Annotated in this window: 71 protein-coding genes; 39 read left to right on the top strand and 32 right to left on the bottom strand. The window is 45.4% G+C overall.

Annotated features, from left to right (window positions below):
• Positions 1–484 precede the first annotated feature (484 nt).
• From ACVBIL_RS10195 to ACVBIL_RS10180, 4 genes are all read left to right on the top strand, one after another.
• Positions 485–1,285 carry a phosphatase PAP2 family protein gene (locus ACVBIL_RS10195; protein ID WP_447166873.1) on the top strand — a complete coding sequence of 267 codons (801 nt, stop codon included), beginning with the start codon at positions 485–487 and terminating at the stop codon, positions 1,283–1,285.
• A gap of 170 nt (positions 1,286–1,455) precedes the next feature.
• A complete protein-coding gene (locus ACVBIL_RS10190; RefSeq protein WP_447166872.1) occupies positions 1,456–1,932 on the top strand; it encodes an Lrp/AsnC family transcriptional regulator in 477 nt (158 codons plus the stop codon).
• Positions 1,933–2,244: 312 nt separating this feature from the next.
• A complete protein-coding gene (locus ACVBIL_RS10185) occupies positions 2,245–3,600 on the top strand; it encodes a sodium-dependent transporter (protein WP_447166871.1) in 1,356 nt (451 codons plus the stop codon).
• Positions 3,601–3,776: 176 nt separating this feature from the next.
• Complete coding sequence (locus tag ACVBIL_RS10180) at positions 3,777–5,765, top strand: TonB-dependent copper receptor (RefSeq protein WP_447166870.1); 1,989 nt, start codon at positions 3,777–3,779, stop codon at positions 5,763–5,765.
• 214 nt (positions 5,766–5,979) lie between these two features.
• On the opposite strand, the gene acuI is transcribed toward ACVBIL_RS10180, so the two are convergent.
• Entirely contained in the window at positions 5,980–6,960 is a 981-nt protein-coding gene (gene acuI / locus ACVBIL_RS10175) for an acrylyl-CoA reductase (NADPH) (protein WP_447166869.1), read from the bottom strand.
• A 252-nt stretch (positions 6,961–7,212) separates the two neighbouring features.
• On the opposite strand from acuI, the gene exaC reads away from it, so the two are divergent.
• The 4 genes from exaC (at position 7,213) to ACVBIL_RS10155 (ending at position 11,965) form a co-directional block, all read left to right on the top strand.
• Positions 7,213–8,733: an acetaldehyde dehydrogenase ExaC gene (gene exaC, locus ACVBIL_RS10170; RefSeq protein ID WP_447166868.1), complete on the top strand. Its 1,521-nt coding sequence runs from the start codon at positions 7,213–7,215 to the stop codon at positions 8,731–8,733.
• Positions 8,734–8,945: 212 nt separating this feature from the next.
• Positions 8,946–10,514, top strand: a complete 1,569-nt coding sequence (locus ACVBIL_RS10165) for a YjjI family glycine radical enzyme (RefSeq protein ID WP_447166867.1) — start codon at positions 8,946–8,948, stop codon at positions 10,512–10,514.
• A 59-nt stretch (positions 10,515–10,573) separates the two neighbouring features.
• Complete coding sequence (locus ACVBIL_RS10160) at positions 10,574–11,452, top strand: YjjW family glycine radical enzyme activase (protein ID WP_447166866.1); 879 nt, start codon at positions 10,574–10,576, stop codon at positions 11,450–11,452.
• A 264-nt stretch (positions 11,453–11,716) separates the two neighbouring features.
• The gene (locus ACVBIL_RS10155) at positions 11,717–11,965 is read left to right on the top strand and encodes a hypothetical protein (RefSeq protein ID WP_447166865.1); all 249 of its coding nucleotides are present in this window, start codon (positions 11,717–11,719) and stop codon (positions 11,963–11,965) included.
• 2,012 nt (positions 11,966–13,977) lie between these two features.
• Here the strand turns inward: ACVBIL_RS10155 and ACVBIL_RS10150 are convergent.
• Positions 13,978–14,250 (bottom strand): hypothetical protein, encoded by a 273-nt coding sequence (locus ACVBIL_RS10150; protein WP_447166864.1) that lies wholly within the window; start codon positions 14,248–14,250, stop codon positions 13,978–13,980.
• A gap of 979 nt (positions 14,251–15,229) precedes the next feature.
• Entirely contained in the window at positions 15,230–16,162 is a 933-nt protein-coding gene (locus ACVBIL_RS10145) for a LysR family transcriptional regulator (RefSeq protein WP_447166863.1), read from the bottom strand.
• Between the two features lie 185 nt (positions 16,163–16,347).
• Between ACVBIL_RS10145 and trmL the strand changes: the two genes are divergently transcribed.
• Entirely contained in the window at positions 16,348–16,809 is a 462-nt protein-coding gene (trmL, locus tag ACVBIL_RS10140; protein ID WP_447166862.1) for a tRNA (uridine(34)/cytosine(34)/5-carboxymethylaminomethyluridine(34)-2'-O)-methyltransferase TrmL, read from the top strand.
• Between the two features lie 158 nt (positions 16,810–16,967).
• On the opposite strand, the gene ACVBIL_RS10135 is transcribed toward trmL, so the two are convergent.
• On the bottom strand, positions 16,968–18,428 hold the full coding sequence (locus tag ACVBIL_RS10135) for a M16 family metallopeptidase (RefSeq protein ID WP_447166861.1): 1,461 nt from the start codon (positions 18,426–18,428) through the stop codon (positions 16,968–16,970).
• On the bottom strand, positions 18,425–19,756 hold the full coding sequence (locus ACVBIL_RS10130; protein WP_447166860.1) for a M16 family metallopeptidase: 1,332 nt from the start codon (positions 19,754–19,756) through the stop codon (positions 18,425–18,427). The genes ACVBIL_RS10135 and ACVBIL_RS10130 overlap by 4 nt, the downstream gene beginning before the upstream one ends.
• Positions 19,757–20,033: 277 nt before the next feature.
• Here ACVBIL_RS10130 and ACVBIL_RS10125 point away from each other — a divergent pair, with 277 nt between their 5' ends.
• Positions 20,034–20,702, top strand: a complete 669-nt coding sequence (locus ACVBIL_RS10125) for a flagellar brake domain-containing protein (protein ID WP_447166859.1) — start codon at positions 20,034–20,036, stop codon at positions 20,700–20,702.
• 94 nt (positions 20,703–20,796) lie between these two features.
• On the opposite strand, the gene ACVBIL_RS10120 is transcribed toward ACVBIL_RS10125, so the two are convergent.
• The 3 genes from ACVBIL_RS10120 to ACVBIL_RS10110 all read right to left on the bottom strand — a co-directional run bounded on the left by ACVBIL_RS10120 (position 20,797) and on the right by ACVBIL_RS10110 (position 22,938).
• Complete coding sequence (locus ACVBIL_RS10120; RefSeq protein ID WP_447166858.1) at positions 20,797–21,768, bottom strand: hypothetical protein; 972 nt, start codon at positions 21,766–21,768, stop codon at positions 20,797–20,799.
• 114 nt (positions 21,769–21,882) lie between these two features.
• The gene (locus ACVBIL_RS10115) at positions 21,883–22,518 is read right to left on the bottom strand and encodes a class I SAM-dependent methyltransferase (protein WP_447166857.1); all 636 of its coding nucleotides are present in this window, start codon (positions 22,516–22,518) and stop codon (positions 21,883–21,885) included.
• 48 nt (positions 22,519–22,566) lie between these two features.
• Positions 22,567–22,938, bottom strand: coding sequence for a hypothetical protein (locus ACVBIL_RS10110; protein ID WP_447166856.1), 372 nt, complete (start codon positions 22,936–22,938; stop codon positions 22,567–22,569).
• 391 nt (positions 22,939–23,329) lie between these two features.
• On the opposite strand from ACVBIL_RS10110, the gene ACVBIL_RS10105 reads away from it, so the two are divergent.
• The gene (locus tag ACVBIL_RS10105; RefSeq protein WP_447166855.1) at positions 23,330–25,474 is read left to right on the top strand and encodes a putative bifunctional diguanylate cyclase/phosphodiesterase; all 2,145 of its coding nucleotides are present in this window, start codon (positions 23,330–23,332) and stop codon (positions 25,472–25,474) included.
• A 248-nt stretch (positions 25,475–25,722) separates the two neighbouring features.
• On the opposite strand, the gene ACVBIL_RS10100 is transcribed toward ACVBIL_RS10105, so the two are convergent.
• Complete coding sequence (locus ACVBIL_RS10100) at positions 25,723–26,316, bottom strand: tRNA-uridine aminocarboxypropyltransferase (protein ID WP_447166854.1); 594 nt, start codon at positions 26,314–26,316, stop codon at positions 25,723–25,725.
• 199 nt (positions 26,317–26,515) lie between these two features.
• A complete protein-coding gene (locus ACVBIL_RS10095) occupies positions 26,516–27,718 on the bottom strand; it encodes a multidrug effflux MFS transporter (protein ID WP_447166853.1) in 1,203 nt (400 codons plus the stop codon).
• 100 nt (positions 27,719–27,818) lie between these two features.
• Between ACVBIL_RS10095 and ACVBIL_RS10090 the strand changes: the two genes are divergently transcribed.
• Entirely contained in the window at positions 27,819–28,793 is a 975-nt protein-coding gene (locus ACVBIL_RS10090; protein ID WP_447166852.1) for a LysR substrate-binding domain-containing protein, read from the top strand.
• A 189-nt stretch (positions 28,794–28,982) separates the two neighbouring features.
• Entirely contained in the window at positions 28,983–29,312 is a 330-nt protein-coding gene (locus ACVBIL_RS10085; RefSeq protein WP_447166851.1) for a hypothetical protein, read from the top strand.
• A gap of 83 nt (positions 29,313–29,395) precedes the next feature.
• On the opposite strand, the gene ACVBIL_RS10080 is transcribed toward ACVBIL_RS10085, so the two are convergent.
• The 3 genes from ACVBIL_RS10080 to ACVBIL_RS10070 form a co-directional block, all read right to left on the bottom strand.
• A complete protein-coding gene (locus tag ACVBIL_RS10080) occupies positions 29,396–30,664 on the bottom strand; it encodes a hypothetical protein (protein ID WP_447166850.1) in 1,269 nt (422 codons plus the stop codon).
• Positions 30,665–31,062: 398 nt separating this feature from the next.
• Positions 31,063–32,484 (bottom strand): DUF4145 domain-containing protein, encoded by a 1,422-nt coding sequence (locus tag ACVBIL_RS10075; RefSeq protein WP_447166849.1) that lies wholly within the window; start codon positions 32,482–32,484, stop codon positions 31,063–31,065.
• Positions 32,485–32,610: 126 nt separating this feature from the next.
• The gene (locus ACVBIL_RS10070) at positions 32,611–33,357 is read right to left on the bottom strand and encodes a hypothetical protein (RefSeq protein WP_447166848.1); all 747 of its coding nucleotides are present in this window, start codon (positions 33,355–33,357) and stop codon (positions 32,611–32,613) included.
• Between the two features lie 176 nt (positions 33,358–33,533).
• Here ACVBIL_RS10070 and ACVBIL_RS10065 point away from each other — a divergent pair, with 176 nt between their 5' ends.
• Entirely contained in the window at positions 33,534–34,052 is a 519-nt protein-coding gene (locus tag ACVBIL_RS10065; RefSeq protein ID WP_447166847.1) for a DUF2780 domain-containing protein, read from the top strand.
• Between the two features lie 112 nt (positions 34,053–34,164).
• Entirely contained in the window at positions 34,165–34,626 is a 462-nt protein-coding gene (locus ACVBIL_RS10060) for a tellurite resistance TerB family protein (RefSeq protein ID WP_447166846.1), read from the top strand.
• Positions 34,627–34,955: 329 nt separating this feature from the next.
• Here ACVBIL_RS10060 and ACVBIL_RS10055 read toward each other — a convergent pair whose 3' ends face one another.
• A complete protein-coding gene (locus ACVBIL_RS10055; protein WP_447166845.1) occupies positions 34,956–35,933 on the bottom strand; it encodes a LysR family transcriptional regulator in 978 nt (325 codons plus the stop codon).
• A 239-nt stretch (positions 35,934–36,172) separates the two neighbouring features.
• Here ACVBIL_RS10055 and menD point away from each other — a divergent pair, with 239 nt between their 5' ends.
• The 4 genes from menD (at position 36,173) to menE (ending at position 41,348) form a co-directional block, all read left to right on the top strand.
• Positions 36,173–37,882 (top strand): 2-succinyl-5-enolpyruvyl-6-hydroxy-3-cyclohexene-1-carboxylic-acid synthase, encoded by a 1,710-nt coding sequence (gene menD, locus ACVBIL_RS10050; RefSeq protein ID WP_447166844.1) that lies wholly within the window; start codon positions 36,173–36,175, stop codon positions 37,880–37,882.
• Entirely contained in the window at positions 37,882–38,697 is an 816-nt protein-coding gene (menH, locus tag ACVBIL_RS10045) for a 2-succinyl-6-hydroxy-2,4-cyclohexadiene-1-carboxylate synthase (protein ID WP_447166843.1), read from the top strand. Before menD ends, menH begins: the two co-directional genes overlap by 1 nt.
• A gap of 14 nt (positions 38,698–38,711) precedes the next feature.
• Positions 38,712–39,797 (top strand): o-succinylbenzoate synthase, encoded by a 1,086-nt coding sequence (gene menC / locus ACVBIL_RS10040; protein ID WP_447166842.1) that lies wholly within the window; start codon positions 38,712–38,714, stop codon positions 39,795–39,797.
• A gap of 93 nt (positions 39,798–39,890) precedes the next feature.
• Positions 39,891–41,348 (top strand): o-succinylbenzoate--CoA ligase, encoded by a 1,458-nt coding sequence (gene menE, locus ACVBIL_RS10035; protein WP_447166841.1) that lies wholly within the window; start codon positions 39,891–39,893, stop codon positions 41,346–41,348.
• 1,257 nt (positions 41,349–42,605) lie between these two features.
• Here menE and rpoH read toward each other — a convergent pair.
• From rpoH to ftsY, 4 genes are all read right to left on the bottom strand, one after another.
• Entirely contained in the window at positions 42,606–43,463 is an 858-nt protein-coding gene (rpoH, locus tag ACVBIL_RS10030; RefSeq protein ID WP_447166840.1) for an RNA polymerase sigma factor RpoH, read from the bottom strand.
• 256 nt (positions 43,464–43,719) lie between these two features.
• Positions 43,720–44,685, bottom strand: a complete 966-nt coding sequence (gene ftsX / locus ACVBIL_RS10025; RefSeq protein ID WP_447166839.1) for a permease-like cell division protein FtsX — start codon at positions 44,683–44,685, stop codon at positions 43,720–43,722.
• Positions 44,685–45,386, bottom strand: coding sequence for a cell division ATP-binding protein FtsE (ftsE, locus tag ACVBIL_RS10020; RefSeq protein ID WP_447166838.1), 702 nt, complete (start codon positions 45,384–45,386; stop codon positions 44,685–44,687). The genes ftsX and ftsE overlap by 1 nt, the downstream gene beginning before the upstream one ends.
• Positions 45,387–45,476: 90 nt before the next feature.
• Positions 45,477–46,364: a signal recognition particle-docking protein FtsY gene (gene ftsY / locus ACVBIL_RS10015; protein WP_447166875.1), complete on the bottom strand. Its 888-nt coding sequence runs from the start codon at positions 46,362–46,364 to the stop codon at positions 45,477–45,479.
• Between the two features lie 104 nt (positions 46,365–46,468).
• Between ftsY and ACVBIL_RS10010 the strand changes: the two genes are divergently transcribed.
• The 3 genes from ACVBIL_RS10010 (at position 46,469) to ACVBIL_RS10000 (ending at position 48,788) form a co-directional block, all read left to right on the top strand.
• Positions 46,469–46,963: a pentapeptide repeat-containing protein gene (locus ACVBIL_RS10010; RefSeq protein ID WP_447166874.1), complete on the top strand. Its 495-nt coding sequence runs from the start codon at positions 46,469–46,471 to the stop codon at positions 46,961–46,963.
• 910 nt (positions 46,964–47,873) lie between these two features.
• Positions 47,874–48,506, top strand: a complete 633-nt coding sequence (rsmD, locus tag ACVBIL_RS10005; RefSeq protein ID WP_447166837.1) for a 16S rRNA (guanine(966)-N(2))-methyltransferase RsmD — start codon at positions 47,874–47,876, stop codon at positions 48,504–48,506.
• On the top strand, positions 48,507–48,788 hold the full coding sequence (locus ACVBIL_RS10000; protein ID WP_447166836.1) for a DUF1145 domain-containing protein: 282 nt from the start codon (positions 48,507–48,509) through the stop codon (positions 48,786–48,788).
• Positions 48,789–49,303: 515 nt separating this feature from the next.
• On the opposite strand, the gene ACVBIL_RS09995 is transcribed toward ACVBIL_RS10000, so the two are convergent.
• Positions 49,304–49,867: a NapC/NirT family cytochrome c gene (locus tag ACVBIL_RS09995; protein ID WP_447166835.1), complete on the bottom strand. Its 564-nt coding sequence runs from the start codon at positions 49,865–49,867 to the stop codon at positions 49,304–49,306.
• A 388-nt stretch (positions 49,868–50,255) separates the two neighbouring features.
• Between ACVBIL_RS09995 and ACVBIL_RS09990 the strand changes: the two genes are divergently transcribed.
• The 6 genes from ACVBIL_RS09990 to ACVBIL_RS09965 all read left to right on the top strand — a co-directional run bounded on the left by ACVBIL_RS09990 (position 50,256) and on the right by ACVBIL_RS09965 (position 57,662).
• On the top strand, positions 50,256–50,696 hold the full coding sequence (locus ACVBIL_RS09990) for a hypothetical protein (protein WP_447166834.1): 441 nt from the start codon (positions 50,256–50,258) through the stop codon (positions 50,694–50,696).
• Positions 50,697–50,937: 241 nt separating this feature from the next.
• Positions 50,938–51,357, top strand: a complete 420-nt coding sequence (locus tag ACVBIL_RS09985; RefSeq protein WP_447166833.1) for a DUF2057 family protein — start codon at positions 50,938–50,940, stop codon at positions 51,355–51,357.
• A 117-nt stretch (positions 51,358–51,474) separates the two neighbouring features.
• Positions 51,475–51,891, top strand: coding sequence for a hypothetical protein (locus ACVBIL_RS09980; protein WP_447166832.1), 417 nt, complete (start codon positions 51,475–51,477; stop codon positions 51,889–51,891).
• Positions 51,892–52,045: 154 nt separating this feature from the next.
• Positions 52,046–52,666: a heavy metal-binding domain-containing protein gene (locus ACVBIL_RS09975; protein ID WP_447166831.1), complete on the top strand. Its 621-nt coding sequence runs from the start codon at positions 52,046–52,048 to the stop codon at positions 52,664–52,666.
• A 24-nt stretch (positions 52,667–52,690) separates the two neighbouring features.
• The gene (locus ACVBIL_RS09970; RefSeq protein WP_447166830.1) at positions 52,691–54,511 is read left to right on the top strand and encodes an efflux RND transporter periplasmic adaptor subunit; all 1,821 of its coding nucleotides are present in this window, start codon (positions 52,691–52,693) and stop codon (positions 54,509–54,511) included.
• A gap of 13 nt (positions 54,512–54,524) precedes the next feature.
• Positions 54,525–57,662, top strand: a complete 3,138-nt coding sequence (locus tag ACVBIL_RS09965) for an efflux RND transporter permease subunit (RefSeq protein WP_447166829.1) — start codon at positions 54,525–54,527, stop codon at positions 57,660–57,662.
• A 111-nt stretch (positions 57,663–57,773) separates the two neighbouring features.
• Here the strand turns inward: ACVBIL_RS09965 and ACVBIL_RS09960 are convergent, their stop codons facing one another.
• Positions 57,774–58,556, bottom strand: coding sequence for a VOC family protein (locus tag ACVBIL_RS09960; protein ID WP_447166828.1), 783 nt, complete (start codon positions 58,554–58,556; stop codon positions 57,774–57,776).
• A gap of 193 nt (positions 58,557–58,749) precedes the next feature.
• On the opposite strand from ACVBIL_RS09960, the gene ACVBIL_RS09955 reads away from it, so the two are divergent.
• Positions 58,750–59,940 carry a GGDEF domain-containing protein gene (locus tag ACVBIL_RS09955; protein WP_447166827.1) on the top strand — a complete coding sequence of 397 codons (1,191 nt, stop codon included), beginning with the start codon at positions 58,750–58,752 and terminating at the stop codon, positions 59,938–59,940.
• 100 nt (positions 59,941–60,040) lie between these two features.
• Here the strand turns inward: ACVBIL_RS09955 and ACVBIL_RS09950 are convergent, their stop codons facing one another.
• Both ACVBIL_RS09950 and ACVBIL_RS09945 read right to left on the bottom strand, forming a co-directional pair.
• Entirely contained in the window at positions 60,041–61,264 is a 1,224-nt protein-coding gene (locus tag ACVBIL_RS09950) for an HlyD family secretion protein (protein ID WP_447166826.1), read from the bottom strand.
• Positions 61,257–61,604, bottom strand: coding sequence for an MFS transporter (locus tag ACVBIL_RS09945; RefSeq protein ID WP_447166825.1), 348 nt, complete (start codon positions 61,602–61,604; stop codon positions 61,257–61,259). The genes ACVBIL_RS09950 and ACVBIL_RS09945 overlap by 8 nt, the downstream gene beginning before the upstream one ends.
• A gap of 96 nt (positions 61,605–61,700) precedes the next feature.
• Between ACVBIL_RS09945 and ACVBIL_RS09940 the strand changes: the two genes are divergently transcribed.
• Entirely contained in the window at positions 61,701–62,768 is a 1,068-nt protein-coding gene (locus ACVBIL_RS09940) for an AraC family transcriptional regulator ligand-binding domain-containing protein (protein ID WP_447166824.1), read from the top strand.
• Between the two features lie 37 nt (positions 62,769–62,805).
• Here ACVBIL_RS09940 and mtr read toward each other — a convergent pair whose 3' ends face one another.
• From mtr to ACVBIL_RS09895, 9 genes are all read right to left on the bottom strand, one after another.
• Entirely contained in the window at positions 62,806–64,062 is a 1,257-nt protein-coding gene (gene mtr, locus ACVBIL_RS09935) for a tryptophan permease (RefSeq protein WP_447166823.1), read from the bottom strand.
• A complete protein-coding gene (plsB, locus tag ACVBIL_RS09930; protein ID WP_447166822.1) occupies positions 64,062–66,485 on the bottom strand; it encodes a glycerol-3-phosphate 1-O-acyltransferase PlsB in 2,424 nt (807 codons plus the stop codon). Before plsB ends, mtr begins: the two co-directional genes overlap by 1 nt.
• A gap of 192 nt (positions 66,486–66,677) precedes the next feature.
• Positions 66,678–67,979 carry a hypothetical protein gene (locus ACVBIL_RS09925; RefSeq protein WP_447166821.1) on the bottom strand — a complete coding sequence of 434 codons (1,302 nt, stop codon included), beginning with the start codon at positions 67,977–67,979 and terminating at the stop codon, positions 66,678–66,680.
• A gap of 9 nt (positions 67,980–67,988) precedes the next feature.
• The gene (locus ACVBIL_RS09920) at positions 67,989–68,672 is read right to left on the bottom strand and encodes an ABC transporter ATP-binding protein (RefSeq protein ID WP_447166820.1); all 684 of its coding nucleotides are present in this window, start codon (positions 68,670–68,672) and stop codon (positions 67,989–67,991) included.
• Between the two features lie 23 nt (positions 68,673–68,695).
• Positions 68,696–69,931, bottom strand: coding sequence for an ABC transporter permease (locus ACVBIL_RS09915; protein WP_447166819.1), 1,236 nt, complete (start codon positions 69,929–69,931; stop codon positions 68,696–68,698).
• 1 nt (position 69,932) lies between these two features.
• The gene (locus ACVBIL_RS09910) at positions 69,933–71,174 is read right to left on the bottom strand and encodes an ABC transporter permease (RefSeq protein ID WP_447166818.1); all 1,242 of its coding nucleotides are present in this window, start codon (positions 71,172–71,174) and stop codon (positions 69,933–69,935) included.
• Positions 71,174–72,028, bottom strand: a complete 855-nt coding sequence (locus tag ACVBIL_RS09905; protein ID WP_447166817.1) for an outer membrane lipoprotein-sorting protein — start codon at positions 72,026–72,028, stop codon at positions 71,174–71,176. The genes ACVBIL_RS09910 and ACVBIL_RS09905 overlap by 1 nt, the downstream gene beginning before the upstream one ends.
• 604 nt (positions 72,029–72,632) lie before the next feature.
• Positions 72,633–73,613: a transposase gene (locus ACVBIL_RS09900; RefSeq protein WP_447166816.1), complete on the bottom strand. Its 981-nt coding sequence runs from the start codon at positions 73,611–73,613 to the stop codon at positions 72,633–72,635.
• A gap of 84 nt (positions 73,614–73,697) precedes the next feature.
• On the bottom strand, positions 73,698–74,456 hold the full coding sequence (locus tag ACVBIL_RS09895; protein WP_447166815.1) for a hypothetical protein: 759 nt from the start codon (positions 74,454–74,456) through the stop codon (positions 73,698–73,700).
• 498 nt (positions 74,457–74,954) lie between these two features.
• On the opposite strand from ACVBIL_RS09895, the gene lexA reads away from it, so the two are divergent.
• The 6 genes from lexA to ACVBIL_RS09865 all read left to right on the top strand — a co-directional run bounded on the left by lexA (position 74,955) and on the right by ACVBIL_RS09865 (position 81,353).
• Positions 74,955–75,575 carry a transcriptional repressor LexA gene (gene lexA, locus ACVBIL_RS09890; protein ID WP_447166814.1) on the top strand — a complete coding sequence of 207 codons (621 nt, stop codon included), beginning with the start codon at positions 74,955–74,957 and terminating at the stop codon, positions 75,573–75,575.
• A complete protein-coding gene (locus ACVBIL_RS09885) occupies positions 75,572–76,132 on the top strand; it encodes a cell division inhibitor SulA (RefSeq protein WP_447166813.1) in 561 nt (186 codons plus the stop codon). The genes lexA and ACVBIL_RS09885 overlap by 4 nt, the downstream gene beginning before the upstream one ends.
• A gap of 481 nt (positions 76,133–76,613) precedes the next feature.
• The gene (coxB, locus tag ACVBIL_RS09880; RefSeq protein WP_447166812.1) at positions 76,614–78,200 is read left to right on the top strand and encodes a cytochrome c oxidase subunit II; all 1,587 of its coding nucleotides are present in this window, start codon (positions 76,614–76,616) and stop codon (positions 78,198–78,200) included.
• A gap of 9 nt (positions 78,201–78,209) precedes the next feature.
• The gene (gene ctaD, locus ACVBIL_RS09875) at positions 78,210–79,814 is read left to right on the top strand and encodes a cytochrome c oxidase subunit I (protein ID WP_447166811.1); all 1,605 of its coding nucleotides are present in this window, start codon (positions 78,210–78,212) and stop codon (positions 79,812–79,814) included.
• 2 nt (positions 79,815–79,816) lie between these two features.
• Positions 79,817–80,389 carry a cytochrome c oxidase assembly protein gene (locus tag ACVBIL_RS09870; RefSeq protein WP_447166810.1) on the top strand — a complete coding sequence of 191 codons (573 nt, stop codon included), beginning with the start codon at positions 79,817–79,819 and terminating at the stop codon, positions 80,387–80,389.
• 82 nt (positions 80,390–80,471) lie between these two features.
• A complete protein-coding gene (locus ACVBIL_RS09865; RefSeq protein ID WP_447166809.1) occupies positions 80,472–81,353 on the top strand; it encodes a cytochrome c oxidase subunit 3 in 882 nt (293 codons plus the stop codon).
• A gap of 36 nt (positions 81,354–81,389) precedes the next feature.
• Here ACVBIL_RS09865 and ACVBIL_RS09860 read toward each other — a convergent pair whose 3' ends face one another.
• Positions 81,390–81,608: a DUF2909 family protein gene (locus tag ACVBIL_RS09860; RefSeq protein WP_447166808.1), complete on the bottom strand. Its 219-nt coding sequence runs from the start codon at positions 81,606–81,608 to the stop codon at positions 81,390–81,392.
• Between ACVBIL_RS09860 and ACVBIL_RS09855 the strand changes: the two genes are divergently transcribed.
• The 3 genes from ACVBIL_RS09855 to ACVBIL_RS09845 all read left to right on the top strand — a co-directional run bounded on the left by ACVBIL_RS09855 (position 81,556) and on the right by ACVBIL_RS09845 (position 83,291).
• The gene (locus ACVBIL_RS09855) at positions 81,556–82,350 is read left to right on the top strand and encodes an SURF1 family protein (protein ID WP_447166807.1); all 795 of its coding nucleotides are present in this window, start codon (positions 81,556–81,558) and stop codon (positions 82,348–82,350) included. The two genes, ACVBIL_RS09860 and ACVBIL_RS09855, sit on opposite strands and share 53 nt — an antisense overlap.
• A 240-nt stretch (positions 82,351–82,590) precedes the next feature.
• Positions 82,591–83,136 carry a hypothetical protein gene (locus ACVBIL_RS09850; RefSeq protein WP_447166806.1) on the top strand — a complete coding sequence of 182 codons (546 nt, stop codon included), beginning with the start codon at positions 82,591–82,593 and terminating at the stop codon, positions 83,134–83,136.
• 11 nt (positions 83,137–83,147) lie between these two features.
• Positions 83,148–83,291 (top strand): hypothetical protein, encoded by a 144-nt coding sequence (locus tag ACVBIL_RS09845; protein WP_447166805.1) that lies wholly within the window; start codon positions 83,148–83,150, stop codon positions 83,289–83,291.
• Positions 83,292–83,378: the final 87 nt, after the last annotated feature.

Here is an 83,378-nt window from a genome sequence, read left to right as displayed (position 1 = left end):
CAGCCCTGTAGCCACAGCTCAGACAAAAAATGTAATCAGTCTTCATTCGAAGGCTAACGAGCTTTGGGGCAAAAGCATCTCACCACAGAGGACACGAAGATCACGGAGAAGAGCCACAGCCGAGACCAGTTAAACACTTTATCTTTATCTTTATCTTTATCTTTAGCATCGTGTTCTTCGTGAAAGCGTAGCGCTTCGTGGTGAGTGTAACGCTTTTAGATATCGCCACGCTTTCCCTAGAAAAACCACAATGAATTAAGATTAATTTACGCTTCATGCGCAGAGGCTAGTATAGCCTCACGCCGATAGGTAACCTTGCCCATCTAATACCGCAATACGCCCTTTGGCTGTTAAATTACAGCCAATGATATGCCGGTTCAATTTATTCTCTTACCGTGTGAGGCCCGCTTTAAAGAGAGCAATTTTGAAAGGTTAAGTTTTGAAAAAATCTGTTTTAAAGAAATCAGCTTTGAAGGAATCTGCTTTGAAAAAAAACGCATTACATAAAACCGACTCTCAGCCTCAGCACACCCAAAAAGCGCTGTTTGCCGCTTGGGCTGTGTTACTTATCATTCCAGCGGTCATCTATCTTTCTTCCGCCAGCCTGTTCCCTAGCATTGCACTCGACTCTTGGTTTGCTCAGGGGCTATATTGGCTAACCAGTACAGGTACCGCTCCCTATGGCATCATTACCGGGATACTTATTCTTGTAGCCTGTTATCGCTGCTTAAGCCGTCAGCAATTTATGCAACTGGTGCTAGCGGTATCTATCAGCATGGCTGCAACCCTAAGCCTAAACCATTTTCTTAAGCCCTATTTTGCCGAGCCACGCCCTAACGCTGCGCTACTCGAGCAGGAATACCTGCTTAACACCCAAGATTTTTATCAACAATCTAAAGCCGACAAAAGACAGCGAATTGGCACTGCCATTCATCAGTTAGAAGTCGCGCGCCCAGATCTAAGCTTAAGCCCTTCAATTAAGCGCCATTGGCAGCATGAAGTCGGTTACGCCTTTCCTTCGGGGCATACGCTCTTTGCTGTGACACTCGCGCTCACGGTGAGCTTCTATCTACTCGTCGCAGGGCAAACCTTACTGCCATTGATGTTATTGGGCTGGGCTATTGGCATGGGCTTTAGCCGTATGTTGCTAGGGATGCATTGGCCGCAAGATGTGCTCGCATCCACCGCCATTGGCGGTAGTATTGCCTTTAGTAGTATCTATTTGACTCAAGGGTTATGGCCACAAATAAACCGCTTATTTAACTCGCGCCTCAAAACACCTTAACAGTATGAGCCATTGATAAACCCTATATCTAGATAGGGTTTATTGGCTCAGTCGCTTGCGCTTGATAGCAATTGCGGTATTCTGCCTGCAAACAAAACAATACTTTTATTAAAATCCATATTTGATTAAAGCCAAACTTTGTTCCCCCTAAACTTTGATGAGACCCAACCATGGCTGAACTGCAATTAGACAAGATCGATCTGCACATCCTCAAACTGATGCAGCAACATGGAAAACTGTCGAACCAAGAACTGGCTGAAAAAGTCGGCCTGTCTCCCTCACCCTGTTCAAGACGAGTCAAGTCACTTGAAGAAGCCGGCTACATTGCAGGTTATGCCACCTTACTCAGTGCAGAGCATTTCAACTTGGCGTTGACCGCCTATATTCAAATTCGCTTAGAAAAACACTCCACCGATATTCTCGATGCTTTTGAAGAGAAGATAAGTAGCTATGATGAAGTACAAGAGTGTTGCCTACTCACAGGTAGCGACGCCGACTATCAAATCAAAGTGCTGGTTAGCGACATGAAACATTTTAAAGTCTTTTTACTGGATAAGTTGACCACCAATGATCATATCGCCGGTGTGCGCTCAAGCTTCGTGTTAAAACAAGTTAAGAACCAAACCAGCATTCCACTGCCTATTTAGCCTGATGCGGCCGCATACGCCGTCATAAATTCTAGTCTTAAAGATTGCGACTATAATCTGTGCATTCGGTCGCATTTTTACTGCAAATCTATAAATGATTTTATTGCGCATAAGCATTAATAAAAACGCCTCCACGCAAACTAGTCTCGCGCTTCAACTCAAAATAGATAAGTAACACCGTAAAATCTAAAAACACAAGAATAAAACGCCAATAAAATTATATTTAACGCAAAATTAAGGCGTTGACGTGTAATTTTAAATCACTAGTATGCGCGCTCTTAGTTGATAAAGAAGTTCAGAAAGAGAGCTCTAATGAGTACAGTAAAACAAGGGCATTTTAGCTCGAAGATTGGTTTTATCATGGCCGCTGCAGGTTCTGCTGTCGGTGTCGGTAATATCTGGGGATTCCCCACTCAAGCTGCGACTCATGGCGGCGGCGCTTTCTTGCTGGTTTATCTATTTCTGATCTTGGTACTCGGTTACCCAATGCTCATGGCCGAGCTTATGATTGGTCGTCATGGGCAAACAAACCCAGCCGATGCGATGGCCAAAATTGCCAACCGCCCTCTGACCAAGAAAATAGGTAAAGCTATCGGCTTTATCTCTATCGTTACCGCCACCTTAATCTGTACTTTTTACAGCATTTTATCGGGCTGGTTCGTTAGCTTCGCATTAGCACCTGTCGCCGAGCTAACAGGCCAAACTCAAGTTGCATCTTGGTTGATGGATTTCAGCTTGTCACGCAACTTAGTGTTCACGCTGGTCTTTATCGCTATGGTGATTTTAGTGATCCGCCAAGGCGTGCAACAAGGTATCGAGCGTTGGTCTAAACGCCTAATGCCGATGTTGTTACTGATCTTAGTTGGCGGGGTGATCTATATCTTAATGCAGCCAGGTGCAATGCAAGGCTTAGAAGTGTTATTGGTTCCAGACTTCTCCCGTGTATTTGAAGCAGAAGTATTGATTGGCGCCCTTGGGCAAACCTTCTTCTCTTTGACCATAGGCACAGCTGCCATGATGGTGTACGGCGCTTACTTAAGCCAAAAAGAAGATCTTGCCAAGCTTACCGCCTACGTGACGCTAACCGACACAACAGTGGCATTTTTAGCCGCGCTAATGGTGATCCCTGCCATGTATGTGGCCCAGCATAATGGCGTGCAAATTTTTGCTGAAGACGGCAGTTTATTAAACTCAGACACCTTAGTATTTACCGTACTGCCAGCACTGTTTGACACTATAGGCGGTGTAAGCCAGTACCTGCTTGCGATCATTTTCTTTATCTTAATGACCATTGCCGGACTCACCTCAGCGATCTCGATCGTGGAAGTGCCTACTAGTTACTTAGTTGAAAAAACGAGCTTGAGTCGTGACAGAGCAACCGTCATTGTAGGCAGCTTAATTGCCGCGTTATCTATTGTGGTGGTATTCAATTTCGACAGCTTATTTAGCTTTATGATCACCTTAACCACTGAGCGAGCACAGCCATTAATTGCCCTTGGCATCGCCATTTACTTAGGTTGGGTATGGAACCGAAATCAACTAATCAGTGCGATTTCACAGCAGGAGGGCGTAGACCCTAATAGCTTATTTTGGAGAATATGGCCTTGGTACGTGAAGTACATCTGCCCACTGCTTATTATCATGATTATTGTGCAGCTTATTAGCTAAAATCACTGATATCAAGGGACGATTAATCGTCCCTTTTTTGTACCTCACGTTCTAAAATAGTGAGGCGAGTCACACTCACCTGTGACCCTTTGTCGCACCTTGGTACAAAATGGTTTGTCGTCTTTATAAAGCCCTGTAAAACAGGCGAAAAATAAATAACGATACGCGGTACTTTGATGAACAAGAAAAGCATATTGACGATCCCCGTCGTCACCCTAGGGCTGATTTCAGGCCCAACTTTTGCCCAAGAAGAACGCCCAAAAGAGCCGGTTGAACGCATTATTGTCACTGGCGAGCTAATGAAAGATCCCACTAAAACTTATACCGATCCTAAAAAGCCCCGTTTGCCACTACCTGCCTATGACGGCGCAGGTTTTTTAAAGACTATTCCAGGTTTTAGTATCGGCAGAAAAGGCGGTGCAGGCGGCGATCCTAGCCTTAGAGGACTCGGGGGTTCACGCTTAAGTATTGTTGATGATGGTCAACATGTTTACGGTACCTGTGGCGGCCGCATGGACCCACCAACTGCTTATATCTATCCAGAAGCCTACGACAACATTACTGTTATTAAAGGGCCACAGACGGTTAAATATGGCCCTGTTGGTAGTGCTGGCACGGTATTATTTGAGAAAGACCGCCACAGTTTTGATGAGCCAGGCTTAGATGGCCGCGCAAGTATGACGGCGGGTAGCTTTGGCCGTACCGATTATTTAGTCGAGCTAAAAGCTGGCGATGAGAAGCACTACTTTGATATGGATGTTAACCAGTCATCGAGTGACCATTATAAAGATGGCGACGGCAACGAGGTGCAATCGAGCTACGACCGCTCCAACTATAACTTTGCCCTTGGCTGGACGCCAAGCGAAGAGACGGTAGTTGAGCTTGCCTATGGCAGTTCATCGGGTGAAGCTGAGTACGCCGATCGCGCTAATAAAGCCCGTGAGATCAGTAATGAAAACCTAACGCTTTTACTGCAACATGAGTTTGATAGTAAATGGATTGATGCCATCGAATTCCAAGCCTACACGAACGAAAATGACCATGTGATGGATGAGTTTGACCAAGGTGTTAACTCTGGAACCAATGTCAGACGTGGCACCAAAGGCGGCCACTTTTGGGCTGATTTTACCCTAGCAACAGACTGGCGTTTAACCGCCGGTACAGACTATATGGACAGCCTGCATAAAGGTCGCAGCATTAATCCTGCGGCTCCAGCTGTTCCTGGGAATATTGGTTTAGACGACCTGCTTAACAAGCCATTTAAAGATAACATGCGCTATCAAGCAACGGGCCTTTTCCTAGAGTCTGCATACAGCCTTGGGGCTGCAGAGATAATCGCGGGTGTGCGCTATGATCACTGGAAAACCGAACTGATGGTCGGACAAAAAGGTGAGCGCAGCGACGATCTATTTAGTGGTTATGGTCGCTATGAACTCACTTCAGGTAACAGCCAATACTATGCGGGTGTTGGCCATGCCCAGCGCATGCCAGATTACTGGGAGATCATGAAGGCTGATATTAATAATCCAAGCCAAAAAGCTTTTGATTTAGCGCCAGAAAAAACCACACAGCTCGATATTGGTTGGATCTATGAAGCCGATGTAGCTGTCTCCACATCACTATTTTATGGAGAGATCCGCGACTATATCTTAATCGATGCCAACAGTAAGCCCACCTCTGCTTACAACATAGACGCGACCGTTTATGGGGGTGAGATTGCGGCAACGATTCCGCTCACAGAGTACTTCTCAACTCAGACAAGTGTCAGCTATAGCCATGGCGATAACGACACAGCCGGTACACCCCTGGGGCAAATTCCACCGCTAGAAGGTCGTATCACTCTTGATTACCAATACGAACAATGGACAGCTGGACTATTGTGGCGCCTAGTGGCAGCCCAAGATAGAATCGCCATTGGTGAGGGGAATATCTCTGGCCAAGATTTGGCTGAAAGCAGCGGTTTCGGCACTTTGGCCTTTAACGCTAGCTGGCAACACAATGAAGCACTATTAGTGAGCTTTGGCGTAGAGAACCTATTCGATATTACCTACGCTGAGCACATTAGCCGCTCAGGTGCAGGCAACGATATTCCAGGTAGCTCACCAATGTTCCAAGTGAATGAACCCGGCCGTACCGCTTGGGTCAAAGTGGACTACAACTTCTAAGCTTACTTATAGGTTTGATGGATACGCCTGCTCTCATTAGTTATCGATATGAGTCGTCTCTTATCTCTGGCCTGAGCAGATGCAAACGCAGTCGATTTACACCATCAATTTAAAGGCTGGCAATTTAAAGGCCAGCAGTTTAAAAATAGACCGATAAGAAGATAGAAACAAAAAGCCCAGCAAATTTGCTGGGCTTTTAATCAATCCGATTCGATTAAAGCTGGACTAGCACACGACCTGTCACTTGGCCTTTAATAATCCGCTGTGCAAACTCAGGCACTTGCTCAAGCGAAATCGTCTCACAAGCATCTTCAAAGTAGCTAGCTGGTAGCAAGTTAAGTACCGCTTCCCACGCTGCTTGACGCTTGTCAAATGGGCAAGAAACCGAGTCAACACCTAGCAGCCTCACGCCGCGTAGAATAAATGGCATCACGGTAGTGGGTAATGCAAAGCCACCCGCTAAACCGCAAATAGCAGCTGCGCCGTGGTAATTCATTTGTGCTAATGCGGTTGCCAATACCTTATTACCTACGGTATCCACTACGCCTGCCCAGCGCTGCTTTTCAAGTGGACGAGCATCAACCTCAAGCTCGCTGCGCTCGATCACTTCGCTGGCACCTAACTTAGTTAATAATGCGCTGTTTTGCAGGGCGCGACCAGAGCTTGCCACCACACGATAACCTAACTGTGCTAGCAAGGTCACCGCAACTGAGCCTACGCCACCACTGGCGCCTGTGACTAATACATCGCCATCACTAGGCTTTACACCCGCCTGCTGCAATGCTTGAACACACAACATCGCCGTTAGGCCTGCGGTACCAATTTGCATCGCCTTGGCAGCATCGCAATTGCTTGGCATTGGTACTAGCCAGTCGGCTTTAACACGGGCTTTCTCGGCTAAGCCGCCCCAGTGATTCTCACCTACGCCCCAGCCAGTTAAAATCACCTTGTCACCCGCTTGATAACGCTCGTCACTCGACTCAAGTACCGTACCCGCAAAGTCGATGCCCGGCACCATAGGGAAGTTACGAATGATTTTTCCAACACCCGTTACCGCCAAACCATCTTTGTAGTTCAGTGATGAACATGAAACGTCCACCAACACTTCACCTTCAGGTAGATCTGATTCTGATATTTGCTGAACGCTCGCTAGAGTACGTTTCTCTTCTTGGGTCAAAACAAGTGCGTTAAACATAACAAGTTCCTATTTAAACTGATAAGAGAAGCATAGGTTATAAACCTTTATGAATGAAGTGCATATTTTGCATAGAAGTAATGCGTCAAATTCATAATGCAAGTTCAACTCCTAGTTCAACTCCGACGCCAAGCCTCTCCAATACTAGGGGTAAAAATAGCGGCAAGCTAGTCGACTTTTCTCCTATCTACTCAGTCACTATTTATCTACTACACTGAGTTGTCGAAAGAAAATACACAAGGAATAGTTAGCATGATTTATAACAAACCAGGCACCCCCGGCGCTATTATTAATTTCAAGCCACAGTATCAAAATTTTATTGGTGGCACATGGGTTAAGCCTGTTAATAACCTTTACTTTGACAACGCTTCCCCCGTAGATGGCCAGGTATTTTGCCAGGTGCCGCGCTCAGGTTCAGTTGATATTGAACTGGCACTCGATGCCGCCCATGAAGCCAAAGACAGTTGGGGCAAAACCTCGGTTACCGAGCGTGCAAACATCTTGCTACGCATTGCCGATCGCATTGAGCAAAATATCGAATCCTTAGCCATTGCTGAAACTTGGGATAACGGTAAAGCTGTACGCGAAACGCTAGCGGCCGATCTACCGTTAGTGGTCGACCATTTCCGCTATTTTGCTGGCTGCATTCGCGCCCAAGAAGGCAGCGCCGCCGATATTGATGCTAATACTGTTAGCTACCACTTTCCCGAACCCCTTGGCGTGGTTGGTCAGATTATTCCGTGGAACTTCCCACTACTGATGGCGGCATGGAAAGTTGCCCCCGCGCTCGCTGCTGGCAACTGCGTGGTACTCAAACCTGCTGAGCAAACACCGGTATCAATTCTAGTGCTGCTCGAACTCATTGAAGACTTACTGCCAAAAGGCGTGCTGAATGTGGTCAATGGTTTTGGCGCTGAGGCCGGCCAAGCGCTAGCCACCAGCAAGCGCATTGCAAAACTGGCCTTTACTGGCTCAACCGAGGTAGGTCACCATATTTTAAAGTGCGCTGCTGAATCATTGATTCCATCAACCGTCGAGCTGGGCGGCAAGTCTCCTAACGTTATTTTTGCCGATGTAATGGATCATGAAGATGAATACCTCGATAAAGCCATAGAGGGCATGTTGTTGGCGTTTTTCAATCAAGGTGAAGTCTGTACCTGCCCATCACGCGCATTAATTCACGAGTCTATTTACGACAAGTTTATTGCTAAGGTGATTGAGCGCTGTAAAACCATTAAGCAAAGTAACCCACTCGATACCGACACCCAAGTAGGGGCGCAAGCCTCACAGGAGCAGTTCGATAAGATCTTAAGCTACCTGGACATAGGTAAAGACGAAGGTGCTGAGGTATTGATTGGTGGTGACATATGCAAACTTGAAGGTGAACACGGTCATGGCTTTTATATTACGCCGACAATCTTAAAGGGCACCAATGATATGCGCATCTTCCAAGAGGAAATTTTTGGCCCAGTCATTTCGGTAACGACCTTTAAAGATGAGGCTGAAGCCTTAGCGATTGCCAACGATACCGAATACGGTCTAGGTGCAGGCGTATGGACTCGCGATATGAATACCGCCCAGCGTATGGGACGCGGCATTCAAGCGGGACGCGTATGGATTAACTGTTACCACGCCTACCCTGCTCACGCCGCCTTTGGCGGTTATAAAAAATCAGGTATTGGCCGTGAAACCCACAAGATGATGTTAGATCACTACCAGAACACTAAGAACCTGTTGATCAGTTACGATGCTAATCCGTTAGGTTTCTTCTAGTTAGGTTTCTTCTAGCTCGCTTTAGCTTTGTTCTCACCTTATGCAGGCTGGCAGTTGCCAGCCTGCCCCGCTCACCGACTCACTTTCAAATAAGTTGAGAACCTTGGCTTCGGATTTCCAAATTGGCAATCACTCTTTAGCCGTTTTTCACTATAAGAATTTAGCGTTAGCATCTTAAAATATATCCATAAAATATTAGTGGATACTGCACCATGACCGTCGCAAACAGAATCGCTCAAATAGCTCGTGACCCTAACCTTTCGCCAAAGCAAAAGTCTAACTTCTTAGCCTTAGAAGCAGAAGCGAGTCTGCCTTATGTTGAGGTGTCAGATGCCGTAGCCGAGGCCAAAGAGCAAGGTGTTATCTGTGATATGTTTGAAGGCAACGCGCCGTTCAAGCCAAGATATGTTCTGCCCGATTACGCCAAGTTTTTACAAAATGGTTCTGAGTATTTAGAGCTAAGCCCGGCGCAAGACTTAGATGAAGCCTTAAATGCATTAACTATCATCTATCACCATGTACCATCAGTCACCAATATTCCCGTTTATCTAGGTCAACTCGATGACGTGCTATTACCATTTTGCCAAGGTCTTGATGACGAGACTATTTATCGTAAATTAAAGCTATTTTGGATCATGCTAGACCGCACCTTGCCAGATGCCTTTATGCACGTAAACATCGGCCCGACAGACAATATTGTTTGCCGCACCATTTTACGTGTCGATGCCGAGCTTAAGCAGATAGCGCCGAATCTAACCTTTATGTACGACCCACAAATTACGCCGGATGAGCTATTACAAGTTGCCGCCAGCAATATTTGTGAGTGCAGCAAACCCCATATTGCTAACTACCCAATCCATGCCAACACGTTTGATAACAAAGGCTTCGGTATTGTCAGTTGTTATAACTCTCTGCCATTAGCCGGTGGTGCCAACACCTTAGTAAGACTGAACCTAAAAGAGGTCGCCCTTAAAGCCAATAGCATCAGTGACTTCTTCGATAATATCCTGCCGCAATACTGCCAGCTCACATTCGAGTTGATTGACGCGCGCGCTAAATTTTTGCATGAAGGATCTAACTTCTTTAATAGCTTTTTAGTTAAAGAAACCTTGATTGAAGAATCACGTTTTGCGCCTATGTTTGGGATCTACGGCATGGCCGAGGCTGTTAGCATTCTGCAGGGCACACCTGATTTCAATGAAGACAACATAGACCAATCAAGAGAAGATAAGCCAAGCAGCCATTATGGTCATAGTGCGGCAGCTAACGAGCTTGGGCATAAGATCTCTAAAGCACTCGATGCCATCGTAAAATCAACACCTGTAACTTACGGCTACAACGGCCGAGCGTTATTGCACTCGCAGGGCGGCATTAGCATCGACAAAGACGTGACGCCGGGCGTGCGCATTCCCTATGGCACCGAGCCGAACCCGATTGCACATATTCAAGCGCTCGCCGAGCATCACCAGTATTACACCTCGGGGATTAGTGACATTCTCACCATAGATGAAACGGTTAAAGCCAACCCACAGGCGATGATGCAGCTGTGCAAAGGTGCACTGAGTTTAGGTTTTCGCGAGTTTACCGCCAACGTGGCCTCAAACGACTTGATTCGCGTCACAGGCTATATGGTTAAGCTGTCTGATATCGCCAGCTTTAAAGCAGAGGGCTCACGCACCAATACCACATGGTTAGGCGCTGAGGCAGCAGAGAATACTAAGATTTTGCAGCGTCAGCCTCGTGTGGTAGCTAATGAGCATGCGCCGGTATACGCCAAATAACGGCCAAGTAAGCTGCTTATAAATTAACAATTAGTTTAATACAGGGTTTAGAGTAAAACATGGGCAGAGTCGCGACGGTTAATCAAATTATTCCCTTCTCTTGTGTCGATGGTCCAGGCAGTCGCCTAGTCATCTTCCTGCAGGGGTGTAATTTTAGCTGCAAAAATTGTCACAACCCGTACACCATAGACATGTGCGACAGTTGCGGCGATTGCGTGGCCACCTGCCCAGCAGATGCGTTAGCTCTGACAACAACAGTTCAAGGTAAATCTAAGATCGTTTGGGACAGTGACAAGTGCACCCAGTGTGATATTTGTTTAACCACCTGCCCTAAGCAATCTAGCCCTAAGACTCGTCAATTCAGCGTAGAGCAAATGCTTACGCTCATCCGCAGCCAAGTGCACTTTATCAATGGCATCACCGTCAGCGGCGGTGAAGCCACTTTGCAACTGCCGTTTATCGTCGAGCTGTTTCAGGCGATAAAAGTCAGCGCAGATTTAGCTCATTTAAGCTGCATGATCGACAGTAACGGCTATGTAAATGAAAACGGCTGGCAACAAGTCATGCCCTACCTAGATGGCGCGATGATCGATCTAAAGTCCTGGCAAGAGCACACTCATTATTACATCACAGGCCGCGATAATCATCGGGTCTTTAGCAGTTTAAAACGGCTTGCGGCAGAGGGGAAGTTATACGAAATACGCTTACTGTATATTCCGAAGATCAGTGATATCGACAGTGAGATTAACGCCATAGCAGGCTATTTAACCCAACTACCCGCCAATGTAAGAGTCAAGCTCAACGCTTTTCAACACCATGGCGTAACAGGAGAAGCCCTTAATTGGCCAACTTGCAGTGAAGCGCAGATGCTTGAGCTAGCGGCACGGCTAACTGAACGTGGTGTTGCTAATCTAGTGTTACCCAATGTTTATTTGTAGGCTTTGAGCTAAGCCTAACTTTGTCGCTTTATAGCTAAAGCGGTGAACCTTTGGGTTTATCATCACTTGAATCTTCAAACTAACTTCTAGCATTGGTGGTTCCAATGGCTTGCAGCCGGCGTATGTGCAGAGGTTAAGGGTTTCATTCGCTTGAAACTAACGTAGGTTTTAAAGCTACAACGATGAACCTTTGTTTTACCAATGCTTGGGCAGTACTTGATGTATCTTCCAACATCTGTGGTTCCAATGGCTTGCAGCCGGCGTATGTGCCGACACTGCCGTGACACGCAACAAGTCCATCCTTGGAAGCTCGGCCATGACGTCCATGTCATGGACGGTCACGGCCGCATCTACACTAGGTTAGAAAAGCGAACCTTCTGCTTACGTTGTGTATTTCGAGTGGGAAAAATCTACAGCGGTGAACCTTTAGATTCTTCATTGCTTGAATCTCCATACCAACGTTTCATATTTGTGGTTCCAATGGCCTGCGGCCGGCGTATGTGCAGAGGTTAAGGGTTTCATTCGCTTGAAACTAACGTAGGTTTTAAAGCTACAGCGATGAACCTTTGTTTTACCAATGCTTGGGCAGTACTTGATGTATCTTCCAACATCTGTGGTTCCAATGGCTTGCAGCCGGCGTATGTGCAGATACTTCTTAGGCACGCTTTACGTCATCCCTGACCGCTCTGCGAAAACATCTGATGTGAATGGATTCACAAATGCCGCAGTGACATGGATGTCATAGAGCGGCCATGTTTTCGAAGGCCTAAGCCGCATCTACACTAGGTTGGAAGAGCACAATATCTGACCATTAATAGTTCCAATGGCTTGCGGCCAGCGTATGTGCAGAGGTTAAGGGTTTCCTTTGTGGGAAACTTACTCAGGCTTTCAATCTACAGCGATGAACCTTTAGATTCTTTGTAGCTTGAATCTTCAAGCCAACTTCCAACATTTGTGGTTCCAATGGCCTGCGGCCAGCGTATGTGCAGATACTGCCGTGACACGCAACAAGTCCATCCTTGGAAGCTCGGCCATGACATCCATGTCATGGACGGTCACGCCCGCATCTACACTGGGTTAGAAAAGCACAATCGTTTCACTACTGAGTCCTTAATATGAATACACAAAATTAAAGCTCCCTCCTTTGTCACAGAAAACACCGATTTCCCCATCGGAGTTGCCGAAGTACGTAGATAAAAATGCCGTGGAACCATCATGGATGATGGTTCAGGCTCGGGGGGACATGGATGTCCCATCTGAGCCGTTAGGCGATTTTTATTGGAGTATGAGGATCAACAACTTCGTCGGGGGCGGCTCGGACTCTTTATGAAGGAAATGGGCAAGAGGGGGAAGCTGTTGTCCCCCTTTTGCCCGGGTGTGGGATGGAATTCCACGACGTTTATCAAGCGCAGCTTGATTGCTTAAGGGTCAGGCGAAATCTGATAAATAAAGTTGTTAGACGAAGTCTAACTATAGAGTTCAGGCGCAGCCTGGTAGGTGGCAAAGCCACGATGTTAATTGTTAGACAAAGTCTAACTCTAGCCCTCAAGTGCAACTTGATTAAATTGCATCGGCAATACAAAATTTAAAACAAAAAAAAGCATCCCGCTGGGATGCTTTTTTGTTTTACAGCCTAACGTAAAACTCAACTTATTAGGCTTATCAAAGTTACCCGTGGGTAACTTAATTTGTATCCGATAATGTATCCAAGAGTCGGATTGAAAAGTAGTTCGGTCGAAGCTTCTAAGTAGCAATGCCTCAGCACTGTCGACTCCGGCTCAGCCTGCGTAGCGGGCTAATGTCGGACTCCCAGTTGATTGAGTCTTCGCTCTATCGATGAAAACCTCGACCAAAACTGCTAAACCCACACTAACAAAATAATGTGACCCACGTCAAACTTTTATTATTTTGCGTTTAAATACTGTTCAGCGTGGCCTTCCAAATAGTTAGCTCTGCTAGTTGACGTTAAAGTTACTAGCAGAAGAGCTATTCACCACGAGGAAAGGCGACTTATAAAAAGAAGTTTACGATGACGAATGACACAATAAAAATTACAACGATAGGGAGGCAAGACTTTAACGGACCTTCAAGGTCTACACCGCACACCGGACAGTGCTCAGACCTAAAGTCCGCACTATTAATACGAGTATATTTCACCACAGGCACCGAGACTTCAGATTGACACTTACGACACTTCATAGATACCCAGTTTATAAGCTCATTACTCGATAGCTTGTTTGCTGATACACCTTGCTAAATAGCAGATAACGCATACCAAATAAAGAATATCGAATGTTACAACATCTTGCCTAAAAGTGCAGACGCTTCTGAGGTACGCAGCAAGTACGTCCATGTATGCTCGACGGTGGCAAACAACACCCCTGTTTAAAAGCCAGTTCGGTATCCCTACCTCTCGATCGAGAGCTTGATAACTTCGTTATCTCTCACCAAGCCACCAACGCCCTTAGCCGCATCTACACTTTAGTTGTTTATCTATCAATTTATGGCAGCTAAATATGCGACCATTAAACTGATACTTTATGAGTCCATCTAGGGTGCCAGCCTCTAGCCAAATATTTAACTAAATTTTGGTCACCTTCAAATTTTATGCGCCCGCCAACAGAGTACGCTAATGCTGATTGATCGACTTGTAGACCGGAATTTCTAGCTGACTGTGTAAGCTGATTTAATAAAGCGGCATTATTACCAGTCGTTGATTTAGCATCGAAAACAGCAAAATTTATCCAGTCGCCAGAGGTAGAGCGCTCTCTTAAATGGGCCATATTAACTTGAGTCATAATATTTACTCCTGAACATTTTTAAAGTTATGCGAATTAAGTGCTCAGGGTATTGCTGATACTAAAGCTATATCCTATAGTGCCAACAACGGAATCCCGTTAACCTATCAAAGTTAAGCAACATAAAACGCCTTGCGTTTATATCCTTGTGACGAAGAAACATTACATGTGGCGTGTGGTGTTTCTTAGTCACTACCCACCCCAGCAAACACAATATATAGTGCACTACAGATGGCAAAGCACAAGATAGTGCGTCTAACTGTATATTACAAGTGGGAATTTCGTGGACAAGTTGTGGATATTTTCAGGATATAACGCTCTGTTAGGGAAGGCTAACCTGCTGATTAAGTAAACAAAGGAAATGGACCTAAATTGATACCCCATTATCCACTCTGATTTACTTAAAAAAGAATAGTATTTTTTATTCGTAGGTGACTTCGAACTATATTAATAGTGGTGTCAAAACTGCTGATAGAAAAGTACAACACCTAAGCATCATTGCTTTTAATCTAAAGCGCAGAACCCACAACCGCACGCAACTCACAAGAAACACCATTTCCCCATCGAAGTTGCCGAAGTACGTTGAAGAAATAACCGTGATGCCCACACGGATGTGGGCATAGCTTTCGCGGGACAGGATGTCCCATCGGAAGCGTTAGGTTATTTTGAATAAGTACGAGGCCCGTATTTAATGCATTTAACTTCGTCGGGGCGGCAGGGGAGATCCAAGAGGGGGTTGCTGCAGACCCCTTCTTGGCCGTGTGTGAGCTGGAAGCTCACGACTTTGGTCAAGAGCAGCTTGATGCTTCACAAAGTGTGGGCGAAGCGCCACGACGTTAGTTGTTAGACGAAGTCTAACTTAGGAGTCAGGCGCAGCCTGATATCTTAAAAAAACCTTTTATCAAACGAAGTTTTATTCACCCTCAAACCCAATGAACCAATAAACTTTTGGCCAAGTTTCCAAATTTTTTGGTGAAATTTATTGAAATTCCACCTGAGTAAAAGCAACCAACTGTTGGTACAACCACCTAAGTGCAGGGTCATTCATACTCTGCTTATGCCACACCAAACTATACGCCACTTCACCATAATCAAGTGGCATCGCCTTGGTCACCAAACCTTTTGCTTGCAACGCTATTTCAGCCCAGCGCCTCGAGCAGGTAAACAGCAGTTCACTGTGATGACACAGTAACGCTGCACTACCAAAATCTGAAACCGAAATCGGTACCGCACGATTGCGTGCTTGCTGCGCTAACTGCATCTCAAAAAATGGCGTATTTAAATCAGTATCGCTAATACCAATATGGCTATAACTTAAGTAATCATCGATAGTAATCTGCGTTTGAGTCGCCAGCGGATGCTCGGGATTCATCAGACACACCATCTCGTCATTAATTAAGGTTTCCCATACCAGTTCATGCTGGGAGATCGGCGGCTGACTTCTATCGTGAGGCAACACGATAAAGTCTAAACTGCCTTTAACTAAACCATCAAAACCCACGCTGTCTTTGGCAAAAATATCTAAACGAATATTCGGCGCCTGCGTCAGCACATGGGCGGTTAACTTGGCGGCTAATAATTCAAAGGTGCTTTCACGCATCGCCAGTGAGAATCTGCCTTTATACTCAGCAGGATTAAAGGCTTCTTGGGTCATCAGCTGATTCATATCATTGATGATTTGATGCACGCTAGGCCCCAGTCTTCTCGCTAATGGCGTGGCCACCAGCTTATTGCCGTGACGGTAAAACAGCTCGTCGTCGAGACTGAGCCTTAACTGGCTTAAGGTCTTACTCACCGATGACGGGCTTAAACATAAACGCTCGGCACTGGCAGTCACGCTCAAGGTGTCGAGCATCACATGCAAGGTGATCAAGTGCTTCATGCTGATCCGAGAAAGTTTAGCGAGATCCATACGTTTGCCTAAATAAACCGTGTATTCGTAAAGCGGAATATAGACCTAAAACAGCGGTTGGCATATTGCTAAACCACATAATCACGACCTATCTCACGCAACATGTTGCCATCACCGCTGCGCGATTTTCCGCATCGAGGTTTTTGCCGTATAATCGCAACTCACCAATTTTTAGGCAGGCCAGCATGTTTCATATCGCGCTTTACGAACCCGAAATCGCCCCGAATACCGGTAATATCATCCGCTTGATCGCTAACAACGGCTGCCAGCTGCATCTGATTGAGCCATTAGGCTTCGATCTAGAAGATAAAAAGCTACGTCGTGCGGGTTTAGATTACGCAGATCTTGCCAACGTAACCCACCATAAGAACTTCGAGGCATTCCTTGAGGCGATGGATGGTAAGCGCATTATGGCGTGTACCACTAAGGGCAGTCGTCCACACTCTGAGCTGACCTTTAAGCAAGATGACGTGTTGTTATTTGGCCCTGAAAGCCGCGGCCTACCCGCTGATATTATCGACTCGATCCCTACCGAGCAGCGCCTGCGCATCCCTATGATGTCGACCAGCCGTAGCTTAAACCTGTCGAATGCCGTAGCCATTATCAGTTACGAAGCATGGCGTCAGCTAGATTACGCTGGCGTGTAAAAGAGCCGACGTTAAAAGCAGACATAAAGCCAAAAGCTAGCCGTCCTTGGGCTTTTGGCATAAATGTTGCGGACAACTGTTCCTGACAGCAAAAAGCCGCGATAGTCGCGGCTTTTTAATGTTAACTCGCGAATACTCGCTAGCTATGACCAATAGGCTTAGCCACCAAAGCCCACTTGAGTCATGTCTACTTGCTTTACCTTGCCATACTCTTTGGCAATCGGCGCTATCTTGGCTGCGTTGCCGATGATGACAAACTGTAGGTTTTTCTTCGGGAAGTAAGTGTCGATTAAGCGCTTTGATTCTTCTAGCGTTAATCCATCCACCTTGGCCTGAAACTCATTGATAAAGGTATCATCAAAACCATACAGGTACATATCCGTCATTAGCCCGGCAAGTTGAGCACTGGTCTCATACTTAGGCGGAAACTGACCTTTAACATAAGCTTTGGCTGAGTCTAAGGTCTCTTGATCTAGCCCTTGCTCCCATAACCTTGCATAGGTTTTTAAGGCTAAGTCGATGGTCTCTTTGGTGGTCGCCGTTTTGGTAAAGGTGCTGATCTTAAATGTACCTGACGCCGAGTAAGGGATAAAACCAGAACGTGCGCCATAAGTCAGCCCCGCATTGACCCTTAGCTCGTCATTAAGCCATGAGGTAAAGCGGCCACCCAAGATGGTATTGATCACGGTAAGCCCAACAAAGTCAGGATTATCACGACGAATACCCATACCCCCAATTAAGAAGGTCGTTTCAATCGCATCAGGCTTATCCACCAGCAGTACTGCGCTTGCATCAAACTTAGGTAGACCCTTGGTAAGATTGATTAAGGTGACAGGCTCAGCGTCTTGCCAATTGGCAAACAGCTTCTCTAGCTTGGCTTGCATCTGTGCAGGCTCAAAATCACCGACAACACTAATGGCCGTATTCGACGGTTGATAGTAACTCTTATGAAAAGCACGCAACTGCGGGATCGTTAGCTCGGCCAACGAATCACTGTTACCTGATGTGGCATTGCCGTAGGGATGTTCACCAAAAACAAGTTTATCGAAGTAGCGACTGATCACTGCACGCGGGCTCTCTTTCGATTGCGATAAGCCAGCAATTTCTCGCTGACGTAACTTATCAAACTCTGTGGTATCAAAGTCTGGCGCAAGCAACATATCTTTAATTAGCGGCAGCATTGCATCTGCATCTTTTGCCATAAAGTTAGCACTGATATAGCAGCCCTCTTTGCCTGCTCCGCTGCTTAAACTGGCCCCTAAAAAATCAACCTCTTGTTCTATCTCCAGCTTACTTTTACCGCCAGCACCTAACATTAAACCTGCGGCGGTCATTTCGGCCACACCAGAGGTGGTATCGTTAACCGCACCTGCACGGACAATGGCATCGATAGTGATAAGCGGCACTTCACGCTGCGGCATCATATACACAGTTAAGCCATTAGACAGAGTAACGTGTTGATATGCAGGTACACTAAAGCTCCCCGTGTCGACTGTCTTTGCCGGATCCGTCGTAGCACAGCCAGTTAGCGCGAGCGCCCCCGCAACAGCCACCACTGTGAGTAGTCTTTTAGATTGCAGTAAGGCCGAGGCACTTAAGCTTAAATTACACTTTTTCATTGGTCAGCCTCCTCGGTTGCAGCCAGTACGGCAACAGTGCGGTTTGCACGTTTAAGATAAGTTTGCGCGACACGTTGAATATCTTCTGGTGTGACCTTATTGTAAGCCTCTGGCGCATTAAATAGCTTGTCAAAACTACCAAAGAACAGCTCGTAGGTCCCTATGGTGTTGGCCTTGCCGTTAATCGTTTCCATGGCGCGATAAAAGCCCATTAGCTTGATGTTTTTTACTTTCTCAAGCTCCGAAGCTGTAACACCATCACGGGCTACACGATTGATCTCGCTGATCATCGCATCTTCTAACTCTGGAGCCGTCACCCCAGGATTTGCCACCCCCATCACGTAAAACAGGTTCGGGTCGAATGACATCGGCATATAAGTATCAACTTCGATGGCAACTTGCTTATCGACTAAGCCTTGATACATGCGTGAACTGTTGCCTGTGGTCAAGATAGACGACAGTAGATCCAGTGCGTAATAGTCAGCATTTGAGGTCGCAGGAATATGGTAGCCTAGCATCACATTGGGGGTGCTTACCGAGGCTTTTTGCACAAACACACGGCGCTCACCTTTTTGCAGAGGCTCAACCGTTTTCACCGCTCTTGGTGGCGCTTGTGCAGCTATGGGCGCAAAGTATTTATCGGCTAGCTTTTTAACCTCGCTAAGCTTCACGTCGCCCGCTATCACCACCACTGCGTTATTCGGTGCGTAATAGGTTTTGTGGTATTGAGTCAGGTCTTCTAACGTCCAAGCGGCAATATCGGATTCGTGACCGATAACCGACCAGCTATAAGGGTGCGCCCTAAATGCTGCGCCTTTAAGCTCTTCTTGCAACACCCGCCAGTTAGAGTTTTCAAGCCCAGTTAACCGCTCTGAGGCCACCACCCCACGCTCACTTTCCACCATCTGCTCATTGATATCGAGATTTTCGATACGGTCGGCTTCTAAGTCAAAAATAGTTTCTAATGCATTGGCTGGGAACCAGTCGGTATAAACGGTTAAGTTTTCAGTGGTGTAGGCGTTATTTGCGCCTCCCGCAGCTTCCATGGTGCGGTCAAACATCTTAGGGCCATATTTTTTAGAGCCGTTAAACATCATGTGCTCAAAAAAATGGGAGATCCCGGTAATGCCCGGTACCTCATTACGTGAACCGACTTTCCAAAATAGGTACATGTTGGCATTGGGTATCGAGCTATCCTCCAACACCATAATCTTCATGCCATTATCCAACGTAAAACTCTGAATATCTTTGGCCTCTGTGGCTTGAGCCATCGGCATTGCCAGTAGCAATCCTAGGCTCAAAAGCAATGCCTTGGTATAGCGCTTCATTATCCGCTCCTTGTTTGAGCACCTTTGCCATACTTAACCTTTTCCAGTCAGCGTATGACGAAAATTTGTGTTTTTCCGACTATTATTCTTATTCATAGCGATTCCCCGCTACAAATCAGCATCCATAAAAAAGCAAATTGTGATAAAAATCAAATTAACTGCGGCAAATATTTGTAACTCAAGGTAAACCAGACGCCACAGCGATATGAACTCATTTCTTAAAAACGCCATTTTATGTTAGCTTCAAGCTCTGTTTAATCGACGGGTAGGCTGCTTTATGCCATCAGAAAAGGACTTCAACACCTTAGACACGATTAACTGCGGCACAGAGGTGCACCTGCAGTTACTTACAGCGACACAAACAATTCGACTACGTAGCCGCTTAATTGGTGTCGATCCGGGGCGCTCGGTTATCTTAGCCTTGGGCAACGACAAAGTTTGGCAAGGTGCCAGCGCCTATATAAGAGAGCGGCAAAGCGTGGTTGTTCGTGTCGTCAATAGCGACGAGCAAGATGCCACTATCTTGGCTTTTAGAAGCACTATCCAACAGGTCGTTAGCGCTGCCGGTCGCTGGCTTATCATCACTTATCCTAAAGAGTTACAAACCGTTTCTTTGCGGCAGCACTCACGTGTGCCTATCAATATTAAAGCGAGCCTCCTTGCATTGGAGTGTGCAGATGTTATTTCAAGCGGTTATTTAAAAGATATCTCAATTAAAGGCGGGGCATTTGTAGGTAAAGCCAGAAGCGATTTTATTGTGGATAGCCAATTTAGACTCGAAGTCGAGTTGGATGGCGAGCTAAAAACCATTGCGGTGACTCTGAAGAATCAACAGGAGTTAGAATCACAACCGGGCTTAGCACAATATGGCTTTGCCCTTGATGCAGAAGCAGAAGCGACAGAGGAGTTGGTGCAGAAGGTGGTGCTGCAGCACTTAAACAGCTAGATAAAAGTGGCTGCCACTGATTAATCCACTGCAATAAAAACTGCAGTAATCGCTTCAGCGAAGGTTACTCAGCGAGCCAGCCACTCATCGTTTGCTACTGAGCCAGAAAAACCTGCTCTATGTTATGCAGTAGTTTTGGCGATTTAAGCTCGGTTTCGCCCGTCATCAAGAACGAAAAATTCTCGGCAATGATCTCTTCTGGATGAATAATATAGTTGGTATTACGGCCAATTTGCTTAAAGAAACCCTTTAGCTCAGACACTTTTACAACTTGTGCATTGGCTGGATCATAAGCGGCGGTATTTGGCTGCTCATCACTGCCGACAATAACAAAGTTAAACTCTAAATAATCAAAAAACTCACCGCCTTTCTCTAGGCTATATTGCTTATCAGCCGAGTACAGAATCGGCACTGCCCAAACCATATTATCGTCGTGGCTAACACGAATGGCAAAGTCGTTGATGGGGGCATCTGGGTTGGTGATTTTTTGCTTGGCAAGCGCCGTAGGAAAGCTAATATCGCCTACAGGGTAGAAGCCTATCGCTTGATATAGCTGCTGCTTCACTTCAGGGTTAAAGCGAGAAAAGATATGCAGTAACTCATGAGCCACTAACCCTGGCAGGCCTTGCTGATTTGCCAGCTGCTTTTGCTGCAAAATAATGGCCTGGCCTCGCGTATAAGCTGCCCCACCCTCTTCTAAGCCAGTGGTTTTAATAAACGCTATCGGTGTTGGCAATGTCACTTTTAACGCCGCTAGTTTAGGCTGGATCTGTGCAAACGCCTGCTTTACCGCAGTACGCTCTTGCTCACTCCAATCTAAGGTTTGCTCTGCAACAAAAGCTAGGTACTCAGCTTTACTCGGACTGTCTGCGCGCTTCATGCGTGAGGCCATATCAAATTGGCTGATGCCACGAACAAAATCATCCTCTTGGGTTAATACGTTAGCGGCATCGACTTTGTTTAAAAACGTAATAGTGTCACTTTTCGCAGCAAGTGCGGCGCTCGATAGCGAAATGCCTAAGCAAAACCACATGCCATAAATAAGTGTCGATATTGTTGCTCTCATACTGCTCATTCCTTTGTTCATATTTGCAATCGACTATAGCAAGTTGTTACCCCTTGGGGACAGTGCTATCACCCTATCGAATTTCGTTCGCGCTAAGCATTTAAGCGAGAGTCATTAGCGCTTAGTAAACAGCACCACATCATTACCCAACACTTCAAGCTCCCAACCGTACTGCTTGGCTATCCATTCAAAGGTTGCCGTTGAATAGAAGTTGATGTGGGTCGGGTCACCTTTATAATGCCACTTGCTAAAAGCCTCAAGATCGCCGGCACGCTTAGTCATAATAACCAGTAGGCCACCCGGTTTTAATAGGCTATCTAAGGTATCTAATAAAGATTTGGCATCAGCCACATGCTCAATCACTTCAGTGATAGTGACAAAATCATATTGCTGCTGTAGCTTTTGCGGTTCGTTGCAATAATAGAGATCATAATTCTCAACCTTAATACCCTTTTCAGCCGCCATCACGCTGATCGTGGGGCCTGGGCCACAACCAAAATCTAAGCCTTGCGCACCTTGTGCAACTCGCTCTAGTACAGGGTTGAGCGCTCTAGATAAAAATTGGCGGTAACCGAGATCATCTGGGTTATTTTGATGTTTATCGTAAATAGCTTTTTCATCTTCAGCGTTGAGCAGAAAGACTTTAGGCACGCTGACCAGTAAGCAATGCTTGCAGCGAACATACTCTCTTAACTTATCTTGATGGAAAGCCTGCAGATCAGGCTGCAGACATAGGGGGCAATGACTCAAAAGATATTCCTAACTCTATTTATTTGGTAATAAGGCTATTTAAAAGGCTTATTCAAAAGGCTTGGGGATTTTGCGATCTTTACTCGCCGCTTCTCGCGCTTCACGTAAGTATTTCTCTTCGCGAGATTCTCGCTGCTTAAATTGTGTTTGTGCTTTTTCTCTTTGCTCGCTTTCCCAATCACCAGACTCTTGCCTTTCAAGCACTTTGCTTTCGCGCTCTTGCCTTTGCGTGGCGGCATCACGCGCTTTTTGCAGCTGCTCATGCTCAACACGTTGCTTGGTTTTTTCTGCTTGTTGCGATAAAGAATGGGCCCGCTCAGTGGTCGCTTCTGGATCCGCCGCGGCTAAATCTAAACTCATACCCATAAAACCAAGAAAAACGAAGAGCTGACTCGTTAATGCTATTTTCTGAATGGCCACTTTTATTCCTTTTATAAGAAGCACTTCTCTAAATGCATATTCTACCCATTTCCTCGATGCTCGCATCGTCTTTTATTTTGTCTGGGCCACTATTTATCTCAAGCGATTGAATTAAATTGCTTAAATTAAAACCGTTAAGTTACAGCAAACCATCACTGCGATTGTTCGCAACGATTTTAATCGGTACTGACTGCTTAACTTATCGATTTCAAAACTATTTTTGATGTAAATGTTCTCTAGATTCAATTTTGTTACATCTTAATTGTACAAAGTGTCAAATAAAGGTATTTTTGACACAAAACTAATAAAGCGACATCAAGTTGATGGCTTTATCATCAACATCAGTGTTGTTTTAACACTGAATAATGGTCATACCAAAAGGGAAGAGTGTATGAGTGTTTCAATGTGGTCTAAGCTATATTCGCGTGTATCTTCTACCGTCCCCGCATTATCTGAACAGCTCAAGCTTTGGCAACACGAGTCTGAGCCGACTGCATTGGCCATTATTCAAGGTTCTCGTTTTTTGGCAGCTAATGCTGCAACGCTCAACTATTTTGAGAGCCAAGAGCATAACTTTCTTCATGCAACACCGTTTGATTTTTCCCCTAGGATCCAATCATCAGGCAGAAACAGCGTCGAATATGGCCTGCAAATGCTCAAAAGAGCCGCTAAAGGTGAAGTTGTATCGATGAGCTGGCTACACATGAGCCAGCAAGGCAAAGAGTTACCCACAGTTGTGGCTATCTATCCTGCTGAACTTGATGAAAAACAAGTCATGATTATTTCGTTTAAGCCTATGAATAGGCGTAAACGCACTAGAGAGACCATCAGCAACGGCTTTGAAACCTTGCCCAAGGAGTTGATGTCAATCACCTTAGAAGACAGTGCTGAAGCGGTTTATATCACCGACGAGAACTATCGAATCTTGGCGGTGAATAAGGCTATGTGTCGTATTTGTGGCTACAGTGCTGAACACCTGCTAACCAAAACTCCTGCCGAAATAAACTTAGAATTACTCGCCGATGACCAAAGTTCTAGCGCGCCATTAAATGGCCGAGGTAGTTGGCAAGGTGAAGTGTGGAAATGCCGCTCTGATGGCTCGACGTTCCCAGCATGGCAGAGCTGCAGACGGATCCACGCTGACAACAAGGTCTTCTATGTAAACCTGTTCAGTGATATCAGTGAAAAAAAGGCGCTTGAGACTAAGCTTACCCAGCAAGCCATGTACGATAAACTTACTGGACTGCCAAACCGCTTTCATCTGATCAAAATTCTTAATAAAGCCATAAGCAATATCAGGCAATCACCTGACAAGATTGGGGCTTTAATGTTTATGGACCTTAATGGCTTTAAGAATGTAAACGATAGCTTTGGTCACTCTACTGGGGATAAAGTCCTACAGCTCGTAGCGGCAAGATTGGAGGCCTGCTGCATAGAGAATGCCGAGATCGCTCGCCTTGGCGGTGATGAATTTACCTTAGTGCTGCCAGAGTGCCATAGTCGGCAAGAGATAGAGGCATTTTCAGAGTTAATATTATCTCTGTTTGAAGCACCGTTTGAAGTCGATGGGCAAAAGTTTTATCTGGGTACAAGCATCGGCATCTCCTTGTTTCCACAGCAAAGTGATGAAGCACATCAGCTGCTCAGCATGGCCGACACCGCGATGTATTCAGCTAAAAAGAGCCCCAGCCATATCCGCTTTTATAACGCGACGATTCGAGAGGCTGCGGAGAAAAAAATACATACCCTCAATGATCTGCGTCATGCACAAAGCTTGAAGCAGTTTAGCTTGGTCTATCAAAGTATCGTCGATCTAGAATCCAGCCAATTGGTTGCTGTTGAAGCCCTGTTACGTTGGCAGCGAAGTAATGGAGAAACCCTTGAAGCTCATGACTTTGTCCCGCTATTGGAAGAGACAGGCTCTATGGTCAGCGTGGGGCAATGGGTATTAGAGCAAGCCTGTTTGCAAATGCTAAAATGGCGTAATGAGTTCAATCCGGCACTAAGAATTAGCGTCAATATTTCTGGATCACAACTTGAACATCCTGATTTTATTTCTATGCTGGAAAACGTCTTATCACGAACACAATTGCCCGCTGAAGCCTTGATTATTGAGATAACTGAAAGCGCATTTATCCGTCGTCCTACATTGATGACAAAAGTGCTCACTCAGTTAAAAGCGATGAACATCAGTATCGCTATCGATGACTTTGGCGCTGGCTTATCTTCATTAAGTCGTTTAAGCACCTTACCAATCGACGCCCTAAAAATAGATCCAGGCTTTGCCCAAGACTTAAGTAGTGCGCAAGGTCGAAATCTTTGCAACGCGATAATACAGCTGGCCCAAACCTTAGATATCTGCTTTGTTGTAGAAGGAATAGAAACGCAACAACAAAGAGATCTGCTACTGACTATGGGGAAAGGCAAAGGACAAGGATATTATTTTGGCAAACCAATAACGAGCGAACGCTATTCGGCAGAGGTGTTAAGTCCAATAACGCGAGAAGATTCGATGCCGCTAGAATCAAGCATCTAAAGCGTGGAGGGTAGCTACGCCAGCACTCTGAATTTAATAACCCAGTGTCGCTCCCTGCAAAAGCTGTTGCCAGCGTAGCCACTACATCATCAGAAGATGATAGGCTTATTAAACCCTATTACAGCCCTAATTAGCGTGATATCAATAGGGTTTTTTCAAGGAATAAACGATGTGAATCACAAAAGTTCACATCGATTAGCAGACTCATCAATACAGCCCATACCTGCAATATGAATCAATAAAGATTCTTAACGATATCTGGCTCTTACTTCTGCTGGCATAGACGCTAGCCTCTGCTCAACCATCGCGCTTAAGGCATGAGTTAACGGCGTAACATCTTGCTGCTGGTCGATCGCCTTGAGCATCATGGCCGCCGCTTCTAATGTTGACAGGCTATCACTGCGGCTAGCTTTGCGTATGGTGTAATTTGACGCAGAATCTAGATCCAAATGCAGCGCAGGATAAGCCTGCAACCAAGGGTTTAACTGCAGTAACTTATACGCCTTACGCCAGGTACCATCTAAAAAAAGTAGTATTACCTCTTCCTCAACCTGAGTCTCGTTTGCCGATACACTATTGTCTGACGGATACACTAAATAAATAGGCTTATTCGACTGCGCTAATTGCTCACGCACCCCTGCAAAATCATCGGGGTTTTCACCCACTACAACTTGCGTGTTTGTAATGACTAACTCTAGCAAGCGCACACTATTTTTGGCATGGCCAACTTCACTCGGATCTTGCAAAATAATCAGTTCAGGTTTGACCTGCATGGTTTGAATACTGGCACACAAACACGCATTTAACGGATAGTGGCAGTTAGGACAAGTTGGACGAGACACAAAACCTCTAAGTATTTGTTTGGAGTAGCCTGCAAATTGTAGCTGAGTGAGGTGACAAATAATATGACTATGGAATACACCAAATATCATCAAATAAAAAAAGCCTGCATAGATGGTTAGTCTGTGCAGGCTAAAGTGTTTCAGGGTGAAACAAAGTTAACTGTTACTATTAGTTATCAGCCGCTCTCGGCAGACAAGCCTAATAAGCGTGTTGCTCTTGATGCCAGTGGTCAAACTTTGGCATCGCCAACATAGCGAGCAACGCAATTGATAAACCACCCATCAAAATCGCCACCGCGAAAGGTGCAGGCAGCGTCGTTTGCTGCACAAGCGCTGTTAGTAGTGAAGCACCGCCCATCTGAATAAATCCTAGCATCGCTGTAGCCGTTCCCGCTCTTTCACCAAAGGCCGATAACGCCATGCTGGTTGCTGGACCAAGTAACAGTGCAAAGCCAATACATAGCAGCATCATAGGTAACATATAGCTATAGGCTGCCATTAATCCCGCTTGTGGCCCAACTAGCTGCACAACGACCTGAGTCACCGCCGATACCAGCATCAATACCAAGGCCAAGATAACAGTTGGTCGGTTACCTAGCTTTTTAATCACCCAAGGTGCCGTAAAACAGGCCACGATATTCACTGCGGCATTTAAACCAAATAAGCCACTAAACGTTAACTCTGACACACCAAGGTGGCCAATTAGCCAGACTGGCGCATAAGACACATAACTCAGAATCGCTGCCATACCCGCCATACAAGAGATGGCATAAAACACAAAATGTGGTTCCGTAATAACAGGCTTATAGCGTGCCCAGCGATATAGAGGGCCATCGGTGACAGTATTTTGTGGGCGAGTTTCAGGTAATCGATAGCTCACTAGCGCAAGAATAACTAAGCCATACAGCGCCATGAAAATGAAGTTCGAGCGCCAGCCAAATTGCAGCGCTAACATGCCACCAAGGGTCGGTGCTAATGCTGGAATAATACAGATCATGCCATTCAAATAGCTGTAGTATCGCGCGCCTTCTTTTGGTGAAAAGCAGTCCCTTACGGCACTAAATACCACTATTGAAGTTGAACAGGCAGCTAGGCCCTGCATCACCCTAGCAATTTGTAGCCAATGAAACTCCACAGCGATAGCAGCTAACACACTACTAATCATGTAAAAAATGATACCGCCAATCGCAACGGGGCGACGACCATAACGGTCTGCTAACGGCCCGATTAATAACTGGCCTGCGCCCATCGCAAACAAGAAAAGCACTAGAGTTGATTGGATCTCGCTAGAAGATACCGAAAACTCAGCCGCCATTGCGGGCATAGAAGGAAGGTAAATATCAATAGCCAAAGGGCTTAAAATCACCATTGGCAATAAAATGGGTAACAAACTGCGGCGCATTATCTTTCTCTGTATTTGGAAAACGAGGCTATAGTAATCAAACTATGGTATGAACAGAAATGATATTATTTCCATACTGAATTTCCACTGAGGAATATCTTTGAAACTTGAGAATCTCGCGCGCATCGATCTTAACCTGCTGGTTATTTTACAAGTCCTTCTGGAAGAAGAGAGTGTCACTCGTGCAGCCAATCGTTTACACGTCAGCCAGTCGGCTCTAAGTAAAAGCCTAAACCGCCTACGAGAAACGCTAGGCGATCCACTTTTTCTGCGCACCGCTCACGGGCTCAAACCAACAGCTCACGCGGTACAGCTGGGAAAAATGCTGCCGCAAAGCCTGCAAGGTTTATATCGATTAACCTTGCCACCAAGTTTTACGCCACATAACAGCACGCGTCAGTTTTCATTTGCTATGGTTGAGAGCGCCTACGAAACACTGATCCCCTACTTTATTGGCACGCTACTCAATCGAGCGCCTAATCTAAAACTTGATAGCTATGTTTGGAATGAAAACTCAATACAAGCTGTGCAGCAAGGTCAGATTGATTTTGGTATTGCGGGGCGAGAGCTGCACCCACAATCAGCCTTTCAAGTCGATAGATTACCTGAGGGCATTGCACACCAAACCTTGTTTACCGATCATCAAGTTTGTTTAGTGCGCCAAGACCACCCCATTATTCCCACAATAGCGGCGGGTCACTGGGATCTAGATATTTATCTTGAGATGTCACATGTTCAAGTTCGCTGTGAAGGCAATGACTGGTGGGCATTAGACTACCATCTGGCGGATTTAGGTCATCATCGCCGCCTAAGCACCACCGTACCCGACTTTTATGGCGCAGCTAGCGTATGTGCCCATAGCGATCTGATTTTTACTTTACCCGCGAGCTTCGCTAAACATGCTAAGAAGCTTTATTCACTCGTTGAGTTACCTCTACCCTTTGAGTTTATTCCTCTCGCCTATGTATTACTTTGGCATGAACGTAATGCGGACGAACCGGGGCACAAATGGGTAAAAGAGATTATTTGCGAAAGCGTAGCGAATGCACTTTCTAGCCACAATGTGCCCAAATAATCTGTAGATAGCTAAGCCATGATGAATGGAGTCGATTAAGATGAAGCTTTATTAACGTGATCTTAGTTTAAATATTCGGCAATATAATATTCAACAGTTAGCCTTAAGCATCACGAACAAAAGACTAAGCCATTCAGTCTTCATTCATCTTCTTCGTGTAAGCTAACATTAAGATATTTTGGAGAACATATGATTTATAGCCAATTTCAAAACAATCCGATGCAGAATCGATTTTCAGGCACTCGCGGTTGGTTAGCTTTCGTTATCGGTCTAGCCTTTATGACACTAGCGCTAGTCGCATTGCCATTTTTACTATTATTTGGCGCTATTACTTTCATCGCACTCAGCCTATTTGGCAGAGTATTCTTAAAGCGTCAACTTGCACGTTTTCAGAAACAACAGGCGACTCAAGAGTTTCATAGCCAAAGTGACGAGTTTCAAGAGACTATTTTCAAAGAGACAGCCTCTACTCCCCGTAAAGGCCGTACATTTGAACACAACCCAAATGAGCCGCTTTAACTAAAACTTAGCTAGAGCTTAGCTAGAGGTTAACTGGGATTTAACTGGAGCTTTTTAGTTCGGCGAACTAATAAGCCAAGCCGTTAAACAAGCATATCAGACGCGTTAAGAGGCCTAGATAATAGGGCTTCAAAGCGCGTCCATTTGTCTGCATTAGTTTCAGCTTTAGCCTGTACCCAAGCAGCGACAGCATCTTCACCTACGCTATAATTAATCACATACGAGCGGTTACGATCGAAGAACTGCACTCGTTGTTTAGCGCGAGAGTCTGGGTACAAAGCACCATCAATCAACATCTTTTCAGCGGTTTCAACATCGATTTGCTTGTCAGTTAAGCGCTGGCTAACATAGTTTTCATAGTAGCCAAGTTTCTTGACCAGCTTTAATACCTTATGAAATAAGGCTAAATCCCCTTCTAATCCAGCAAGCGGCATTAACACATCACGCTCAAAAGCCAACACCTCTTCATCAGACATGATCAAACTCAACGCATAGTTTGCACTGCCCTCTGAAAGGTAGGAAATCGGGCTGTATAGCGGATAAATAGCATATTCTAGCCATTGCTTAGCTTTGACCAACTTCTGCTCTTGTAAGACATTAAATACATGATGTCCTGGATAGCCTTCATGAGAAGCTAGCTCTAAGTAACGCTCAATTCCTAAAGGTTGATCTTGATTTAGCTGGATTAAACTATGGGAGCTTCCCTTGTACCAGTTATATGCCGTCCATACTTTGTCATTCACATATTCAATTTCAAAACTCTCGTTTTCGGGCAAGTCCATATGCTGACAAGTGAGCCTTCTAGCAATATCAACTGAGGCGGTAAATACTGCCGCAGCCTTATCTTTAGGCACAATAAACTGAGATTTAAACTGATTAAAACGCTCTGTCAGTGTGCCTTCCCCAGGTATTAGGGATGCGATATCGGCTAACACCTGCTGGTGCTCGACTAATGAATAGGGACTTAAATGACAGTCGTACAAAGCAATGGCTTCTTCATTAAAGCTCAGTTGTTTACCTTGTAAAAAATTAAGATATGCACCGATAGAGTGCCATTGAGTCTTTAAGAATTGATAGCGTTCGATGAGCTCGCCTGCCGTCAGTTGTGGTGACAAGCTCGCTAACAACTCTGAACCTAATTGATGCTGATGCTGCAGATCTGCTAACGGTTGCCAGTAGGTTTCTTTCTGCCACTCTTTTGGCCCATAGTACGCGTCCACATAATAACAATCATGCTGACCGACAGCCAAAACGAGCTTGATATAGTGCTCAGCGAACTGATTAAGCGAATCTTGTTGTACGTCAAATGATAAGATTGAAGCACTGATTTGTTCAGTATCAAAGTGTGGCAAAAGAACTCCTAGCGAGTAAGTTGATAATCAAAACTACCGCAAAAGTATACAGTATACAATATAGCTAGTCGATTAATCGTTCTGACTAACTAGTCAGCTCACATGTAAAGTAATAGGTACTGCAGGCTTAGATGTTTAAAGGCTTGAGGATAACAATATGGGGATATAATAAGACATTGAACATGAACAAAACTCATTAATTTACCCAAGATAATTCAACCTTAGGTGCGACTCTAGCGTCCTGTAATGATATTTTTTCACTGAAACTGCATAGTTATTCTGAATATAATTCAATTGGTACTAATGGATTTAGCGCTAATCGCAATTTAATAGCGACTGTTTTAGAGGCTCATATAGAGCCAAGCTGGTGTCATCTAGCCCTAGACGCCCAAAAATGACTAGTCTGTAGGCTCAGATAATAGCTCTGCCGCTTTGTTTAATGACACCCGTTCTTCTTGTGAATCAGTCACCGCTAATACAGCATCAACTTGTTGCGCCAATGAGCCCCATAAAGGCAAGATCACCTCTAACTCAGCTTGATTCGCGCGCTCGCGTGCCATTTTAAGCAACGCAGCAGCAGATACCACATCAATACGCCCTAAAATACCATCGGCAAGGGCAATACTCAGCTCAATCATAGCTGGCACGCTATGACCGTATTTAATCACTTCACGTAAATAAGATTCAGCCTGCGACAGGTCCTGGCCAAGCGAGTTGTCGTCATGCAGCATACTTTGCGCGCACGATAACATAGCGTCTACCTGACCTTGCTCTGCCGCTTCCGCCATCCAATAGGCACTCTTTACACTATCTTGATCACAACCTTCACCGCGAGCTAGCATTAAGGCTAAATGAAATTGCGCATGAGGAAATCCGGCCTGTGCAGCGCGATGAATATACTTATAGGCAGCAGGAAAATTATCTTGCTGATAATAAAGCACCCCAAGATTAGCCATCGCTTCAGACTGCTCAAGCTTAGCCGCTTGGCTCAAATATTTTTCAGCCTGCTTAAGATCGATACTAAATTGTTCACTGCCAACCAAATAGAAATAGCCGAGCAAGGCCATCGCGTTTGCAATACCGGCATCAGCAGCCTCAGCAATGGCTAACTCTCCGGCCGCTACGTCCGTGTCTCCACTATAGCCATGGATTAAAGACACACCATGTTCATACAGGGCATTTAACTCTTTCGTCGAGGCTTGGGTGAACCAATAGCTTGCTTGCTTTAGTGAAGCGGTAGAGCGATCTTCAACCGCCTCTTTGCCGCTATCTTGCAATGACTGCTCCTGCTCACGCTGCATCAATGCCCGGGTTTTTAGCGACATACCCACTAAGTACTGAGACTCAGGGTCGCGCTCCATCACCGCGCGATAACAAAGATCTCGACCCGCTAAAGAATCAAAATCTTCGAAGTAATAGTCGGGCTTATCTTGTTTGGTTACCGCCACAAACAGCGATTCAACCAAAGATAGAAGCTGCTTGATCGAACGTTCACTTAATTGCTGTAGTTGCTCTGGAGTAAGGTGATATTTTTCAGGGTGGGCGCCACGGTTGCCATCGCTTCTAAGCTTATGCAATGCACGGGTGGTTTTAACATCGATAAGTCGGCGTTGATTCAACTGCTCGATTCGGTCATAGAGGTTGGGGCTTTCAAAGTGAACCTTCTTCGGCTCAGCCAGAAGACTCGTTAGCTTATGACTGAAGCTACGAACATGCAGTAGCGCCTGCGTAGGCACATCTTTTACGTAGCTTTTAGCCTTGCGATAATCCTCGCCTAACTCCGCTGAAAACAGACTTACGAATTCAATATCGTTCAACAAGACGTTTACCCCTAACTACTACCGAAACAGTGTCGCCGCGAACTAGAGTCGCAATGTTCGACTAACACGCTAACCTTGCTGTGATTGACTCAAAAGTAAAACACAGCAGCATTAACCCAACGCCAATTAGTCCGCGTTATTTTCATTCTCTTGGACGTTACCAGGCGTTTCAGGAGTCGGGCGAGACACCATATACAAACGGAATAATGCAACGTTCACAAACAGGCCGAAAAATGCCACCAGCACTTCGCCAATGAGCTGCACAGGGATACCGCCTAACTGGGTAACTTGTGCCAACATTCCACCAAATAGCGACAATGGAATGTATAGCAACAACACGACTATCGTTTTAAGTACGATAGGGCCACTAAAACTAAAGCTACGTTTAATGGCTTCCATTGGCGTAAGCCTTTCAACCACAACCATAAAGTTGACGAAAGCTAGGCGAGCAAACAGATAAAGCGAGACAACAATACCGATAATCATCAGATTAACATTGACCGCAGCCAAAATCATAACCGGTGCAGCAACGGCCAGCCCCGAGAAAACACCCGCCAACAATAATGGCGGAACAAAGTTCAAACTGGTCTTTAAGATCATGCCATTCGTTGGACTGTGACCTTGAGAACGGATCTCTAAAAATAGGGTTAACGCAGCGATTAAGAACGAAAATACCAACAACAGCACCATCATGGCGACCATGTGGCTTGTGCCAAACTGTGGGTTTTCAAGATCCGCTGCACTAATTTCTAAACTTAGCCATAGTTGTATACCAACTTGTACAAATAAGATTGGCACGAACAAAAATGCTAACTGACTAATATTGTTTCGAAAAAAGTTAAAAGCTTGAGTCATAATTGCTGACAATGGCATAGGGTTTTCCAACAGATAAAATTCAATAACATGAGTTACCGCTAAGGATACCCAAGTTTATAAATTATTGCACAATTCAAATCACGAATTAGTTTGCCGCCTGAAACAAAAAAAATGCAAACAAATTGTTAAAAACGCTAGAATAGACAAAATATAAACAACTAAGGATAGCCCAGATGAAATTAACGACAGCAAGTTTGCTTACCATTAGTGCCTTATTGAGCGCGCCCGCAAGTGCAGGAATTTTAGACCAACTCGGTCAAGTCACTGAAACTGCGACAACCCAAACCGGACAAGAGCAATCGAGCGATTTAGTCGGTACGGTCATGTCACAACTAGGCTTGAGCCAGACCCAAGCAGAAGGTGGTTTAGGCAGTTTACTTTCACTGGCAAAAAGCTCTTTAGGCAGCTCTGATTTTAGCTCAATAGCCGATTCAATTCCTGGTGTTGATGGCCTGCTAGGGGCTGCACCAAAGCTTGATAGCGATTCAGGCGTGTCTGGTCTATTATCAAAAGCAGGCGGATTGGGTGAGTCACTACAAGGCGGTGCGATGGTGTATGACGCTTTTGAAAAACTGGGGATTTCAAAAGAGTTAGCTGCACCTATGGTCGATATAGTAAAAGGCTATTTAGATACTAACGGCAGTTCTGGTACATCTGATCTATTAATGAAAGGTCTTAACGCTATCTTATAAGTGCCTTTTCGCCTTCCCAGTTATCTCTCATATAACCGGGAAGGAACTCTTAGGGCAAATAGCGTTCTAAATATCATTAATAGCCAGCCCCTCTTCATTTTTAGGAGCCAATATGATTGCAAAGCTCAAACAGTTTTTTGCTAATCCGCAGGTCAGACTCTCTGATGAAGAGCGCACCGAGCATTTAAATTTAGCAGCGGCAAGCCTACTGCTTGAGGTGGTAATGGCTGATGACAGCGTGTCAGAGCAAGAGAATCAGTTACTTCCTGAACTGCTAACCACCACATTGAATCTAAGCAGTAACGACGTACAAAGCTTGATTCGTGATGCTAAACAATCACAAGAAAAGTCCACCTCTCTCTATGAGTTTACTCAAGCGATTAATGACAATTTCGATGTAGAACAAAAACAGCAGCTTATCTTAGCTATGTGGCAGCTTGCTTATGCTGATGGGCATTTATGTCGATATGAAGACCAAATTATTCGCCGCACCGCGGAGCTTTTATATTTACGCCACAGTGAACTGATCCAGATGCGAAATATCGCCATGGAGCAACAAGACGGCCCCACTTAGGCTTATCCACTTTTAGAGTCAAGTCTCACTCTAGGCCGCGCCAATCTTGCTAGGTTAAATCTTACCGACACAAGCTAAAACACGGTAATAACAAGTAAACGATAATAAAGAGTAGCTCGGCTTTACTATAATCGAATGTGGTAACTCATATTGTTGAGAACACACTTGCACAGCTTTAAGCCCATGCAGCATACCGACACATTCAGCAGAGCCTATAAGCTTAGCCATCAAAGCCGATTTATGCTGCCTTAAAGGCTCTTGAGTAAATCATAACCCCCTTCAGAAAACGCTAATATTTACAGATTTAAAAGGGGATCCCTCCCCATTTCTTACGCAACCTTAGCCAACTTTTGCTGCTCATATAGCGCTTGAGCAAGCGTGAGTTTTTCACTCAACAGATTAGACAACGCCTTAGAAAAATCATTCTCATGGGACTGATGATACTGCAAAAAGTAGGTATAGCTTTCGCGATCGCGATTAGGGAATAGCACCTGATTATAAAAATCCGTTGCATCGATATAATCGATATCATTCCGGTTATTAAAGTACAGATGAGAGAAGATGGAGGCTGTCCAACAAACGTCATCGCATTTAGCAAGATGGTTGAGCGCCATAGCTAAGCTCGTCGTTTTAAAGCTCACTTTAAGGTCTAAACCGTGCTCTTTTGTATAACTCTCAAACCAATGATCAGCTAAGCCCACTTTAGAGTAGTTAATAAAAACAAGCTTATTTTTAAGTAGATGGCTCAGCGTCAACTCTTTCTCAAATAATGAGTGACCCTTCTTAGCGGCTAAGAAGTAATACTGTACATCACCAACCTTTACGTTATGTACTAAATCAGACGCTTTAGAGTTAACGGTGATCGCATAGTCAACCTTCCCTTGAGCCAGTAACTCTTGAACATTATCGCTCCAAGGCTGAATGCTTACAGACATGTCTAGCCCTTGGCACTGACAAATTTCAGCAATCGATTCAACCAAGAATCCAGATAAATGCTCCTGAGCCGCTATAACCAATTGATTTTTCTTAGGCAGCTGAGCTGTCACATCAGCCATTTGTTCATAAGCTTGAACAATAGATTTAGCGATCGGATATATCCTATCCGCCATACTATTAGGCTCAACACCGTATTGGCGCCTAACAAACAAATCATCACGGATCACTTCACGCATGTTGCTTAAGGCGCGGCTCACCTTTGGTTGTGTCGTACTCAGTTTCTGGGCCACAACCGAACCATTTTTAAACTCGACTAAACCCACAAACACCTTAAGAGTAAAATAGTCTAACTTCGAAAGTTCCTTACGCATCAAGCCCTTGCCTAAAAAAAACATTTTATTAATTATTGTATACAAATTATAACACTGAAAAGTATACGATTTTGATACGCCAATCACATCTATACCTAATTATAGGTACAAAAGAACCAAGTAATAACGATGCTTATTAACGCTTAACAAAATGCTTAGTACAGAAAACTCTCGAGTGATCATACTCCTTTAGCCTAAAGCAAGTTAAACTAAGGCTATCAATGAGATGGTAATTATCTATGCAAACTGAACACACAGCTGAACTGAACCTACTTTGGGGATCGTTAATTTTAGAAGAACTGGCCCGCCTGGGTGTAAAACACGTCTGTATGGCGCCAGGTTCCCGTTCCACCCCATTAACTCTGGCGGCGGCAAAACAGTCGAAGCTCAGCCAACATATTCACTTTGATGAAAGAGGCCTAGGCTTCATGGCACTAGGCTTAGCTAAAGCAAGCCAAGCGCCTGTTGCGATTATTACCACGTCAGGGACTGCAGTCGCTAACCTTTACCCTGCGGTGATAGAAGCCTGGCTCACCCATGTTCCATTAATCGTTCTATCTGGCGATAGACCGCCTGAGCTTATCGACTGCGGCGCTAACCAAGCCATTATTCAACCTGCTATTTTTGCCCAGTATGCCAAACAGCTGAATTTGCCGACACCCGATATGAACATCGCGCCGCAAGCGCTACTGAGCATGTTAGATGACGCGGTGTGTAACCAATCACAACCCGTACACATCAACTGTATGTATCGAGAGCCGCTGTATCCAAACGAGCCTAGTGTCGACTTTTCACGTTACTTAGCGCCTATTGCAAAGTGGCAGCAGCAAACGACGCCGTATAACCAGTTCGCTGTGATGAATGTTGGTCAGATGCCAGCAGCGGATGCTCTCGCACGTTTTGTTCACGGTAAAGGGGTGATTGTTGCTGCAACACTCGCGCCAGAGCAACAACCAGAGCAGCTCATCGCGCTCGCACAAAAACTGGGCTGGCCCATTGTCACCGATGCGCAATCGCAACTGCGACAGCACGGCGGCGCAATTGGCAATATCGACCAATTACTGCTGCAGCCAAAATCTAAAGCCTTATTAGCCCAGGCTGAAAAAGTGATTGTGTTTGGCGGTCGTATTCTGTCAAAGCGTTTGATTAGCTATCTAAATGATCAAAATTGGAAAGATTACTGGCAAGTATTGCCGCAGCAGCAACGGCTTGATCCAAGCAATAAACCTAAGCAGGTTTGGATTGCCCCGGCCCATCAGTTTGCCGCGCTCGCTTGGCCAAGATCGTCTCAAGCTAACTGGGCATTAAACCTAGTACAGTTTAACGATGATCTAGAAACCCTCTACCAGCAACAGATAGATAACGCAGACTTTGGTGAAGCGCAAACCATTCGCGCTATCGCCAAGCGCCAAAGCCGAGAACAACAGCTGTTTATCGGTAATAGCTTACCAATAAGGCTGTATGACATGTTCGCGCCTATCACCACCAGCGGCGTTCAGGTTTTCACTAACCGCGGAGCCTCTGGCATAGACGGCCTACTCGCCACAGCGTGTGGTATTGCCAAAGCCGAAGGTAAACCAACGACGCTGATTATTGGTGATATTTCTGCGCTGCATGATCTTAATTCGCTGGCCATTGCCCGCAGTGTGACCAGCCCGCTGGTAATTGTGATCCTCAATAACGATGGCGGTAATATTTTTAACCTTTTACCCGTTCCCAATGAGCAGCTACGAAGTGACTACTACCGCTTATCACACGGACTTGAATTTGGTTTCGGCGCTGCCATGTTCGGCCTAGCCTACAATCAGGTCGACTCGTTAACTGATTTTATTGAGTCCTATGAGTACGCCATGACGTATTCGGGCCCCTCAGTCATTGAAGTCACGGTTGCCCAGAATCAAGCCAGTGAACAAATAGCGCAACTAGCCAGCTGGGTAAAACAAAACTGATGCTGAGCTATCGCTGCGCGGGTCAAATAAGCTCTCCAGCCGTGGTATTCCTGCACGGCTTTTTAGGCAGCAAAGAAGATTGGGATGAGATCGTCACTCAGTTACAAGATGATTTCTTCTGCATCAGTATCGACCTTCCCGGCCATGGCGAAAATAACCTTGAGGCTTGTCAGGCAAACCCATTCCTCTTGCCCACGCCGGGATTTAACCGCTGTGCAGAACTTATTCAAACGACCTTATCGACGCTTAATATTAGCCAATACCATTTAGTGGGCTACTCTCTTGGCGGGCGTATCGCATTGCATATCGCAAACCTGTACCCTCACCATTTACTGAGCTTGGTTTTGGAGTCTTGTCATCCCGGTTTAAAACAGGAAAGTGATAAACTTGCTCGTAAAGAGAGTGATTCAGCATGGGCATTAAAACTGGCAAACCTGCCCATTAAACGCTTTTTAGGCCTATGGTATCAGCAAGCGGTATTTAGCGATTTAACCGACGCTGAACGCGCCAACTTAATCGACAAGAGGGCGGTAAATAAGCCACAACTGCTAGCCAATTGCTATCAAGAGACCTCGCTCGCCAAGCAAGGCGACCTTTGGGATACACCCAGTCGATTAAACGTCGAGACACACTTTATAGTAGGCCATCAAGACAGTAAATTTATGGCACTGGCCAAGTGCTGGCAACAACAGCAAGCGCTAGAGTTACATTGCATTGAAGCCAGCGGTCACAATGTACACTTAGCTGACCCCATCCTCTTTAGTAAACGACTAAAACACATTTTCACCTCGACTTCTAACTCGACTTCTAACTAAAGAGTGAGCACTCAATGACAGCGACTCAACCGCAAGCAGCCCCATTAATTCTTACTCAATTGAGTCTGCATCAGTTTGCTATCGACCTAACTAAGCCGCTGCCAGTAGGCAAGCAGCGCATTGAGCAGCGCCAAGGCTTAGTACTCACTGGAACAATTATGACAGCCGAAGGCGATAGGCAAGAGTCGGTTGAGATCTCACCGCTTAGCGGCTCCGACAGCCAGGGGCAAATGATTGCAGGTTTTAGCCGTGAGACATTAGCAGCGGTTAGCCAGCAACTCATTGAAATATTGCCATTGCTGCATCTGCAGCCAGTCGATAAGCTGTTAGACATTGCCGAGCAAAGCGCAATCGCTAATCAATATCCCGCACTCGCTTATGGCCTTAGCCTGCTGCACGGCAAACTGCACGGCAAGTTAGACAGTCACCTAATAACGCCACGTACCGTGCCGCTTATTTATCGTTATGCCGATGAACCGCTTAACGCCATCGCAGATAAAGTCCGCTCTTTGCCTAAAACCGTTTTTGCCGTAAAAGTTAAAGTCGCCCAGGACTCTGTTGAAGATGAGATAAAGCTTATTCATCAAATACTCGCGATTCGACCCGATCTAAAGTTACGTTTAGATGCTAATCGCGGCTTTAGCCTAGAGCAAGCCATCGAGTTTGCCGCCTGCATACCATTTAATAGCATTGAGTACATTGAAGAGCCTTGCCAAAACCCTGACGATAACAGTACTTTTTATCAGGCGGTTGAGATGCCTTGGGCGTTAGATGAATCACTCAATAGCCCAGATTATCAATTTACCATGCAACCAGGGCTAACTGCGCTAATCATCAAGCCGATGCTGCTTGGCAGCATCGAAAAACTGCAGCAGCTCATTGATACCGCAGAGCTACATGGTGTGCGCTGTATGTTAAGTTCGAGCTTAGAAGCCAGTTTAGGCATTGACGCGATAGCTCGCTTAGCCACTATCATCACGCCAGATGAAATCCCCGGCATCGATACACTCAGCGCCTTTAGCCAAGACTTGCTGGTCGATTCAGGTAAAAACGACTGCTTAGGCTTAGACGATTTGACGCTACTTATCGCACACAAGTAAGCAGCTAACGTTTACGGCTACTCAGACCACTCACTTTGGTCACCAAGCTGGTGCCACACGGGCTAAATAACGGCTAGTTAAACGGATAAATGCATGCAAGCTGATACAGTGTCACCCATCCACAACATCGCGCAGCGTCACGGCGCTAGCGCAGCCTACAAATTTGCCGGTAAAACGGTGAGCTATCAGCAGCTAAGTCAGCAAGTTATCGCGATTACTCAGCAGTTATCAAAGCTTGGGCTACAAAAAGGCGACCGCCTCGCCTGCATCAGTCATAACAGCCCACAGCTTGCTGTACTCTATTGGGCCTGTGTCGACAGCGGCATCCTCTTTTGCCCCATATCACCGCGCTTTGCTGCCAACCAAGTGGTTGAATTGATGCAAACCCACAGCTATCACCACTACTGGCTTGCAGTTAATAGTTCGGTGGACTCGACGCTGAGTCAGGCCTTAAGCAATCAAAACCAGTTTGAGTCAGTTGTTTTAGATTTTACCCGCCAAAGCAAAAAGTCAGCGCAATCGCTTGAGCCCCATGTCGCCGTTAACGCCATTCTCACCTCAGGCAGCAGCGGCACACCCAAAGCCGCCGCCCATAGCCTAGCCAATCATATCGCCAGTGCGGCTGGTTCGAGTGAGTTAATCAAACTGACAAATGACGATAGCTGGTTACTGTCGTTGCCGCTGTTTCATATTGGCGGACTCGCCATTTTAAACCGCTGCGCCCTCGCGGGGGCGTGTGTGGTATTTGAAGACAAGCAGCTATCTTTAGCCCAGCAACTTAGCCGAGACAGCGTTACTCACCTGTCGTTAGTCAGCGCGCAACTGCAGCAGCTTCTATCTGCCGATAGCTACAGCTTAAGCCAAGTCAAAGCCATGTTACTCGGCGGCGGCGCTATCTCAGCCGACCTGCTTACAAAGCTTGGCCAATTAAAAATTAAGGCCTACACCAGCTACGGCATGACAGAAATGGGATCGCAGATCAGCACCGGCATCGCCCGCACTGACGGCTCAAGCGGCAAGCTGTTATCGGGGCGAGAGCTTAAGGTTATCGGCGGTGAAATATGGGTAAAAGGCGAGTGTTTGTTTTTGGGTTATTTAGCCAAAGAGGGCTTTAATCTGCCGCTCGATAAAGACGGCTGGTTCTACACCAAAGATTTAGGCCACTTTGATGATAACCGTAATCTATGCATCGACGGCCGCGCCGACAACATGTTTATCAGCGGCGGCGAAAACATCCAACCCGAAGAGATAGAAACGGCACTCAAGCAGCATCCGTTAATCGTTGACGCCATTGTATTCCCTGAGGACGATGCCAAGTTTGGCAACCTGCCAGCAGCCATACTTAAACTTAACGAGAGTAAGCTTAACGAGAGTAAGCTTGATAACTCTCTCAGCCGTATGCCTGACGAAGCAGAGTTAACCGTGTTCTTAGCCGACAAGATCGCCCGCTTCAAGCGACCAAGGCGTTATTACCCTTGGCCAGAGGTTAGCAGCGCCGGAATTAAGGTTATCCGTAAACAGGTGATTGCCGCAGTTAATCTCGCGAAATAGTGAGTTGAATTTCAGTCAACAGTTGATACTTCAATCAAGCTTCGCTTGATAAAGGTCGTGAGCTTCCAGCTCACACTTGGCCAAGAAGGGGTCAACAGCAACCCCCTCTTGGATCTCCCCTGCCGCCCCGACGAACTTGTTTCCCTTGTGCTTATGGATAAATCACTAACGCTTCCGATGGGGCATCCTGCCCCGCGAAAGCTAACCCGACATCCCTGTCGGGTTTACGCGATTTAATCCAACGCACTACGGCAAGTTCGATGGGGATTATGATATTTTATTCAACTAATACAGATGCTTTCATTTTTATGAAGTCAATAAACAGAAAATATTGAACTAGAAAAACGTTAATCCAAGCCCACACGTGAAGCATACTTAGTGAAACTTTCGAACTGACCAATAGTGTTAAAAGCCAAGAGCAAAAAAAAGTTGCAACGAAAGCTAACACTCCAATCCACCACTCTCTATAAATTGAAAGTATAATTGCAGGCCCAAAAAGCATTAAAAATGAATATATAGTTTGTATAGGGCTCATCATTAGACCTCAAATAAAAAAGTGACACATTAACCCTAACTATTTGTCTTAAGTGAATGATTTATTACACCAACAGGCAGATTTTGCATGAAAGTACAGAATACCAATTCCCCATCGAAGTTGCCGAAGTACGCAGATGAAAATGCCGTGGAACCATCATGGATGATGGTTCAGGCTCGGAGGGACATGGATGTCCTATCTGAGCCGTTAGGCAATTTTTATTGGAGTATGAGGCTCGTATCTAATGCATGTAACTTCGTCGGGGCGTCATGGTGGATGCAAGGAGGATAAGGACGAGCAGTCCTCCTTGCCCGTGTGTGAGCTGGAAGCTCACGACTTTTGTCAGGCGCAGCCTGATGCATTAGCAATGCGGGGCGAAGCGCCACGACCTTTATCAAGCGCAGCTTGATTGCTAACACTTGTTAGACGAAGTCTAACTTAAAGGTCAGGCGCAGCCTGATATGTGGCATGACCACGACCCTTATCAAACGAAGTTTGATTGATACAGAGTTACCTACAAGTCTGGGTAAATTCCAGACCTAAATGTTCCAGATATAAAGCCAAAAGCTGCCCATCCATGGGCTTTTGGCATAAAATCCCCAGACATAAAGCCAAAAGCTATCCATCCATGGGCTTTTGGCATAAATGTTCCAGACATAAAAAAACCTGCTTGGGTAAGCAGGTTTCAATTATTCATAAAGTCTCTAAAACTGATAATGGAATTAAACTTCCATACAGCCCTTAAGCTTGTTCATTGCATTCTTTTCCAACTGCCTGATACGTTCAGCCGACACTTGGTAAGTCGATGCTAACTCTTGCAATGTGGTCTTATTTTCATCTAACCAACGCGCTTTAAGAATATGTTGGCTACGCTCATCAAGCGTCTTGATTGCCGATAGCAAACGCGCTTGGTTATTCTGTTCCCAGTTGTCATTTTCAACTTGAGAAGCAAGATCCGATGAGTGGTCTTCAAGATAATGCATAGGGGCATAATCGTGCTCATCGTCGTTATCGCTCGCGAGATCAAATGCAGGATCTTGCGCTGCCATACGTGATTCCATTTCGGTCACGTCAGCTTTCGATACACCTAAACTTTCAGCGACCATGCCAACTTCGCTATCACTAAACCAGCCTAAACGCTTTTTAGCTTTGCGAATATTAAAGAACAACTTGCGCTGTGCTTTTGTCGTAGCCACTTTGACGATGCGCCAGTTTTTAAGCACATACTCATGAATTTCAGCTTTAATCCAATGCACGGCAAACGATACCAAGCGTACACCCACATCTGGGTCGAAACGCTTAACCGCTTTCATCAGGCCGATATTACCTTCTTGAATTAAGTCTGCTTGCGGTAAACCATAGCCAGAGTAACCTTTAGCAACATGCACAACAAAACGTAAGTGCGACATAATCAACTGTTTCGCAGCCTGTAGATCACCCGTTTCTTGCAGACGCTTCGCTAGCTCATATTCTGTATCAGCTTCCAACATCGGAATGTTGTGTGCCGAATGAACATAAGACTCGAGGCTTCCACTACTTTGGGGAATCATTAATGCCATTGATTGCGTTTGATTCGTCATTTACGCTCCTGCTACTTTTTTACTAAAGGTCTAACTAAAAATCTACTCGCGGATCCACTCTTTACAGAAATGGACTGTGAACTATCGACTAATTGACAAAATATGTCAACTATCGCACTTATTATCTGAATTCAGGCCTAAAATGCCTCAATCCGAGCGAAGTAATATGCTTCAAGCATACCGGCAAAATATTACACCTAGCTATGGGCAACGCAAATTAAACAAAGTTCATCTTTTAAACGCTGCCCGATACCCCTTACGAGGGTTCAATCGCTCTTAAATGTTGGCGCACAGATAGATATGAGCCTAACCACCCCAAGAACGAAGCGAGCAAGACTAACTGCCCTAATTCGCCAAAGGTGAGTGACTCCATATTTAGCTCGCTGCCATATAAACCGAGTAACTCTGCTAGCGCTGAGTCTAAATACCACACTAATAAGTTGATGATAATCCATGCCAGTATACCGCCTATAACCCCATACCAAATTCCGGTATAGAGAAATGGGCGCTGAATAAAGGCTTCGGTTGCCCCAACCAGTTTCATGACTTCGATTTCGGTACGGCGATTCATAATCGCTAAGCGAATCGTGTTACCAATAACCAAAACCACGGCTAATACTAGTAGCGCAGCAATCGCTAGTACAGTCCGCTCTAATAATTTAACGACCGCTTGTAAGCGTTCTAGCCACTCTATATCTAATCGGCCAAAGCTAACTTCTGCTTCTTGCTCAAGTTTACGCAGCAGTTCTCTTGCTCCTGCTGGGCTTGAATATTTAAGACTCGGCGTGACCATCACCACGGCAGGCAAAGGGTTAGAATCTAAATAAGATAACGCCTCACCAAAACCAGATAAACGTTGGAACTCTTCTAACGCCTGATCGCGATTAATGTAACTGACATTGCTCACTTCAGGGTAAACCTTCAAGCGAGTAATCAAACTTTGAATCACTTTTTCACTGCGGCCTTCATCGATAAATAACGATATTTCAGCGGCACTATTCCAAGATTCGGTAATGGTTTCTGCATTTTTAACTAATACCTGCAACGCAGCAGGCAGACTTAAGCTAACGCCGAGTACAGCCATCGTCATGATTGACGAAACGGGGTTACGCCACAGCTCACCCATGCTTGCCATGGCATGCTGAATGTGACGAATAAAAAACATCACGATTCTGCCTGATAGAGGTAATTTACTACGGTTTATCTGAGGTTTCTGGCTCATTATCGTTCCTCAGTACTGCCAAAGTGAATATTCGGACTCAACTCTTCTGCGCCCAATACTCGACCTTGTTTAAGCGTTAACGTACGGTATTTCATTCGCGCAATTAAACCTAGGTCGTGAGTTGCGATTAGCACTGTAGTGCCAGCATCATTGAAGGTTTCGAATAAACGCAGAATATCCATTGATAGCTTAGGATCTAAGTTACCCGTTGGTTCATCGGCGAGTAGCAGAGGCGGCTTGTTTACAATCGCTCGGGCAATGCCAACACGTTGCTGCTCACCACCTGACAACATGATCGGGTTATGGCGCTCTTTGCCATATAAGCCCACCATATCTAGAGCTCCAGCAACACGCTTGCGGATCTCGCCAATAGAAAAGCCTTCGATGATCAATGGCAAAGCCACGTTATCGAACACGCTCTTATTCATCAGTAGATGATGGTTTTGAAAAATCATACCGATATCGCGGCGCAAATAAGGTACCTGCGAGCGAGTGACTTTAGCGATATCGTGACCATTAATCGAAACGCGACCAGCGTTAGCTCTTTCGATAACGGTGATCAGCTTGAGCAGCGTACTCTTACCTGCGCCAGAGTGGCCTGTTAAAAAAGCCATCTCACCGCGCTTTAGATGAAAATTCACATCCGAGAGGGCTTTTTGCCCGCCGGGATAGACTTTACTTACCTGCTCAAATCGAATCATTAATTAGATTTCTTGTTAGTTGGTATGAAAAGCACCCATCAGGGTGCTTATTTTTACTGCTATCGCGTTAACGCCACTATAAAGCTAACGTTATTTCGCGTCTTTGTCGTCTTTTGTTTGGCTAAATAAGGCTTCAATAAAGTCTTTCGCGTTAAAGGTACGTAGGTCATCAATCTGCTCACCCACGCCGATATGACGGATAGGGATGCTAAACTTATCCGCAATCGCAAAAATCACGCCGCCTTTAGCGGTACCATCCAACTTGCTGATGGTAATCCCGGTCACACCTACAGCTTCTTGGAACAGCTGTGCCTGACTAATCGCATTCTGACCCGTGCTCGCGTCTAAGGTTAACATCACCTCGTGCGGCGCAGCCTCATCTTGCTTTTTCATCACTCGAACGACTTTCTTCAACTCGTCCATCAAATGCGCTTTGTTTTGTAAGCGACCCGCTGTGTCGGCAATTAATACGTCAACATTACGTGCGCGAGCAGCTTGCAGTGCATCAAACAGTACCGATGCACTATCGGCGCCAGTATGCTGGGCAATAACTGGAATATCGTTACGCTGACCCCAAACTTGTAACTGCTCAACGGCTGCAGCGCGGAATGTGTCACCCGCAGCCAACATCACCGACTTACCTTGTTCTTGGTACTGCTTAGCAAGTTTACCAATAGTCGTCGTTTTACCTACGCCGTTCACACCCACCATTAAGATAACAAATGGACCATCGGCGTTTTCTGGTATTAACGGAACAGAAACCGGATCGAGTATCTTTTGCATCTCTTCGCGCAGTAAATCATATAGCGCTTCGCCATCTTTTAGCTGCTTGCGGCTAGCCTGCTCGGTTAAGTTCTTAATCAAGCGCGTAGTTGTTTCAACGCCGACATCAGCAATCAATAACTGCTCTTCTAGCTCTTCGAAAAGATCATCATCGATTTTTTTACCGCTAAATAAACCGATAAAGCCACTACCAATACTTTCACTAGTACGCTTTAGGCCACGCTTAAGGCGAGCAAATAAGCCCTCTTTAACCGGTTTAGCTTGAGGTTCTGGTTGTTGTTCTTCTGCCGCTTCTAGTTGTGCGTCTTGCTCTGCAGCAACTTCCGCTGCAATGCGCTCAGCTTCAATACGCTCAGCTTCAATACGCTCAGCTTCAATACGCTCAGCTTCAATACGTTCAGCTTCGATACGCTCAGCTGCAATACGTTCAGCTGCAATACGTTCAGCTTCGATACGCTCAGCTTCGATACGCTCAGCTTCAATACGCTCAGCTTCGATACGTTGAGCTTCGATACGTTCAGCTGCAATACGTTCAGCTTCGATACGTTCAGCTGCAATACGTTCAGCTTCGATACGTTCAGCTGCAATACGCTCAGCTTCGATACGTTCAGCTTCAATACGTTCAGCTTCAATACGTTCAGCTTCTATACGCTCAGCTGCAATACGCTCAGCTTCGATACGTTCAGCTTCAATACGCTCAGCTGCAATACGCTCAGCTGCAATACGCTCAGCTGCAATACGCTCAGCTTCGATACGTTCAGCTTCAATACGTGCAAACTCAGCATGCTCTGTAGCCAATTTTGCAGTTTCAACGCGCTGAGCTTCAACTTGAGCAAACTGCTCAGCGGCCAATTGTGCGGTCACTCTTGCAGCTTCTAATTCAGCAGCCTGTTCAGCGGCTAACTTTTCTACTGCTAATTGCTCTGCTGCTCTTGCCGCTTCTGCACGTTCGATCTCTACTCGTGCAAGTTCAATACGTTCAGCTTCCGCTTGTTCAGCCTGACTTTGAACTGCTTGGGCTTGAACTGCTTGCTCTGCTGCAGCTCTTGCCGCTTCAATATGTACAAGTTCAGCACGTTCAGCCGCTAGCTTGTCTGTCTCAGCCTGCTGCTCCGCTGCTCTTTGAGCCTCGGCCTGTTCTGCAGCAATACGCTCAGCTTCAACTTGAGCAGCAACTCTTTGAGCTTCTACTTGAGCTATTTGCTCTGCTACAACTTTTTCAGATTCGATGCGCTCGGCTTCAATACGCTCAGCTTCAACTTGAGCAGCAACTCTTTGAGCTTCTGCTTCTGCCTGCTCCGCAGCTAAGCGAGCCTCTTCTGCGACTTTTTCATTTTCTGCCTGTTCGGCAGCGATGCGCTCTGCTTCAACTCTTTCAAGTTCAAGTTTTTCAGCTTCTAGTTTCGACGCTTCTGCAGCTTGCGCTTCATCTTTAGATTTATCCTTGCGGAACCAGGAAAAAAAACCTTTCTTTGCCATGTGTTATACCGGTGCTCAAATAGCTGTACATAAATGCATTAGGGTGGAGGACGTTATATCAAAATTACGTTCAAATTACGCTGATAAAAACAGCAAGAAAGCGATTATAGAGGATTCCGCCTACTGCTTTTTACCTTTTAGCTGTGCTTTGATATAAAATAACGACCTAAATTCAGACGGCATAGTCTACCACTTTCTTTCATCAGGCAAAATCACGAGGACACCATGGTCAAAAAAAGACCTTCTAGCGGTCAAGTTAGGATTATCTCAGGCCAGTGGCGATCTCGAAAATTGCCCATTCACGATCTCGAGGGCTTGCGCCCAACGACAGATCGTGTGCGCGAAACGCTTTTTAACTGGATAGCAAATGATGTACGCGGTGCCCGTGTTCTAGATTGCTTTGCAGGCAGTGGCGCATTAAGCCTTGAATCACTTTCTCGTTACGCAAGTTACGCTAAAATTTTTGAGCTACAAGCTCAAGCCGCTAAGCAGCTTGTGGCTAACCTCGCCACACTAAAGTGCGACAATGCCGATGTCATCAAAGGCGATAGCCTAGCCCTGCTTGCCAATAAGCCAAGTGAAGGTTTTGACCTAGTGTTTATCGATCCGCCTTTTAGAAAAGCCCTGGCTGAGAAAAGCATTGCGCTTATCGAACAGCATCAGTGGCTAAATGACGATGCGTTGATCTACGTTGAAACAGAAAGTGAAATCGCGATGCTAAGCGTGCCCACAAGCTGGAGCTTGCTAAAAGAGAAAAAAGCGGGCCAAGTGATTTATCGCTTGTATCAATACTCTGCACAAGCAGCGTTTGAAGAAGAATCTAATGACTCAAATAGCGATACAGAGGAAGCGCACTAAATGAAAGCCATGTTAATTCTAGGAAAAGTTGTCACTGCATTTGCTTGGTTAATGATGCTGTATAACTTAGTTTCGCCCTTTGAAGGCGGTATTGCGGTGGCGCTAAATATCCTGTTTGCAATGACAATATTGATGCACTGCTTTCAAACCTTTATTTTCCATAGTTTGTTTAGTCAGTTATTGGAACTAAGAAAACATGATTATCTGCAAGTATTCCTATTTGGCGTATTCAGCCTACTGCAGTACCGCAGACAGGTGTTGGATAAGCAGGCTAAAGCCTAGGTTCTAGGTTCTAGGTTCTAGGTTTTAGGTTTTAGGTTCTAGGTTTTAGGTTCTAGGTTCTAGGTTCTAGGTTCTAGGTTCTAGGTTCTAGGTTCTAGGTTCTAGCAAAAGTCGAAACAACACAGGCAAAACGGCATCAGCTTTTTTGCCTTTCTCGTCTTTTCCGTCAGCATAGCGTTCCGTAAGTGACGCAGTCACGCTCCCTAGGCCGCAGGCCGTTCGTCTAAGCCTTTCCTAGGACCTTTCTTCGCTTTGCATTTGTAGGTCGGCATTTATGCCGTCAAGCTTGTGCTGTTCAGTCTTGCTCAATAAGCCATTAAAATATTGATGGGCTAAAGCCCAACCTACAGAAGAAAACAGGCTTTCCCGTCTAAGCTTATCCGACCTTTACCGTCCTAGCCCTACCCGACGACGTTACCCGACTTAAAAAAACAAAAAAGCCCCAATTAAGGGGCTTTTAGCGATTTAACCTGCAGACTTAACCGTCTGGGTTGCTCTAGGCTTGTGCCTGTGTATTATCCCTTAGGATAAACGTGAGCAACACCTTTGTGACAGTCTACACAAGTCTTACGCTTGTCTTCAGCTTTCTTGAAGTTGTTAGCGTGCATTCTCTTCGCCATCTTCTTCATAGACTCAGGCTGGTTCTCGTAGATACGAGTGTGACAGTGTCTACAGTTAGCAGAGTCATTGCCTTTGAAATACTTAAGCGCTAGATCAGCTTGCTCTTTACGGTTTTCATCCAACCACTCTTGAGTGTTGAAACCGTCGATAGTTAAGTAACCGTATAGGTCTTTAGATACGATGATCTTCTTAACTAGGTATTTAACTGGGTTGTGTGGCAGGTGACAATCTTGACATTGTACCGTAACACCAGCGCTGTTTCCGCCATGAGGTGAAGCTAACACTTCATCTTTCAATGAATGGTTGCTGTGACAGCTCATACAGAACTCATCTGTACTTGTTGCGTGTAAAGTTTGCTGTGTAGCAAAGTAGCCTACAACACCAACAACAACACCGACAATTAGCAATGCCAGAATCGAATATTTTGCGCTAGGTTTAAATAGTGCTCGCCAGTTCATCACTCTTCTCCGAATATTTAATTTTTATATCGATGTAAGTTAACTTCATCTCTATTTATGTGATTCAGTATAAACTAGATCCTACTCATTGATCTGGAACTAAAAGTTCAAAATGAGACATGGCTCTAACTCTCTTTTTAGAGTCGAAACTTGCTTATATTACATGCACATTCACTAAAGCTACTCTAAAGCCTTGATTATCGCAAGGTTAATAGCCTACTGGCTTGATGCAATAGCAATTTAAACTCAATTAATTGAAATTCTTTTAGATGTAAAAGTGAGTCACTGCACACAGTTAACATTAAAAAATTTCTAATTATTTGAAACTTTTTCTGCAAAGGGCAGGTCTCTATTCTCATCAGCTTATTTCAATCACTTAAGGTTAGACATGCGTAAGCAAATTGCATATTTAGCATTTTTCATCTCACTGGTAGGACAATTTCTATTGTCTCCAGCGATGGCTATGCCTAAATTTTTGCATGCTAGCTCGCATATCACTCAACAGCAGTTAGAAACCAAATCAATATTACAATCTCCCGCATTGGCACTTCTCGAAGCACAATTAAGCAGCGAGCATCAAACAGGTGCCACCATTAACTGCGACTCTAAGATGCCCAATGTCAACTTCGCAAAAGTTGATTGTGACGCTCTATGTGAGATGTTAGGCGCCAGTGACTGCGTATCCAGCAGCGTCTCGGCTCCCGGCATTGTGGAGCAAGAACAATTAATGCTTACCGCTCAAAGTTCGATGGCCAGTTTACAAACTCGCTTTTGGTCTTTACAGACAGTGGATTTATCATCCGTCAATCCCCCTCCCATTCATCGCTAGCTCCACCTCACTCCATATTAAGGCTTGCTCTTAATATAAATACTTAACATGACAATATTGTGGCTTGGCTATTTCACTAGCAGGCCAAGGCGATGCTTCTCGCACTTTTTTTGCTAGCAACAATGAGCTCTTATCGCGCTGAATAAGCCGACGCTCATTAGCTCCTTGTACCTAAACCCAAGGATAGATTAGCCCGTGAGGCTCGCCGCTAAGATGATTAATTTTAATTTTGGAGTTTATTATGAAAAAGTTTATTGGCGTTATCGCACTATCACTCACCAGCTTTATCTCTTCAGCTGCATCAGTGTCTTTCCCTGATTCAATCGAAGTACTCGCGGTCAACGGCCTAAGTAAAGTCGATAGTCGTTACTTAGAACTCGACAATGGCCAGAATCTGATCGAAGTACAATATCGCGATCTATTCGAGACCAATGCCGATGATTCAAGCTGGGTTAAGTCGGCCCCGCTCTATCTATATCTCGACTTAGACACAGCGGCTAATTACCAGGCCCTTACTCCGAGTATCTTGTCAGAAGAAGATGCTTATCAATTTATCGATAATCCAACCATTAAGTTAACCGATGCCATGGGAGGAGAAAAGCACGTCAGCCTGATGACCCATGGTCAGCTGATGACAAAATTACTATTATCAAAACAATAAGATATTTACAAAATATCTTAATCGAGTGGCACATTGAGCAGATAAATTTGTGAAGTTAGTCAATGTGCCACCTAAATCTTATGGTAGACTTATTACGACTCATTATATGGAAACATCATGCTTAGCATTATCCGTCGTCATACATTACTAGCCATTACGCTACTCGCATTGTTGAGTCAGCTAGTGCTATCTAATGGATCGCTGATGGTACCCAATGCAATGGCTGATGAAATGCCTATGATGAGTATGCAAGACGGAACTGGATGTCACCAAGTCCAACTGGATGAAGACGCTCATTGCTGCGATTCTGACGAGCAAATGCAAATGCTTCCCGGCAGCCCTAAGCATTGCTGCAACGGCAACGGAACATGCCAGAGCGACTGTAGCCATTGCTTGGTTATTTCAGTAACAGGTACCCTGTTTAGCGTGTCACCTTGGCCAGGTTTCAGCACTTCCGAGATTGTAATGGCCACTCCAATGCCTCATTTCCACTCTATTTCATTGCCACAAGATTTAAGACCTCCAATAGCTTAAACAGAGACTCACCGTCTCGTTGCGACTAGCTGTAACAAACTATTCGCAAACAAAAAAACGTTATTAATCTTAAACAGCAATTATTTAAGCCGTTAATTGTTCTGCTGCTTATCTTAAGCACAGTCATTCGGCCATCTCTATGATGGAGTGAATTATGAAAACCCTTATAAGTTTAGCCTTTTCCGCCTTGTTACTTTTGTCTTGGACAGGTGCTGCGTCTGCAAATGAGCATCACCATGGTGCACATAAAAACCAGCATGCAACAGAGCATCAAGCTTATGCTTGCCCAATGCCCCCTGAAGTAACGGGTACGAAAAGTGATTCTTGCCCTAAGTGTGGTATGGATTTAGAAGCGACGAAAACAGTATCTAAAGCCCACACACAAAACTGTGATTCTTGCCCAAATAAAGAGTCGTGCCCTAATAAAGCTAAAAAACACCACCAGCATATGAGCAAGCATACCCATGCATGCCCAATGAACCCAGCAATTACGGGTCAAGCCGGTGACAGTTGCCCTAAATGCGGCATGGACTTAGAGCCTATCGCAAAAACCGATAAAGCTCATGCTCAAAACTGTGATTCTTGCCCTAATAAAGAATCGTGCCCGAATAAAGCTAAAAAACACCACCAGCATATGAGCAAGCATAGCCATGCATGCCCAATGAACCCAGCAATTACGGGTCAAGCCGGTGACAGTTGCCCTAAATGTGGTATGGACTTAGAGCCAATCGCGACTGGCGATAAAGCGACTAAATCTGCTCACAAGCATCACTAATATTTAGGGTGGAGATAAGGCATTATGAGTTTATTTATAACGAAAAAAATACGCCAAACTGCGGTTTGTGCACTGAGTTTAGTGATGGCATCGACCCCGCTAATCGGGTTCAGCCAAACAACAGAAACGGCTAACAGTAAACATGCTCAAGCTCACCAGCATGAGTCCAATCAAGATGGATCCGAGTACTACTGCCCTATGCATCCTGAGATCACCAGCCATGAGCCTGGTCGCTGCCCAGAATGTAAGATGTTCCTCGTTAAAGACGCAGATGGAACTCAGAATAAGAATCAGGATGATAACCATGCGGCGCTAAGCAAAGAGTATTACTGCCCCATGCACCCTGAGATCACCAGCCATGAGCCTGGTCGCTGCCCAGAATGTAAGATGTTCCTCGTTAAAGACGAAGATGGAACTCAGAATAAGAATCAGGATGATAACCATGCGGCGCTAAGCAAAGAGTATTACTGCCCTATGCATCCTGAGATCACCAGCCACGAGCCTGGTCGCTGCCCAGAATGTAAGATGTTCTTGGTGAAAGAAGAGGAAGAAGAAAACCAAATCGATGAACATGCTGCTCATAATCATGCAGCGCAATCCACTGAGACGACAGAGCAATCTCAGGCAGATAAAATACTTAACCAACCTAAGCCCACACTTATACCTGCGGCGCAAACTAACAGCGATGACAACATCAAATATGTCTGCCCAATGCATCCGCATGTGGTTTCTGATGTGCCGGGCACTTGCCCAATTTGCGGTATGAATCTAGAAAAAGTCACCATAGGCGCTATAGCTGAAGAGGTTGTTGTTGGCGTATCTGGTGGCATGCAACAAGCACTCGGTATGCGCAGTGAAGAAATCACAGTAGGCACCTTATGGAAGCTGGTAAGAACCATAGGCACGGTCGAGTATAACGAAAATGCCATAGGCCATAGCCACACGCGCGTTAACGGCTGGATTGAAACCTTGATGGTGCATAACGTCGGACAAAAAGTTAAAAAAGGCCAGTTACTCTATGAGCTGTACTCGCCCGAATTAATTAATGCCCAAGACGATTACATGCAAGCGGTCGACTACCTTAAACATGATAAGAGTCGTGGCCAAGATCTGCTGCGAAAGGCCCGTTTACGCCTAGAGTTATTAGGTGTCAGCTCAGCAACCATCAAGCAGCTAGAACGCACCCGCAAAACCATTTATCGAGTGCCTTTTTATGCTGAGCAAGATGGTTTTGTTAGTAAGTTAACTGTGCGTCACGGCATGTATGTACAGCCCGGCGATACCTTATTTGAAATAGTGGACTTAAGCAGTGTTTGGGTCATTGCCGATGTATTTGAAAATGAACAAAGCTGGTTAGAACAAGGACGCCCAGTAGAGGTGACCTCTGCCGCTCAAGGCTTATTTGATCTTGAGTCGACCATTGACTACATCTACCCAGAACTTGACCCGGTATCTCGTGCGATGCGAGTACGAATTAAATTAGACAACCCCAATAAAGTACTCAAACCAGGTTCTTTAGTTGACGTAAAACTGTTTGGTGGCCCTAAGCGAGACGTGTTATCTATCCCAACTGAGGCGCTGATCCTTACCGGTCGAGAAAATCGAGTCGTGGTGCAACGTGAAGATAATCGTTTTGCCTCTGTACCCGTTAAAGTCGGCATGATTGCTCAAGGCAAGGCTGAAATTATCGAAGGCCTACAAGCTGGCGATAAGGTGATAGTCTCTGGCCAATTTTTATTGGACTCAGAAGCCAGTATACAGGGCAGTTTGCAACGCTTAAGTGGTAGCAATAGCAGCGATGATAGCAGTAGCAAGGCTACTAGCGATCCACACGCAAATCATTAATCGGAGCCTGTCTATGTTAGAAAGAATTATTAGCGCCTCGATTAAACAGCGAGCGATGGTGTTAGTGCTTACTGCGGTAATCGCCTTGATCGGTTATCAAGCAATGCGCATGACACCACTGGATGCACTACCAGACTTGTCTGATGTGCAAGTGATTGTAAAAACGTCCTATCCAGGACAAGCACCACAGCTAGTGGAAGATCAGATCACCTACCCATTATCCACGGCAATGTTGGCGGTACCGGGCGCAAAAACCGTTCGCGGCTTCTCCATGTTTGGTGACTCCTACGTCTATATCATTTTTGAAGATGGTACCGATATTTACTGGGCGCGTTCGCGGGTTTTAGAGTATCTATCACAGACTCAAGGACAGCTGCCAGATAGCGTTACGCCAACCTTAGGGCCAGATGCTTCAGGTGTCGGCTGGGTGTTCCAGTACGCTTTAATTGACCGTAAAGGACAACACGACTTAGCCCAACTGAGATCATTACAAGATTGGTTCCTCAAACTTGAACTGCAAAGTGTGGCTGGCGTATCTGAAGTGGCGACCATTGGTGGTATGGAGCAGTCCTACCAGATCATCGTTGACCCTCATAAATTAGCCCTGTATCAAATTGATTTGATGACGGTGAAAAATGCCTTAGATAACTCCAACAGTTCTACTGGTGGCTCGGTTATCGAAATGGCTGAAGCCGAATACATGATCACCTCAACGGGTTATCGCCAAACTTTGGCGGACTTTGAGGAGATCCCGCTTGGGATCGTATCGGAATCTGGCACACCTGTATTAATGAAAGAAGTGGCGCAACTGCGGACAGGCCCTGCTGCACGCAGAGGGATCGCCGAGCTTAACGGTGAAGGCGAAGTCGTAGGCGGAATTGTAGTAATGCGCTACGGTGAAAACGCCCTCACCACTATCAACAATGTAAAAGATAAACTCAAAGAGATAGAAAACGGCCTGCCAGATGGAGTGGAGTTAGTGATCACTTACGATCGCTCTGAACTCATCTTAAATTCAGTCGATAACCTGATGCATAAAGTGCTGGAGGAGATGTTAGTCGTCGGTGTGATCTGTCTTATCTTCTTACTGCATGCTCGCTCAACTTTAGTCGCGATTATTTCCCTGCCGATCTCGATCCTCATCAGTTTCATCGTAATGAATATCATAGGTGTTAACGCCAACATCATGAGTCTAGGTGGAATAGCCATCGCCATTGGCGCTGTGGTGGACGCCGCCATTGTGATGGTCGAAAATACCCATAAGCACTTGGAGCACTATCGAGAAAAACATAATGGCGCCACGCCTACAGGTGAGGCACATTGGGAATTAGTGCGAAAGGCATCAGTAGAAGTCGGGCCAGCACTATTTTTCAGCCTACTAATCATTACCTTAAGCTTCGTTCCTGTATTCGCTTTAGAAGCGCAAGAAGGCCGCTTATTCCACCCTCTAGCCTTTACTAAAACCTTTGCCATGGCAGCAAGCGCCATTTTGGCGATTACCTTAATACCGGTCTTAATGGGTTATTTTGTTCGCGGTAAAATTCCTGACGAACGCAAAAATCCACTCAGCAGGGTACTTATCGCGATTTATGAACCGTTACTGCGCCTAGTGTTACGCTTTCCTAAAATAACTATTTTGCTAGCCATGATGACACTCGCCAGTGCCGTGTATCCTATGACTAAAATGGGTAGCGAGTTTATGCCTGAGCTTGAGGAGGGGGATCTGCTCTACATGCCAACCACCCTACCGAGTGTCAGTGCCGGTAAGGCGGCTGAAATATTGCAGCAAACCGATAGACTGATTAAAACGGTACCCGAAGTTAAGCGTGTATTTGGTAAAGTCGGCCGGGCCATGACAGCAACGGATCCTGCGCCATTAACCATGCTTGAAACTACCATTATGCTAAATCCTAGGGACACCTGGCGTGAAGGCATGACGTTAGAAGGCATTATTAGCGAGCTTCAAAAAACCGTGAAGGTCCCAGGCATCACCAATGCTTGGGTACAACCGATCAAGACCCGTATCGATATGCTGTCAACAGGTGTGCGCACGCCAGTGGGCATAAAGATATCGGGCGCGGATATTGATGAGCTGCAACGGATCGGCACCGAGATAGAAGCCGTCGTCAGTAAGCTACCTGGCACGACGTCCGCATTTGCACAGCGCACAAGCGGTGGACGTTATATTGATATTGAACCAAACCTTAAAAATGCGGCTCGCTATGGCATGACCTTAAAAGACATTCAAGACGTGGTGCAAATGGCCATTGGCGGCATGCAGGTTGGCCAGTCTATTCAAGGGCAAGAGCGCTACCCCATTAATATTCGCTACCCACGCGAACTGCGCGACAGTATTGAAAAGCTGGAAGACTTACCGGTATTAACCAAGACCGGGAAATACCTACCACTGGGTAATCTGGCGAGCATCACTATCAGCGACGGCGCACCTATGCTTGCCAGTGAAAACGGTCGTTTAATCAGTTGGGTATTTGTCGATTTGAAAGATATCTCGATTGGCGAGTACATCACCACCGCACGAGCAGCACTTGATGAGCAGATAAGCTTGCCGCCGCGTTATAGCTACAGCTTTGCCGGCCAATATGAGTATATGCAGCGAGTTGAAGCAAAGATGCAGCTCGTTGTGCCCTTGATGTTAGCGGTTATTTTCATGCTACTGATTATGACCTTTAGTTCATTTACTCAAGCGTCAGTGATCATGTTAAGTCTGCCATTCTCGCTCGTAGGTAGCGCCTGGTTATTGTTCTTTTTAGACTTTAACTTTTCAGTGGCGGTATCGGTGGGAATGATTGCGCTCGCAGGTGTTGCAGCAGAATTTGGTGTGGTTATGCAGGTATATCTGAATAACAGTATCAAAGAGCGTAAGGAAGCTGGGCAGTACAATAAACGCAGCGACTTAAGTGAAGCGCTTATTCATGGTGCCGTGATGCGTATTCGCCCGAAAGCAATGACAGTTGCCACTATCTTCTTTGGATTGCTCCCCATCATGTGGGGCAGTGGCACGGGTAATGAGGTGATGCAAAAAATTGCCGCTCCTATGGTCGGCGGCATGGTCACCGCGCCGATTTTATCGCTATTTGTGATCCCTGCAATTTACCTGCTGATCTACGGCCGCTCTTTAACTAAAGACTAAACTAACGAATAAGTTAAAGAGTTAGGGAGCCATACATAAACAGGGTAGCAAATTGCTACCCTGTTACTTTTAGTTGCTGCTGATTGCTGTTAGTTATTTTAGTTATTAATGCTAACTTCCCAGACGCAGTTCTATTATCGAAAAGAAGCCACCGTCAGGATCGTTTATTACCGCAAAACGGCCTACATTGGCAATATCTGTTGGCGGTACACACACCTTGCCTCCCAATTGTGTCACCAGTTCGGCTTTTTCATCACAGTTCTCGACAGTAAAATACAGCATCCAATGCGCAGGCATATCGCCCCACTCTTCAGTCATCGCCATCATGCCACCAATATCTTGTGCCCCAACCTGCCACTCGGTGTAGTCCATGCCTTCCATTTTTGCCGTTCTTGTTCCCCAGCCAAAAACATGGGGATAGAATCTTTTAGCCTGCTCCGGATCGCGACACGCAAGTTCAACCCAACACATGGTACTTGGTTCAGCCGCACGCTTTGCACCAACATGATTTTTAGCTTGCCAGATTGCAAATCTTGCACCCTCAGGATCCCTAACAATAGCCATGCGACCCGCCTCCGCCACATCATGAGGGCCAATAATAACCGTGCCACCCGAACCAGAGATATCCACTAAAGTAAGATCGAGGTTTTCAACGGCAAAATATACTGTCCATTGAGTCGATTCACCGTTAGCGATCATCTCTGCAGGTAATTGATACATGGCACCAATATCATCATCCTCTATGCTCAACATGCTATAAGTGCCTTCGGGGATCGGCATATCGACTATGTCCCAGCCAAACAGGCCTCTATAGAATTTCTTACTACTATCAATCTTCAAAGAAGCTAATTCAGTCCAACAGGGTTGGCCTTGAAAATATTGGTCAACTTTCATCGCTTGTGTCCTTTTTAACCCAACCCTTTGAGTTAAGACTGATATCGCAGCCCTGTCCAATGTCGATTGCTAAATGCTCGTCACCGTAAGCTATTGCTCTTACTTCTTATCTCTTACCGCTCATCAGCCAAAGCCCCAGCTTACTGAGAATCAACTATAATCTAGAATTAGCCGTCATCAAGGAGGAATGAGAGTGCCAGTATTAAAGCGTAGCCTTCACTATCTCTTTGCTCCTATTACCTTTGCACTCCTTTGTATTGCAGCGACTCAGCAACTCGCTTTAACTTGGCAAACTTGGTTACCGACAATTGACGACCTGCCCTATTATTTGTTCGGTGTTTCGGCATTACTGGCGTTACAATTTAACTGTTTCCGTATCTGCTACCTATCCATACTACTGCTGCTATTTTACAGTCTTGGGCCGAGCACATCTGACACTTCACCTCTAGCAATATTTGGCCATGAACAGACATTTCTCATCGGTACTTTTGTCATCACCTTCTTCGCTATTAGTAAAGATCGCGCGCTGCTGTCGAGGCACTTTTTTAAAACACTATTCGGCATCGGGTTGTGCTTGATATTTGCGTTAGGTTGGTACGCTGTCATTAGCCAACTAACAGAGTTGAATCCCAAGCAAATACCTAACTCGCTTAACCTGCTGCTGTCTTTATATCTGCCAGTTGGGCTCGCTTGTATCGTGGTTTGCATCTTCTCGGTTTGGCGCTCGACCGGAACCGACACAACGATTGCCATTACCCTGTTTATTTGGTTATTTAGTTATTACATGCCAAATGAGCTGCCAGTTTCGGTATTGTTATCACTGTTAGCCATTACCTATATTTACTCTATTTTGGCCAAGACCTATCATCTGGCATATCGAGATGAGTTAACGGGTCTATCTTCGCGGCGGGCACTCAATACCATGGCGCTATCGCTGAATAAACATTACAGCCTTGCCATGGTTGATATCGATCATTTTAAGCGTTTTAACGACACTTATGGCCATGACGTTGGTGATCAAGTATTGCGCTTAATCGCAGCCAAACTGAGTAAAGTCAATGGGGGAGGTCAAGTGTTCCGCTATGGCGGTGAGGAGTTCATTATCGTGTTTGAAAACAAAGATATTGAGGTGGTACTGCCGCATCTTGAGGAGTTGAGACAGAAAATAAGCCAATACGATATTGTACTTCGTAATGAAAAACGTAAAACCACAACCAAGTCAGACAGAGACAGCTGTGACAACCTAAGTCCAAGAGCCAATATTACTATCTCAATCGGTGTTGCAGAGCAACGCGGTGAAACCTCATTTGAAACGACATTAAAGCGCGCAGACAAGGCACTGTATAAGGCCAAAGCCAATGGCCGCAACCGGGTCTTTGCCTAGTGGCGTTAACTCATAACATCAACTATCCCCAAGCCAATACTCGCTAATACTAATCGAATATGGCTTGGGGTCTTATCGATACAAATAATCTGAACTCGGATTAAATAGAGTAGAAATAGTAAATCTGTGACTTCATTCTTATCACAATACCGCGGATCACATCTAAGAAAGCTAAGAACTCAATTGGTTTGGTACCTGAGATCCAGGCCAATCCCACCGAGCCCACAGGAATGTCGTAATCGCCTGTTTCAGTCAGTTTAAGGCGAACAAAATGATGCTTATTGTTTAGGTTCTGCGCCGTGGTTTGTCTCACATTATCATCTAAAGCAACCAAACGGCCTTGTGACTCACCTGTCGCCTCGACGATACCTTCAACTTCGGCACTAAACACTTTACCCGGATAAACCGCAGAGGCGAACTCGGCTAATTGCCCGACCTTCACGTTACGAATAGCCTGATGATTCACCCGCATCAGTACATACTTTTCATTGGTGTACATCTGCATACGTGGAGCCACGCCGATATACTGTCCTTCGCGCATAATAAAGTTAGTCACGTAGCCATCGGCTGGAGCGTAGATCTTAGTGTTGTCTAAATTCCACTGCGCCTGAGCCACATTTTCATGTTCACTGTCCTGATCTGACTGACGACTCTTTACAGCAAGCTTAGATTTTTCGATATTCAGCAGTGCTGTATGCTGTGCCATCTGTGCCTTTTCGATTTGAGTCGAATAGGTCTGCACTTGTGCCTGAGCCAGATCGACCGCAGTTTGCTGTTCATCGAGCAAACTCTTGGTGATGGTATCGGGTACCACACGATTTTGCTCAACATAACGAGCCAAGTTTTTTTGTTTCCATGCGAGATCTTTAGTGGCCGCATTACGCTCATTCTTAGTGATACTGACATCGGCAATCGCGACTTCGTGTTGCTTTAATGCCAATTTGACATCTTCATTTGCAAGAGACAGACCTACCTTGGCGCTTGCTTGGGCCACGAGCGCTTTATTTAGCGCAATTTGATACGGCTCGGCATCTAAGTCATAGACGAGCTGGCCAGCCGTTACCTGCTGATTAGGCTGCACATAGATATTGTCAACGTTGCCTCTTATCTGCGAGTTGGCTGGGCGCAACTGAATATGGGGCGATTGCACCAAAGAACCACCCGAGAGATCCATCGGGGTGTAGTTGAGCAACCCCACCCATACAAACATAAGCCAGCCCGTTCCTCCTAAGTAGGCAAAAGCCTTACTGTAGGTGTTCCATGGCATACCGACTAGGCGCAGTAGATAAATAAACAGTGCCCATACCGCTAATCCCTCAAGCATTCGTTTGCTCCTCTTTGGCAGTCATATCAGCCTGCTCTGTCGCCGATTCTTTCTCGCGCCACACATCTCTAATTCGGCGCAGCGCTTTTTCACCGTCGACAAAAGCGATGATGACCGCAATAACCCATACCCAATGCCAAATAAAACCTATCCAGGTAAGCGCGGTAATCAATCCTATTTGGTGATGTTGCTCTTTATGCGCTTTGTTAATTGGCATGTCATGAATTTTCCAAAATCCAAATGCAGCAGCCGCTACCGTAAGTACCATGACCACTGCAGCAACACTATGCAGCGCGGTATCAACTCCTGAATCAACGAATGGCATGCTGAACAAGCTCATAAAAAAACCTCAAAAAAGTGTTTTGGCTGCGTAGTTTGCCTTTTCTTTGCCTCACCACAAGATGAAGTACACTTATATGTCATTTAACGTCACTTTATGATTCAATTAGGTCATCAGTCTCCTTGGGTATTCACTATGTTGCTTAATACGGCCTTTATCCGCTCTTGCTATATCGCTTCGGTGTTAGAAGGCGTAGAGGCTCATTATGGCGTGACGCCAGCCGATTTAGGGATACCCAAACTACTGCTTCAAGACCGAATGACGCTGATCCCTTTTAGCGAGGTATCCAAATGGTTTGATCAAATCGAGACGTTAACGGGAAAAGCGGATTTTATGGTACAAATCCAGCAATATCTAACCTTAGAAAACCTTGAGGTTCCCGGGAATTGGTTTTTAAGCGCCCCCGATCTTGCGATCTCATTTCGGCGTATCAACCATGGAGTTTGTTGCTTTCAGTCTGGTGCGAGCTATTACGCCCAGCAGTCGGGGAAAATTTTAAAGTGGTGTTACTGCAATCCTTTTGTCAAAGGTAAAGCCCGATCTCACGACTCTCTACGAGTGGCTTTGACCCTGTTTAACGCCATCAAAAACTATGTTGGCGCTAATTATAGCCCACGTAAAGTGCGCCTGAGTGGCTCTCCAATTCAACATGCTGAGATTGAGGCGCTATTTGGTTGCCCAGTCACTTGGAACGCGCCACAAACTGAGATCTGGCTAGGCATTGATCAGCTGTTAATGTCTACCGACGACTACAGCTATATACCTGAACCTCTTACGGCGTCGATTCCGCTGTATCAGCTAGAAAACTATTTAAATATGCCTCAGCCTACAGACACGCCTAAGGTTCTCTACGAGATGGTCAATTATTCACGTTATTATGGCTTACCCAGCGTGGATGCGGTGGCCAACCTTTTCAATATTTCGCGCCAACAAATGCAAAGACGATTGCAAAAACTCGGCTTCACTTTTACCTATCTATCTGGCTATATTCTGTGTAATCAGGCGATAAAATATATGCTGGAAGGCATGGATATTGCTGAGATAGCGAGCCGACTCGGTTATGCCAACACCCATAGTTTTAGTCGTTCATTCGCTCGTTTTCGCCGTCAAACACCGGTTCAATACTTAAATAAGCTAAAGCTAGACAACAAAAAGCCTCTTTAAAAAGAGGCTTTTTTTCAATCTAACGGGCTAACATTACCTAGCCGTAGACAGGTAAGATCCCGGCCATAGCAAGGAGATGACACGCCCCCGTCACCAAGCCAAATATAATCACGATGATGATTAAAGGTGTACCACCAGGGACTCTAAAGCTGTCGCTATCGGCGAACATCTTACGTGACTTATAGGCCATCATAGCCGGCACTATCGCCGCCCAAATAGTGGCAGCCAAAGCTGCAAAACCAATAGCAACTAAGAAGCCGTTCGGGAACAAAATACCCAAGATGGTTGGTGGAATAAACGTGACCGCTGCGGTTTTTAAGCGCCCGCTACGTGACTCATCAAAGCCAAACAGATCCGCTAAGTAATCAAACAAACCTAAGGTCACCCCTAGGAAAGACGATGCTACCGCTAAGTTAGCAAACAAGCTCAACATGGTGTTTAACCAGCTACTTGCCATCACGTTAGACAAGGCACCAACCAGCACGCCCATATTGCCGCCTTGGCCGATAATTTCAATAAATTGGCTACGCGGGATATTACCCATGGTCGCCATTAACCAGCAGCTATAAATAACCAGCGCAATAAAGGTACCAATAAACAGTGCCTTGATAATTGTCTTTGGCTCTTTACCGTAGTATTTAACTAGGCTAGGTACGTTACCGTGATAACCAAAACTCGCTAGTCCAAAAGGCAGTGCCGCGAGTAGATACGGCGCGTAACTTGGCTCGCCATCAGGCATAAACAGCTTAGTGGTATCAATATCAATCAGTAGATTACCTACTGCAAGGAAGAAGGTAATAATCATACCGCCAAGCATTATCGTAGTAATTCTATCGACCGCCTTGGTACTAATAATCACTATGCTTGCCAATACCGCAGCAAACACTAAACCTGCAACACTTTGAGGCAAGTTAATCCCGAGCCCTTCAAGGCTGTGATTAACAATAGAGCCGCCACCACTGATATAGGCGTAAGTCAAAATGTACAGTACAAACGCTATCGACAAGCCGTTCACGATACGCCAAAACTGACCTAAGGTTGCTTTAGTTAAGGTGTCGAAGCTCGCGCCCGGCTCAAAATGTAAGTTAGTTTCAAGCAACATCAAGCCCGACACCAACATACAAAACCAGATACCGACTAACATCAACATCGAATAGCCAAACCACATACCCGCACCCACAACCGGTAGCGAGAACATACCCGCACCGACAGTCGTGCCAGCAATGATCATTGCCCCACCTAATAGCGACTTACCTGCAGCCTTGTTTTTGGCTGCATTCATATGATTTGCCATTAAGCCTTGTGCTCCGCATGTACACTATCGACAATAGTTTGTCGCACAGATGAACGTAACAACAAGTTGGCAGTTTCTTTTATACGTTTAATATCACTACACCCTTCACTATCAGCTAGATATCCTAGCTCTTTTAATTTGACGCTCAGCGTAGCGTATAGCTTCTTGTCATAAAACTCTGGTGCAGTAATACCGTGAAGCGCGCCTAATCTTTGTGCTAGGCGGTGACTGTCTTTTTCAAGCTCAGAGCGTTCCATATTCGGCTTAATTTCGAGTAAGTTAAACAGAATTGCGTAACGCTGCATGGTTTCGCCCACCGTACCAGACAAGAGTAGCAACTGGTTGATACAGCTATCAACAACCTCAAAATGATCACCTTCAACAACTAAGCCTTGAGCCACGAAGATATCGAGGATCTGGTTAGTGTACAGAGTAGGATCTTCAATCCCCATAAACAACTCGGCTTCGAGCAGCGGGTAGAAGTCATTAACGATAGCGATCACATCATCACGGCTGCAACTCTCTTTACGCAGCAAACACGCGGCGATTAAAGACGGCAGTACCATAAGATGAATGATGTTGTTGCGATAGTAAGTCATGGTGATCGCAATGCTTTGATCAATAGAGATGATATCGCCTAGCGGATCGCTTTCAATCTGCAGCTTTTTAAGCTCTAAACCTTGAGATACCAAGTCATGACCCGTCCCTTGAGGCACAGAGGTATATTCAGTATATGGACGCTCTTTTAGTAGCGTTAAATACAGATCTAACTGTTTCTCTAGCTGAGAACGTTCTAATGCATTTTGCTCAGAAGCGAGCAGCACCATACTGGTTAACGTTACCGAACTCACCGCTGCAGCATCGTTAATATTGGTCATTACCTGATTAGCCAAGATATTAACAACAGGCGTTAACCACGTAGGCTTTTGATCGGGATCTTTTGCAATATCATCACGCCAGCTAGGCGCATGTTCATTCAAGAAGTTATGTAAAGTAATAGGCTTACCGAAATTCACATAACCTTGACCAAAGTTACCTAACTTACGAATAGCACCAAAAATCTGCCAAACGGATTCTTTCTTTTTCTTCTTACCACTAAGCTCTTTGTGATAAGTCGCCACTTCCATTACATGGTCATAGCCTAGGTATACTGGCACTAGCGTTACAGGGCGCTCCACTCCGCGCAGCACGCTGTTTAGTGTCATCGCAAGCATGCCTGTTTTAGGTGCAAGCAAACGACCGGTGCGTGAACGACCCCCTTCAGTAAAATACTCTACCGAGTAACCCTTAGCAAATAGCTGATCGAGATATTCACGGAACACGGCGGTATAAAGCTTATTACCACCGAAGCTACGGCGAATAAAGAAGGCTCCACCACGGCGGAACGCTGGGCCTGCAGGCCAGAAGTTAAGGTTAATACCGGCAGCAATATGCGGCGGAACCATACCTTGATAATAGAGAATATAAGACAGCAGTAAGTAATCCATATGGCTACGATGACACGGCACATAAACAATCTCATGACCATCGTGGTGTAGCTGCCTGACCTGCTCAGCACCTTTTATATTGATGCCTTTATAAAGCTTATTCCACAGCCAAGTTAAGAAGCGCTCGGCAATACGCACCAAGCTATCTGAGTAATCGGCTGCGACCTCATCAAGATACTCCATCGCTTTGGCGCGCGCTTCGGCTTCAGAGATCTTCTTACTTGCCGCTTCCTCTTTAATCGCTTTGGTAATCGAATCTGATTTAAGTAAAGCATGGAACAAGGCCTGACGCTTAGGCAGCTGAGGCCCCGTCATGACTTTACGCTGACGTTCGAAGTGAGCTCGTGCTACGCGAGCAAGCTTTTGCGCGATACGTTTGTCGGTACCGTGCTCATCAGCCATATAGCGCAGCGAAACAGCATTAGAGAATTGTACAAAGTTATGACGACCTAAGAACAAGATCATCAAGCACTTGCGTAACCAAGTCGGGTTTTGACGCTCAAGTACCGCAGCGCGCATAGTGTCGTCTTCTTTACCTGGAGTACGTCCCCAATAAAGACTGACTGGCACTAATTGAATGTCTAACTCGCGGTTCTGTTTATGAACGCTGAGTAATTTTTTGAAGCTATCAATGTACTGCTCTCCGCCTTCACGCTGACCAAAAAGAGGCTTGCCTCCTTCTAGACAAACAACTCTAGGCGATCTGATACCATTGACCTCCAAGTCCTCATAAGGGCTTGGTAAGCCGAGTTTAGCCGTCATTTCGCTAAGCGCAGCAATGTCACTGACAGATTCAGTTTTCATTACATATACTAGCGGCTTACTCGGGTCGAGATTGAGATCGTCGAATGGATCGTGAGGCACCACGACTGTTTGAACGAGTTTACGTTGTAACCAACGTAAAGATTTGAACCAAAGAGAGTCTTGTTTGGACATATTTATATGCAATGTTAGTCGCTTCTAATAAGCAGCTAGAATACCAGATATTTAAATAGTTTGCGCTATTCTCTTATTACCGCACTCTGTCCTGTTTGTGTATTTATAGAACAAAGACTTACAGATTAAAAATGACTAAAGCTATTAATAATTCAGCATTTAATCGCGTTCATTCCAATTTAATCCAATTCATTAAAAGTACCAAGCTAGCTGCGCATAGAAGGATAGCTCGAAGCTAAAATACTGGTCATTGGTAAACTTGAGTCCAGCATACTCTGTACCGTTAGCGCCAATAGGCACGGTAAGCGCCGAGGTTAAGCGAAGATCATCGCTCAAACTGTTTTGGCTAAGCAGCTGATACAGGGCTGAGCTATCCGATACATTATAAAAAAGGTTTTGCGATATTGACCACAGCGGTGTCATCTCAATATAAACACTGCCGGTAAGATAATCTTGCGCGAGATTATACAGCTCGCCACGCGCTATCTTTGCCACCAGCTGAGGATGTTGCAATAGCGACTCGGGACTATAATCGCCATTGCCAATACCAAGGCCATTGTAGAAATACTCAAGGGTTCCTGTCATATTCCGCTCAAACCCAACCCAAGAGTAGCTCCAGTTACTGACTAAAGAGAGATAGTTCTGCTCCCCCCAAGTTGCGACCAGATCCGTTGCCCAAATCGCCCCTCCGACACTGACTATGCTAGAAACACCTGCGACACGGCTGTCATAGTGTTCCGCCAGCAAGAGGTCATACTCATGTATGTAATCAAAAAAACCGTGATATTTAAGCGCTAATGTGGCGACATCAGCGGTGACATCAGAATTACTATCTCGCCGAATAACATAGGCCGCCTGTAGATCGCTACCATCTTGTAGTAGGTGCTGGCCATACAAGATGTCATCGCCAGTTTTATACTCCTTATCGAGTGAGCTGGGGTCAAATGGATTGACAAAATCCATGGGGTTAAAAAACAGGCCATTACCCCATGTGAGCGCCTGCCGTCCAAACTTAATCACGTTATTGTCCCCCTGATAGCCCACGATGGCCCTATCTAAACGCTGCAGCATCACAAAATCTCTATGCTCTGTGAGGGTGTCGGTCAGGTTAAATAGTCGCTGTTCATCATTTATCACCGAGCTAAGGCTTAAATAATCACTCGTCAGTGCGCGGGTTTGGAATCTGTGTTTGCCATAGCCCGCCAGCAGTTGATAATCGACTTCGGCTAGCCAACCCGATTGCCAGCGACTCCCGAGGTGATAACGAAACTGCGCAGTTTGATTAAGCTGCTGCTGGCCATAAAGTGCTTGGTAAACACTGCTATCAGAAAAAGCATACCCATCTAACTCATACTTGAGATGACCATGATGCTGTAACTCTGCAGACGCTAGAAAAAATGGCAAACCACAGAGCCCCAAAAAATAGGTCAGAATAGGGAGCTTACGCCACAAAAAACGTTTATCCGCTCGCTTGTTGCTACATTCTTTACCCATGACTCAATCTCAGCTCGTTGAATCGGTAACGATTTTGCCATCAACCATGTAGATATGACGGCTGCAGTAGTCAAACACCTGTGCATCATGGGTAGCAATTAAGAATGTAATGCCATGCTGACGATTTAACTGTGTAAACAGCTCCAATAGTTGTGCCGATGTTTTAGAGTCCAAGTTAGCCGTAGGTTCGTCAGCTAAAATCAACACAGGTTTTGAGACAATGGCACGGGCAACAGCCACCCGCTGCTGCTGTCCACCAGAAAGCTGCGCAGGTCTTCGAGTCTCAAGCCCCGTTAGCCCCACCTCTGATAAGATTTCTTGGCTGCGACGCCTCCGCTCAGCTGCAGAGATCCCCTGCAGCTGCATAACAAACTCGACATTTTCTTGGACGCTTAAAACAGGAATAAGATTATAAGCCTGAAAAACAAAGCCTATTTTCTGCAAACGCACATCGGCTCGCGCAGACTTTGTCAGCCCGGTTATTTCAACATCACCAACATAGACTGTCCCACTATCGGGCTCATCTAATCCACCTATTGCATTGAGCAAGGTGGTTTTTCCTGAGCCAGACGGGCCAGACAACACCGTCATCTCGCCCTGCTCAATCATTAATGAGACATGATTTAATCCATAGATTGTCTGATCACCCTGTTGGAATGTTTTGACCAGTTGCTTACAAACTATGTTACTCATTGATTACCTTCTTATTTATCTTGCTAAGCTGCGGTATTGATTGATTCTATGGGATTAGAGCGTGCCGCCTTAATCGCCGGCCATAAACTGGTGATAACCCCAAGCGCAATAACGATAATATTGGCTGCGATAACATCTTGGCAATGAAGCACTGGGTATAGCCTGGTATCCATACCCGCCATCGCCAGTCCATCAGCAATAGCAGAAAGGTCGATGCCAGCAGCCAACGAATAAGTCGTAACCAGTGCCAATGTATCCCCGACAATCAACCCTGTTATCAAGAGTAGAACAGCCTCAATCACAATCATAAAAACAACCGACTTTGACTGTAATCCCAGCGCCAAAATCAAGCCTATCTCTTGCTGTCGCTCAAATATCGACATCAACAAGGTGTTAGCTAAACCAAAGCCAAGCACACTAAAAACGATGACAATAAAAATAATAATGTAGCTATTCATCAAGTCAGATACTGCAGCCAGATAGCCGTTGAGTTCACGCCAAGTTGCAACTTGATAGTTATCATCGACAACCTCTTCAAGGCTAGAAGTCACTCGCCCTAACGATTGCTGACCATCGGTAAATACTGCTATTTCGGTCACCTTATTCGGCATATTTAGCAATTTTTGGATAAAGCCCTTTCCAGTGTAGATAGTCGCGAGCTCTTCCTGTTCTGTCGGTTTGTGATAGATCCCAACCACACGCACTCCAGACTCGGCAATCTCATTATCGACATCCTGCAATGTGATAACGACTCGCTTATTGAGATCAGTCTTGAGTCTAGCCGCCATTTTCTGGCCGATAATGATGCCGTTGTCCTCACCATCCTCGAGCATTCTTCCCGCCACAAGTTCGAGCTCGCCCACAGTAAAAGGTTCTTGTTGCGGCGCAATCGCAATTAACTGAGAACCCAATGTCACACGCTCACTGGCGATCATCACCGGAGAGCTGATCCTAGAAGCCCATTGAGTAATCCACGACTGGTTAAGTTGCCTCAGCAAAGCGTCTGCAGGCTCTGAAATATGATTTATCACATTCTGATCATTAAGAAATTCATGCTGATGCACTTGGATCTCTCCCGGTAGGTTATTTAGCGAGGTCTGGTTCATGCCATCGACCATACCGCGCAGAAACGCCGACACCACGATCATCGACCACACCCCAAAACTAATCGCCAATAGTAAAATAAGAGTACGCCTGCCGTTGCGCCAAAGATTACGCCACGCCAACACAAATAGAACAGGATTAAAAAAATGGCCCATGTTATTTACTCTGCATCGCACTAATTGGCTCGAGGCTTAAGGTTTTAAACGCTGGATAGATAGAGACCAATACAGAACCGATACAGACCACTAGCGGGCCAATCAATACAGAAAGTGGCGACAACAAGGGATATATTCGATCTCCGATACCAAATTGCGCTCCTATGTCTCCCATCCCCGGAAGCGCAATACCAACTTGGCTAAAGTAAGCCGCAATAACACCGCCCAGCAGCGCACCAAGCAACATACCTATAATGCCCATCATTAAGGTTTCAATTAATATCTGTGTAAATAACCGACTCGGTTTAGAGCCTATCGCCAGCATGATGCCAAACTCTTTAGTGCGCTCTAATACCGCCATGAGCTGGGTATTCATTACCCCTAAGATCACTAGCAAGACCAGCACCGCATACATAATAATGGCACTAGAGAGATCCGCCTCAATCCCCTGCTTAATTCCGGGATTAAGCTGCTGCCAATCATGAACGGTTAACTCAGTCCCTGCTTGCAAAGGTGCAGGCAATAGGGTCTGTAATTGCTGCCGATAAAAGCTTACCTGTGACATAGAGGGGGCGTTAATACTCACAAGCGACACTTGATTGTGCATCTCAAATATTCGTTGAAAAGTGGCCAAAGAGACTTGCGAGGTTGTACGGTCGACGTCATTAATCCCAGTGTTAAAAATCCCAGTAACCAACAGCACGCCAGCGGCGAACCCTCCCTCCATCGTTGAGCCCATCACAGTGAGTTCGTCACCAACTTTGACCTGTAGATTTTTAGCCAGACGATCCCCAAGCACGACTTGATTGTTATCGCCAGCGTCTAGGTAGTGCCCCATAATGATCTGCTGCGCAATGATCGACGCGCGGCGTTCCTTATCAGGAACAACGCCGTTAACGAGCATTCCGACACTACGGTGTTCACTCGCGGCTAATAGAAAACCACTACTGCGGGGAAGGACATCGAGCTCTGGAAACTGCCGCTCTATCATTGCGACTAAACTACGACTATCGGTAATTCGTTTGCGTAATTCAGGCTCATCTAGGTAGCCCTGTTGATTTATCTGCAGTTGGCTGGAAAAAATCCGCAAGGTATTTTCAATCATCATCGGATAAGTACCCGCTTGCATGGTGATCATAAATACCAATAGGGTATTACAGAAAATCATCGCGCCAACGGTTAGCCATGTACGACGCTTATGCTGCCATAGGCTTCGCCATGCCAAAAGAATTTGGCCGCGCATCAGCGGGGGTTTCTAAGATTAGACAGGGTGAACATATAGCCCGGCAGCGTCATATCAAAACGGACATTTTGATTACGGATCTCGGTCCACTCTAGTGCTTTTTCAACCTGAGACATGCGACAACGCATCGCAACACTTCTATTACCGACAGCCTCTATGTCACCGCATTCCATCGACTTAACCAGCTTATTATCTTGATCCCAAAACTCCTGACGCAACATCACCCAGTCATCCCTAAGCACGGTGACCTGCTTGCCCCATACCACAGGCGCTGACTCGTGGGGGATTGACTCGATGGTGTACACCCTATGCCCATCAAGCTCTTGGGTATGAATCAAACGATGTGAATAATCATCGAGTAACTCCGTGGTACGACTGACATCTTTATTGGAGAAGTCACTGCCCATCCAGCTTTGATTCATCATCGACGATGGTACTTTTATCACCCGATTGATTTTAGGCGAATAACTCCACATCTGTTTATCATCAATAAGAAAGGCGTTGCCCGCATCGACCTTTGGCTCAGTGACCCGAACCAATGATTTTTTATCCCCCTGAGTCCAGCCCTGTACCGTCATCGAGCGCTGCCAGTCTGGACGATGGATCACCATAGTTAACAGACTCGAAGAGGTTAACCCACGCCAGTTATCCATCGCTTTTTGAATCATTTCTTTAGCAGAATCTTTATCCGTTGGCAGCGAGGCATTTTCGGCAGGATTAACCGGTTCAGAGACAAGAGCTCCGGCTAGGGAAGAGACTGTCAGAGCAGCCGATAACATCACACCAATAGCCAGCCCTAATGAAACCAACTTACGGTGATTTAACCTAGTGTTCTTGCTAGATAATCGGCTCATGATGCCACTCTAGTAAAACGATTTTAGTTAATAATAGCCTAGTTTATAAAATCAAAAGTTTTATCGATCTTACATAAGCCTAAATGTAGATACTGAGTACAGAATGCAGTTATAAGGGTATTAAGATCAGTTGCCACATTTCAAATGTGGGATCCAGTTTCAAGTGAAACTCCCCCGAATATGAAATCAATAAGTTAAGAGCTGAAATCCAGATAGGCATAATCGAACGATCCGGGATAAGGTGAAATTATCCGCAGAAATCCAGCCAAAATGAAACTCTCAATTTCAACGAGTGACAGGCCTCATTTAGAGGTAAGCACGGGGCATAGAGTAAATCTAAATGTAGCTAAGAATTTTAAAGTTTGGACAAAAGCTATTCACCACTAAAATAACTGAGACAGCCATTATTATTTACAGTACTTATCGTCCTCAATCACAACTCAAATGGCCAAAGCTTTTGACTCATACCTTGCCTAAGCTCGACAATCACAAGCTGAACATGACTTGCGAGCAAAATATCAGCAATTAAAATGAAAATCACGCAGCAAAAATGCCCAAACATCAGTCTGGTAGCGTAAAAAGGGTTGAGTAGGTTTAACGTAAACTAACTACAATCTAGCCATCGGTGACAATTGGCTGCACCTTGTCGTCGTTTACGCTCTAGATGTTCACAATACGTCGATAATTCTTGTGTATTGCCCACTGCGCCTTTGAATATTTTCGTGAACTCGGCGGTCATTTTAAGCCAGTTCTCGGCAGGTATGTTTAAGCGGTGCAGCAACTGCTGTGAGGATGGGCTGATAGCACCTCGTTTATCATGGCGTTGGATTCGACCTGTATCATCAACGAGTTGTAGATAATCTTTTGCATTAAACATCAGTCCTTTAGGCATATCTTGATGCTCATCGCCTACAAAAGGGAGTAGCGATTTAGGTTGTTCGCCGTTAACTGCCGCTTTGATGCGCAGCTGGATACTGGTGAAGTCTGAGGTGTCTGGAGATATCGCTATATTGGCTCGGATAGGATTGAGGTCGACATAGGCCATACAAGCCAGCACCGCCGCGTCATCAAGTAACGCTTGCGACTTAAAGCGCCCTTCCCAAAATCGACCCTTGCACTTATCTTCAGCATTGGCCTTTCTGGCTATGGGTTCATTAAGCGCCCGCATAAACCAGGAGATATCCATGAGTCGAAGTCGGTACTCTTTTATCCGCTTATTGATGATTGTTTGTTGATAAGATTCAAGAGGTTCAGCTTTAATAAAATCGTGATTCAGGCTGTCGCCTTTGAACAGTTTTTGCCATTGCGTTACAACCTCGATATCTGACCAGCTCTTAGCCAACTCAGCATCAACCCGCAATACAAGGTGCAGATGATTACTCATCACCGCAAAAGCACAGATATCGATTGCGAACACTTCAGCTAGCTGCAACAGCCGACTTTCGACCCAGTCACGCCTATGCTCATAGGATTGTCCCGTGTGAATATCAACCCCACACAGGAATGCCTTTCTAACACAGCGACTTATGCAATGATAATAAGGGGTATCTTCCAAGCTGACTAACGCTTTTCTTGGCGTTGGCATAACACACTCCTCTGTTCAACCTTAACTAAAGCCTAGTAGAGGAATCGTAGAGGAATCGCTATCCAACAATTTTGGGTGTCTTGGTTATTTTTCTGATAATTGGTGATTAAACTGTTCTGAGGCACTTGGAGAGTATAGTTTCGCAAATTCCAAAGCTTCGCTTTGAGTAAAAGGTAGAAGGCTTACCACACTGATCTTGTCAGGGGAGTCATGATCATCAATCTCCCGCTCAGTTTTATTACTAGCCCATTCCTTACGAGAAATAACCTGTAAGAAAACTTGCTCTCCGTCTATAGGTTGTAACTGTGTCTGGTCTATTTTTCCCGGCGGCAGTATTGTTGATAGGGCTTTAACGTCCAACTCCTCATTCCAATCACTTGGACGACAAGATATAAAAAATCTTGCCCTCGATAGAGCTTCGCCGAGAGTATCTTTAACTTTCCTCAAAGCCTTACGAAGCGTTCCTTGGCGAAGCTTAAGCTCATCTACAGCATCCAAAAAGAACACTGCCGTCTGATCGGGGGCTGCAAGCCAATCTTCCCATGTATGTTCTTCTTCATCTGACAATATATCTAGAACTTCACTGTCTTGGAGCTGCTCAAGCGGAATGAAAAACGATACATTCCCGTTAGCCCGGAGTATTTCATTTCGTCTTTTAAACTCATGAGTTTTGCCACATTTACCATCAGCGAGCACAACGACACAACGGTTGTCCTTAAAATCATCCCAGCTCAGACTGCCAGATGTATTTTCGCCCCATAACGACAAAAAGTCGGGTTCGACAAGGTGTTTTTCAGAGGGTTTTGCGAATCGGCGCTCTATCGGTACATGATGGATGGTCATACTATGAAATGTTCCAGATGAAGAAGGTATCACTGATTTTATATTCTCATATCCATGGTAATTGTCTAGCATTTACCCCTTGATTCAATGGGGTATATGCGCAGATGCAGTAGCTAGTTCATAGACTGGTAAGCCGCCACCTCCTTAAACACATTTCCGGCATGAGCAAAACAAAGTCAAGCAGGGGTCAGTTTGCACGAAAGTTCAATTAATGCAGGCACGAAATGGGGCGTAATTGAGCTAAGCCTAATTTACATATTCACTCAAAATCCCTACTTCCATCGAATTTCCATTCAAAGGTCTTATCTAAATTTATAAGCGCAGATGTAGGACAAAATAATAGTTAACTTCAGCCACTATTCAATAACGAGTTTCACATCGCTGGATTTATTTCATTTGAAACTGGATCCCACACAAAACAATATAACTGGTTATTACTTGCGCTCAATAAAATACTGTATATACTCACAGGTACTGTATAGAAAGACAGGGTTAACAATGAGACCACTTACACCGCGCCAAGCTGAAATTTTAGAGCTAATTAAACGTAATATTGCAGATACTGGCATGCCACCTACCCGTGCCGAGATCGCGAGACGTTTAGGTTTTAAATCAGCCAATGCTGCCGAAGAACATTTAAAAGCCTTAGCTAAAAAAGGCTGTATTGAAATTATGCCGGGTACGTCTCGCGGTATTAAGTTAACCCAAGAAAGCACTGAAGAAGCTGATTTAGGTTTACCGCTTATCGGCCAAGTTGCTGCGGGTGAACCCATTCTTGCCCAAGAGCATGTTGAGCAACACTATAAAGTCGATCCTGCGATGTTCCGCCCTTCTGCTGACTTTTTACTTAGAGTCCGTGGTGACAGTATGAAGAACATTGGCATACTTGAGGGTGATCTACTAGCTGTACATAAAATACAGCAAGCTCGCAACGGCCAGATTGTCGTCGCTCGTGTCGAAGACGATGTCACAGTGAAACGTTTCGAGAAGAAAGGCAATAAAGTTTTCTTACATGCAGAGAACGAAGAATACTCACCGATTGAAGTTGATCTTGCGAACCAAAGCTTAAGTATTGAAGGCTTAGCCGTTGGTGTGATCCGTAATGGAGACTGGCAATGAACAAACTAATAGGTACCAGCCCGCGTCATCCAGGTCTTTGGCAAGATATGCCGTCGACAAATATGACCAGTAACGCAACTAACCATATCACGACTATGGTGACCCAAACTCAAGGACGTGATGAGCTAACACAAATTAGTGCACAGCTCTCGCAACTGAGCCAGCAAGGCCGTTGGATTGTACTCATCAGCCCGCCGAACATAGGTTATAAGCAGATGCTGGCCGCTGCGGGCGTTAGAATGGATAGAATATTGTTAGTTCATGCTAAAGATGAAGTTGAAACCCTCTGGGCAATGGAGAAAGCATTAACTAGTGGTACATCGAGTGCGGTTATTACTTGGACTAACGCTTTAGATGCTCGTGATAGTCGCCGTCTACAGCTCGTTGCTAAAAGCGCACGCGCTGCTGGTATTTTAATTGAAAGTACGATTGAAAGTAGCAGCGAAAATGGCATTGGAAGTCGCATTAAAAATGCAAACTGCCATTCACTGGATAGCAGGATAAACACTCAGGGCAGCGCTTTTGCTCAAGCCTCTCTTTTTGGCGCCATCCACTAAAGTATCAAGCCCTTCTTTCTAATATCTTCTTTCTAGTAAAGAAACTCAGTTCGGCTAAAGCTCTCATTCGAGGGCTTTTTTATTACCTGCAATTTATTTCCATAATATGCAAATGAATCAAAAAGTGATCTTGATCAATATTTAAACACCAAGTAGTGTAACAAGTGATAACAACGATATTTAGTTATATCCGAGCGATTTAGTCGTCGGTCTCTGTTTTATGGACTGTAGATCCTGAACAACAACAGAGGCTGAAATCGGCCTGATATATTTCAGCCGTAAGTGCCAACGTGGTGACACAACCCAGTAGCTAATACTGAAAATACAATAGTCATGGTCGCAATAGAGATAATGCGGCTCGATTGACAAACCACTCGCGCACTTTGAAGTCATCGTTGCTTTTTTGGGAACTGAAGAGTTTACATAGAGCAGAGACTTACTGTGTGACTCTTCTTTGTCTTGTTGACAGAGGAGAAGTCTAGTGAAGCAATTGTTGTATTGTGTGCTGGCGTTGCTATTTTCGCCCGTACTTTTTGCATCAGAAATGCCACTTAACATGACAGAGGGTGTAACGGAGATCAGTGGGCGGGTTTATAACCTCCACATGATTATTCTTTACATCTGCTGTGCTATTGGCATTGTGGTTTTTGGCGTGATGATTTATGCCATGATCCACCATCGTAAATCTAAAGGCGCTATCGCCGCCAACTTTCATGAAAGTACTAAAGTCGAGATATTGTGGACTGTCGTACCTTTTATCATTCTTATTCTCATGGCCATTCCTGCAACCAAAACCTTGATTGCTATGGAAGATCCGAGTAATGCCGATCTCACCATCAAAATTACCGGCTCACAATGGAAATGGCATTACAGCTATTTCGATCAGGATATTGAGTTTTTCAGCTTACTATCCACTCCACGAGCACAAATAGATGGTACTGAAGCAAAAGGGAAAAACTACCTCCTAGAGGTTGATAAGCCTTTAGTGCTACCAATTAATCGAAAAGTGCGCTTTTTAATGACCTCTGAAGATGTTATCCATTCTTGGTGGGTACCCGCTTTTGCCGTTAAAAAGGACGCTAACCCCGGTTTCATTAACGAAGCTTGGACTCGAATCGACAAGCCTGGTACTTATCGAGGTCAGTGTGCAGAGCTTTGCGGTAAAGACCATGGTTTTATGCCGATTGTGGTGCAAGCGCTTTCTGAAGAAGACTTCGATGCTTGGCTGATTGCACAGCAACAAGAGGCGAGTAATGCACAAGCCGCCGCTAAGGCTGCGCTGTCACAGACACTGACAATGGAAGAGTTAATGACTCAAGGCGAGCAAGTGTACTTGGCTCGTTGCGCCGCTTGCCACCAGCCTAATGGTGCTGGCTTACCCGGCGTGTTTCCCTCTCTTATTGGTAGCCCAATTATCAAAGGTCCGGCTCAATATCATATTGATATCGTCTTAAATGGTAAGTCTGGCACCGCCATGCAGGCGTTTTCTAAACAGTTAACCGCAACTGAAATTGCCGCTGTTGTGACCTATGAGCGTAATGCTTGGGGCAATAACTCTGGTGATTCGGTTCAAGCTGCCGATATAAGCTCTGACACGACCACACCAGCAACATCAGTAGATACAACCCCTGCCCCCCCAAGCGCTATGCCTGCTACCTCAGCTGCTACACAAGCAGAAGTTAACCAAGATATGGCCTCAGAATCCTTAGCTGAAAGCCAAGTCACGCAAGAGCTAACAACAGCACCATTAGGTGATTTAGCCATGAACGAACTCTTCACGATGGGAGAAAAAGTCTATATGGCTAACTGCGCTGCATGCCACCAAGCAGCTGGTACTGGCCTACCTCCCGCGTTCCCATCATTAGTGGGCAGCCCAATTATCACAGGCCCTGTAGCTGCCCACCTTGATATTGTTATCAATGGCAAACAGGGCACGGCTATGCAGTCATTTAGTGCAGTGCTTACACCACAACAGATTGCTGCAGTGGTGACGTATGAACGTAATGCATGGGGTAATGACTCTGGTGATGCAGTTCAGGCTTCTGATGTTGATGGTCACGCAAAGTAAGGGATTAACATGAGCACAATTATACAAGATTCACCAGCCGCTCACGACGATCACCATGATGACCAACATCATGGGGCGCCGAAAGGCATCATGCGCTGGATTTTAACCACTAACCACAAAGATATCGGCACGCTCTACCTCTGGTTCAGTTTTATTATGTTCCTAACCGGTGGTGCGATGGCGATGGTGATCCGGGCAGAGCTGTTTCAACCTGGTTTACAGCTCGTAGAGCCAAACTTTTTTAACCAAATGACCACAGTCCACGGTTTAATCATGGTATTTGGTGCTGTGATGCCAGCCTTTACAGGCTTGGCAAACTGGCTAATCCCCATGATGATCGGCGCGCCAGATATGGCACTACCCCGCATGAATAACTGGAGCTTTTGGATCCTACCTTTCGCATTTTCGATTTTATTAAGCTCATTATTTATGGAAGGTGGCGGCCCTAACTTCGGTTGGACATTCTACGCCCCGCTATCAACTACCTATAGCCCCGACAGCACCGCACTATTTGTGTTTGCGGTGCATATTATGGGTATTAGCTCAATCATGGGTGCGATTAACGTTGTCGTTACCATTGTGAATATGCGCGCCCCCGGTATGACCTGGATGAAGTTACCTTTATTTGTGTGGACGTGGTTGATCACTGCATTCTTATTGATTGCTGTGATGCCAGTACTCGCAGGCACGGTGACAATGGTACTGACGGATAAATACTTCGGTACCAGCTTTTTCGATGCGGCCGGCGGTGGCGATCCAGTGATGTTCCAGCATATTTTCTGGTTCTTTGGTCATCCTGAAGTGTACATCATGATTTTACCGTCTTTCGGGATTATCTCGGCGATTGTGCCAGCCTTTAGCCGCAAACGCTTATTTGGTTACTCATCTATGGTTTACGCCACAGCAAGTATCGCTGTCTTATCGTTTTTAGTGTGGGCACATCACATGTTTACCACCGGAATGCCGGTGTTTGCTGAGCTATTCTTTATGTATTGCACCATGCTGATTGCGGTGCCGACAGGAGTAAAGGTCTTCAACTGGGTGGCGACCATGTGGCGAGGTTCTATCACTTTTGAAACCCCCATGCTTTTTGCGGTCGCCTTTATTATCTTGTTCACCATAGGCGGGTTCTCTGGCCTGATGTTAGCGATAACCCCTGCCGACTTCCAATACCACGACACCTATTTTGTGGTGGCACATTTCCATTATGTATTGGTGACAGGAGCAATCTTTTCCATCATGGCGGCGGCCTATTATTGGCTACCAAAGTGGACGGGGCATATGTACAGCGAAACGCTAGGACGCTGGCACTTCTGGTGTTCGGTCATTTCAGTCAACGTGCTGTTTTTCCCAATGCACTTTCTAGGGCTTGCAGGTATGCCTAGGCGTATCCCTGATTACGCAATCCAGTTTGCTGATGTGAACCAGATAGTGTCGATAGGCGGTTTTGCCTTTGGTCTGTCACAATTTATCTTTTTAGCGGTCGTGATTAAGTGCATACGCGGCGGTGAAAAGGCCCCAGCTAAACCATGGGAAGGCGCCGAAGGATTAGAGTGGACAATCCCAAGTCCTGCGCCTTATCACTCGTTCACCACCCCACCAGAGGTGAAATAAAGATGTCAGAGTTTAAGCGTAAATCCAATCGCCAACTGATCGCCGTGCTAATTATTGGCGCTGTGGGCATGTTTGGCTTTGGATTTGCGCTTGTTCCTTTGTATGACGTGCTGTGCGACGCATTAGGTATTAATGGTAAACCCCAGAATACTGCCAGCGTTTATCAGCCCGTCACGGTAGATAAAAACAGAACCGTGACTGTGGAGTTTGTGTCTCAAGTGCAAAGCGATATGCCCTGGACGTTCAAACCGCAGGTCAATACCATGCAAGTTCACCCCGGTGAGCTTATTCGGACCCATTTTGTGGCAACTAATTTATCTGCTAACCACATTGTCGGTCAGGCTATTCCGTCTGTGTCTCCTGGGCAAGGAGCTGCCTATTTTAATAAGACGGAATGTTTCTGTTTTAATCAGCAAGTATTGCAAGCGAATGCTGCTGCCGATCTACCACTCATCTTTTTTGTGGATCCGCAATTACCGGATTCAATTTCAACCTTGACCCTCTCTTATACCCTCTACAACATCACCGACAAAGGCTATGTCGACGATTTTGTTGAGCAAGGAGCTGCAAGATGATTACCCAATATACCCACAGAAACACCTCCAGCAACAAAGGCAATGCCGTTTACATCAGCATTGCAAAGCAAGGAGTAGCGAGATGACCACCGAACATAAACACGAGAACTACTATGTACCAGAGCAAAGTGCTTGGCCCATTATTGGCGCAGTGGGTTTATTCCTTATCGCCTTCGGCGCAGGAAGCTATGTCTCAGAGCTAAATAGCGAAGGCGGCAGTGGCGGCTACATTCTGCTTGCAGGCATCGCTGTGACTATTTTTATGATTTTTGGCTGGTTTAGAACCGTTATCGCCGAGTCGATGGCAGGGCTTTATTCTAAACAGATGGATCGTTCGTTTAGACAAGGAATGAGCTGGTTTATCTTCTCAGAAGTCATGTTCTTTGCCGCTTTTTTTGGTGCCTTGTTTTACGCCCGAATCATTGCAATACCTTGGCTTGGTGGCGCATCAAATAATGCCATGACCCATGAAGTGTTATGGCCTATGTTTGAAGCTGCTTGGCCTTTGCTGACAACGCCAGATGGCTCGTTGACGCAAGCCATGGACTGGACAGGTCTGCCGCTCTACAACACGCTCATACTTCTCACTTCATCTATCACTTTGCACTTTGCTCACGTAGGGTTAGAAAAAAATAAACGCACAGCTTTAACCGTCTGGTTAGCAATAACCATTCTACTTGGGGTAGCGTTCTTATTCCTGCAAGTTGAAGAGTATGTCCATGCCTACCAAGAGATGGGACTGACATTGAATTCGGGCATTTATGGCAATACCTTTTTCTTACTAACAGGCTTTCATGGTATGCACGTCACCCTAGGTACCGTGTTCCTTATGGTGCTGTTTGTAAGGGTCGTTAAAGGACACTTTTCGCCTGACAAGCATTTCGCTTTCCAGGCTGGTAGCTGGTACTGGCACTTTGTTGATGTGGTGTGGTTATGTCTATTTATCTTTGTTTATGTACTTTAACCGCTCACATCTAGCTGACATTTGAAGAGTCAGTTATCAGTAGGGTCTGGAGTTAGGTGTTATGACTCCAGTCCCTAATGCCACTAGCAGCAATAACACCACCAGCACCGAAAATATGACTCGTCGGCCTAAGTATTGACTCATAGGCACACTCGACTCCCCCTTAACCATAATAAATAGGGCTCGGCCTAGATTAAACAATATGAATACTAGTAGCAGTACTAAAACCAACTTAAAGATAAACAAAGCAGACATAGCGCTTCCTCGCGTTAGGGTGAATCTTGCTTGGTTATTTATTGTGCTTTCTACTGTGATAGTGTTTTCAATTTTGGTCAAGTTGGGTTTTTGGCAGCTCGAAAGAGCAAAGTACAAAGCCCATTGGCAGCAAGAACTGACAACTCGACAAGCGGCGGCGGTATTAACCTATGATCAGTTACTTAACCTCCCGAAAGAGGAAGCGTTAACCGGCTTTAAATTAAAAACCGCAGTGACGCCCATCTCGACAGATATTTTTATCTTGGACAATCAAGTTTATAAGGGAAGAGTAGGCTACCTAGCCTTACAAGCTTTACAGGTCAACGAAGCAGAGCCGTGGCTGTTAGTCGAACTGGGGTTTATCGCTGCGAGTATGGATCGCGCTAAGCTACCAAACGTAACCGCGATCACCGTCCCCGTTATGCTAGAAGGGCGAGTCTATCAAAAACAGATGAACCCAATGAGTTCTGATCTAATGGCGGAAACTAGTTGGCCCAAACGCATTCAAAACCTAAACATCCCCCAACTTGCAAAACTGATTGATAAACCGCTAGCCAACCTAGTATTACAACCAAGTAATTTAGACAACGCCTACCCTCACCCATGGCAACCTATCCCGCTATCGTCACAAAAACACCAAGGCTATGCCGTGCAATGGTTTTCAATGGCTGGCGTATTTGCCTTGCTTATGGGGTATCTATTTTTTCGCAAATTAAAACAACAAGATAATAAGAAGCACTAATCAACATAAGGTAAATGTTCTATTGCTAACTAAGAATAGACAATGTAGGTTAGAAATTGTGCATCCTAGCCGTTACGGGAAGCAGAACTCGAACTATAAATTTTAAGACATCACCTGATTTCAACACTGCTTTCATCACCCATGAAAGCGGCAATCTTAAAACGAAATGTCATTAAAGGACGTTATCTAAAGTGGCATGTTGAAGCCTGAAGTGATGAAGTAAAATAAAGAGGAGATGGAATGAACTCCCCCACAAGCAACGGCAAAAAAACACTCATCTTGCTATTACTGGCTTTTGTCTTGCCTGTAGTTGCCGCAAAAATTGTGCTCAGTTTTGACTTATATAACGGCGGCGCGACAAATAAAGGCCAGCTATTAGATACCAGTATTAGTTATCAAAATCTGGCGATGGCTAACCCTCAACCTCATGAATGGCAGCTACTTTATCAATTGCCTAGCCAATGTAATGCCGTTTGCCAAGATAGACTCTACATTCTGCAGCAAAGCCATATCGCCTTAGGACGCAACCAAGAACGCGTACACACCATCATCATGCTCAATGAGCAAAGCGATACCGCTGCGCTCGCTTCTTTTAATTTTATCACTGCAACTCCCTCTAAAGCGCTTAGCCAGTTGCTTGCTCAGCAAGAATTTGTCATCGTCGATCCCTTAGGAAGCTTAGTCATGAGCTACCCTGTGACTGAAGACCATCAAGCACAGATAATGCAAGGCAAGGCCTTAGTGGCTGATCTACGTAAGTTACTTAAACTTTCACGGATTGGTTAAGGGGGGCTTTTATGAAACAAAAGCCAATGCAGATTAACTCATTATTGAAAGTGACCTTGGTGTTTACCCTGTGCGTGATATTACATAGATGCGCTTATACCTTGCTAGTCACCTCCAAATCACTAATCGCTGGAGGTGCACTCAATGCAGATTAACTCATTATTAAAAGTGACCTTGGTGTTTACCCTGTGCGTGATATTACATAGATACGCTTATGCCTTACTAGCCATCTCCAAACCCCA

The sequence above is a fragment of the Shewanella sp. 125m-7 genome (assembly GCF_052977045.1).
This window is presented reverse-complemented; position numbering and strand designations above follow the sequence as displayed.

Bases quoted from the DNA above. Each gene is read 5' to 3' on its own strand.
- ACVBIL_RS10190 (WP_447166872.1), top strand. From the start codon at position 1,456: ATGGCTGAACTGCAATTAGACAAGATCGATCTGCACATCCTCAAACTG.
- ACVBIL_RS09870 (WP_447166810.1), top strand. From the start codon at position 79,817: ATGTCAGAGTTTAAGCGTAAATCCAATCGCCAACTGATCGCCGTGCTA.
- ACVBIL_RS10095 (WP_447166853.1), bottom strand. From the start codon at position 27,718: ATGCGCCGCAGTTTGTTACCCATTTTATTGCCAATGGTGATTTTAAGC.
- trmL (WP_447166862.1), top strand. From the start codon at position 16,348: ATGTTTCATATCGCGCTTTACGAACCCGAAATCGCCCCGAATACCGGT.
- ACVBIL_RS09865 (WP_447166809.1), top strand. From the start codon at position 80,472: ATGACCACCGAACATAAACACGAGAACTACTATGTACCAGAGCAAAGT.
- ACVBIL_RS09905 (WP_447166817.1), bottom strand. From the start codon at position 72,028: ATGAGCCGATTATCTAGCAAGAACACTAGGTTAAATCACCGTAAGTTG.
- menE (WP_447166841.1), top strand. From the start codon at position 39,891: ATGCAAGCTGATACAGTGTCACCCATCCACAACATCGCGCAGCGTCAC.
- ACVBIL_RS10060 (WP_447166846.1), top strand. From the start codon at position 34,165: ATGATTGCAAAGCTCAAACAGTTTTTTGCTAATCCGCAGGTCAGACTC.
- ACVBIL_RS09975 (WP_447166831.1), top strand. From the start codon at position 52,046: ATGAAAACCCTTATAAGTTTAGCCTTTTCCGCCTTGTTACTTTTGTCT.
- ACVBIL_RS10155 (WP_447166865.1), top strand. From the start codon at position 11,717: ATGTGCCGACACTGCCGTGACACGCAACAAGTCCATCCTTGGAAGCTC.
- ACVBIL_RS09995 (WP_447166835.1), bottom strand. From the start codon at position 49,867: ATGAACTGGCGAGCACTATTTAAACCTAGCGCAAAATATTCGATTCTG.
- rsmD (WP_447166837.1), top strand. From the start codon at position 47,874: ATGGTCAAAAAAAGACCTTCTAGCGGTCAAGTTAGGATTATCTCAGGC.
- ACVBIL_RS10105 (WP_447166855.1), top strand. From the start codon at position 23,330: ATGAGTGTTTCAATGTGGTCTAAGCTATATTCGCGTGTATCTTCTACC.
- plsB (WP_447166822.1), bottom strand. From the start codon at position 66,485: ATGTCCAAACAAGACTCTCTTTGGTTCAAATCTTTACGTTGGTTACAA.
- ACVBIL_RS09925 (WP_447166821.1), bottom strand. From the start codon at position 67,979: ATGGGTAAAGAATGTAGCAACAAGCGAGCGGATAAACGTTTTTTGTGG.
- mtr (WP_447166823.1), bottom strand. From the start codon at position 64,062: ATGGCAAATCATATGAATGCAGCCAAAAACAAGGCTGCAGGTAAGTCG.
- lexA (WP_447166814.1), top strand. From the start codon at position 74,955: ATGAGACCACTTACACCGCGCCAAGCTGAAATTTTAGAGCTAATTAAA.
- ACVBIL_RS10160 (WP_447166866.1), top strand. From the start codon at position 10,574: ATGGGCAGAGTCGCGACGGTTAATCAAATTATTCCCTTCTCTTGTGTC.
- rpoH (WP_447166840.1), bottom strand. From the start codon at position 43,463: ATGACGAATCAAACGCAATCAATGGCATTAATGATTCCCCAAAGTAGT.
- ACVBIL_RS09985 (WP_447166833.1), top strand. From the start codon at position 50,938: ATGAAAAAGTTTATTGGCGTTATCGCACTATCACTCACCAGCTTTATC.
- acuI (WP_447166869.1), bottom strand. From the start codon at position 6,960: ATGTTTAACGCACTTGTTTTGACCCAAGAAGAGAAACGTACTCTAGCG.
- ACVBIL_RS10065 (WP_447166847.1), top strand. From the start codon at position 33,534: ATGAAATTAACGACAGCAAGTTTGCTTACCATTAGTGCCTTATTGAGC.
- ACVBIL_RS10130 (WP_447166860.1), bottom strand. From the start codon at position 19,756: ATGAAGCGCTATACCAAGGCATTGCTTTTGAGCCTAGGATTGCTACTG.
- ACVBIL_RS09970 (WP_447166830.1), top strand. From the start codon at position 52,691: ATGAGTTTATTTATAACGAAAAAAATACGCCAAACTGCGGTTTGTGCA.
- ACVBIL_RS09950 (WP_447166826.1), bottom strand. From the start codon at position 61,264: ATGCTTGAGGGATTAGCGGTATGGGCACTGTTTATTTATCTACTGCGC.
- ACVBIL_RS09965 (WP_447166829.1), top strand. From the start codon at position 54,525: ATGTTAGAAAGAATTATTAGCGCCTCGATTAAACAGCGAGCGATGGTG.
- ACVBIL_RS10145 (WP_447166863.1), bottom strand. From the start codon at position 16,162: ATGGATCTCGCTAAACTTTCTCGGATCAGCATGAAGCACTTGATCACC.
- ACVBIL_RS10165 (WP_447166867.1), top strand. From the start codon at position 8,946: ATGACCGTCGCAAACAGAATCGCTCAAATAGCTCGTGACCCTAACCTT.
- menC (WP_447166842.1), top strand. From the start codon at position 38,712: ATGACAGCGACTCAACCGCAAGCAGCCCCATTAATTCTTACTCAATTG.
- ACVBIL_RS09895 (WP_447166815.1), bottom strand. From the start codon at position 74,456: ATGACCATCCATCATGTACCGATAGAGCGCCGATTCGCAAAACCCTCT.
- ACVBIL_RS10135 (WP_447166861.1), bottom strand. From the start codon at position 18,428: ATGAAAAAGTGTAATTTAAGCTTAAGTGCCTCGGCCTTACTGCAATCT.
- ACVBIL_RS09845 (WP_447166805.1), top strand. From the start codon at position 83,148: ATGAAACAAAAGCCAATGCAGATTAACTCATTATTGAAAGTGACCTTG.
- ftsX (WP_447166839.1), bottom strand. From the start codon at position 44,685: ATGAGCCAGAAACCTCAGATAAACCGTAGTAAATTACCTCTATCAGGC.
- ACVBIL_RS09990 (WP_447166834.1), top strand. From the start codon at position 50,256: ATGCGTAAGCAAATTGCATATTTAGCATTTTTCATCTCACTGGTAGGA.
- menD (WP_447166844.1), top strand. From the start codon at position 36,173: ATGCAAACTGAACACACAGCTGAACTGAACCTACTTTGGGGATCGTTA.
- ACVBIL_RS10120 (WP_447166858.1), bottom strand. From the start codon at position 21,768: ATGAGAGCAACAATATCGACACTTATTTATGGCATGTGGTTTTGCTTA.
- ACVBIL_RS10055 (WP_447166845.1), bottom strand. From the start codon at position 35,933: ATGCGTAAGGAACTTTCGAAGTTAGACTATTTTACTCTTAAGGTGTTT.
- ACVBIL_RS10185 (WP_447166871.1), top strand. From the start codon at position 2,245: ATGAGTACAGTAAAACAAGGGCATTTTAGCTCGAAGATTGGTTTTATC.
- ACVBIL_RS09860 (WP_447166808.1), bottom strand. From the start codon at position 81,608: ATGTCTGCTTTGTTTATCTTTAAGTTGGTTTTAGTACTGCTACTAGTA.
- exaC (WP_447166868.1), top strand. From the start codon at position 7,213: ATGATTTATAACAAACCAGGCACCCCCGGCGCTATTATTAATTTCAAG.
- ACVBIL_RS09940 (WP_447166824.1), top strand. From the start codon at position 61,701: ATGATTCAATTAGGTCATCAGTCTCCTTGGGTATTCACTATGTTGCTT.
- ctaD (WP_447166811.1), top strand. From the start codon at position 78,210: ATGAGCACAATTATACAAGATTCACCAGCCGCTCACGACGATCACCAT.
- ACVBIL_RS09945 (WP_447166825.1), bottom strand. From the start codon at position 61,604: ATGAGCTTGTTCAGCATGCCATTCGTTGATTCAGGAGTTGATACCGCG.
- menH (WP_447166843.1), top strand. From the start codon at position 37,882: ATGCTGAGCTATCGCTGCGCGGGTCAAATAAGCTCTCCAGCCGTGGTA.
- ACVBIL_RS09855 (WP_447166807.1), top strand. From the start codon at position 81,556: ATGAATACTAGTAGCAGTACTAAAACCAACTTAAAGATAAACAAAGCA.
- ACVBIL_RS09900 (WP_447166816.1), bottom strand. From the start codon at position 73,613: ATGCCAACGCCAAGAAAAGCGTTAGTCAGCTTGGAAGATACCCCTTAT.
- ACVBIL_RS10085 (WP_447166851.1), top strand. From the start codon at position 28,983: ATGATTTATAGCCAATTTCAAAACAATCCGATGCAGAATCGATTTTCA.
- ACVBIL_RS09920 (WP_447166820.1), bottom strand. From the start codon at position 68,672: ATGAGTAACATAGTTTGTAAGCAACTGGTCAAAACATTCCAACAGGGT.
- ACVBIL_RS09980 (WP_447166832.1), top strand. From the start codon at position 51,475: ATGCTTAGCATTATCCGTCGTCATACATTACTAGCCATTACGCTACTC.
- ACVBIL_RS10180 (WP_447166870.1), top strand. From the start codon at position 3,777: ATGAACAAGAAAAGCATATTGACGATCCCCGTCGTCACCCTAGGGCTG.
- ACVBIL_RS10125 (WP_447166859.1), top strand. From the start codon at position 20,034: ATGCCATCAGAAAAGGACTTCAACACCTTAGACACGATTAACTGCGGC.
- ACVBIL_RS10150 (WP_447166864.1), bottom strand. From the start codon at position 14,250: ATGACTCAAGTTAATATGGCCCATTTAAGAGAGCGCTCTACCTCTGGC.
- ACVBIL_RS09885 (WP_447166813.1), top strand. From the start codon at position 75,572: ATGAACAAACTAATAGGTACCAGCCCGCGTCATCCAGGTCTTTGGCAA.
- ACVBIL_RS09915 (WP_447166819.1), bottom strand. From the start codon at position 69,931: ATGGGCCATTTTTTTAATCCTGTTCTATTTGTGTTGGCGTGGCGTAAT.
- ACVBIL_RS10000 (WP_447166836.1), top strand. From the start codon at position 48,507: ATGAAAGCCATGTTAATTCTAGGAAAAGTTGTCACTGCATTTGCTTGG.
- ACVBIL_RS09960 (WP_447166828.1), bottom strand. From the start codon at position 58,556: ATGAAAGTTGACCAATATTTTCAAGGCCAACCCTGTTGGACTGAATTA.
- ACVBIL_RS10070 (WP_447166848.1), bottom strand. From the start codon at position 33,357: ATGCCATTGTCAGCAATTATGACTCAAGCTTTTAACTTTTTTCGAAAC.
- ACVBIL_RS09910 (WP_447166818.1), bottom strand. From the start codon at position 71,174: ATGCGCGGCCAAATTCTTTTGGCATGGCGAAGCCTATGGCAGCATAAG.
- ACVBIL_RS09850 (WP_447166806.1), top strand. From the start codon at position 82,591: ATGAACTCCCCCACAAGCAACGGCAAAAAAACACTCATCTTGCTATTA.
- ftsE (WP_447166838.1), bottom strand. From the start codon at position 45,386: ATGATTCGATTTGAGCAGGTAAGTAAAGTCTATCCCGGCGGGCAAAAA.